This is a genomic window from Enterococcus sp. AZ050, assembly GCF_051715085.1.
GTDB classification, from domain to species: domain Bacteria; phylum Bacillota; class Bacilli; order Lactobacillales; family Enterococcaceae; genus Enterococcus; species Enterococcus faecalis.
In genome coordinates this window covers 1,657,883-1,745,000 of sequence record NZ_JBIOTC010000001.1, presented here as the reverse complement: position 1 = coordinate 1,745,000, position 87,118 = coordinate 1,657,883, and the positions used below count along the sequence as shown (strand labels likewise).

Annotated in this window: 73 protein-coding genes, 1 pseudogene and 1 riboswitch (2 of these 75 cut by a window edge); of the genes and pseudogenes, 51 read left to right on the top strand and 23 right to left on the bottom strand. The window is 39.9% G+C overall.

What is annotated here, in order from left to right; genetic code table 11:
- Nucleotides 1–776, bottom strand: the 5' portion of a protein-coding gene (locus tag IGJ04_RS08440) for a MurR/RpiR family transcriptional regulator (protein ID WP_016617997.1). The gene continues 82 nt to the left of window position 1, outside the view; 776 of the gene's 858 nt are visible here — the first part of the coding sequence; its start codon is at nucleotides 774–776; the stop codon falls past the left edge of the window.
- Between the two features lie 145 nt (nucleotides 777–921).
- Here IGJ04_RS08440 and IGJ04_RS08435 point away from each other — a divergent pair, with 145 nt between their 5' ends.
- The 11 genes from IGJ04_RS08435 to IGJ04_RS08385 all read left to right on the top strand — a co-directional run bounded on the left by IGJ04_RS08435 (nucleotide 922) and on the right by IGJ04_RS08385 (nucleotide 15,810).
- A complete protein-coding gene (locus IGJ04_RS08435) occupies nucleotides 922–2,229 on the top strand; it encodes a PTS sugar transporter subunit IIC (protein WP_033624256.1) in 1,308 nt (435 codons plus the stop codon).
- Entirely contained in the window at nucleotides 2,207–3,436 is a 1,230-nt protein-coding gene (locus tag IGJ04_RS08430; protein ID WP_016617996.1) for an aminotransferase class I/II-fold pyridoxal phosphate-dependent enzyme, read from the top strand. The genes IGJ04_RS08435 and IGJ04_RS08430 overlap by 23 nt, the downstream gene beginning before the upstream one ends.
- Before the next feature lie 203 nt (nucleotides 3,437–3,639).
- Complete coding sequence (locus tag IGJ04_RS08425) at nucleotides 3,640–4,107, top strand: CtsR family transcriptional regulator (RefSeq protein WP_002354715.1); 468 nt, start codon at nucleotides 3,640–3,642, stop codon at nucleotides 4,105–4,107.
- A gap of 2 nt (nucleotides 4,108–4,109) precedes the next feature.
- Complete coding sequence (locus IGJ04_RS08420) at nucleotides 4,110–6,605, top strand: ATP-dependent Clp protease ATP-binding subunit (protein ID WP_002378875.1); 2,496 nt, start codon at nucleotides 4,110–4,112, stop codon at nucleotides 6,603–6,605.
- A gap of 133 nt (nucleotides 6,606–6,738) precedes the next feature.
- The gene (locus IGJ04_RS08415; protein ID WP_002354721.1) at nucleotides 6,739–7,773 is read left to right on the top strand and encodes an FUSC family protein; all 1,035 of its coding nucleotides are present in this window, start codon (nucleotides 6,739–6,741) and stop codon (nucleotides 7,771–7,773) included.
- Nucleotides 7,774–7,952: 179 nt separating this feature from the next.
- Nucleotides 7,953–8,873, top strand: a complete 921-nt coding sequence (locus IGJ04_RS08410; RefSeq protein ID WP_438840117.1) for a peptidase U32 family protein — start codon at nucleotides 7,953–7,955, stop codon at nucleotides 8,871–8,873.
- 27 nt (nucleotides 8,874–8,900) lie between these two features.
- Nucleotides 8,901–10,148: a peptidase U32 family protein gene (locus IGJ04_RS08405; protein ID WP_002368523.1), complete on the top strand. Its 1,248-nt coding sequence runs from the start codon at nucleotides 8,901–8,903 to the stop codon at nucleotides 10,146–10,148.
- A gap of 23 nt (nucleotides 10,149–10,171) precedes the next feature.
- The gene (locus IGJ04_RS08400; protein ID WP_002354724.1) at nucleotides 10,172–11,734 is read left to right on the top strand and encodes a PucR family transcriptional regulator; all 1,563 of its coding nucleotides are present in this window, start codon (nucleotides 10,172–10,174) and stop codon (nucleotides 11,732–11,734) included.
- A gap of 133 nt (nucleotides 11,735–11,867) precedes the next feature.
- Nucleotides 11,868–13,142: a cytosine permease gene (locus IGJ04_RS08395; protein ID WP_438840116.1), complete on the top strand. Its 1,275-nt coding sequence runs from the start codon at nucleotides 11,868–11,870 to the stop codon at nucleotides 13,140–13,142.
- A 19-nt stretch (nucleotides 13,143–13,161) separates the two neighbouring features.
- Entirely contained in the window at nucleotides 13,162–14,256 is a 1,095-nt protein-coding gene (locus tag IGJ04_RS08390) for a DUF917 domain-containing protein (protein WP_002354727.1), read from the top strand.
- Nucleotides 14,257–15,810, top strand: coding sequence for a hydantoinase/oxoprolinase N-terminal domain-containing protein (locus IGJ04_RS08385; RefSeq protein ID WP_002360919.1), 1,554 nt, complete (start codon nucleotides 14,257–14,259; stop codon nucleotides 15,808–15,810).
- Nucleotides 15,811–15,866: 56 nt separating this feature from the next.
- Here the strand turns inward: IGJ04_RS08385 and IGJ04_RS08380 are convergent, their stop codons facing one another.
- On the bottom strand, nucleotides 15,867–17,384 hold the full coding sequence (locus IGJ04_RS08380) for an RNA-binding domain-containing protein (protein ID WP_002386215.1): 1,518 nt from the start codon (nucleotides 17,382–17,384) through the stop codon (nucleotides 15,867–15,869).
- A gap of 403 nt (nucleotides 17,385–17,787) precedes the next feature.
- Between IGJ04_RS08380 and gor the strand changes: the two genes are divergently transcribed.
- Nucleotides 17,788–19,137 (top strand): glutathione-disulfide reductase, encoded by a 1,350-nt coding sequence (gene gor / locus IGJ04_RS08375; protein WP_002354732.1) that lies wholly within the window; start codon nucleotides 17,788–17,790, stop codon nucleotides 19,135–19,137.
- A 114-nt stretch (nucleotides 19,138–19,251) separates the two neighbouring features.
- Here the strand turns inward: gor and IGJ04_RS08370 are convergent, their stop codons facing one another.
- Entirely contained in the window at nucleotides 19,252–20,025 is a 774-nt protein-coding gene (locus IGJ04_RS08370; RefSeq protein WP_153854159.1) for a helix-turn-helix domain-containing protein, read from the bottom strand.
- 177 nt (nucleotides 20,026–20,202) lie between these two features.
- Between IGJ04_RS08370 and folB the strand changes: the two genes are divergently transcribed.
- The 5 genes from folB to folP are packed head-to-tail and all read left to right on the top strand — an operon-like array spanning nucleotide 20,203 to nucleotide 22,995.
- Entirely contained in the window at nucleotides 20,203–20,565 is a 363-nt protein-coding gene (folB, locus tag IGJ04_RS08365) for a dihydroneopterin aldolase (protein WP_002354733.1), read from the top strand.
- Nucleotides 20,566–21,051, top strand: a complete 486-nt coding sequence (folK, locus tag IGJ04_RS08360; protein WP_002368519.1) for a 2-amino-4-hydroxy-6-hydroxymethyldihydropteridine diphosphokinase — start codon at nucleotides 20,566–20,568, stop codon at nucleotides 21,049–21,051.
- On the top strand, nucleotides 21,045–21,614 hold the full coding sequence (gene folE / locus IGJ04_RS08355; RefSeq protein WP_002381007.1) for a GTP cyclohydrolase I FolE: 570 nt from the start codon (nucleotides 21,045–21,047) through the stop codon (nucleotides 21,612–21,614). Before folK ends, folE begins: the two co-directional genes overlap by 7 nt.
- A gap of 3 nt (nucleotides 21,615–21,617) precedes the next feature.
- A complete protein-coding gene (locus tag IGJ04_RS08350; RefSeq protein ID WP_010827873.1) occupies nucleotides 21,618–22,211 on the top strand; it encodes a non-canonical purine NTP pyrophosphatase in 594 nt (197 codons plus the stop codon).
- A complete protein-coding gene (folP, locus tag IGJ04_RS08345; RefSeq protein ID WP_010706955.1) occupies nucleotides 22,204–22,995 on the top strand; it encodes a dihydropteroate synthase in 792 nt (263 codons plus the stop codon). The genes IGJ04_RS08350 and folP overlap by 8 nt, the downstream gene beginning before the upstream one ends.
- A gap of 912 nt (nucleotides 22,996–23,907) precedes the next feature.
- On the opposite strand, the gene IGJ04_RS08340 is transcribed toward folP, so the two are convergent.
- The 4 genes from IGJ04_RS08340 to IGJ04_RS08325 all read right to left on the bottom strand — a co-directional run bounded on the left by IGJ04_RS08340 (nucleotide 23,908) and on the right by IGJ04_RS08325 (nucleotide 28,451).
- Entirely contained in the window at nucleotides 23,908–24,894 is a 987-nt protein-coding gene (locus IGJ04_RS08340) for a polyprenyl synthetase family protein (RefSeq protein ID WP_002358954.1), read from the bottom strand.
- Nucleotides 24,895–24,931: 37 nt separating this feature from the next.
- On the bottom strand, nucleotides 24,932–25,489 hold the full coding sequence (locus IGJ04_RS08335) for a Gx transporter family protein (RefSeq protein ID WP_002354743.1): 558 nt from the start codon (nucleotides 25,487–25,489) through the stop codon (nucleotides 24,932–24,934).
- Nucleotides 25,490–25,500: 11 nt separating this feature from the next.
- Nucleotides 25,501–25,923, bottom strand: a complete 423-nt coding sequence (locus tag IGJ04_RS08330) for a NusG domain II-containing protein (RefSeq protein ID WP_002358956.1) — start codon at nucleotides 25,921–25,923, stop codon at nucleotides 25,501–25,503.
- A gap of 581 nt (nucleotides 25,924–26,504) precedes the next feature.
- Nucleotides 26,505–28,451 carry an NAD(P)/FAD-dependent oxidoreductase gene (locus tag IGJ04_RS08325; RefSeq protein ID WP_002354747.1) on the bottom strand — a complete coding sequence of 649 codons (1,947 nt, stop codon included), beginning with the start codon at nucleotides 28,449–28,451 and terminating at the stop codon, nucleotides 26,505–26,507.
- 277 nt (nucleotides 28,452–28,728) lie between these two features.
- Here IGJ04_RS08325 and pplA point away from each other — a divergent pair, with 277 nt between their 5' ends.
- From pplA to IGJ04_RS08300, 5 genes are all read left to right on the top strand, one after another.
- On the top strand, nucleotides 28,729–29,658 hold the full coding sequence (gene pplA / locus IGJ04_RS08320; RefSeq protein WP_002381005.1) for an extracellular electron transfer flavoprotein PplA: 930 nt from the start codon (nucleotides 28,729–28,731) through the stop codon (nucleotides 29,656–29,658).
- A gap of 254 nt (nucleotides 29,659–29,912) precedes the next feature.
- Nucleotides 29,913–30,980 carry an FAD:protein FMN transferase gene (locus IGJ04_RS08315; protein WP_002354751.1) on the top strand — a complete coding sequence of 356 codons (1,068 nt, stop codon included), beginning with the start codon at nucleotides 29,913–29,915 and terminating at the stop codon, nucleotides 30,978–30,980.
- Nucleotides 30,981–30,993: 13 nt separating this feature from the next.
- Nucleotides 30,994–31,941 (top strand): 1,4-dihydroxy-2-naphthoate polyprenyltransferase, encoded by a 948-nt coding sequence (gene menA, locus IGJ04_RS08310; RefSeq protein ID WP_002358958.1) that lies wholly within the window; start codon nucleotides 30,994–30,996, stop codon nucleotides 31,939–31,941.
- Nucleotides 31,942–32,327: 386 nt separating this feature from the next.
- The gene (locus IGJ04_RS08305) at nucleotides 32,328–32,690 is read left to right on the top strand and encodes an LPXTG cell wall anchor domain-containing protein (protein WP_010776206.1); all 363 of its coding nucleotides are present in this window, start codon (nucleotides 32,328–32,330) and stop codon (nucleotides 32,688–32,690) included.
- On the top strand, nucleotides 32,677–36,558 hold the full coding sequence (locus tag IGJ04_RS08300) for a WxL domain-containing protein (RefSeq protein ID WP_438840115.1): 3,882 nt from the start codon (nucleotides 32,677–32,679) through the stop codon (nucleotides 36,556–36,558). Before IGJ04_RS08305 ends, IGJ04_RS08300 begins: the two co-directional genes overlap by 14 nt.
- Before the next feature lie 193 nt (nucleotides 36,559–36,751).
- Here IGJ04_RS08300 and IGJ04_RS08295 read toward each other — a convergent pair whose 3' ends face one another.
- From IGJ04_RS08295 to IGJ04_RS08285, 3 genes are all read right to left on the bottom strand, one after another.
- On the bottom strand, nucleotides 36,752–36,895 hold the full coding sequence (locus IGJ04_RS08295; protein ID WP_016618642.1) for a putative holin-like toxin: 144 nt from the start codon (nucleotides 36,893–36,895) through the stop codon (nucleotides 36,752–36,754).
- A gap of 303 nt (nucleotides 36,896–37,198) precedes the next feature.
- Nucleotides 37,199–37,321, bottom strand: coding sequence for a putative holin-like toxin (locus IGJ04_RS08290; protein ID WP_002404776.1), 123 nt, complete (start codon nucleotides 37,319–37,321; stop codon nucleotides 37,199–37,201).
- A gap of 354 nt (nucleotides 37,322–37,675) precedes the next feature.
- Nucleotides 37,676–39,292 carry an LCP family glycopolymer transferase gene (locus IGJ04_RS08285; RefSeq protein ID WP_202229264.1) on the bottom strand — a complete coding sequence of 539 codons (1,617 nt, stop codon included), beginning with the start codon at nucleotides 39,290–39,292 and terminating at the stop codon, nucleotides 37,676–37,678.
- Between the two features lie 91 nt (nucleotides 39,293–39,383).
- Nucleotides 39,384–39,550, bottom strand: a riboswitch (M-box (ykoK) riboswitch).
- A 203-nt stretch (nucleotides 39,551–39,753) separates the two neighbouring features.
- On the opposite strand from IGJ04_RS08285, the gene IGJ04_RS08280 reads away from it, so the two are divergent.
- Entirely contained in the window at nucleotides 39,754–41,049 is a 1,296-nt protein-coding gene (locus IGJ04_RS08280) for an AAA family ATPase (RefSeq protein ID WP_438840114.1), read from the top strand.
- Between the two features lie 8 nt (nucleotides 41,050–41,057).
- Nucleotides 41,058–41,690: an RloB family protein gene (locus IGJ04_RS08275; protein WP_311792091.1), complete on the top strand. Its 633-nt coding sequence runs from the start codon at nucleotides 41,058–41,060 to the stop codon at nucleotides 41,688–41,690.
- 66 nt (nucleotides 41,691–41,756) lie between these two features.
- On the opposite strand, the gene IGJ04_RS08270 is transcribed toward IGJ04_RS08275, so the two are convergent.
- The gene (locus IGJ04_RS08270; protein WP_002419654.1) at nucleotides 41,757–42,749 is read right to left on the bottom strand and encodes a biotin--[acetyl-CoA-carboxylase] ligase; all 993 of its coding nucleotides are present in this window, start codon (nucleotides 42,747–42,749) and stop codon (nucleotides 41,757–41,759) included.
- Nucleotides 42,750–42,887: 138 nt separating this feature from the next.
- Here IGJ04_RS08270 and IGJ04_RS08265 point away from each other — a divergent pair, with 138 nt between their 5' ends.
- The 5 genes from IGJ04_RS08265 (at nucleotide 42,888) to rpoC (ending at nucleotide 51,894) form a co-directional block, all read left to right on the top strand.
- Nucleotides 42,888–43,103: a zinc ribbon domain-containing protein gene (locus IGJ04_RS08265; RefSeq protein ID WP_002354768.1), complete on the top strand. Its 216-nt coding sequence runs from the start codon at nucleotides 42,888–42,890 to the stop codon at nucleotides 43,101–43,103.
- Between the two features lie 414 nt (nucleotides 43,104–43,517).
- Nucleotides 43,518–43,748: a type II toxin-antitoxin system PemI/MazE family antitoxin gene (mazE, locus tag IGJ04_RS08260; RefSeq protein WP_002367500.1), complete on the top strand. Its 231-nt coding sequence runs from the start codon at nucleotides 43,518–43,520 to the stop codon at nucleotides 43,746–43,748.
- On the top strand, nucleotides 43,748–44,089 hold the full coding sequence (locus tag IGJ04_RS08255; protein ID WP_002396016.1) for a type II toxin-antitoxin system PemK/MazF family toxin: 342 nt from the start codon (nucleotides 43,748–43,750) through the stop codon (nucleotides 44,087–44,089). Before mazE ends, IGJ04_RS08255 begins: the two co-directional genes overlap by 1 nt.
- 370 nt (nucleotides 44,090–44,459) lie before the next feature.
- Nucleotides 44,460–48,074: a DNA-directed RNA polymerase subunit beta gene (rpoB, locus tag IGJ04_RS08250; RefSeq protein ID WP_002389470.1), complete on the top strand. Its 3,615-nt coding sequence runs from the start codon at nucleotides 44,460–44,462 to the stop codon at nucleotides 48,072–48,074.
- Between the two features lie 166 nt (nucleotides 48,075–48,240).
- Entirely contained in the window at nucleotides 48,241–51,894 is a 3,654-nt protein-coding gene (gene rpoC / locus IGJ04_RS08245; protein WP_002354777.1) for a DNA-directed RNA polymerase subunit beta', read from the top strand.
- 48 nt (nucleotides 51,895–51,942) lie between these two features.
- Here rpoC and IGJ04_RS08240 read toward each other — a convergent pair whose 3' ends face one another.
- Nucleotides 51,943–52,635 carry a prepilin peptidase gene (locus IGJ04_RS08240; protein ID WP_025193391.1) on the bottom strand — a complete coding sequence of 231 codons (693 nt, stop codon included), beginning with the start codon at nucleotides 52,633–52,635 and terminating at the stop codon, nucleotides 51,943–51,945.
- Between the two features lie 108 nt (nucleotides 52,636–52,743).
- On the opposite strand from IGJ04_RS08240, the gene IGJ04_RS08235 reads away from it, so the two are divergent.
- From IGJ04_RS08235 to IGJ04_RS08205, 7 genes and pseudogenes are all read left to right on the top strand, one after another.
- A complete protein-coding gene (locus IGJ04_RS08235; protein ID WP_438840113.1) occupies nucleotides 52,744–54,264 on the top strand; it encodes a gluconokinase in 1,521 nt (506 codons plus the stop codon).
- An 83-nt stretch (nucleotides 54,265–54,347) separates the two neighbouring features.
- Nucleotides 54,348–55,066, top strand: a pseudogene (locus IGJ04_RS08230) (DUF5105 domain-containing protein).
- A 127-nt stretch (nucleotides 55,067–55,193) separates the two neighbouring features.
- Nucleotides 55,194–55,661, top strand: a complete 468-nt coding sequence (locus IGJ04_RS08225; protein WP_002354782.1) for a Dps family protein — start codon at nucleotides 55,194–55,196, stop codon at nucleotides 55,659–55,661.
- Nucleotides 55,662–55,897: 236 nt separating this feature from the next.
- Nucleotides 55,898–56,326, top strand: a complete 429-nt coding sequence (rplM, locus tag IGJ04_RS08220) for a 50S ribosomal protein L13 (protein ID WP_048670019.1) — start codon at nucleotides 55,898–55,900, stop codon at nucleotides 56,324–56,326.
- 13 nt (nucleotides 56,327–56,339) lie between these two features.
- Complete coding sequence (rpsI, locus tag IGJ04_RS08215) at nucleotides 56,340–56,732, top strand: 30S ribosomal protein S9 (RefSeq protein WP_002354786.1); 393 nt, start codon at nucleotides 56,340–56,342, stop codon at nucleotides 56,730–56,732.
- A 543-nt stretch (nucleotides 56,733–57,275) separates the two neighbouring features.
- The gene (locus tag IGJ04_RS08210) at nucleotides 57,276–57,692 is read left to right on the top strand and encodes a (deoxy)nucleoside triphosphate pyrophosphohydrolase (protein WP_002381045.1); all 417 of its coding nucleotides are present in this window, start codon (nucleotides 57,276–57,278) and stop codon (nucleotides 57,690–57,692) included.
- A complete protein-coding gene (locus tag IGJ04_RS08205) occupies nucleotides 57,685–60,561 on the top strand; it encodes a DUF3427 domain-containing protein (protein WP_179141021.1) in 2,877 nt (958 codons plus the stop codon). The genes IGJ04_RS08210 and IGJ04_RS08205 overlap by 8 nt, the downstream gene beginning before the upstream one ends.
- 42 nt (nucleotides 60,562–60,603) lie before the next feature.
- Here IGJ04_RS08205 and IGJ04_RS08200 read toward each other — a convergent pair whose 3' ends face one another.
- The 5 genes from IGJ04_RS08200 to IGJ04_RS08180 form a co-directional block, all read right to left on the bottom strand.
- Nucleotides 60,604–63,123 carry a sigma 54-interacting transcriptional regulator gene (locus IGJ04_RS08200; RefSeq protein ID WP_438840112.1) on the bottom strand — a complete coding sequence of 840 codons (2,520 nt, stop codon included), beginning with the start codon at nucleotides 63,121–63,123 and terminating at the stop codon, nucleotides 60,604–60,606.
- 147 nt (nucleotides 63,124–63,270) lie between these two features.
- Nucleotides 63,271–64,098, bottom strand: a complete 828-nt coding sequence (locus IGJ04_RS08195; protein WP_002360964.1) for a PTS system mannose/fructose/sorbose family transporter subunit IID — start codon at nucleotides 64,096–64,098, stop codon at nucleotides 63,271–63,273.
- A complete protein-coding gene (locus tag IGJ04_RS08190; RefSeq protein ID WP_002365419.1) occupies nucleotides 64,095–64,910 on the bottom strand; it encodes a PTS mannose/fructose/sorbose/N-acetylgalactosamine transporter subunit IIC in 816 nt (271 codons plus the stop codon). Before IGJ04_RS08190 ends, IGJ04_RS08195 begins: the two co-directional genes overlap by 4 nt.
- 16 nt (nucleotides 64,911–64,926) lie before the next feature.
- The gene (locus IGJ04_RS08185; RefSeq protein WP_002354800.1) at nucleotides 64,927–65,418 is read right to left on the bottom strand and encodes a PTS system mannose/fructose/N-acetylgalactosamine-transporter subunit IIB; all 492 of its coding nucleotides are present in this window, start codon (nucleotides 65,416–65,418) and stop codon (nucleotides 64,927–64,929) included.
- A gap of 12 nt (nucleotides 65,419–65,430) precedes the next feature.
- The gene (locus tag IGJ04_RS08180; protein ID WP_002354802.1) at nucleotides 65,431–65,850 is read right to left on the bottom strand and encodes a PTS sugar transporter subunit IIA; all 420 of its coding nucleotides are present in this window, start codon (nucleotides 65,848–65,850) and stop codon (nucleotides 65,431–65,433) included.
- 257 nt (nucleotides 65,851–66,107) lie between these two features.
- On the opposite strand from IGJ04_RS08180, the gene IGJ04_RS08175 reads away from it, so the two are divergent.
- From IGJ04_RS08175 to IGJ04_RS08165, 3 genes are all read left to right on the top strand, one after another.
- The gene (locus IGJ04_RS08175) at nucleotides 66,108–67,043 is read left to right on the top strand and encodes an ABC transporter ATP-binding protein (RefSeq protein ID WP_002354809.1); all 936 of its coding nucleotides are present in this window, start codon (nucleotides 66,108–66,110) and stop codon (nucleotides 67,041–67,043) included.
- Nucleotides 67,036–67,806: an ABC transporter permease gene (locus IGJ04_RS08170; protein WP_002354811.1), complete on the top strand. Its 771-nt coding sequence runs from the start codon at nucleotides 67,036–67,038 to the stop codon at nucleotides 67,804–67,806. Before IGJ04_RS08175 ends, IGJ04_RS08170 begins: the two co-directional genes overlap by 8 nt.
- 188 nt (nucleotides 67,807–67,994) lie before the next feature.
- Complete coding sequence (locus tag IGJ04_RS08165; RefSeq protein ID WP_002413934.1) at nucleotides 67,995–68,969, top strand: tRNA dihydrouridine synthase; 975 nt, start codon at nucleotides 67,995–67,997, stop codon at nucleotides 68,967–68,969.
- Between the two features lie 57 nt (nucleotides 68,970–69,026).
- Here the strand turns inward: IGJ04_RS08165 and IGJ04_RS08160 are convergent, their stop codons facing one another.
- The 5 genes from IGJ04_RS08160 to rpsN all read right to left on the bottom strand — a co-directional run bounded on the left by IGJ04_RS08160 (nucleotide 69,027) and on the right by rpsN (nucleotide 72,259).
- The gene (locus tag IGJ04_RS08160; RefSeq protein ID WP_438840111.1) at nucleotides 69,027–70,562 is read right to left on the bottom strand and encodes a metal ABC transporter solute-binding protein, Zn/Mn family; all 1,536 of its coding nucleotides are present in this window, start codon (nucleotides 70,560–70,562) and stop codon (nucleotides 69,027–69,029) included.
- A 20-nt stretch (nucleotides 70,563–70,582) separates the two neighbouring features.
- A complete protein-coding gene (locus IGJ04_RS08155) occupies nucleotides 70,583–70,705 on the bottom strand; it encodes a putative metal homeostasis protein (RefSeq protein WP_002383181.1) in 123 nt (40 codons plus the stop codon).
- Between the two features lie 34 nt (nucleotides 70,706–70,739).
- Nucleotides 70,740–71,714 (bottom strand): CobW family GTP-binding protein, encoded by a 975-nt coding sequence (locus tag IGJ04_RS08150; protein ID WP_438840110.1) that lies wholly within the window; start codon nucleotides 71,712–71,714, stop codon nucleotides 70,740–70,742.
- 15 nt (nucleotides 71,715–71,729) lie between these two features.
- On the bottom strand, nucleotides 71,730–71,879 hold the full coding sequence (rpmG, locus tag IGJ04_RS08145; RefSeq protein ID WP_002354818.1) for a 50S ribosomal protein L33: 150 nt from the start codon (nucleotides 71,877–71,879) through the stop codon (nucleotides 71,730–71,732).
- Nucleotides 71,880–71,989: 110 nt separating this feature from the next.
- Nucleotides 71,990–72,259 carry a 30S ribosomal protein S14 gene (rpsN, locus tag IGJ04_RS08140; protein WP_002354822.1) on the bottom strand — a complete coding sequence of 90 codons (270 nt, stop codon included), beginning with the start codon at nucleotides 72,257–72,259 and terminating at the stop codon, nucleotides 71,990–71,992.
- A 200-nt stretch (nucleotides 72,260–72,459) separates the two neighbouring features.
- Here rpsN and IGJ04_RS08135 point away from each other — a divergent pair, with 200 nt between their 5' ends.
- The 8 genes from IGJ04_RS08135 to lrgB all read left to right on the top strand — a co-directional run bounded on the left by IGJ04_RS08135 (nucleotide 72,460) and on the right by lrgB (nucleotide 79,263).
- Nucleotides 72,460–72,858 carry an OsmC family protein gene (locus IGJ04_RS08135; protein WP_438840109.1) on the top strand — a complete coding sequence of 133 codons (399 nt, stop codon included), beginning with the start codon at nucleotides 72,460–72,462 and terminating at the stop codon, nucleotides 72,856–72,858.
- Nucleotides 72,859–73,220: 362 nt separating this feature from the next.
- Nucleotides 73,221–73,943 (top strand): methionine ABC transporter ATP-binding protein, encoded by a 723-nt coding sequence (locus IGJ04_RS08130; protein ID WP_002354824.1) that lies wholly within the window; start codon nucleotides 73,221–73,223, stop codon nucleotides 73,941–73,943.
- Nucleotides 73,940–74,611, top strand: a complete 672-nt coding sequence (locus IGJ04_RS08125) for a methionine ABC transporter permease (protein WP_002368484.1) — start codon at nucleotides 73,940–73,942, stop codon at nucleotides 74,609–74,611. The genes IGJ04_RS08130 and IGJ04_RS08125 overlap by 4 nt, the downstream gene beginning before the upstream one ends.
- A gap of 12 nt (nucleotides 74,612–74,623) precedes the next feature.
- Nucleotides 74,624–75,442, top strand: coding sequence for a MetQ/NlpA family ABC transporter substrate-binding protein (locus IGJ04_RS08120; protein ID WP_002354826.1), 819 nt, complete (start codon nucleotides 74,624–74,626; stop codon nucleotides 75,440–75,442).
- A gap of 91 nt (nucleotides 75,443–75,533) precedes the next feature.
- On the top strand, nucleotides 75,534–77,303 hold the full coding sequence (locus tag IGJ04_RS08115) for a sensor histidine kinase (protein WP_071646835.1): 1,770 nt from the start codon (nucleotides 75,534–75,536) through the stop codon (nucleotides 77,301–77,303).
- Entirely contained in the window at nucleotides 77,284–78,012 is a 729-nt protein-coding gene (locus IGJ04_RS08110) for a LytR/AlgR family response regulator transcription factor (protein ID WP_002367483.1), read from the top strand. The genes IGJ04_RS08115 and IGJ04_RS08110 overlap by 20 nt, the downstream gene beginning before the upstream one ends.
- Before the next feature lie 151 nt (nucleotides 78,013–78,163).
- A complete protein-coding gene (gene lrgA / locus IGJ04_RS08105; protein WP_002354829.1) occupies nucleotides 78,164–78,583 on the top strand; it encodes an antiholin-like murein hydrolase modulator LrgA in 420 nt (139 codons plus the stop codon).
- Nucleotides 78,580–79,263 carry an antiholin-like protein LrgB gene (gene lrgB / locus IGJ04_RS08100; protein WP_002354830.1) on the top strand — a complete coding sequence of 228 codons (684 nt, stop codon included), beginning with the start codon at nucleotides 78,580–78,582 and terminating at the stop codon, nucleotides 79,261–79,263. The genes lrgA and lrgB overlap by 4 nt, the downstream gene beginning before the upstream one ends.
- Before the next feature lie 205 nt (nucleotides 79,264–79,468).
- Here the strand turns inward: lrgB and IGJ04_RS08095 are convergent, their stop codons facing one another.
- A complete protein-coding gene (locus IGJ04_RS08095) occupies nucleotides 79,469–80,014 on the bottom strand; it encodes a cysteine hydrolase family protein (RefSeq protein WP_002383189.1) in 546 nt (181 codons plus the stop codon).
- A 165-nt stretch (nucleotides 80,015–80,179) separates the two neighbouring features.
- Between IGJ04_RS08095 and IGJ04_RS08090 the strand changes: the two genes are divergently transcribed.
- The 4 genes from IGJ04_RS08090 to IGJ04_RS08075 all read left to right on the top strand — a co-directional run.
- A complete protein-coding gene (locus IGJ04_RS08090) occupies nucleotides 80,180–81,193 on the top strand; it encodes an alpha/beta hydrolase (RefSeq protein WP_438840108.1) in 1,014 nt (337 codons plus the stop codon).
- 366 nt (nucleotides 81,194–81,559) lie between these two features.
- The gene (locus IGJ04_RS08085) at nucleotides 81,560–86,419 is read left to right on the top strand and encodes a hypothetical protein (protein WP_438840107.1); all 4,860 of its coding nucleotides are present in this window, start codon (nucleotides 81,560–81,562) and stop codon (nucleotides 86,417–86,419) included.
- A 19-nt stretch (nucleotides 86,420–86,438) separates the two neighbouring features.
- Nucleotides 86,439–86,828, top strand: a complete 390-nt coding sequence (locus tag IGJ04_RS08080; protein WP_002365408.1) for an LPXTG cell wall anchor domain-containing protein — start codon at nucleotides 86,439–86,441, stop codon at nucleotides 86,826–86,828.
- Nucleotides 86,785–87,118: the beginning of a WxL domain-containing protein gene (locus IGJ04_RS08075; protein WP_002354838.1), read on the top strand. 401 nt of this gene lie beyond the right edge of the window; 334 of the gene's 735 nt are visible here — the first part of the coding sequence; the start codon lies at nucleotides 86,785–86,787; its stop codon lies beyond the right edge, outside the window. The genes IGJ04_RS08080 and IGJ04_RS08075 overlap by 44 nt, the downstream gene beginning before the upstream one ends.

Below are 87,118 nucleotides of genomic sequence, written 5' to 3'. Positions count from 1 at the left end.
AGGACATTGAGAATATATTCGATGGCTAGTTGAGAGGAGAAGGTCGAGACTTTGAAATCTGCATGTTCAACGTTAGGAATGGGCAAAATCACTGTGGCGTATTTAGCTAATTGGCTGTTCAAGTCTGAAGTAATGGCAATAATCGGGGTGCCTCCTTCTGCAAAAATCCGTGCTTCATTTACGATTTCTGCAGTGTTACCACTGTAAGAGACGAGGATGGCTACGTCATTTTTGGTGGCATTGATGGCTAAATAAAATTGTTCAGCTTGATAAGGGATTAAATGGATAAATAGCTGAATGCGTAATAACTTTGTTTGAAAATCCGTTAAGCGAATGTAGGAGTTACTGACACCCACTGCTAAAATATTTTCAGCGGTTAAAAGTAAATCAATGCTTTTATTTAACATGGCCTCGGTTAATAACTGTTGAGTGGATTGAACGGTTTCAGTCGTTAACTGCGCAATTTTCTTGGCAATTAGTAAATCAGAATCTTGAGCTAAAAAAGGCATATTCGCATCAACATTCCGAATTGCCTGGTAGTGAATTTCTAAGTCGCGGGACAAGCGGATTTTAAATTCTTTGAAACCGCTAGTATCTGTTTTTTTACACAAACGAACAATCGTGGAGGTTGAAGAGTTGGTGGCTTCTGCTAGTTCATAAATCGACATATGCAGGACTCGTTCAGTATGAGATAAAATAAAATCAATAATTAGCCCTTCGTTATATGTATAGCGTTCTTTTTGTTCTAAACATTCGATTAGATTCAATGGGTTCACCTCTCTGTGGTACTTTGTTTCGCTTTCAGTATACCTTAAGCGTATGAATTATGAAACATAGTTACAGAATCAGTTAGTTGTATTTACATCAGAAAGCGGTTTCTTTATGATGAGGATATCACAAAGGATTAAGGAGAGAAGTGAAATGGATAAGTTAACAAACTGGGTGGAGCAAACCGTAGTGCCTAAAGTTTCAAGGATTACAAGTTTACGTTATTTTCAAGCCTTAAGAAATGGTTTTTTTGCAATTATGCCGTTAACAATTATTGGATCGATTTTTATGTTGATTACAGATTTTCCAGTAGCAGGGTATGGCGATTTTATGGCTGGAATTTTCGGTGCAGGTTGGGCGGATATGATTTCACCAGCTTATCGAGCAACTTTCAACATGATGGGAATTATTTTTGCTGGGACGATGTCCTATAAATTGGCGGAAAGTTACGAAATGGACCGTTTAACTTCATTAATTTTAGGAATTGTCGCTTACGTAGTCGTTTTACCGAAAACGGTGACCACTGAATCAGGCGAAGTTGTGACGAAAGTTTTATCGTTTGATTGGTTAGGAACGCAAGGGGTGATTACGGCCATTATTATGTCAATTCTTTCGGTTGAGTTGACTCGTTTCTGTATTAAGAAAAAATTAGTCATCAAAATGCCTGACAGCGTGCCTTCTATGGTGAGCCAAGCTTTTAGTGCATTGATTCCTGGGATTTTTGTGGTAGCGGTGGCTTTATTGATTAATGGGATTGGGCTTTCGTTTGCGGATTCCTTCCCGCAATTAATTTATGCGGTGATTCAAGCGCCACTGCAAGGTTTAATCGGAACCCCTTTTGCAATTATTATTGTGGCTGGCTTAAATGGATTGTTCTGGTGGTTTGGGATTCATCCAACTGTCATCAATTCCATGTTATATCCTATTTTATATGCGAATGCAGACAAAAACCAAAGCTTAGCGGAATTAGGACAATTAACTGCTCAAAGTGGCAACTTTGGCACGGTCCAAATGCTCGATCAATTTGCCACAATTGGAGGCGCTGGTTGCACGATTGGCTTGGCTATTGCAATGGCCATCGTCGGACATTCATCTAGAATGAAAGCCATGTCGAAAATTTCGTTTGTTCCAGCATTTTTCAACATTAATGAACCCTTGATTTTTGGACTCCCAGTTATTTTTAACCCTTTATTATTGATTCCGATTGCGGTCGCGCCGATTGTATCGGTCTTGATTGCCTTTCTGTCAATGAAAATTGGGTTCATGCCAATGTTTACAAACATTCAAGCACCATGGGCTACGCCCTTTCTGTTTTCGGGCTTTTTAGTGGGAAAATGGCAAGGTGCAGTGACGCAAGTTTTAGCTGTTGCCGCTAGTGTCGTTATTTATTATCCATTTGTAAAAGCCTTAGATCGACAATATCAAAAAGAAGAAGCCCATGAAGTACCAGAAACATTGTAGAGAAAGAGGAGTGAAGGAAATGCATGTTGAGAATGATGAAAATATTTGCTGTGAAGTGGAAAAAGGAATGGAAAAAATGTATCATCCGATGGTGCCCGAGTTGGTTCAAACCTCTTCCTTTTATTTTCCAACTTACGAAGAATTTATGGCGGCGAGTATAGATGAAAAAAATAATTATGTTTACACACGTGGCACCAACCCCACAACAGAAATTTTAGAGAAAAAAATTGCTCGTTTGGAACGTGGAGAAAAATGTAAAGTTTTTGCCTCAGGAATGGGCGCTATTTCGGCAACGCTGTTTACGTTGCTCCAACAAGGTGATCATGTTTTAATGGTCAATACAATTTATGGAGAATCTGTTTCGTTTGTGCAATATTTAGAGAAATTTGGCGTATCCTTGACCAAGGTAGACGTTGCAGAAACAGAAGAACTTTTTCAATTTGTTCAGGAAAACACCAAAGTCATTTACTTTGAAAGTCCGTCCTCACAAAAGTTTGAACTGCTAGATTTAGAAAAAATAACTGCGTTAGCACAAAAAATCGGCGCATACACTGTCATTGATAATACGTGGGCGTCACCGTTATTTCAGCATCCTTTATGCCATAATGTGGACCTGGTGATTCATTCTTGTTCCAAATATATTGGTGGTCATTCGGATATTGTAGCAGGGGCTGTCATTGGCAAAGCAGCGCTTGTAGATCAAATTTTTGAACATGGTCATCAAGCATTAGGCGCAGTCAATAGTCCCTTCAATTCTTGGTTAGCGTTACGAGGTATTCGTACCATGCCCGTTCGGTTGGCGCATCAGTCTCAAGCCATCCAAACGGTGCTGTCGGCTTTGCAAAAGGATCCGCGAATCAGTCGCTTATATCATCCTTTTGTAGGAAATCAACAACAACAAGCGTTAGCAGAAAAATATTTAACAGGTTATGGCTCCTTGTTTGCGATTGATTTAAAAGATACCGATTTTGAACGTTTGAAAACATTTGTGAACGCATTGACGCTGGTCACAATTGGGGTCAGTTGGGGTGGCTTTGAAAGTTTGGCCTTGCCTGTATTCAAAGGCAATAACTTGACGGCTGTTCAGAAAAGAGGCTTGTCGCCAGCGCACATTCGCATGTACGTTGGTTTGGAAGAGCCAACATCTATTATCGAAGATATTCAACAAGCTTTGGATCAAGCCTACGGCGAAGAAACGCTTTTGTGAGACATTAAGGCGGAGCCATTGTCTGCCTGTAATTCAATAACATATTTTCATTTTTAGGAGGGGAACTTAAGTCAGTTTGACTGAGGTTACTCCTCCTGTTTTGCATTTTTTTATTAAAGTCAAAGCGTTCCTCTTTATTTAATAGGCAAAGTTCGATATAATAATGGTCAATATTAGTCAAGAGAGAAGAAGGATGGAAGACTATGAGTAATCAAAATACGTCAGATTTAATCGAGGCTTATTTAAAAAAGATTTTAGAAGAAAGTAATAAAATTGAAATCCGTCGGGCGGAAATGGCTAATTTATTTAATTGCGTTCCTTCACAAATTAACTATGTAATTAATACACGTTTTACCATCCAACGAGGCTACGCAGTTGAAAGTAAACGTGGTGGAGGCGGCTATATTCGCATTGTCAAAGTACAAATTTCAGATAACGATCAATTACTAAAACAAATGGATCAATTGATTGGCGCAACCTTAACAGAAAAAGATGCGCTAACATTTATTCAAACATTGTATGAAGAAGAAGTGATTACGAAAAAGGAAGGCAATTTAATGCTAGCTGCTTTAAGTAAAAGCACATTAAATGGTCTGGGGAATCACGAAGATTTTCTAAGAGCTCAAATAATGCGTTCATTTTTAGAGCGCTTGAGCTATGAGGAGGAATAACTATGGATGAACTATTTACAGAAAGTGCGAAAGCCGTACTGGCGATTGCCCAAGAAGAAGCGAAGTATTTTCGTCATCAATCCGTCGGTTCTGAGCATTTATTATTAGCACTCGTTTTAGAACCGAATGGGATTGCCGGAAAAACATTACGACAATTGAATACTGACACAGAAGACATCCGTGAAGAAATTGAGCATTTAAGTGGCTATGGCACCATGCAAAGTCCAATGGGGAATAACAACTTATACTTACCTTATTCACCAAGAGCCAAACAAATCTTTGCCTATGCTGGAGATGAAGCGAAGCGCTTAGGGGCTCAAAAGATTGGTACTGAGCATTTATTATTAGGCTTGTTAAGAGACGAAGAAATTTTAGCGTCTAGAATTTTAGTGAATTTAGGATTAAGCTTATCCAAAATGCGTCAATTATTATTGAAAAAAATGGGCGTTTCCGAACCCAATGGCGCACAACGTCGTCGGAATGGTCAAAATAAAAATGCGCCACAAGGGACGCCAACATTGGATTCTTTAGCAAGAGATTTAACCAAGTTAGCACGAGAACAAAGCTTGGATCCAGTAGTTGGTCGCGGGACCGAAGTCCGTCGTTTGATCCAAATTTTGAGTCGCCGTACCAAAAACAATCCTGTCTTAGTCGGTGAACCAGGTGTTGGGAAAACAGCGATAGCAGAAGGGTTAGCCCAGAAAATTGTCAACCGGGAAGTCCCTGAAGATATGCAAGGCAAACGTTTAATGATGCTAGACATGGGTGCCTTGGTTGCTGGAACCAAATATCGAGGTGAGTTCGAAGATCGCTTGAAAAAAGTTGTCGATGAAATCTATCAAGATGGACAAGTCATTTTATTTATCGACGAATTGCATACCTTGATCGGTGCTGGCGGTGCAGAAGGGGCGATTGATGCTTCAAATATTTTAAAACCTGCTTTAGCACGTGGCGAGTTGCAAACAATTGGTGCGACAACTCTGGATGAATACCAAAAATATATTGAAAAAGATGCCGCTTTGGAACGTCGTTTTGCCCGTATTCAAGTAGCAGAACCAACGCCAGAAGAAGCAGAAGAAATTCTAAAAGGCTTGCGTTCACGCTATGAAAAACATCATGGCGTAGAAATTACAGATGAAGCTCTACATGCAGCGGTTCAATTATCGATTCGCTATTTAAATGACCGCCAATTACCAGATAAAGCAATTGATTTAATGGACGAATCTGCAGCAAAAGTTCGTTTAGATAAGGCAGATCAACCTTCAGAAATTAATGAATTGCGTACCGAAATTTCTCAATTAATTACGGAAAAAGAAGAGGCCATTCAAAACCAATCATTTGAAAGTGCTGCTCGGATTCGTCAAAAAGAAAAACAAGTGATGGAAAAACTAGAAGAATTGATTGCAGTGAAAGAAAAAAGTCTGTCTGGTTACAGTACACAAGTAACAGAAGAAGACGTGGCTGGGGTTGTTTCACAATGGACAGGCGTTCCTTTGCAGCAGCTAGAGAAGAAAGAAAGCGAACGATTGATGGAATTAGAAACCATTTTACATCAACGGGTCGTTGGCCAAAATGAAGCAGTTGAAGCTGTTTCACGCGCTATCCGTCGTGCGCGTAGTGGCTTGAAAGACCCAGCAAGACCGATTGGTTCCTTCATGTTCTTAGGACCAACTGGGGTTGGGAAAACAGAACTTGCCAAAGCCTTAGCCGAAGCGATGTTTGGCAGCGAAGAAGCTTTGATTCGCGTGGACATGTCTGAGTTTATGGAAAAATACAGTACTAGCCGTTTAATCGGTTCTCCTCCAGGTTATGTCGGCTACGAAGAAGGCGGCCAACTAACTGAAAAAATTCGTCAACGTCCTTATTCCGTTATTTTGCTAGATGAAGTAGAAAAAGCCCATCCAGATGTCTTTAATATTTTATTACAAGTCTTAGATGATGGCCATTTAACGGATGCCAAAGGACGAAAAGTCGATTTCCGTAACACGATTTTAATCATGACCTCCAACTTAGGAGCAACAGCGATTCGTGAAGAAAAACATGTCGGCTTCAATGTGAAAGACATTTCTAAAAATCATGAATTAATGCAAAAACGAATCATGGAAGAATTGAAAAAAGCCTTCCGTCCAGAATTCTTAAACCGAATTGATGAAACGGTTGTATTCCATTCCTTGAAACAAGAGGAAATTCATGAAATCGTGAAAATTATGAGTCAATCTGTCGTGAAACGGATGGCCGAACAAGAGGTTAAAGTGAAAATCACACCAGCTGCAATTGAAGTTATTGGTAAAGTCGGGTTTGATCCAGAATATGGCGCACGTCCAATTCGTCGGGCCTTGCAAAAAGAAGTGGAAGATCGTTTAAGTGAAGCCCTTCTTTCTGGTCAAATTCAGTTAGGGGATAAAGTAACTTTAGGCGCTAGCAAAGGCAAAATCACGTTAAATGTGCGGGCACCAAAAGCACCAAAGACAGAAGCGAAAGAATTACAAACTGTATAGATGAGATGCGAAGTCTGGTACAAAAACCATTTAGGGTTTTTATGCCAGGCTTTTCTATTTTCCAGTGGCGATTTCTTTTTGAGAATTGCCAGATTGATTTTTCTGTGCTACGTTAATAAGGAGGGGTGATGGAATGGAACAATCTTTTTTTCGAGAATTACTACATTATCAGCGTCCAAAGGATAATCCTTTTCGACTAGTGTTTGCTGGCTTGGTTATGTTCAGCATTCTTTTTTTGGGCTATATCAATCATCAATTATTGATTTCAAGCTTTGGCTCGTTAGGTATTTTTACTTTTTTATATTATCAGCCGTTACCATTAAAACAGTTAATGACTCGTTTATCTGTGGTCGGTAGTTACCTTTTTTTAGGAAATTTGTTAGGCATGTTATCGACCCATATTGCATGGCTCATTCCCATTGTTGTTGCACTGGTCGGTTTTGGTGGCCGCTTTTTCTTTGAAGTCTACGATATTTCAAAACCAGGGGCCTTCTTTGGTGTGATGGTGACAGCGATGGGTGCCAGTACGAGTATTCCGTTAGCAAAAATTCCGTTCATGAGTGGCTGTATGTTATTAGGCATTGGCTTTTCCATTTTGTTTGCACTAGTGTTGCATTTTACAGAGAAGGAAATCAGTGCCCCGCTAGCTAAGCGATCATTACGGGAACGAATTTATCGGCATCCAGAAGCGCCATTAGATAGCATATATTATAGCTTTGTCTTATTTTTTGCTGTATATATCAGCGAAAGTTTACATTTACAGAATCCGTATTGGTTAGTCGTTTCCTGTGCATCCATTTTACAAGGAGACAATTTACGTGCGATTAAGCAGCGAAATATTCAGCGAATTTTTGGCACAACGATTGGATTGGTTATTTCCGCTTTTCTGCTTAATTTAGCTTTGACAACTTTTGAATCGATTGTCGTGATTACAATCTTATTTGTGACCGTTGAGTATTTTATTCGTCGTAATTATGGATTGGCGCAATTTTTCACAACGCCTATGGCTCTGATGCTGTCATTGCTCGTTCGTCAGCAGTACGTGATAACGTTGATTCAATTCCGCTTTTTGGGGATTGTTTTAGGCAGCTTGTTAGGCTTAGCGGCAGCGTGGCTATTCACCGTTGTAGTAACGTTTTATGAACGAAAATACCACTTGAATGAGTGACCAAAGAACAGATGATCAGTAATTAAAAAAGAACATTTGGTAGGTAAGCGGATGGTGCTTCTCTACCAAAATTTTTTTCGGAAACATTGTGAAAAATGTACGTTTAATACAGATAGGCTCTTTTAAAGTTTGTGAACGTATGATACTATTAAACGGTCATAAAGAAGGAGGCTATATTTATGATTGAACTGATTGCAACTGCAGAATCTGTTGAGCAGGCTGTAGAATTACTCGCAACAGGTGTGGATACATTATATATTGGAGAAGAAACATTCGGGTTGCGTTTGCCCGTATCTTTTACACGAGATGAACAACGCGAGATTGTGAAACGTGCACATGAAATGGGCAAACAAGTGCTAGTTGCAGTAAATGGCATTATGCACCCTGAAAAAATGAAATTAGTCCCAGAGTATCTGACATTTTTAAAAGAAATCAACGTCGATAAAATTACTTTGGGTGATCCGGGTATTGTGTTTATTATGCAACGAGATGGATTAGAAATTCCTTACGTTTATGATGGCGAAACCTTGGTAACGAGCTCACGTCAAATCAATTTTTGGAGTAAACGAGGAGCCATCGGAGCTGTCCTAGCTCGGGAAGTACCTTTTGAAGAAATGGCCGCAATGGAAGAAAACTTAGCAGTTCCAGCTGAAATTCTTGTCTATGGGGCGACGTGTATTCATCAATCGAAACGCCCATTAATTCAAAATTACTACAATTACACAAAGAACGACAAAGGGGTTACGAAAGACGAAGGGCTGTTTATTTCTGAACCCAAAAAACCAGAAACCCGCTATTCCATTTATGAAGATAGTCATGGTACGCATATTTTTGCCAATAACGATGTGAACTTGATGAATGAGTTAACAAACTTGTATGACCATCACTATCGTACATGGAAGCTCGATGGCCTTTACACGCCAGGTGAAAATTTTGTCGCGATTGCTCGCTTATTTGCTGAAGCGAAAGCAGCACTTGAAGCGGGAACTTGGTCAGAAGATCAAGCAGCTCATGCAACAGCTGAAATTGAAAAATTACATCCAACAGGTCGTGGCTTAGACAATGGTTTCTTTGATTTAAGTGCCGATGCAATAAAATAAATTGATTCATTTAAGGGGAAGAAGAACATGAAAGTAATGACAGAACGAACATTGAAGCGTCCCGAGGTGTTGGCTCCAGCCGGGACGCTAGAAAAACTAAAAGTCGCAATTCGTTACGGTGCCGATGCCGTTTATATCGGAGGGAATGCCTACGGTCTGCGTAGCCGCGCAGGAAATTTCACGCCAGAAGAAATGGCGGAAGGCGTAGCCTTTGCCCGCGAACATAATGCGAAAGTTTATGTCGCTGCCAATATGGTCACTCATGAAGGAAACCAGGAAGGGGCAGGAGCGTTTTTCAGAGAATTGCGAGACATCGGAATTTCAGCTGTGATTGTTTCCGATCCAGCTTTAATCGAAATTTGTGCGACAGAAGCACCAGGTTTACCTATCCATTTATCGACACAAGCTTCAGCAACCAACTATGAAACATTAGAATTTTGGAAAAATGAAGGCTTAGAACGTGTGGTATTAGCGCGCGAAGTTTCAATGGAGGAAGTTGCAGCGATTCGTGAAAATACGGACATTGAGATTGAAGCCTTTATTCATGGAGCAATGTGTATTTCATATTCAGGACGTTGTACTTTATCCAACCATATGTCGATGCGGGATGCCAATCGTGGCGGTTGCTCTCAATCTTGTCGTTGGAAATACGAGTTATTTGATATGCCTTTTGGGACAGAACGTCGGAGCAAAACCAGTGAAGGGGAAGTTGAAGAAGAGTTTTCAATGAGCGCCGTAGATATGTCTATGATTGAACATATTCCAGAATTAATTGAAAATGGTGTCGATAGTTTTAAAATTGAAGGCCGCATGAAATCCATTCACTATGTTTCGACAGTCGCTAATGTGTATAAAAAAGCCGTCGATTCTTACATGGAAGATCCTGAAAACTATGTCTGCCAACAAGAGTGGATTGATGAATTATGGAAAGTAGCACAACGTGAATTAGCAACTGGTTTTTATTACAATACACCAAGTGAAAATGAACAATTATTCGGCGAACGTCGTAAAATTCCACAATATAAATTTGTTGGCGAAGTGATTGCGTACAACGAAAAGACGCAAGTCGCGACAATTCGTCAACGGAACCTTTTCAGTGTCGGCGATGAAATTGAATTTTATGGTCCCGGGTTTACCCATTTCCACCAAACCGTTAAAGAGATGTATAATGAAGATGGTGAAGCGATCGATCGGGCACCTAATCCCATGATGTTATTAACAATGGAAGTGACGCAACCTGTTGCAGTCGGCGATATGATTCGTAAGAAAAAATAAACCAGCCAAAAGGAGGAGTAATTATGAGTGTCCGCGTGAATGATTTATTAAAATTACCGTCTTTGCGAGAAGCAACGGTACTTTCTGGTAAAAACCAATTGGACACATCTGTTGCTTCTCTTTCTTTTTTAGAAGTCTCTGATATGTCTTTGTTTTCGGAAAAACTTCACAAAACAAATGAATACCATGCTGGCGAAATTTTGATTGGTTCATTTTGTGCCATTCGTCATGATGTGGTGAAGCAATGCGAAACGATTCGGCATCTCCATGAATTAGGCGAGGTAGGCCTAATCTTGTACTACGTCGGGATTATCGTACCGAAAGTTGCAGAGGAAGTGATTCAATTAGCGGATTCTTTAGGTTTCATTTTAATCCAAATGCCTAAAAATGATCCCACATTACGCTACAACGAAGTCATTTATGAAGTCATGAAATTGTTAGTCAATAAAAATAAAATGGCTTCTTTTGCAACGGACCTCTTGGAAAAAGTTTCCCTTTTGCCTGAACAAAACCGCAGTGTGGAAATGACCTTGAAAATCCTATCCGATTTTTTAAAAGTCAACATTGCGTTAACCACCTATACCAATGAAATCATCAGCACCATCAATTGGCCGCGAAGCACGAAATTGCCCTTAACCAAGTTACTTTATCAATCACAAGAGAAAGTAGCGCTGGGAGAAACGACCTACTTCATTACCTCGCAAAAACTTCCTCAGAAAGATGGACAAACATTGAAGCTTTACTTCATTCGAGAAGAAGAGCAGTTAACCTCTTTTGAGATGAATCAAGCGGTGGAAGTCGTTCAGATGGCTCTGAATTTATGGGGGAAAAACTATGACGAAGTCAGTGAGTATGCCTTAGTCCAAGCAATCATTAACGATGAAAGTGATAAGATGTACCAATTAGCCAAAAAATTAATGATTGATATTTCTTCTGTCGAAACGATGTGGCTTTTGCCTATTTGGCAACAAGGACAAGAAATCCACGCTATTCAGCAAGATTTGAAAGATTTCCTACGTTACTATTACCAAACAACGATTGTCCAGCAAACAGAAAATTACCTGATTGTTCTCTTAGGTAATTATTTACACAAACAGCCTGAAGCCACGATTAGTAAAGAATACTTGCAAGCCACAGACTATCAGGACTATTTAGGTGAAATCATCCTTTGTCCGAAAGTTCGTAACACGACTGAAGTGCGTGTCAGCTACCAAACCGCTAATCAAGTCGCGCCGTTTTTAAAGCGTGTCTATCCACAAAGAAAAGTGTTATCAATCGCAGAAATTCGTACAGTTCAACAAATGATGACGTGTCTCCAAGCAGGAGAAGAAGCAATCCAACAACGCTTAGCAGTTATCCAACCTCTCTTAAAAGAATCAGAACAGTTAATGACATTAGGGACGTTTTTACTAGATGCAAGTAGTGATTTTAAAGAATGCGGAGAACGCCTATTTGTTCATAAAAATACGGTCAAATATCGTATCAGTAAAATTAATGAAGCGCTCGGCTATGATATGACCAACGCCGCCGAAGCCTATGAAGTCTATTTGGCGATGATCTTATATCGCTTGGTCACGAATGAATGAAAAAAGCAGACAATCGGCAGTAGCCGATTGTCTGCTTTTTTATTTTAAGCCAAAACTTCCTCGATATTTTTTTCAATTTGAAAAAGACCTATGACTGATTTTTCGTTATAATTGAAAAAATAATTAAGGAGGAATGAGAATGAAATTAAAAAACGAGCAACAACAATCGTGGCTTAGCTTAGCATTTGTTTGGGCGGGCGCAATGATTAGCGTGCCAGGATTAATTATTGGAGGAACGTTAGTTGCAGGCATGCCTTTATGGGAAGCTTTGTTAACAGGATTTATTGGTTACGGTATTATTGTTATTTTAATGATTTTACAAGGAATTCAAAGTTCCGACTTACAAGAACCTTCTGTCAAAGTCGCTTCTCAAGTGTTTGGCATTCAAGGTTCGCAAAAGATCATTTCTATTATTCTAGCGATTGCTTGCTTAGGTTGGTTTGGTTTGCAAGCCAATGTCAGCGGCGGCGCCTTCACGAACTTTTTAAAAATTTACGGCATTGATTTACCTGTGTCGCTTTCTTCCTTAATCTGGGGAATTATCATGCTTATTTCGGCTCTTTATGGCATAAAAATATTGAAAATTCTGAATTATTTTGCGGTTCCTGTGTTAGTTCTGGTTTGTCTTTATGGCTTGGTGGCTTCGTTAAGAAACAACGGTTGGGAAGCTGTTAGTCAATATACACCTCAAACAGCAGGAAGCTTTATGTCAGGTCTTTCAATGACTGTCGGTTCTTTTGCATTAGGCGCAGTAATTGCTGGAGATTACTCTCAGTATGTTTCTTCTCGTAAAGATGTGGTTAAAGCGGCCACCTTAGGGATTTTACCGACAGGCTTGTTGATGATTGGCGTTGGTGCGGTCTTGACCATTGCTTCGAACACCGCAGATATCACGGAAGTTTTTATGAATCTCGGTTTTCCAGTTTTAGGAATTATTGCGCTAATTTTAGCAACTTGGACCACGAATGCCGTGAATGCTTTTTCTGGCGGACTGGCCTTGATTAATGTCTTTGATATTCCAAAAGAAAAAGAAAAAGTCGCTGTCGGTGCGGCCGGCGCCATTGGAACCTTATTAGCAGTTGTGGGGATCTTAAATTACTTTACGCCGATTATGTCTGTCCTTTCTGCGATGGTGCCACCAGTGGCTGGTGTAATGATTGCTGCCTATTGGTTGATTAACAAAGGCGATCGAACCAAATGGCAGCCAACGCCTGGCGTGAATAAATTAGGTGTTTTTTCATGGCTAATTGGTGCTGCAGTGGGGGGCATTCCGGTGATTATGAGTTTCTTTCCCAATGCCCCTCAATTGCCTAACCAACCGCTAATTGGCATTGTTTTATCGTTTGTTATTTATTATTTCGGTGTAAAACGTCAACAGACGAACACCGAATCATTAGAAATGGAATGAAGAAGAGGAGTGTCGGAGAATGCGTTATTTAGATGCAGAAGCAATTGAGAATATAGCCACAGGAGCAGCTTTTTTAGGGACAGGAGGTGGCGGTGATCCCTATATTGGTAAAATGATGGCTTTGTCCGCCATCGAAGAAAACGGACCTGTCAAACTGGTTTCTCCAGAAGAGATAGCTGCGGAGGATTTTTTCCTACCCGCCGCAATGATGGGTGCCCCATCTGTCGCAATTGAAAAATTTCCCAAAGGCGACGAATTCGTCCGTGTCTTTGAGAAGTTAGGAAAATATTTAGACCAAGAAACGATTGCGGGGACCTTTCCAATGGAAGCTGGGGGCGTCAATTCAATGATTCCAATTGTTGTTGCAGCGAAGCTAGGCATTCCCTTGGTGGATTGTGATGGTATGGGTCGGGCCTTTCCAGAATTGCCTATGGTAACGTTCCATTTGAATGGGATGTCAGCGACCCCTATGGCAATTACCGATGAAAAAGGAAATATTGGCATTATGGAAACGATTGATAATACTTGGACAGAACGTCTTGCTCGTGTTCAAACGGTTGAAATGGGCGCCAGTGCTTTAGTGAGCATTTATCCCGCGACAGGCAAACAATTACAAGACTATGGTATTCACAACATCGTGACATTATCAGAAGAAATTGGCAAAGTGATTCGAGGTACCTATGCAGATGAACAAGAAAAACGCCAAGCATTAGTAGAAGTTACGGATGGCTTTGAATTGTTCCAAGGAAAAATTCTAGATGTGGAACGAGAAGTAAAAGGTGGCTTCAATTTGGGACGTGTCAAATTGAGTGGCTTAAACAGTGATGCTGGTTCAGAAGCAGTCGTCCATTTTCAAAATGAAAATTTAATTGCCGAGAAAGATGGTCAGGTGATTGCGATGACGCCTGATTTGATTTGTATGGTAGATTTAGAAACTTTAACGCCTGTGACAACAGAAAGCTTGAAATACGGCAAACGTGTCCAAGTAATGGGCTTGAAAGCGAATGCTGCTTGGCGAACGAAAAAAGGTATCGAAACAGTGGGTCCTCGGTATTTCGGCTACGAAATGGATTATCAACCACTAGAAAACTTAGTAGCGAAGGAGGACAAATAAATGTATAAAATCGGTATCGATGTCGGCGGCACAAATACAGATGCTGTTATTTTAGATCATCAATTAAACTTGATTCATTCAGTGAAAGTTCCAACAACCGATGATATTCAAACAGGGATTGCCGGTGCCTTAAATAAAGTCTTGGCAGAATCAGCAGTGGACCCAACCAAAGTCACACATGCAATGTTGGGCACGACCCAATGTACGAATGCCATTGTTGAGCGAAAAAAATTAGCAAAAGTTGGGGTCCTTCGTTTGGGCTATCCAGCAACCGCTTCGGTCTTGCCTTACACAGCTTGGCCCAAGGATTTAGTGGCCACTCTTTCAGAAACGTATGCTTTAGCACATGGCGGCTACGAATATGATGGACAACCATTGACTGCACTGGACGAAGAAGAATTACGTGGGATTTTGGCCTCTTGGCGAGGAGAAGTAGAGGCAATCGCAGTAATTGGCGTTTTTTCTTCTTTAAAAAATGACCAAGAATTGTTTGTTCAAGCGCTTGCGAAGGAAGTGTTAGGGGCAGATGTTCCTGTATCTTGCTCCTCAATGATTGGGTCTGTCGGTTTAATCGAACGGGAAAATGCGACAATTTTGAATGCTGCGTTGCACAAAGTAATTAAAGTGACCAGCGAAGGCTTTGAACAAGCCTTAGAACAAGAAAAAATTCATCACGCCCAAGTGTACTTATGTCAAAATGATGGTACGTTAATGTCGTTAACGTATGCCAAACAGTTTCCTATTTTAACCATTGCTTGTGGACCAACCAATAGTATTCGTGGGGCTTCTTACTTAGCCGGCTTGAAAGATGCGGTTGTTTTAGATGTTGGTGGCACAACGTCAGACATTGGCGTGTTAGTGGATGGCTTTCCAAGAGAATCTTCACTGGCCGTTGATGTTGGCGGGGTACGGACTAATTTTAGAATGCCAGATATCGTGTCAATCGGTGTCGGCGGCGGCAGTCTAGTGCGTGAACAACCAGATGGTTCTGTGACAGTTGGCCCCGACAGTGTCGGCTACCGTATTACACAAGAGGCCCTTGTTTTTGGCGGCACACAATTAACGACCACTGATATTGCGGTTCGCTTAGGCCATGCCCAAGTCGGTGATCCTAGCAAAGTGGCTCATTTAGACCAAGCGTTTGCGGAAAAAGTGTACCAAAAAATTGGCGAATTGGTCAGTGAAGCGATTGATCGCATGAAGACCAGTTCCGCAGACGTGACGGTCGTTTTAGTTGGTGGTGGGAGTATTATCATCCCCGAAGAATTGACAGGCGTTAAAGCGCTAATTCGCAACGAAAACGGAGCAGTGGCGAATGCCATCGGTGCCTCTATCGCTCAGATTAGCGGACAATACGAACAAATTTATGTCTATTCAAAAATCCAACGGGATGCGGCGTTGACTGATGCCCAAGAAAAAGCCGTCCAACAAGCTGAACTTGCGGGTGCAGTCCCTGGCACAATCGAGTTAGTCGAGGTGGAAGAAACACCACTTGCCTATCATCCAGAAAATGCAACCCGCTTACGAGTAAAAGTGGTTGGGAATATGTACTAAAAGAAAGGAAATCCTCTAGCATATGAGGGTTTCCTTTTTGTGCTATAGTCTCATCTTTACTTTCGAGTCAATTCAGTTTCAATGCGTTTTAAAATCCTCTTGTTCGCAATTATACCAAGTTCTTCTGTTGAGTTAAGCATATAAATCGTTGATTTCCCATTTCCTTTGTTTAACAAAGTACCTTGTTGGACTAAGCTGGTAACGGTTTTTCTAATTTTATAGTCAGAGTACCCACTATTTTTTTGAATATCTTTAATTTTTGCTTGTCCGTGATCCATCAAGTATAAAATAATTAATTGTTCAATATCAGTATAACCTTTTAGGCTATCTTTCATATTAATTTTCCAGATTTTGATAGTGGTTGCATCGAAATAGGTATCAATATCAGGTGCTTTTAAACTATTTTTAGTCGCTGCATCTATTATTCTAGGTCCTCCAGACCCTGCCTTCTCAGCAATTCCTACTCTCCTAAACAAAGTTGAAATAATCGGATTTCTAGTGACTGAATAACTTCCATGAATAAATTCTTCTTTAGACACTTTCATTTCTCCTGGATTGTAGAACTCAATATAATCATCGTAATCTGCAATCTTAATGACATGATCTGAATCATAATACGCATGCATTAAGACATTTACCAAAGCTTCTTTTAGTGATAATAATAGATCTGATTTATAGGAACCGCGAGTCATATCTTGTGATTGTCTAAAAGTATCAGGAATTGCGAGAGCGAATTTTTCAATGACAATAGTGTAAAAAGAGAAAATATTCATCTCTGGATAGTTCATATCACCTGTGGAAACTCTATCTAACCAATCGCTATCTAATGAACTTTTTTTCTTAAAATAATCCAATTGAAACTTTTTAAACCTGTCTGTAATTGAATGATATTTTCCGAAAAATAATAGTCCGCCAGTTGTTAATTTATATACATTATCGCTGTTCATTCTATCCTTTTTCAGGACACCCAAATTTATAAGTAACTCTTCATCTGAATAATCTAAGTATTTTTGCTCCTGAGTATTTTTATAAAGTAATTCTCTATATTCTTGAATTGTTTTTGTGTTTAAATCGTCCAGGGTATAATTATTTAGTAGCTCAGTATCTATATCGTTCTGAGAATCGACAATTAGGTATTTAAATTGATTATCATCTGCTTTTCGATCGCCATCATCTGTTCTTATGTAGGTATTCGTTTTATTTCCATTTAGATAAATAGGTCTTCTTTCAAATGAAGCTTTTGGGACTTTAATTTGTATAATTGATTTTCCAGCAACTTTTAATGTAATAACATCTTCATTACTCAATAAATTAGCGCTCACTTTTTTCTTGTCGTGAATAAGATTCCAAAAATCCCTAAGGATCATTTCTGGCTTATCAACGCCAACAACTCTATAGCCGTTGGGTATTTCTTCTACACCTAAAATAATTATACCACCCTTAGTATTTGCAAATGCGCTGTATGTACTCCAGATATCTTTGGAAAGAGAAGTCTGTGATTTTTTGTACTCTAATTGCCAACTTTCTTTTGGATGTGAAAAGATTTCGTCTTTTAATTCTATAAATTGATTCATACGTCCCCTCCTTAGTAATAAATTCAAAAGTAAATCAAAAGTAAAAAAACTGAGTGGTATCAAGCCTTTGAGTGATTTTTTCAAAAGAAAAAGTCATTTTTGAAAAGAAAACCAAAAGAATTGACATATAGATAAAATGTGGTATAATTTTAGTTTTCAATAATTAAATTGTATCATTAAAAAACTTTTTTTTCTAGAAGATTTTAGCAAGAAGTAGTTAAATGAACCAAGTAAATCAATCATAACTAGGAATTCCCTTCGACTCCCCCAGTGCTTTTACGGAACGAATCAATAAAACAGAAGCAGCAGAAAACTAAACAAAAGTAAGTAATACGACTGTCTTTTTTTGCTATTTTTTGCGATAATAAGGGAGAAAGTTCAAATTGAAAGGGAGCCAGAATAAATGAAAACCTATGATTATATTGTTATTGGTGGCGGTAGTGGCGGGATTGCTTCTGCTAACCGCGCAGGAATGCACGGAGCCAACGTCCTTTTAATTGAGGGCAACGAAATTGGTGGGACCTGTGTCAACGTTGGTTGTGTGCCTAAAAAAGTCATGTGGCAAGCCAGCAGCATGATGGAAATGATGGAAAGAGACACAGCAGGCTACGGGTTTGATGTTGAAATCAAAAATTTTAGCTTTAAACAATTAGTTGAAAATCGTGAAAAATATATTGACTTCTTACATGGTGCGTATAATCGTGGTTTAGACAGTAACAACATTGAACGTATCCATGGTTACGCTACGTTTACTGGGGAGCAAACAATTGAAGTCAATGGAACAGAATATACGGCGCCGCACATTTTAATCGCGACAGGTGGTCGTCCGAAAAAACTAGGTATTCCAGGAGAAGAATATGCCTTAGATTCAAACGGCTTCTTTGCGTTAGAAGAAATGCCAAAACGTGTGGTCTTTGTCGGTGCGGGTTACATCGCAGCCGAATTAGCAGGAACCTTACATGGCTTAGGTGCAGAAACACATTGGGCCTTCCGTCATGAACGACCATTACGAAGCTTTGATGACATGCTTTCTGAAAAAGTCGTAGAACGCTATCAAGAAATGGGCATGCAAATTCATCCGAATGCAACACCAGCTAAAATTGAAAAAACGGCGCAGAATGAGTACGTTATTACATTTGAAAATGGTGAATCAATCACGACAGATGCCGTGATTTTCGGGACAGGCCGTCAGCCGAACACGGATCAATTAGGATTAGAAAATACGAAAGTAGCTCTTGATGAAAAAGGCTACGTCAAAGTAGATAAATTCCAAAATACCACGCAAAATGGCATCTACGCAGTCGGCGATGTCATTGGGAAAATCGACTTAACGCCAGTCGCGATTGCCGCTGGTCGGCGCCTGTCTGAACGTTTATTTAACGGACAAACCGATTTATATTTGGATTATAACTTGGTACCAACGGTGGTCTTTACCCATCCACCAGTTGCGACAATTGGCTTGACGGAAAAAGCAGCGCTTGAAGAATATGGTGAAGACCAAGTGAAAATCTATCGCTCTAGCTTTACACCAATGTATTTCGCTTTAGGAGAATACCGTCAAAAATGCGACATGAAATTAATCTGTGTCGGCAAAGAAGAAAAAATTGTCGGTTTGCATGGCATCGGCATCGGTGTTGACGAAATGCTACAAGGCTTTGCAGTCGCTATTAAAATGGGCGCGACCAAAGCTGATTTTGATAATACTGTTGCGATTCATCCAACAGGCTCAGAAGAATTTGTAACAATGCGATAAAAGGCGAATAAACCCCGAAAAAGAGCGTTGCATCAGCAACGCTCTTTTTTGAATACACGAGTTATTTCATTCAATTTATAACCAATTGGGTGCTGACAAACGTGATGAAATTAGCTATTTTCTATTATCAGTTGCAACATTTTTTTCATTAAAATGTTGATATAAGGAAGTATCAGAAACGAGTAATTCAATGATTTCAGATTTATCTATAATAGTAATTCTTTGTCGAGATAAAAACGCAATAAATTGTGGTAAAAATCTTTTGGCATAGATATCTAAATATAACTTTGTGGTTTGATTATTATAGGTGACTAGTAAGTAAAAATAGTCGGGACTACTATCAAAAGCGGACACTCTTATCTTTTTGGTATAAATGATTTCTATGGATTCAATTTCAGAATAAGGAATTTTTATTTGTGTAGAACTGTTTTTTATGCATTCAATGATTTTCAGAATCGGGTTTCTGGAGAATTGATGGACCATAATATCTTGTTGGTTAATTATCCAATAATCTGAAAAGATGATTGGAAAAACTAAAAGTAGACCGATAAATATGATTGCACTAAACAACCAAAAAGGTTGATAACCAAAACCAGTAAGTAGCAAAGAGAAACAAGTCCAAACAATACAAAATAAAATTCCTTTTTTTAGATTATAAATTTTTCCAACAACTTGGGGCTTTTTAAAATAAGGACTACCTTGGATTAGCTCATCAATAGAAACATTGTATAAATCAGAAAGCATCAGTAAATTATCAATTGAAGGGATGGATTGTCCATTTTCCCATTTGGAAACAGCTTGTGTAGTGACATGTAATTTTTGGGCAATTTGTTCTTGCGTATAGTGATTATTTATTCTCCGTGTTTTTAAAATAGTTTGGATTAACATTATTCGTTACCTCCTTGATTTTAGAGTAGTCTATTCCGCTATATGTTTCAATCAACTAGTGGTTGATAAGCAAATAATTGCTATTAAATAAACAATAACATCTTTTAACTACTGACTTTTCCAAGAAATATGCTATGATTAAAAAAATCAGCAAAACAGAGGGTAGGGAGTTAGAGGATGGATAAAATTAGAATCAACAACTTGAAATTTTTCACAAAAAATGGTGTTTTGGCAGAAGAAAAACGTCTAGGACAGCAAGTAGAAATCGACCTTGAAATGCAGTTGTCATTAGCTGAGGCAGGGCGAACAGATGATGTAACCCAAACCGTCAATTATGCCGAAGTGAATGAATTGATTGCCCAACGAGTAAACAATCACTCGTACGATTTAATCGAAGGTTTAGCGAGTGCTATTTTAGATGATATTTCCGCAGATTATCAAGAACAATTGAACAAAATTATCATTAAAATTAGAAAATATAGTGTGCCGATGCCCGGCCTTTTTGACAATATTGAAATTGAAATGGAGCGAGAAGTATAGATGATTGGCTATGTAGCATTAGGTAGTAACGTCGGCGATCCATACGCAAATTTAGTGAAAGCCCGCAATTATTTAAACGAAGACCCGCAGATTCAGGTCGTGGCTTCTTCAAAACTTTATGAAACGGATCCTTACGGCTATACAGACCAAGATGATTTTTTGAACGCCGTATTGAAAATTGATACTAGCTATACCGCTGAAGAGTTATTGGCTGTTACCCAAGGGATTGAGCAAGTAATGAAACGTAAAAAATTAATTCACTGGGGTCCGCGGATTATTGATATTGATATTTTATTATTAGGGGAACAGTCAGTCGCGTTGCCCCACTTACAAGTTCCTCATCAAGAATTAACAAAACGGTCATTTGTTTTGATTCCCTTAAGTGATGTTTACGCAGAGGAACAACTATTGGGCGCGCCAATAGCTACGTGGATTCAGCGCAGTGGCAATCAAGAAGAAGTGCGAGTAAGCGAAAAGGAATGGTAGAGATGGAGCAGGAAAAACAAGCGCAAATTGAGCAGGCAGTTACCACAATCTTAGAAGCAGTGGGGGAAGATACTCAACGATCAGGACTCATTGATACCCCCAAACGCGTAGCTAAAATGTATGCAGAAGTTTTTAGTGGATTAACCGAACCTGAATTTGATGATTATAAATTATTTGATAGCTTAAATGAAGGCGAAATGGTTCTAGTAAAAGATATTGCCTTTTATTCAATGTGTGAACACCATTTATTGCCATTTTATGGAAAAGTACATGTCGCTTATCTGCCAGAAGGTGGCAAAGTATTGGGACTAAGCAAGTTACCAAGATTAGTAGAACATTGTGCCAAACGTCCCACAGTTCAAGAAGATTTAACGGTGACAATTGCCCGCAAACTCCAAGAAAATATTCCCGTCAAAGGCATTGCAGTAGCCATTGAAGCGGAACATATGTGTATGACGATGCGCGGCGTGAAAACACCACAAAGTAGCACCAAAACATTTCAATTTACAGGACTATTTAAAGAACAAGAGTGGAAAAATCAATTTTTAATGGAGATACGTTAGAAAATGGAAATCATTGTTGGCACGAATAACCAAGGTAAGTTAAAAGAAATGCAATCAGGACTTAAGGACCCTGCTATTCAACTTGTCTCTTATCGAAAGTATACCACCAGTCAAGAACAACCGGCAGAAACTGGTACTACGTATGCTGAAAATGCTTATCTAAAAGCTCGCTTTTTCCAACAATTAATTGGCCGCCCAATGTTAGGTGATGATGGCGGCTTAACGTTAACTGCTTTTCCTGATTTATTAGGTATTTATACAAGCCGCTTTTTCCATTCAGCCAATCCGGAAGAACAGAACCGCGAACTGTTGCACTTATTTGAAGGGCAACAGTCGACCCGAGAGTTAACCTTATCAGCCACGTTGGTCTATGTACTCGATGACGACAAACTGTTGCAAACGGAAGCCACTTTGACTGGTGAATTAGTTGAACCGCGCGGTACAGGCGGTTATGGTTTTGATCCGATTATTTATTTACCAGACCGAGGCAAAACCTTAGCGGAGTTGTCCACAAGTGAACGAATGAAAATAAGTCCTAGAATGCGGGCTTTACGAAAGATGATTCAGCAGATAAAGGAGCAATGTGACAATGATTGATTTAAAAAAGAATTACCAAATTATGGGGATTGTCAACACGACCCCCGACTCTTTTTCTGATGGCGGTAGCTACACAACGGTCGACGTGGCCTATCAACATGCGCTTCATCTACTAGAAGCGGGGGCCGATATTTTAGACATTGGCGGCCAATCCACACGCCCTGGCTACGAAGAAGTTTCTCCACAAGTTGAGGCAGAACGAGTATTACCATTAATAAAAAAAATACGTGAGACTTCTCTAGCGCCGATTTCTGTGGACACTTACTATCCCGAAGTAGCGGAAGCCGCGATCCAAGCTGGCGCCACAATGATTAATGACATCAAAGGATTAGACACTCCGGGGATGGCAGAAGTCCTCGCGCAATATCCTGAAATCCAAGTTGTGATTATGCATTCTAGAAAACGCCAATCTCTTTCTTTAAAAGAAGAGTTACACCAATTTTATACAGAAAAAATTGAACAATGCCAAAAATATGGGCTTTCCTTAGAAAAAATTTGTTTCGATCCAGGGATTGGCTTTCATAAAACTGTCGCAGAAAACCTTCAACTGTTAAAAGATCCTAACGCCTTTCGCTACCAAGATTATCCGTTACTATACGGCGTTTCTCGCAAACGAACCATTGGCGCTTTAACGAACGAACCAGAACCAGCCAACCGTGATTTTGGTTCAGCCGCTGCTTCCTTGTATGCAGCACAACAAGGCGTAGAAATTTTACGTGTTCATAATGTCCAAGGCTTAAAACAAACATTTGATGTCTGGCGAGCATTGTCGGAGAAGGAGTAAAGGTAGACCAATAGACTAAACAGACCGACCATCTTTTTTTGATGGTCGGTCTGTTTAGTCTAAAAAATTTTAGTTGGCTGAATCGTTTTATCCCAGTAAACGGTGCGCGATTTTTATTACAAAAGAAAGCAGCTGTTGAATAATCAGGAAAGTAAGCATATTCTAGGAAGGTAAAAATGTGTTATACTACACAAGTAGGAAGTTTATGACGGTGGCAATTTCTCAAAAAAAGGGGGACTGCCAATGTATTTGCTTGTTTGCTCTTTCCCTAGAAAGGAATAGTAGTGACTGTCTTTGAAGCATTGATGCTTGCGATCGCTTTCGCAACATTAATTGTCAAAATCAGTAATAAAAACGACAAAAAATAAACCCGTCATAACTTTTAGCGAAGATTGACGGGTTTATTAACCAATAAATTAAAGCTACCGTCTTAAACGGTCTACCCGAGAGCGTATGTCTAGTACGCTCTCTTCGTGTTTATTATAGCAAGTTGAAACGGAAAAGTCGAATAGTAAATAAAAAAGTAAGCGTATTCTAGGAAGGTACAAATGTGTTATACTACACAAGTAGGAAGTTTATGACGGTGGCAATTTCTCAAAAAAGGGGGACTGCCAATGTATTTGCTTGTTTGCTCTTTCCCTAGAAAGGAATAGTAGTGACTGTCTTTGAAGCATTGATGCTTGCGATTGCTTTCGCAACATTAATTGTCAAAATCAGTAATAAAAACGACAAAAAATAAACCCGTCATAACTTTTAGCGAAGATTGACGGGTTTATTTATCCACAATTAAAGCTACCGTCTTAAACGGTCTACCCGAGAGCGTATGTCTAGTACGCTCTCTTCGTGTTTATTATACCAAGGTATCACCTAAAAAGCTAGCCGCTAAATCCTCAATAGGATCCAGCGGCTTTTTTAATTTTCTCTTGTCAAAATCGTTTGTGTAATTTCATACAATTGTTCTTTCGCTTGGGCCTTTGTTTCAGGAAGTTTGCTGATTTCTTTCAGCGCTTTTTCTGTGTAATGAGTGGCTAATTGTTGGGCCTTTTCTACGCCACCTAGTTCATGGACAAGACGATAAATTTCCTGTGTTTCTTCATCGGTCAAGGCTTCTTTTTTCATTAAAAGTGGCAACAAGACTTCACGATTGGCTTCAAGTGCATAAATCAAGGGCAAAGAATACACGCCTTGACGTACGTCTTCTAAGACGGGTTTGCCGATAGCGTCAGCAGTTTGTGTATAGTCCAAAATATCATCAATAATTTGAAAAGCCAGTCCGATATTTTCGCCGATTTCACCACAACGTTTGGCAAAACGTTGGGAGGTGCCACTTTCATAGGCACCGACAAAACAACTTAGCGCAAACAGTTCCGCAGTTTTCCCGGAAATATTTTTTAAATATTGGTCAATCGTTACCTCGAAATTATAGCGATTGTCCATTTGACCAAGCTCACCAGTCAGGACTTTTTCCATACTGCGCGAATTTAATTGAATGCTTTTTAATGAAGAAGAATAATCAGATAAGAGCTTGAAACAGCAAACAAAAAGATAATCGCCTGTATACACGGCTGTGCTATTCCCAAAGCGCGAACGCAATGTTGGCAAGCCACGACGCGTATCGGCTTCGTCGACAATATCGTCGTGAACTAACGTGGCGGTATGCAGTAATTCAATGGAAGCCGCTAACGCTGTCGCCTTTTTAGGGTCCCGCTGTTCACCAAAATAAGAGAACAACAGTTGGTAGGCTGGACGTAGCAATTTGCCGCCAGAATGAATCATATCATGGACAGCAGCTTGAATCTCTTGATTATCGATTTGAACCGCTTGTTCCATCAAGCGAAGAGTAGTTGTTAATTCTTTTGATAACGTAGGATAGGTATTCCACATAGGATGTATATTCATAAGATGACTCCTTTAATTGTGGCGGACAGGTTTTCAATTAGAAAAATTGACTCCACTTATGTTTCGTTGTTTGTTCATAATTCAGTTGGAATTTTCGTAACGTCTGGACATGTTGTAGTAAATAATTAGCGGCAATCCCAATCGCAATCCCCGAAAGTAACCCAAACAGAGATAGAAATGGTAAGTACAGCATCGGCGCCCACGAATGAGCAAAGAAAGAGGTCGTTAGCAACTGACCAACGTTGTGTAAGAAACCACCAACGGCACTAATCCCGATAATGCTGACCCGTTTTGGCCCCAGCTGCTTGACAAGCAACATGCCGAAATAACTTAATAAGGCACCACTGGCACTATAGAAAAAGGTCGAAAGTGTACCGCCCAGTAATGTCGTTAAAATCAAACGTAAACAGACTAGGAAAAAACTATCACGCTTACGCATGGTGAAAATCGCAATAATAGTAATTAAATTTGCTAGACCGAGCTTTGCCCCAGGAGCAAATGCGAAAGGGTAAGGAATCATATTTTCGATTAATCCAATAATGACCCCTTGGGCAACGAGCATAGCAATATAAATATTCTTGTGTAATTTGCTCATAGTTGTCGTGCTTAATAAATTAAGCTACCGTCTTCACTCCCATCAGAAGCTTCCACGGTGATAAACAAATTGTGGGGTAGACAGGCAATCGGGGTTTCACCAGGTTTGGAAATCCAGCCTCGCCGAACATCCACTAAGTCAGCACAGTTGGCTTCCTTCACGCGGATACGATCACCATCTACTTCAATCAGGTTGTAATCACCGTCTTTTGCTTCGTATTTATATGTATAATGCGGGCCGTCCTTTTTTAAGTCAAAGACTTTGATTACTTTGTTGTCTACTTTCAAGACTGCTTGATACGTAGCCGCTTCTTGACCACGGTTTTGCATGGCAAAAACAACAAGGGGCAGAAAAGAACCAAGAACTAAAACAGCAATAATAATAACGTCCCATGTTTTCAAGCGACTTTTCTTAATGAATTCTTTGATCGTCATTTTCTTCTCTCTCCTTTGGTGTTTTTTTCTTGTCTATCATAACATAATGAACGAGCTTGGAACAAAAATTATTTTGAATTTTTGTTCCAAGCTCAAAAACTGATAAACGGCGGGAACAGAACCAACACTACGCGTTGCTCCGATCTCAACAACTTCTAAGAGCTAAAGCTCTAAGAGTTGAAGGTCCTTCGGAAATAAGCCGAAATTGTTGAGAATCACGAAGAACGTAGTGATTCGATGATGAACAATACCTACTTGGTCTCCAAAAATTAAAGAGCACCGAGTAGGTATCATGCAACATCAACTCTTTCCTCGTTGTGTTTTATGACAATTTTCGGAAATTCCTTCTTATTGCTGAGAAACACTATTTGCAAAGCAAATAGATGTTGAACAGTACCTACTTGGTTCTCGGAGCTAAACGATTCTGTCCCGACCTCAGTTGAGCCACCATATTATATAAAAGAAAATATGTGGGACAAAAGTCATGCTTGACTGCTGTCCCACATACTAAATCCTATGATAGTCAGCTGGAGACATGTGTCTCAGCTTTTGCTCGTAGTTGTCAATCGATGATCGATTGCTTACTTACCGCCGTATCTAGCTTTCGGGGTACCATACCACGCTTTACCAAGTTTGCGTTGAATCCATGGAATTACCCAGCGGTCTAAACCGACAGCACGGCCTGAACCGTTCATCAAAGCAAAAGCGACAAAGATAAACCAGATATTTACCCAATAGAACATGCCAGATAAACAGAAGGCAATTGTTAAACCAATTGTAGCAGCACTTGATAACCAAGTGAATAAACCAGCAATCAATGCTAAAGCAATACATACTTCAACGATTGTCATGAATTTTTGCATGAACAAAGCAACTTCTTGGTTTGGCATCATAAATTTCATTACGCTTTCGAACCATTTAGGCATGTGATCAAACACTTGCATTGGTGTTTCGCCGTAAGCGTAGCTTAAACCAAAGTGCGCTGCTTGTGTTGCCGCATCGGCACCACCGCTTGCCGCCGCATCCGCCGCACCACTTGCAGCAGTTGTTGCTGTTTCAGTTGCTTGAGAAGCACCTGTTGTTACTTGTTCTTGTAACCAAGGGAATGGGAAAACGACTTTATCTGTGAACCAAGAACCGTCACCAAACCAAGTGCTTGGTTTCAAGTAATCGCCGTTGCCGACAATTTTCTTCATTGATTCGACTAACCAAACCATACCATAGAAGACACGTAGCGGAACACTCCACAAGACATTGCCGTAACGAGACGTATGTCCGCGAGCAACAGAACGATCATCTTTAATATGGAAGATTTCGTGCATAATGTATTGGAACATGTAGTAACCAGAACGAATATCAAAGAAGTATTTCAAGTTAACGATATGTTTCATAATGATGGCTAAGAAACCACTCAAATGAATTTTATCGAATAAGTTGGCAACGCCCCATTTCGCGCCGATGGAAACCATGAATCCTTGGTAGTTTCCTTTAAAGGCATGTTTTTCGCCGCCTTTAATATCTGCAACGATGTTGGCAGCTGCAGTATGACCTGTTTGTTCAGCTGCTTGAACGATTTGAGGAGTTGGTGTATTTGGTGTTTCTTCGTAATAAACCAAGTCACCAATGATATAAATGTTTTTGTCTTCGTAGCCTTTTGCTTGCATGTATTCATTCGCAACTAAACGACTACCACGTGCTGCTTCTAAACCAAAGTCAGCGGCATCAGAAGTTGCTTTCACACCAGCTGTCCAGATTAACGTATGCGTTGGTACTTCAGAACCATCTTTTAATTTAATGTGATCTGCTGCAACTTCAACGATTGGTGAGTTCAATAATAATTGAACATTTTTCTTTTCTAGATAACGTTCTGCTTTGGCAGCATCGTTACGAGATAACATGTTTAAGATGGTTGGCATTGCTTCAACAACCATTAATGTAATTTCGTCTGGATCAATTTTGGCATCTTTCGCTAAACGATCTTTCCAGTCGATTAATTCGCCGACCATTTCGATCCCAGTAAAACCAGAACCACAGACAACGAATGTTAACATTGCTTTGCGTACTTCAGCATCTGGTTCGATGGCTGCTTTAGCAACGGTTGCTTCAATGTGATGACGAATTTTCACTGCATCATCAAATGACCATAAGGTGAAACCATTTTCTTTCACGCCTGGTGTTCCAAAGTCGTTTGGTTCGCCACCCATACCCAGAATTAACTGGTCAAATGGATAAGAACCTGCTAAAGTTTTCACAACTTTATTTTCTTTGTCGATCCCAGTAACAGTATCTGTTACCAATTTTACGTTTTTCTTGCGTGAGAACAAACGTTGTAAGTCGTATTGAATTGCTTCTGGTTCAACACGTCCGCCTGCTACTTCATGCAATTCGGTCATCATAGTGTGGTAAGAATGGCGATCAATCAATGTGATTGTTACGTCCGTATCTTTTTTAAATTTCTTTGCTAGAAATTTAGTAGCTGAAACGCCAGCATACCCAGCACCTACAACGACAATATTTTGCTTTGTCATTGACAATCCGCTCCTTAATATTGTAAGTAGTAAAATAGTGATAATGATTAATAAGTACACAATCGACTAACATTATATAAGTATTTCACGAATTTGTCTAATATAAATTTTAATTGTCAACAAATTTACTCCAACGATGAGTTTTTGATGAAAAAAAGACCGAAATGTAAATATTTTTAGGGGATGGTCTTGACAACTTTTTTAAAACCATTATAATGTGTAATGTATCACAAACTTTTGATGTTTGTGAAAATCATGAAAGAAAAGGTGACTATCAATGAAAGTGAATAAATTTGTTAAAGGTTTTGCGGCAATTGCATTATTTAGTTTAGTATTAGCAGGCTGTGGCGCAGACAAGAAAGACAACACAACGAACTCTTCTAGCGCAGCATCTTCAGAAACGAAAAAATCAACTGAATCATCAGCACCAGCGAAAAAAGTTGCCGGTGGCGATTTAAAAGATGGTACGTATAAATTAGAAGAAAAAAATGAAAAAAATGGTTACCGTGCAGTCTTTGAAATGACTGTAAAAGACGGCAAAATCACTGAATCTAAATATGACAACATCAATGCTGACGGCAAATCTAAAACAGAAGACACTAAGTATGAAGAAAGCATGAAAGCAAAATCTGGTGTTGGACCAAAAGAATACATCAAACAATTAAACGATTCTTTTGTTAAAGCACAAAGCGCAAGCGGTGTGGAAGTAGTAACTGGTGCGACTCATTCATCTGAATCATTCCAAAACTACGCACAACAATTAATCCAAGCAGCACAAGCTGGTAACACAGACACAATCGAAATCGACAATGGCGCAGCATTGAAAGATGGTACGTACTCATTGAAAGAAAAAAATGACTCAAACGGCTACCACACAACATTCTCAATGACTGTGAAAGATGGTAAAGTGACTGAATCTAACTACGATAACGTGAACGCTGACGGCAAATCTAAAAAAGATGACACTGAATACGAAAGCAAAATGAAAGACGTTGCTGGCGTTGGACCAAAAGAATATATCGAAACATTAAACAAAGAATTTGTTAAAGCAATGGGCGAAGAAGACGGCTCACCTGCAGGTGTTGAAGTGGTAACTGGTGCAACACACAGCACACATTCATTCATCAACTACGCACAACAATTAGTGAACGCTGCTGAAAAAGGCGACACAACTGAAATCGTTGTTGACAACATCGTAACAAAATAAGTAATAATAAATGAATCGTGAAGTAGTTCCTGAAACGCTTTTCAGCAATTACTTGACACCATTGAGGGGTTGGGAAAAAGTCGGTTGGCTGACTTTCCCGCCCCTTTTTCTTCGCTAGTTCTGTCCATCATTTCACAAATTTTTTCACAGAAATTTGTGAATTTCCAAGAGAAAGACTTTTCATTTTTTTCAAAAAAGGCTACTATGCAAGAGAACTTATTTTTTAATTAAAGAAGGAAAGAAGAGGGAATCCTATGAAAAAGAAACTTCTGCTCATGGTGAGTGTTCTAGCAGTGCTGTTTGTGGCAGCTGCTTGTTCCTCAAAACCAGAAGCGAAAATTAATACAGAACCATACTCTGACCGTCAAACAATGCTTGGTACCTACGTTCAAATTCGCATCTACGATGATGGCAAAGAAGACGTCTTACCGAAAGCTTTTGCCCGTGTCAAAGAACTAGGCGATAAAATCACCGTCAACCAACCAGGTTCAGAAATTGATGAAATCAACCAAGAAGCAGGCGTGAAACCAGTCAAAGTCTCAGATGACCTGTATCCTTTGTTGAAAAAAGCCTATGAATATAGCAAAGACTCCCGCGGCGGCTTCGACATGGCAATTGGCCCAATCACCTCTATGTGGCACATTGGCTTCGATGATGCCCGCAAACCAAGCCAAGCCGAAATTGATCAAGCCTTGAAACTTGTCGATTACACGAAAGTCAAATTCAACGACAAAGAGCAAACCGTTTACCTTGAAGAAAAAGGCATGCAATTGGATTTAGGCGCAATTGCCAAAGGCTTCATCACCGATGAAGTCGTGAAAGTTCTGAAAGATAACGGCGTCACCACCGCTATCGTCGATTTAGGCGGGAATGTTTACGTCTTAGGACACAGCCCACGTGGCAAAGACATGGACTGGACAGTCGGGATTCAAGATCCGAATAAAGCCCGCAACACAGTCTTAGGTCAAGTCAAAGAAAGCAACAAAACCTTAGTCACATCAGGAATTTATGAACGCTACTTAAAAGTCGATGGCAAAACCTACCACCATCTCTTTGATCGTGAAACTGGCTATCCGTTTGATAACGACATCGCAGGTGTTACCATTATCACCGACAAATCCATCGATGGTGATGGTCTCTCAACAGCCGTCTTCTCAATGGGCGTCAAAAAAGGACTAGAATATGTCGAAAGTCTGAAAGGAACCGATGCCATTTTCGTCACAAAAGACGACAAAGTCTACATCAGCAAAGATATCGAAGGCAACTTTGAAATCGGCAAAGACTCTGGCTATACGATGGGGAATCGGGCCGATTTGAAATAAGGAGCGACTAAAAATGTCTTTAAATGTGTTTTTAAAAGTAGTGGAAATTCAGACGAAGCTTGCCAGTCTCTTTCCCTTCATTATCGGGGTCTTATTTTCAATGACCTATTTTGGGGAAGTCCAGTGGGGCAACACGCTGGTTTTCTTCATTGGCATGGTGGTCTTTGATATGGCCACCACCGCCATTAATAATTACATGGACTTCAAAAAAGCCAAATCGGACGTCTACAAATATGAAGAAAATATTATCGGACAATCAGGCGTTTCACCACAACTAGTTCGCAACATGATTTTCGCCATGATTGCCTTCACTGCCGTTGTGGGTGCGTACTTGACGGTTCAAACCGGTTGGCTCTTCCTTGTGTTAGGAGGAATTTGCTGCTTCATCGGGATTTTCTACACGTATGGACCGATTCCGTTATCCCGTATGCCCTTAGGAGAAATTTTCAGTGGCTTCACGATGGGCTTAGGCATCTTCGTCTTAACCGTTTACTTGAATGTCGTCACCAATCCGCCTTTTTACTTAACGGTTGATTTCGCCAGTGGCGCCTTTCGCTTAGACGGCAATCTCTGGGCGGTGCTTGCGATTGTCGTGGCGTCCTTGCCCTTGGTCTGTTCGATTGCTAACATCATGCTCGCCAACAATTTACGGGACTTAGACACGGATATTGAGAACCACCGTTATACATTAGTCTATTATATCGGGCGCCCAGCGGGGATTGTGCTGTTTCAAGTGTTAGCGCTAGCTGGCTATCTGGTGATTTTATTCGGCTTCATTAGTGGCATTTATCAATGGCCAGTGTTAATTACATTTGCTACTCTGCCTGTCATTTGGAAAAATATTCAAACGTTTAAACAAGAATTGCCGCAGCCGAAAAGTTTCCGCCATTCCATTAAGAACTTAATGGTTTTCAATGGCACCTATGCTTTAGGGCTATTAATCAGTGCTTTGCTTGGTTAGAACCTAAAAAAGTGCGAGGAATGCGAAAAAAATCTTGTTTTTTAAAAAAAGAATGCGTCGGAATAATTAAGAAAAGCTCAAAATGTTAGTCTTTAATGCTAACATTTTGAGCTTTTCTCGTTAAAAAGAGTAAAGACTTAAACTTTGAACGCGTGATTTCGAGGGAAAGTAGGCGTAGAACAACATTTTTGTTTATCGATAATTAAATAACGAGCTTGTAAACGTTGTTCTATCAACGTGTTTCAAAAATTTCGCATAGGGTGCGTAAAAATCGTCAACTTCTACAGGGGGGTTCTTTGTTATCATAGAGGTATGAAAAAAAGGTTGTTTGAGCAGTGATTGTACAGAAGCTCAAATCTGTTGTTGATTTAAAAGGAGGTTTTTAAATGAAAAAAAAGCGTTATTTAATGATTGTGTGTCTACTATCTTCTCCTAGTTTCTTTATAAATGTTGAAGCATCTGATGGTGGTTCTAGTTCGGTGGGGATTGAATTTTACCAAAATCCGACAACACCCGCTCCTAAAGATGCCCCGCCGAAAACAGATGCGCCAGCTACTGATCCCAAGGGACCAGCTGGTCCTCCGCAAGGAGATCAACGAAGTGGTGGTTCGACACAGACCACCACAACTGGCTCAACGCTCCCTCGTACAGGGAGCAAGAGTCAGGCAAATCTTAGCATTCTCGGCTTGGTCTTAATTGGCCTTGTCGGAATGGTACATAGAAAGAAGGGACGACATGAAGCAAACTAAGTGGCAACGTCTTGCAGCTATTGGCTTATGTGGTTCTTTGCTAGTGAATGCCTTTTCTGGCGTGACGGCAGTTGCGGAAACCGTCACGATTGAAAGTAGTCCGACCGCTAAAAGTAGCGCCAAGGAAGAAACACAAGCAAGTAGTGAAACGCAAGAAACAACGACTGAAACAAGTCGAGAAGAAGTAACACAGGAAATAGAGAAACAAGCAGAAGTGGCGGTAGAAAAGAAGGAAGCACCGCCAGTGAAAGTGGAGCAAAAAGAAGCGGAAGCTCAGCAGGAGGTGCAACTCCCAGTACAAATCCAGAATCGAGCGATTGGGGTAAAAGAAGGTAAAAAAGTATCAGAACTTTCTACATGGTTCGAATCAGAGGCAAATTCTTTTCCAGCACAAAATCAAAGCTATGTAGTACCAGAGTCTCGCTTTAGCATTAATATTGCTTCGGAAGATAAAACGTCTTTAAATATGGAAGATTTTCAATTAACTTCTGAGATGGGATTAGATAGATGGAGGGCATCTACGAATCTGTCTGGTTTTGTTTCTCCTGGAGATCAAACGATACCAGTGTCAAATGTACCGACAACTACAGGACTGGATATATTGATACCTAGTCAAACTCTAAACGTAAATTATCTTCATTATTGGTCAGATATGATCGTATATTATTTGAAGGACCCTGTTCTGACAGTTCCCAAATATATTGATACTATTGAAGTAGCAAATTCAGGAATATTTAACAGATATGAGATATATAGTTACTTTGAATACCCATATAATATTAAATTAGTCAAAACAAATAATAGCTATACCCTTCAGCAACCGATTTATCATGTATGGAATAAACGCTATTTAGCAAGCTTTGCAGCGGAATTAAGGACAACTTATGAGAAAAAGCATGTTGCTTTAACGTATGTTGCTGCGCAACAAGATATTGACTTAACAACTACTTACAAAAAAATCACCGAAAACTTCGTTGATGCCACAGGTGCCAAAATCACACCGCCAACTGGTTTCACGCAAGGACAACAAACAAGTATTACGAGCAATGACTTCACATACACCAGTGCCAAAGCCTTGCCAGATACGTACAAGGCAGGCGGCAAGACCTACAAATTCAAAGGCTGGTACAAAGGCACTGATCAAACCAAAATGAAAACGACGAAAACACCAAGTTATGCCGTCACTTACGATGACCAAGACGACATGACGGCGGTTTATGAAGTGGACACAGGTAAAGATTACAATTTTCCAAGTAAGACTGTGAATTTCCAATTTATCGATGAAGCAGGGACGATTATATCGCCAACGCCGTTTACAATTACAACCGATTTACAACAAGAAATTAATTCCACTTATACGAAGCTTGGATCGATTACTGGGATCAATTCAGGAAATACCAAACGAGTGACGATTCCTGCCAAAACGATTAGAGCAGATGTATCTTTAGGTGGTGTGAATAATTATGGAACAACCAATACAAGAATCACTATTCCAAAATTTTATGAAAATATCTCTGTCTATACAGGAAGTGCTTATACACAAGCTACGTTGAATCGTTATTCAACTGCAGATAATACATTAATCGGTAACCCAACCAGTAATGCGCCATTGTATTACGGACTAAACAAAATGACAACGACACAATTTAAAGTGAGTGAGTATGATTCGACTACTACAATTCCAGAACAATCGGAGTATCTGTATAATCGATTGTATGTATCAGGTGCATCCCGTTTATTTAATTCTTACGTTACGCCAGTAGGGACGATTTACTATCAGTTAACCAATCGCAAGGTCACCGAAAACTTCGTCGATGCCAGCGGTGCCAAAATTACACCACCAACAGGCTTTACCCAAGGCAACAAAGTAGTGATTGATAGTGAGAACTTCACCTACACCAGTGCCAAAGCCTTGCCAGATACCTACACAGTAGGGGACAAAAACTACAAGTTCAAAGGTTGGTACAAAGGCACTGATCAAACCAAAATGAAAACGACGAAAACACCAAGTTATGCCGTCACTTACGATGACAAGGATGACATGACGGCAGTCTATGAAGAAGTGCAAGAAATCACTGTTCACCCAGGATTCTACGCAGAGTTTGTCGATGAACAAGGTCAAGCGTTCACGAATCCACTTACGCTTTCTGGAAACTATACAGAATTTTTCAGAAAAACCGCCACTAGTCCCTTTGAAGCAACAGGTTCGCTTTACCCAATGGTGGGAAGTAAAGAGGCGACCGTTGCTAATCGCTATAAAGTAGAAACAAAGCAAAACGTCTTGATTCCTAATGATTATGAACTTTTTTCTGATCTACCAACAGGTGTTTTAAATAAAGGTTTTGCGTTGAACAACTTTGATATTACGAATGAATTGAAGTATGTTGACAAAGTGGAAGCAACAACGAAAACCATTACGTTGTACGACTACGAGACCATTAGTGACATTGGCACCAACCTTCTATCGGATTCAGCAACGACTAGTTTTACTAGTTTTGAAACAGTGTTTAACAGAGAGACGAACAATACTTTTTCTGTTAAGGCAAGGTGGGGCCAATCAGGACTAACAAGAGATGTCCTTCCTAGTTTGTTATTTTTAACTAGTGCAAATTCCCAACCAAGATTATTTGGTTTCGATGGAACTAGCGACTACAAGCAAACGATAAACTATAAAGTCACACGAAAACAAGTCACCGAAAACTTCGTTGATGCCGCGGGTACTAAAATCACGCCACCGACAGGTTTCACGCAAGGGAAACAAACACCAATGACAAGCAACAGCTTCAAGTATACGGCGGCGAGAGCTTTGCCAGCTAGTTATTCAGCTGGTGGCAAAGCCTATACTTTCCAAGGTTGGTACAAAGGTAAAACCAAACCAAACACATTGACAACAAGTACGACGCCAACATATAACACAACCTTTGATGGCAATGACGACATGACGGCAGTGTATAAAGAGGAAGTGGCAAAAGCGAGTGTTACTTTAACACGCACTACAGCTGAAACAGTGACTAGCGGCGGCAACGTCACATGGCGTGCTACGATTACCAATACAAGCCAAGCACCATTAACTACGGCGACCATCAAGAAATCAACGGCTTGGACAACTGGCTTAGCAGCACCAACTGCCATGATCGTTACACCAGTTGGCGGCACGGCGAAAACCGTCCCAGTCACAGCGACTACTTGGACTAATGGCGTTAGCTTAGGGACTGACATCCCAGTGGGTAAATCTGCCACGGTTCAGTTCACTACCAAAGCGACGGGCACAGCGGGGCAAGTCTTGCGTGCAGGGATTACCACCAGTGGGAATTACAGTGGCATTTCTGCTTCGGCAACTGTTCGTGTGAAAGACAATGATCAGGCGATTGTTACACCAACGGCTGAAGGCTTCATCAGTGTCCCAACTTTCAATTTTGGTCAGATAGAGATTGCAGGAAACACACAACAGCATGGCCTGAAGAAAGCCGCTGATTACTACGGCAACGGTACACGCAATCCCTATCTGCGAATTAAGAAAACTCAACCGAATTGGAGCTTAACGGCACAACTGTCCCAACCAAAATCAGCTACAGACAGCTTGCCAACAGCGACTCGCCTATTATTAGGCACGGCTCCTGTTTCAAGTTTCTCCAATTACAATCAACCAACGGAGTTAAAAAACACGATTGGCACCACGACTGCCATTAACTTAACGGCAAATAACACGGCTACGAACATCGTTGCCAACCAACAATTTACTGGCAGTAATGTCTATCAACTAGACTTCACATTTGATAATATCAAATTAGAAGTACCAGCTAGTCAAGGCTTGACTGGTCAACAATACCAAGCCGCAGTCACGTGGAATTTAGTGACTGGCCCATAAAAATAAAAGATGCCCGAGCCTTGAAATAGGAGGCTCGGGCATCTTTTATTGATGGTCTTTTTAGGGGCGTTGTGCTATAATGGTAGTGAGAAGAGAGATATGCGACAACATAGCTCTCTAGTTTAGAGCCGTTTCAGACGGTAGCGATTTTTAGTGATTTATAAAAAATAACCGTGCTCGCTAAAGTTGACGGTTATTTTTTCTTGTCTTCTTTAACAGCCTCTAGGATTCCGAAGATTAACGTTGCGATAAAAGAACCGAAACTAATCATCAGAGCTAAAGCTTCTGCGATAGACAAAAGGCCTCTCCTTTCATAGATTTTAGTACTTACATTCATAAGCACCACCACCGAAAGGGGAAAGTCTCTGCTCCTACGCTTCTCACTTCGTTGCGATTCTCGTCGCAAGGCGCATGTTCCTGTGCGCTTGCCGCCGCCATAACTTCTCTACGCTTAGAGTATACCATGCGAAACTAAAAAATAATTAGTTTGTAATATGTTTTTTTTAGGTAATTGTGCTATAATAGCAATGAAAAGAGAGAGATGCTGTAACATACCTCTCTAGTGTAGAGCCGTTACTAACGGTGACAAAATTTTAAAGATTTTGAAATGACCGTCTAACTAGGCAAAGTTAAACAGCGGTCATTTCTTTTTGTCTTCTTTAAGCAATTTCACAATCAGTGCAATCAAAGCAATGGTAAACATACCAAACCCTAGGATCGTCTGAATTGTCTCATATGCTGACAAAAGGCCTACTCCTTTCATAGATTTCAGTACTTACATTCATAAGCACCACCACCGAAAGGGGAAAGCATCTGCTCCTACGCTTCTCACTTCGTTGCGATTCTCGTCGCAAAGCGCATGTTCCTGTGCGCTTGCCTCCGTGTTAACTTATCTACACTTAGATTATACCATGTAAAACAAAAAAATAATTAGCTCCCAATATATTTTTTTAGGCAATTGTACTATAATGGTAATGAAAAGAGAGCTATGCGCTAATATACCTCTCTGATGTAGAGCCGTTACTAACGGTGACAAAAGTTAATATTTTTGAAATGACCGTCTAACTAGCCAAAGTAAGCAGCGCCCCTTTCATTAAGGGGCGCTGCTTTTTAGTCGTTATTGCGATTGTTCAGTGTCTTTTGTAGAGAGGTTCATTTGTTCTTTAATAGCATTTTCGACACGTTGGCGTTCACTCTCTTCCACAAGTTGATAAGAAATACCTTCAATCCCTGTCACGCCATCGCCAGTGTAATCGTAGCCTTTTAATTGATCGGTTTCAATCGTTTTTAGTGCGGGGGTGTATTTTTTTAGCATTGCCATCATTTGGTCAAAGGATAAGTCGGTTTCGCCATGTTCGCCGATTACGTCCAGAATTTCTTGATATTTTAGCAAGCTGTTAAAAGAAAGTAGTTTGTTGGTTAATTCGATTAAAACTTCTCGTTGGCGGCGTTGACGACCATAGTCGCCTTCGGGGTCTTCGTAACGCATGCGCGCGTATTGTAAAGCTTCCCAGCCCCCTAAATGCTGTTTGCCTTTCGGATAATGAATCCCTTCAGCGTCAAAAGCAAAGGCGTTGTCGACAGTGACGCCGCCCACCGCATCGCCAAGGTCCTTCATAGCATCCATATCAATTGAAAAGTAATGATTGATTGGGATGTGCAAGACATTTTCAACCGTTTTAATTTGCATATCGGCACCACCGAAAACGTGGGCCGCATTGATTTTATTGTATTCGCCATTGGTGCCAGCCATTTCCACATAGTAGTCACGCGGGATGCTGGTGATGGTAGTTTTTTGTAATTGATTATTCACTGTGACCACCATTAAGGCGTTGGAGCGGTAATCGGTTTTGCGTTTTGAGTCATTCGCAATTCCCATAATTAAGAAACTAACCGGTTCTCCTTTGGCTAAATCGGGACTCTTCGTGGAAGATTTTCTTGGTTTATACATGGTGTTCGCCGTTTTTTGCAAATTACGATACATGCTGACGCCGTAAGCCGAAACAGAAAGTGTGCCTAAAAATAAAAGAGTTAAACTGAAGACCACGAATAAACTTTTTCTTTTACGAGAATGGCGGCGCCGGCGTTGTGTCGGTACTTCTGCTTCCTCTGGTTCAGGTGCCGGCAAATAACGTTGAACAATTTGAAATGAAAAGTTGATCCAGCTATAACTTAGGAGCATCCCAGCGATGACATCACTAGGATAATGAACGCGTAAGATTAAGCGACCTAACACAATCAAAACTAAATAAGTGAGTAAGAAAATTTTGATGCCTTTGGTTTTTTCGACATGAAGATAGGCCAAAATGATCAAAATCGTACAGACCAGCGCCATTGCCAATAATGAATGTCCGCTGGGAAAGCTAGCAGAGCTTCGATCAGCTAAAGCACCTAGGTTTGGTCGAGCCCGACCCACCACATGTTTAAAAACGCTCCCTAAAAAACCGACAGCTAATAGGTTACTGACAGCCCAAAAGGCTAGGATTTTTTCTTTTTTGCGTAAAAGGTACACCATTAATAATAAGAAGAATAGCAGCATTGGTCCAATCGTGGCTGTTTTTGCTAACAGATTGACCGCTGTTAAAAGTGGGGCATTTAATTGCCATTTGATGTGATAAATAGCTTCGTCCATTTGTTGAAACCAATTTGGACTAGCCGCCACTAACAAAGTGAGGAAAGTAAAACAAAGCGTTGTTAGGGCATAAAGTGGAAATTTTTTATTCGATGTTTGCATGAGAATCCCTTTCTTTTTCCCTTGAAAGAGTAGACTAAGCCAGCATCGATCGTAAATAAGCGCTTGCGACTAAACAGGACACAGCAAGCCAATCGGTTCTCATCGTCTGAGCTTTAGCACTATCCAACGTAAAGATTTCTCTTAGCTATTTTTAGAAGAGCCTTAATTCGACCATTCCTGTTTTACACATTGGTGTCTTTCGACATTTCTGCGCAATAGCCTATGTTTGGATAGGAGCCTCACCTAACAAGGTTATTTTATCTAACGCTAGAAGTATAGAATTTATGCAGCGGTTCTCACAATGAAGTTTAAGAAAATTTATTGTTTTTTAAATAAATTTAAAGGTGTGGGAGAAAAGCGTTATTTCGGGGAATTTATTTTAAAAACGGAAAAACGTTTTACAGTATCTGCTTTTAACGATATAATAAAAGAATAGATGAAAAAACGAGGAGGTGAACAGCATGCTAGTTAATTTTACAGTCAAAAATCTTCTATCTTTTAAAGAGGAACAAACACTTTCCCTACAAACAGGCGCGTATTTACGAAAGTATGTCAATAATCGTTTCGAAGTGAAGCCTAAAAATTACCCAGAAAAACTAAGGTTACTGAAGAGTGCCATTGTTTTTGGGGGAAATGGTTCAGGAAAATCAAATTTAGTGAGTGGGTTAAATGCATTAAAAACATTAGTTTTAAGAGAACAAGCTTCGATTAATGATGCTTTATTATATGAACCTTTTGCGTTAGACCCTCTCACTAAACAGAGCCCATCTGTTATGACCATTGAATTTATTAATGACAGTGTCTTGTATCGCTATTCGTTAGCTAACACAGCGCGCGAAGTAGTTAAGGAATCTTTAGAGATTTATGACAAAACGCAGGATGATTTTGTTTATTATTTTAAGAGAGACGGTGCGGAATCTTCCGTTTTTCCAGAAAAATATCAAGAATACCAAACACAAATTAAGTCTAATTCGTTAGTTATCCATACGTTGGAATCAAAAAATGATCAGCACGCTACGAATGTCGTTCGTTGGTTTGCCAATCAGTTAGTTATTTTTGATGGATCTTTACGGAATATTGAACGGTTGAACAATGAAAAAGACAAAGAGAAAGTCTTGAACTTTTTGAAACTTGCGGATATGAACATGGTTGACTTGGTTCCTGTGAAAGACAAAGAGGAAGATTACTCGAAACAAGAAAAATTAGCCGCTGTTTTAGAACGAATTATCCAAGAAAAAGACTCGACCATTGAAATTGGTCGAGTCAAGAAAAGTCTGTATTCGCTGTACTCTGTTTATAACCAATATGACGAAATGAATCAAGTGGTCGGACAAGAACGTATTCATTATGATTTGGAATCTTCTGGGACAAAAAAATTAATTGGCTTAGCGCTAAATATTTTATTTAATCCAGAAGAAAAAGTTTTTGTTTTTGATGAATTTGATGATGCGTTTCATCAAGAGTTGTCAGGAACATTGTTAGAAGCGTTCAATGCCATGGAGACGAATACACAATTTATCTTGACCTCCCATGAACTTCATTTGATGGATAATCAATTGAGAAAGGATCAAATTTACTTCACAGATAAGAATTATCGTGGCGCCAGCGAATTATACGCTTTGTATGACTTTGAAGCAGACCCAAAAAAAGGTCGCGGAGATATCACATATTATCGCCGTTATTTAAATGGTCTGTTCGGTGGTGTTCCTCATATTGATCGAAGTGAAATCGTTCAGGCAGTGAAGGTAAAGGAGTAGAAGTTGGTATGCCAAAAATAAAAAGGGTAAAAAAAGGAAAGAAATTAAAACCAAATGTCATGATTTTTTGCGAAGGAGAAACAGAAGAAGCTTACCTTAGATTGATTAAACGAAAATATTCTGCAGTCAATATTAAAAGTAAACTCAAAGTAAAAACATGTAGACGTCAAGGAGAGGCGTTGGTCGAATACGCCGTTTCCTGTATTCGGAGTATGGGAAAAGCGGAGCGAGACAATTATGATTTGTTTTATGTTATGTATGACAAGGACGAACAAACCACAGAATCGATTGAAAACGCGGTAAGATGTGCACAACGACATCGTCCTGAAATCAAGACAATTTTTTCAAATGAATGCTTTGAACTCTGGTTATTACTTCACTTTGAGGAAGTCAATCGATACATGACTAGAGAAAATTTATATGGGAGATTAGAGAAAGTTCTGCATTTAAAAGACAGTTATCGAAATTTTAAAGGCGCAGAAGTATGTAAGTATCTTGAAGGAAAAGTAGCTATTGCTTTTCAGAATACGAATAAAAACTGGTTGTCTCCTTTAGAAGAAATGAAAATCAATGAAAATCCCTATACGAATTTCCCAAAAGAATTGTGCGAAATGTTAGCACAAAAAGAAGTTGATTTTTAAAGAGCAAGAAAGCATCTGTTTAAATTTAGACAGATGCTTTCTTGCTCTTTTTCTAAATTTCCCCACTTATCCTCGACGCCATTCACCAATCTGGTCCAAACTAATTTCCCCAGAAGACAACGTTTTGGACGTACCATCAGGCAACTGGACAATCAATTCCCCGTTTCCATTAATGGTTGTCGCAACGCCGCGGAAGTCTTGCCCGTTTTGGGTAAAAGCGACGTCTTTGCCAATCACAAAGGAGCGTTGTCGGTATTCTTCTAAAAAGTCTTTCGTTGAACGTTCGTCTAAAATTTGATAAAAATGATTCCAAATGTTGGCGACTAGTTCATTTCGCGACGCCGTCGGTTCACCATCTGGGAAAAGGGAAGTCACTTTCTGCCGAATGTCCTCAGGAAATTCGGTTTCTGTAATTGAAAAATTAATCCCCATGCCGATGATAACATTGGAAATTTGCCCTGTTTCCACATTGCTCATGGCTTCCGACAAAATCCCGCAAACTTTTTTGCCATTTAAATAAAGGTCGTTGACCCATTTAATTTCTGTGTGAACGCCTGCCAGAGCATCCATTGCTCGAGCGACCGCTACGGCCATAATCACAGTATATTGGGCGATTTCTTCAAAATTTTGGTTCGGTTGAAGCACCATGCTCATGTAAATCCCTTTACCTGGCGTAGCGAAAAATGGTCGGCCGAACCTGCCCCGCGGCATTTCTTGCATGTCAGCAACAATCAAAGTATTGTCGGGCGTCTGGTCTAAAATCGCCCGCTTAGCATCGGTCATGGTAGATTCAGATGTTTCTAGGACGGTAATTGTTAAAGGCGGCGTTTGGGGCCATAATGCCAACTGAATGCCTTCTGCAGAAAGGACATCTGATTTTTCAAGGCGATACCCCTTGTTTTGCACGCTAGTAATTTGATAGCCATCTTTTTTCAATTCATTAATTGCTTTCCAAATAGCTGTGCGAGATAAGGACAGACGTTGTGCCATCTCTTCGCCAGAAAGGAATGCGGGCGTTTGTTTCATCAATAAAGTTAGGACTTGGCTTTTTGTCGACATATTTTTTCCTCCGATTCGTTATGCTTATTGTAGCGGAAAGGAAAAGGCTTGGTCAACTAGTGAAAAAATCCATCTTAGGATGGAGGAAAATGAAGCAGGCGTTTGTTATACTTATTTTATTGAGAAGGAGTGAGGGGAATGGAAAAGCAACAATATGTTTGTGAGAAATGTGGCAACATGCACTATGTATCGGACCAATTTCAAGCAACAGGTGGGAACTTTGCGAAAATTTTTGATGTTCAAAATAAAAAATTTATTACAATTAGCTGTACCCAATGCGGCTACACCGAACTTTACCGCAGCCAAACAAGCGGCGGCATGAATGTCCTAGACTTTTTATTAGGTGGCGGTTAGTCAAAAAACGAATGCATCTTTGCATTCGTTTTTTTGTGTGAAGAGGAAGATAGGGAAAAGGAGGTCGGGCCAGAAGCGTTTAACTCCGAGAACCAAGTAGGTACGATGATTTCATCTGTTCATGCTTCACAGTGAAACATCGCAACTCTTAGAGCTGTAGCTCTTTTGAAGGCTGTACTGTGACGAGACGCATGTCGAGAAAACACCTTAGAAGTTGTTGAGATCGGAGCAACGCGTAGTGTTGCTTCTGTTCCCGCCGTTTATCAGTTTTTGAGCGTGGAGCAAAAATCCAAAGTGATTTTTGTCCCACGCGCATTATCGCATTATATAGTAAACTCAGTCACATTTAGTGTGATTTAAAATTCTTTCTATCATTGCAAAGGCATAGTATAATGAAGCGAAGGGAGTGATTTCATGCTAACAACTAAATCAAGAAGACAAGGAAACTCGGTCGTTTTAACTTTACCCACTGATAATGGTAAAAAACCAAAAGTCGACCAAGAATATATTGTGATGTATTCTGACGACGGTACAATTACATTAGTCCCTAAAATTCAGGATCCATTTAGTGAAGGTCCAGAAGGTGAGTATTATGAAAAAGATGAGTGGCATGATCTTGCACCTGAGGGGAGAGAACTTTTTTAATGAACGTTGAAAAGAAGTACATTCCCAAAAAAGGAGATATTGTATGGATTGATTTTGATCCTGCTGCAGGTAAAGAAATTCAGCAGAGACGCCTTGGTTTAGTCGTGTCAAGATATGAATTTAATCGGAAAACCATGTTTGCTGTGATTTGCCCGATTACTTCCACCATTAAAAATATTCCCACTCGATATACGTTGCCCGATGTCATAGAAACCCATGGACAAGTAGTGATCTCACAACTGAAATCTTTGGACTTCACTGAAAGAAAATTAAGTCAAATTGAGCATTTGCCATTAAAAGATATGGCGAAAATTGACCAAATAATTGAATATATTTTCTAGTTGTTGAAAAAATGCGTAATTATTTATTACGCATTTTTTCATTAAAACCCTTTACAAAAAAACTCCTTTTTATGAAAAAGAAAACCTTAAAGAAACCCTTGACTTTTCTGGACAAAGGTAGTAGAATCTATAGAGCAAAAACTATCTGAAAGTGACGAAGCAGGAGCGAAATATTGTCCGTTCCGGTTTTTTATAGGAAAACAAAAGTAGAAACGCCAGAAAATTTTTCGGAAGCATGTTCTATTTTTGGTTTTTTTTTGCTTAAAAACTGCAAAAAATGCTTTTTGTTACATATATTTAATATATGTAACGTAAATGTAATTTTTCGGATCGGTGTTTTGATAGACTTATAACTAGAGGGGTGAAGAGCTTGGCTGGACACGTAGTAAAATACGGAAAGCATCGCGAACGTAGAAGTTTCGCACGTATCAGTGAAGTATTGGAATTACCAAATTTAATTGAAATCCAAACAGACTCTTATCAATGGTTTTTAGATGAGGGACTTCGTGAAATGTTTGAAGACATTTTACCAATTGATGATTTCCAAGGAAACTTATCCTTAGAATTTGTTGACTATGAATTAAAAGAACCAAAGTACACAGTAGAAGAAGCCCGCGCACATGATGCCAACTATTCTGCGCCATTACATGTAACATTACGTTTAACCAACCGTGAAACAGGTGAAATTAAATCCCAAGAAGTATTCTTCGGCGATTTCCCATTAATGACAGAAATGGGTACCTTCATCATCAACGGGGCAGAACGTGTTATCGTTTCCCAATTAGTTCGTTCTCCAGGTGTTTACTTCCATGGAAAAGTGGACAAAAACGGCAAAGAAGGTTTTGGCTCAACAGTCATTCCTAACCGTGGTGCATGGTTAGAAATGGAAACAGATGCGAAAGACATTTCTTATGTTCGGATTGACCGCACACGTAAAATTCCTTTAACTGTGTTAGTTCGTGCTTTAGGTTTCGGTTCAGATGATACCATCTTCGAAATTTTCGGCGACAGCGAAAGCTTACGCAACACAATTGAAAAAGATTTACACAAAAATGCAAGTGATTCTCGTACAGAAGAAGGCTTGAAGGACATTTATGAACGTCTTCGCCCAGGCGAACCAAAAACAGCAGATAGCTCACGTAGCTTGTTAACTGCACGTTTCTTTGATCCAAAACGTTATGATTTGGCAAACGTTGGTCGCTACAAAGTTAACAAAAAATTAGACTTAAAAACACGTCTATTAAACTTAACCTTAGCTGAAACGCTAGTTGATCCAGAAACTGGTGAAATCATTGTCGAAAAAGGCACGGTTTTAACACACCAAATCATGGAAACATTAGGCGAATATATCGACAACGGCTTAAACAGCGTAACTTACTATCCAAGTGAAGATGCGGTAGTAACTGAACCAATGACAATCCAAGTGATTCAAGTTCTTTCACCAAAAGATCCTGAACGTATCGTAAATGTGATTGGTAACGGCTATCCAGACGACAGCGTCAAAACAGTTCGTCCAGCGGATATTGTTGCTTCAATGAGCTACTTCTTCAACTTAATGGAAGATATCGGCAATGTCGATGACATCGACCACTTAGGTAATCGTCGTATCCGTTCAGTAGGCGAATTATTACAAAACCAATTCCGTATTGGTTTAGCCCGTATGGAACGTGTGGTTCGTGAAAGAATGTCTATTCAAGACACAGAAACATTGACACCACAACAATTAATTAACATCCGTCCAGTGGTAGCAAGTATCAAAGAATTCTTTGGTTCTTCACAGTTATCACAGTTCATGGACCAAACAAACCCATTAGGTGAGTTAACCCATAAACGTCGTCTATCAGCCTTAGGGCCTGGTGGTTTGACTCGTGACCGTGCCGGTTATGAAGTTCGTGACGTTCACTACTCTCACTATGGTCGTATGTGTCCAATTGAAACGCCTGAGGGACCGAATATCGGGTTGATCAATAGTTTATCTAGTTATGCGAAAGTGAATAAATTTGGTTTCATCGAAACGCCTTATCGCCGTGTTGATCGTGCGACAGGCCGTGTTACTGATCAAGTAGATTACTTAACAGCAGACATCGAAGACCATTATATCGTAGCGCAAGCGAACTCACTTTTAAATGAAGATGGCACATTTGCCAATGATGTTGTTATGGCGCGTCTACAAAGTGAAAACTTAGAAGTTGCCGTAGACAAAGTTGACTACATGGACGTTTCACCAAAACAAGTAGTCGCAGTCGCAACAGCATGTATTCCTTTCTTAGAAAACGATGACTCCAACCGTGCCTTGATGGGTGCCAACATGCAGCGTCAAGCGGTGCCATTAATTCAACCACGCTCTCCGTGGGTAGGTACAGGGATGGAATATAAATCAGCCCATGACTCAGGTGCTGCTCTACTATGTAAACATGACGGTGTCGTAGAATTCGTCGATGCCAAAGAAATTCGCGTTCGTCGCGACAATGGCGCATTAGACAAATATATGGTTACAAAATTCCGTCGTTCTAACTCAGGAACAAGCTACAACCAACGCCCAATTGTTCACTTAGGTGAAAAAGTTGAAAAAGGTGATACTTTAGCGGATGGACCTTCTATGGAAGAAGGCGAAATGGCTTTAGGGCAAAACGTCTTAGTTGCCTTCATGACATGGGAAGGTTACAACTACGAGGATGCCATTATCATGAGCCGTCGTTTAGTTAAAGACGATGTCTACACTTCTGTGCATATTGAAGAATATGAATCAGAAGCACGTGATACAAAATTAGGACCTGAAGAAATTACCCGTGAAATTCCAAACGTTGGGGAAGACGCGTTGAAAGACTTAGACGAAATGGGGATTATCCGCATTGGTGCTGAAGTTCAAGATGGCGACTTACTAGTTGGGAAAGTCACACCTAAAGGGGTTACAGAATTATCTGCAGAAGAACGTTTATTACACGCAATCTTCGGGGAAAAAGCCCGCGAAGTTCGTGATACGTCTCTCCGTGTACCTCACGGTGGCGGCGGTATCGTTCATGATGTGAAAATCTTTACTCGTGAAGCTGGCGATGAATTATCACCAGGTGTCAACATGTTAGTTCGTGTCTATATCGTTCAAAAACGTAAAATTCACGAAGGAGATAAAATGGCGGGACGTCACGGAAATAAAGGGGTTGTTTCCCGTATTATGCCGGAAGAAGATATGCCATTCTTACCTGACGGAACACCTGTTGATATCATGTTGAACCCATTAGGGGTACCTTCTCGTATGAATATCGGACAAGTACTTGAATTACACTTAGGTATGGCTGCTCGCCAATTAGGTATTCACGTCGCAACACCTGTTTTCGATGGGGCAACCGATGAAGACGTTTGGGAAACTGTTCGTGAAGCTGGTATGGCTAGCGACGCTAAAACAGTTCTTTACGATGGACGTACAGGTGAACCATTTGATAACCGTATTTCCGTTGGTGTCATGTATATGATTAAATTAGCCCACATGGTTGATGACAAATTGCATGCTCGTTCAATCGGACCTTACTCTCTTGTTACGCAACAACCGTTGGGTGGTAAAGCTCAATTCGGTGGACAACGTTTCGGGGAAATGGAAGTTTGGGCACTGGAAGCTTACGGTGCTGCTTACACATTACAAGAAATCTTAACTTACAAATCTGATGACGTTGTCGGACGTGTGAAAACATACGAAGCCATCGTTAAAGGTGAACCAATTCCAAAACCAGGTGTGCCTGAATCATTCCGAGTATTAGTGAAAGAATTACAATCACTTGGTTTAGACATGCGTGTCTTGGACATTGAGGAAGCTGAGATTGAGTTACGCGATATGGACGATGACGATGATGATTTAATCACCGTTGACGCACTAACCAAATTTGCGGAACAACAATCAGCGAAACAGCTGGAAAAAGAAGCAGAATCAGTCGTGAAAGAAGAAGCACAAGACGTTGTTCAAGAAATCGAAACAGCCGAAGACAGAGACTAATTTGTCGCTACCACTCTGATGAGTTGATTCAACTGCGACTTTGTTGCAACTGCGCAAGCCATTACTTGTTCCAAGTGTCGTCAGACCTTCTTTCAAGTGATGCTTGCCATTTGCTAACAAGTTGCTGACTCAGCTTCTCTAAATAAGGAAATGGAGGGAATTCCTTTTGATCGATGTAAATAAATTCGAAAGTATGCAAATAGGGCTTGCTTCACCAGAAAAGATCAGAAGCTGGTCTTATGGGGAAGTTAAAAAACCCGAAACAATTAACTACCGTACATTAAAACCCGAACGTGAAGGATTATTCTGTGAACGCATTTTTGGTCCAACCAAAGACTGGGAATGTGCTTGTGGTAAATATAAACGTATCCGTTATAAAGGTATTGTCTGTGACCGTTGTGGCGTTGAAGTCACTCGTTCAAAAGTACGTCGTGAACGTATGGGACATATTGAATTAGCCGCACCAGTTTCACATATCTGGTACTTTAAAGGAATTCCATCTCGGATGGGTCTTGTTTTAGACATGAGCCCTCGTGCATTGGAAGAAGTCATTTATTTTGCTTCATACGTTGTCATCGAACCAGGTGACACAACATTAGAGAAAAAACAATTGTTAACGGAACGCGAATATCGTGAAAAACGTGAACAATATGGCCAAGCCTTCAAAGCTGCTATGGGTGCCGAAGCCGTGAAACAATTATTAGATAACGTCGATTTAGATGGCGAAGTTGCGCAATTAAAAGAAGAATTGAAAACAGCTTCTGGTCAAAAACGGACACGTGCCATCCGTCGTTTAGACATCTTAGAAGCCTTCCGTGCCTCTGGTAACCAACCAAGCTGGATGGTAATGGATGTTATCCCAGTTATTCCACCAGATTTACGTCCGATGGTTCAATTGGAAGGTGGTCGTTTTGCAACAAGTGACTTAAACGACTTATACCGCCGTGTTATCAACCGTAACAACCGTCTAAAACGTTTATTAGACTTAAATGCGCCAAGCATCATCGTTCAAAACGAAAAACGGATGTTACAAGAAGCGGTCGATGCTTTAATCGATAATGGTCGTCGTGGCCGTCCAGTTACTGGACCAGGTAACCGTCCATTGAAATCTCTTTCTCACATGTTGAAAGGGAAACAAGGTCGTTTCCGTCAAAACTTACTAGGTAAACGTGTTGACTATTCTGGTCGTTCCGTAATCGTCGTTGGTCCGTTCTTAAAAATGTACCAATGTGGTTTACCAAAAGAAATGGCGATTGAATTATTCAAACCATTTGTAATGCGTGAATTAGTACAACGTGAAATTGCGACAAACATTAAAAATGCGAAACGTAAAATCGAACGTGGCGAAGATGAAGTTTGGGATATCTTAGAAGAAGTTATCCAAGAACACCCAGTTTTACTTAACCGGGCACCTACGTTGCATAGATTAGGGATCCAAGCTTTCGAACCTGTTCTTGTTGAAGGTCGTGCCATCCGTCTTCACCCATTAGTTTGTGAAGCCTACAATGCCGATTTCGATGGAGACCAAATGGCGGTTCACGTGCCTCTAAATGAAGAAGCACAAGCAGAAGCTCGTATGTTAATGCTTGCTGCCCAAAATATCTTGAACCCGAAAGATGGTAAACCAGTTGTTACACCATCTCAAGATATGGTCTTAGGTAACTACTACCTAACAATGGAAGAAGAAGGCCGTGAAGGGGAAGGGATGATCTTCCGCGACATGAACGAAGCTGTTTTAGCATGGCAAAATGGCTACGTGCATTTACACTCACGGATTGGGGTTCAAACAACACTTTTAGGTGACAAACCATTTACTGATTGGCAAAAAGAACGAATCTTAATCACCACAGTTGGTAAGATCATCTTTAACGAAATCATGCCTGTTGAGTTCCCTTACTTGAACGAACCAACAGACTATAACTTAACTGTTCAAACACCAGATAAATACTTCGTAGAAGCTGGTACAGACATTCCTGCACACATTAAAGAGCAAGAATTAGTTTTACCATTCAAGAAGAAAAATCTTGGAAATATCATTGCTGAAGTCTTCAAGAGATTCCACATTACGGAAACCTCTAAAATGCTTGACCGCATGAAAGACTTAGGTTACAAACACTCAACTTATGCTGGGATGACGGTAGGGATTGCCGATATCATGGTTCTTCATGAAAAACAAGCAATCATTGATGCTGCCCACAAACAAGTTGAAACAATTACTAAACAATTCCGTCGTGGTTTAATTACTGATGACGAACGTTATGAACGTGTAATCGGCGTTTGGAACGGTGCCAAAGACGAAATCCAACAAAAACTGATCGAAAGTATGGAAGCTCGTAACCCAATCTTCATGATGTCTGACTCTGGAGCCCGTGGTAACATCTCCAACTTTACACAGTTAGCTGGTATGCGTGGTTTGATGGCCGCTCCGAATGGACGAATCATGGAATTACCAATCATCTCAAACTTCCGTGAAGGACTTTCTGTCTTAGAAATGTTTATCTCAACTCACGGGGCTCGTAAAGGGATGACCGATACGGCCTTGAAGACAGCCGATTCAGGTTACTTAACACGTCGTTTAGTTGACGTTGCCCAAGACGTAATCATTCGTGAAGACGACTGTGGCACTGACCGTGGTCTTGAAATCGAAGCAATTCGTGAAGGTAACGAAATTATCGAACCATTAGACGAACGTCTATTAGGTCGTTATACACGTAAATCAGTTGTTCATCCAGAAACTGGTGCAATCATCATTGGTGCGGATCAATTAATCACTGAAGATCTTGCCAGAGAAATCGTGGACGCTGGTATTGAAAAAGTAACCATCCGTTCTGTCTTTACATGTAACACAAAACATGGTGTATGTAAGCACTGTTACGGACGTAACTTGGCAACTGGTTCTGACGTTGAAGTCGGAGAAGCAGTTGGTACAATCGCCGCTCAATCTATCGGGGAACCTGGTACACAGTTAACCATGCGTACGTTCCATACCGGTGGGGTTGCCGGTGACGATATCACTCAAGGTTTACCTCGTATCCAAGAAATCTTTGAAGCACGTAATCCGAAAGGACAAGCAGTGATTACAGAAGTAACCGGTGAAGTTATCGATATTTCTGAAGATCCTGCCACACGTCAAAAAGAAGTAACCATCAAAGGAAAAACAGATACACGTACCTATACTGTCCCTTACACTGCACGTATGAAAGTTGCTGAAGGCGACATCATCCACCGTGGTGCACCGTTGACAGAAGGTTCAATTGATCCAAAACAATTATTACAAGTTCGTGATGTTTTATCTGTTGAAAACTACCTATTACGTGAAGTACAACGTGTTTACCGTATGCAAGGGGTAGAAATCGGCGATAAACATATCGAAGTAATGGTTCGTCAAATGTTACGTAAAATCCGCGTAATGGATCCAGGTGACACTGAAATCCTTCCAGGAACATTAATGGACATCGCAGAATTTAAAGACCGTAACTACGACACATTAGTTGCTGGTGGCGTCCCTGCTACTAGTCGTCCAGTTTTACTTGGTATTACCAAAGCGTCATTGGAAACAAACAGCTTCTTATCTGCTGCATCCTTCCAAGAAACAACACGCGTGTTAACAGATGCTGCTATCCGTGGCAAAAAAGATCCATTACTTGGATTGAAAGAAAATGTTATCATTGGTAAAATCATCCCAGCTGGTACTGGTATGGCTCGTTACCGTAACATGGAACCAAAAGAAGTTGGCGTAGCTAGCGAAAACGTTTATAGTATTTCAGACATCGAAGCACAAATGGCTGCTGAAGATGCGATGAAAAACATCAATAAATAAACCCTAAAAAGCCGTAAGGAGCATGCTCCTTGCGGCTTTTTTTATTTGCTATAACCAACTGATTGTGAGTAAGCCCAAACTTAAAAAGGGGACAAAAGGAAGTGTCTGTTCAACTGGATACCCCAAAAATTTACAGCTGTAGCCATAGATTAGGCCATAACTACTGGCAAAAAATAGTAGCATCAGCAACTGAGGTACCTGTAAAAAACAGCCCCACAAACCCAGTAACAAAAGATCCCCTCGCCCCATGGCTTCCGGAAAATAATGTAAGACGGCTTGGAAAAAACAAAAACAAAAAAGACCAGTCAGTAAGTAAAACGAATGCTGACCCGCCACTTTCAGTAAGCAAAGCACAAAAAAACTAGGATAAAGAATCTTCGGTTCAACCACTAAATACCAGTAATCAATCAAGGATAATGTGAAAGCACTCGTCAGCCACCACCAGAGAATCAAAGCATCAATCGTCAGGCCAGCTGAAAAACAGCTTGCGGTTAAGCCGCCCATGACAAGTTCTGCTAAAAGATAACTCTTAGCTACTGGCTGTTGACACTTTCGACAACGAAAGCGCTGCAGCAAAATCGAAACAACTGGAATTAATTCATAGAGTTGTAGAGGCTGGTGGCAACCTTGACAGTGGGAAGGGGGCCACCACAGAGAACGCCCTACTGGTAAGCGCTCCGCCACTAAGCATAAAAAAGAACCGAAACAGGCACCAATCAAAAAGAGACTCAAGAAAAACATAGGTTACCTCCTTAAAAATAAACTACGCTTTTTTTAAACTTTTTCATTTGACTAGACAAATCTTTTTTTGTTAGGAATAATAAAAGAAACAAGAAATGAGGGAATCAAATGGAAAAATTAGCGATTGGTGTCGACGTTGGCACCACGCAAACCAAAGCAGTGGCTTTTCAAGCAAATGGCACAGTCGTAGCTTCTAGCTATGTTCGTTATCCATTAATTCAAGAGACTGAAGGAATGGCGGAGCAAGACCCAGAAACGCTGTTCCAAGCTGTGGTGAACTGTATTCGAACCGTCACACAGCAAGTGAAGAATCAACCAATTGGGCTCATTTCTTTTGCTTCAGCGATGCATGGCTTAATTGCCATGGATGCGCAAGGACGCCCATTGACCCAAGTGATTACTTGGGCTGACACACGAGCATCTGATTATGCGGAAGCGTTAAAAGAAACGCCAGCGGCCCAATTGTTTTATCAATTGACAGGCATGCCAGTTCATCCAATGGCGCCTTTATACAAGATTCGCTGGCTGCAGGAAAATCAGCCAGCCGTTGCGCAGAGCGCGGCCAAGTTTATTGGGATTAAGGATTACATTTTTTACCGTTTCTTTGGCGAATACTGGACAGATTATAGTAGTGCTTCAGGAATGGGTTTATTTAATATTCACACACGGCAATGGGAATCGTCGATTTTAGCGTATTTATCTATTGAGGAGGAACAGTTGCCAAAAGTTGCCCCGTCAACGTTCATTTTTCCAGCATTAGCGCCTTCTTGGCAAGAGATGCTTGGTGTTGAAGAAGAAACGGTTTTAGTTCTTGGTGGCGCGGATGGTCCATTGTCTAATTTAGGTTTGGGAGCGCTAGGAATGGGTGTAGCGACTTTGACCGTTGGTACGAGCGGCGCACTTCGGTATATTGTCGAGGAACCTTTTTTGCATCCGCAAGGTGAAACGTTTTGTTTTGCTCTAGATGAACAGCACTGGGTGATTGGTGGCGCAAGTAGTAATGGTGCAGTTGCGTTAGATTGGGCGAGCCAAACGATTTTTGCAGAAGAACGTCAGCAAGCTATCCAAAACGGGACCGATCTCTATGACCCAATTATGGCCAAAATTGCAACTGTGCCAGCCGGGGCAAATGGCTTACTGTTTCATCCTTATTTGCTAGGTGAACGAGCACCGCTGTGGAATGCAGAGGCGAGCGCAAGTTTTATTGGCTTGCGCAAAAATCACCATGCCGGACATTTAGCTCGAGCGGTGGTGGAAGGAATCTGTTTCAATTTAAAAACTATTTTAGAGGATTTGAAACAACTCGGTGGACCCGTTCAGGAGATTCGGGCGACAGGCGGCTTTGCTGATTCCCCTGTGTTCCGTCAAATCATGGCTGATGTGCTGGGAGAAACGTTATCGTTCACTGATAGTACCGAAGCTTCGGCATTAGGCGCTGTTTTGCTAGGTTGGCAAGGCTTAGGGCAGTTACCAAATTTGCAAGCAGCGGCGCAACAGGTGCTGATTCATGAAACGGTCACGCCACGAGCGGATCAATTGCTAGTTTATCAAGAACTGTATCCTGTTTTTCAAGAAACCCAACAAGTTTTAGCACAAAGTTATCAAAAATTAGCAGAATTCCGCAAATAATTGATAGTAAATAGCTTTGACAAATGGCTGAGAAGTTGCTTAACTAGAAGAGAGACAAAGACTTGAGGAAATGAGGATGAGGAATGAAGAAACAGCTACTACCACTATTTCTGTTATTCATTGGGGCGTTAGCAAGCTGCAGTGCACCGTCTCGTTCCGGCGAAAAAGCAGCGCAACAGTTGGTAGATTACTTTATTTATCAAGAAAAGCCAGCGACATTCTCTCAAACTTTTCGTGAACCGAAAGTCTTGGCGGAGCATTTGCAGACGAGCCGTCAACAGTTCCAGAAGCAGTTTTTCAATAGCTTAAAAGAAATGAACGCTGAAGTCACCGAGACTGAAGCCCAGAAGCTTAGCACAGAATTACTGGCTCAAGTGAAGAAAAAAGCGTCATATCAACTAGTAGCCACAAAAGAATTGAATGGGCAAGCGACAATCACTTTTCAGATTAAGGGCTTAGATTTTGTGACGGCGATTGAAGATACAACCACTGCTCTTCTTCAGCAAACGCAACAGGCAACACAAGCGCTAGACATGCAGCACACGTTAGCCGTTTTAAAAAAAGAAATCCAACAAATCAATGTCAGCCATGAGCCAGTTGAACTGCCATTAACGGTTAAGCAAGTAGAAGGACAATGGTACTTGCCGGCAGCGGAGCAACTGAGACTGAATCAGTTTTTTTAGCTTTCGTCACAGGAAAAGAAGATACTGACGAGTTAACAGAGGCACTCGACACGATCCTCACTCAAGCGGAACAAAAAGTCGTCACTGCGGATGAAAAAACAGCGATTTCAGGAAATTAATTAAATTCTTAATTGTAATTATTATAATTTGATAATAATTTTAAAAAAGAAAGGTTTTCAGTGTACTTTTTTCACAATTCATATTACACTAAGAGTGTAGAAATAATATTTAGGAGGATGACAAAGAATGAAATTTGAAAAAACAAAAGAAATTTTGAACCAACTCGTTGCAGATTTAAGCCAATTTTCCGTGGTAATTCATCAAACACATTGGTATATGCGTGGACCTGAATTTTTAACACTTCACCCACAAATGGATGAATACATGGATCAAATCAATGAGCAATTAGATGTTGTTTCAGAACGTTTAATCACATTGGACGGCTCTCCATTCTCAACATTGCGTGAATTCGCAGAAAATACAAAAATTGAAGATGAAATTGGTAACTGGGACCGCACCATTCCAGAACGTATGGAAAAATTAGTAGCAGGCTACCGTTATTTAGCAGACCTTTACGCAAAAGGAATCGAAGTTTCTGGTGAAGAAGGCGACGACTGCACACAAGACATTTTCATCGCAAACAAAACAGACATCGAAAAAAATATTTGGATGTTACAAGCCAAACTTGGCAAAGCGCCTGGTATTGACGCATAATTTAAAACAACTCCCAAAGCCGCTGACGTTGACGTTGGCGGTTTTTTTCTGTTTAAAAGGCACGAAAAAATAAGTGAAAATCTATTTTCTGAAAGCGCAGAAAAACATTGACTTTATCAGTGATTGAAGGTAAAATATTAAATGGTATTGTTTGCCCCACAATGAGCCCCGGAAACTCAAGTGTATGTCAAACATCGAAAACAAAATTGGAGGAAAGAAACGTGCGTACAACATATATGGCCAAAGCTGGCGAAGTAGAACGTAAATGGTACGTAGTAGATGCAACAGATGTTCCTTTAGGACGTCTATCAGCAGTTGTTGCTTCTGTACTACGTGGTAAAAATAAACCAACATTCACACCACATGTGGATACTGGAGATTTCGTAATCGTAATTAACGCTGATAAAGTAAAATTAACAGGTAAAAAAGCTACAGACAAAATTTACTACCGTCACTCAATGTATCCTGGAGGATTAAAATCAGTGACAGCTGGTGAATTACGCGACAAAAACTCTCGCCGTCTTATCGAAACTTCTGTAAAAGGTATGCTACCTAAAAACACTTTAGGACGTAAACAATTTACTAAATTGAACGTATACGGTGGAGCTGAGCATCCACATGCTGCACAACAACCAGAAGTATTAGATATCACGAACTTAATTTAAGGAGGGAAATTCATTGGCACAAGTACAATATAGCGGCACAGGCCGTCGTAAAAATGCAGTTGCCCGCGTACGCTTAGTACCAGGTACTGGTAAAATTACTGTAAACAAAAAAGACGTAGAAGAATATATTCCACATGCTGACTTGCGTGAAGTTATCAACCAACCATTTGGCGTAACTGAAACAAAAGGCGCTTACGATGTAATCGTAAACGTAAACGGTGGTGGCTATGCTGGACAATCAGGAGCTATCCGTCACGGAATCGCTCGTGCATTGTTACAAGTAGATCCTGACTTCCGTTCTGCTTTAAAACGCGCTGGGTTACTTACTCGTGACGCACGTATGGTTGAACGTAAAAAACCAGGTCTTAAGAAAGCTCGTAAAGCTTCACAGTTCTCAAAACGTTAATTATTTGGAGTCGTTGCGAACATGTTCGCTTACGAATCAATTACAATGTTTCAAGACACTTTCCATTTTTTGGAAGGTGTCTTTTTTTATGGTAGCGACAGTGTGTGTTCTGTCATAAACCAGTATATAAAAATTCACATACTGACAATATGTTTATCTTTCTTACCAAGAGAATAATTGATTCCGATTTCAGCAAGTATACTCATTACGAATAACGCACTTACGCAGATGATACATTTCTTTTTAGTTGATTTACTCATTTTGATCGCCGCTATTTCTTTTTTCTTTGAATTCATCATACGTTTTTGGGAGATATTTCTTTATTAACTTTTTCTCTCTTGCGTTTTGGAGGGAGTAAGTTGCGGTTTTTTGAGAGATTAGTATGTTTAAACTGAAGAGTTATTAAATAATTAAAGTATAGTAAATCAAAAAACAAATATAATAAATGAAATTTACGCCACTAATATTGCAACCATAGCTTATTTATGCGATCCTAAATATAATAAAACTAACAAAATCAATTAGATTAGAGGGTTAAAATATATGAAAAAAGAAATTCACGTAGTAGGAGCAATCATAGTGGAGAACGGGAAAGTTTTGTGTTGTCAAAGAGGACCTGAACGTGCATTAGCAAATCTTTGGGAATTTCCTGGTGGAAAAATCGAGAATGGTGAGACGAAAGTTCAAGCGCTTGAACGTGAATTGCAAGAAGAATTAAAAATAGAAGTAACGATCGTCAAGGAAGAGTATGCTTTTTGTCGATATGAGTATGATTTTGGTTTCGTTAATTTAACTACATTTATCTGTTATTTAGAATCAGGTGAACCTCAGTTGACAGAACATCTACAAATTAAATGGCTAACGCCAAATGAATTAAACCAACTTGAGTGGGCGCCTGCTGATATTCCTACTGTGGAAAAATTAGTAGAAAAAGGTGTGGGAACTGAACAAAATGGATAATTTAGAATTGGCGTTACAAAAGGCATTTATTAATAAGGAAGCTCTAGGTGACGAACTTACACCTAAATTTATTGTTAACAATCCCAAAAAACATGATTATTTATTGAATACATTGAGTAAAGATTTGAAAAGCTGTAAGACTTTTTTTATAGCCGTTGCATTTATAACACCTAGTGGCTTAAATGCAATAAAAACACAACTGGCTGATCTGGCTTTGCGTGGAATCTCTGGAAAAATTTTAACATCAACATACTTAAATTTTAATGATCCACACGTATTTCGAGCATTGTTGAATATTCCAAATGTAGAAGTACGAGTTTCTAAAAAAGAAGGTTTTCATTCAAAAGGATATTTGTTTGAGATGGAGGATTATCAAAGCTTTGTTATTGGTAGTTCGAACCTAACAATGTCTGCTTTGAAACTTAACTATGAGTGGAATGTTAGATTAACTTCAAGAGAGAATGGCGAGATGGTTTCTTCTATTCAAAAGCATCTCATTCAAGAATGGCATGAGGCACAGTCGCTAACCCTAGAATGGGTCGATGCATTTGAAAAAAATTATCATCCTATTGTTAATAGAAAGATGTTAGTGCAAGATGTTTCTGAAAACGAGTGTTTAGATACGCAATATATTTTGCCGAACTCTATGCAGAAAGAAGCGCTTAGAAGTTTAAAAGCGCTTAGAGAAACGGGCGCAACTAAGGGAATGATTGTTTCGGCAACTGGTACAGGGAAAACGTATCTAGCAGCATTTGATGTGCAGCAATTCAATCCTAAACGTGTATTATTTATTGTTCATAGTGAGCTAATTTTAATGAAAGCATTAGAATCATTCAAATTGATTTTAGGTGGAAAAGATGATGATTATGGTGTTTTATCAGGGAATTCTAAGAATTTTGATGCAAAATATCTATTTGGAACAATTCAAACAGTATCTAAAAGTGAATATCAAGAGCGTTTAGGAAAAGAAGCGTTTGACTATATTTTGATTGATGAAGTCCATAAAGCTGGAGCGAAATCTTATATTAAAGCCATTGAATTTTTCAATCCCAAGTTTTTATTGGGAATGACGGCTACACCTGAAAGAACAGATAATTTTAATATCTTTGAGCTATTTGATTATAATGTAGCGTATGAAATACGTTTGCAAGCCGCTTTAGAAGCAGAACTGCTTTGTCCATTTTATTATTTTGGCGTAACTGATTATGAAAAAGATGGTGAAATCATTGATGAAACAACCGATTTAAAACGTTTGCTACAGGAAGAACGAGTTGATTTTTTAATAAAAAAAATTAACTATTATGGTTATTCGGGAGATAGTCCTCGAGGCTTGGTGTTTTGTAGTCGTAAAGACGAAGCAAGGCAGTTAGCAGAGATGTTTAACGATCGTGGAATTCCGAGTGCTTATTTATCTGGTGACCATAATTTTGATAAAAGAGAAAAGGAAATTAAGCGTTTAGATACTGGAGAGATTCATTATATCTTCACGGTTGATATTTTTAATGAAGGCATTGATATCCCTAAAGTAAATCAAGTAATTATGCTGCGAAATACGCAATCTAGTATTATTTTTATTCAGCAATTAGGTCGGGGGCTAAGAAAAGACCCATCAAAAGAATTTGTTACGGTAATTGATTTTATTGGTAATTATAAAAATAACTATATGATTCCTATGGCTTTATCTGGAGATAGTTCTCAAACTAAGAATAGTTTACGTCGCGATACAATTGATGTGACGTATATCAGTGGTTTATCTTCAATTAATTTTGAAAAAGTTGCTCGTGAACGTATCTTTAAATCAATTGATCAAGCTAAATTAGATGCGATGTCGGAACTAAAAGCTAGTTATTTTAAGTTGAAAAATCGGTTGAATAGGGTTCCTTACCTGAATGATTTTCAAGTGTTAGATGGCGTGGATCCATTGTTGATTATAGGTAAAGAAAAAACATACTATAATTTCTTGGAGAGAATTGGGGAAACAGAAGCTAAATTAAGTGAAGAAGAAAACGGTGCACTAAAATTTGTTTCTGTAGAATTGCTATCAGGAATTCGCCCGCATGAACTTTATGTTATTGAAGAATTTTTAATGACAGATAAAGAACAGTTATCTTTAGAGGAAATCACAGCGCTGTTTGATACGTTTAACCTGACGTATACGACAGATACTCTAGCATCTGTTGTTAAAGTCTTAGATTTATCTTTTTACGAATCAACAATTAGAAAACGTTATTTGTTATCACAAATGTTTAAGATGAAAGAAAATTGTTTACAAATAACAGAAAAATTCAGAGAGTTTAAAAAGAATTCTTATTTCATCAATTTGATGTTAGATGTAATCCATACAGGGATTAACAAATCTATGGAGTATGATTTATCCCAACCGTTAAATTTATACAAAAAATATCGTCGCAAAGATGTTTTACGATTATTAAATATGAACTTTAATCAAAATGAACAAAGTATTGGTGGATATACAAACAGTAATAATCATTTTGCTATTTTTGTAACTTTGGATAAAGGCAAAGATTTTAAAGCTGCACGTATTGCTTATGAGGATGAATTTATTGATGAACGAACATTCCATTGGTATACAAAAGCGCCTAGAAATCTACGCTCGCCAGAAGTTCAACTTTTGCGGAATCCTGGGGAATATAAATTTCATTTATTTGTGAAACGGAAATATAATCAAAAAGAGAACGAAACAGATTTCTATTATCTAGGCGAAGTAGCCCCTCTTCAAGAAACTATCCAACAAGTCGAAAAACAAGACAAAGAGGGTAAGAAAAAAAGCGTCGTTAAACTAGACTTTACCTTAGAAACACCTGTAGAACCTAATATGTATGAATTTTTAACGCAGAACACAAACTAAAAAAGCCACTTTCCTCTGGAAAGTGGCTTTTCCCATCCCCTCTCACCGAGAAGACAAAATTTCATAAATCACATAGAGTTCCCAGTTGGAAATTTCTATTCGATAAAACTGTTCTAGGGTATAGAAAATGTTCTTAGCATTTTGGAAAAATGGTTTTTGGTTAATGGTTAGTTCCTCGAGGTTAGCAGGGACTTCATAGTCTTCAACGCCGAGCATTGTCCGCTCTACCATGAGCGCGTTGTGCATCATTAAGTTAAATTTCATTTTGCCGCTGAGTGTGAGGTCGAAGCGTTTTTCAATGTTTTTTGTAACGTTTTCGACTTGTTTAATAATGACGTCAGGATTTAGAAATTCTAGTTTTTCTGACAAGCCTTCTTTCGAGAAGAAGTGAACAAACTCGTTAATCATGCTATCAATGTTATTGGGATGCATCAAGTTTTGGAAAGGTTCCATCAACTGGGTTCCTGCATCTTCGTCTAACATGTCTAAGAGATTCACGCTAGCAACATTCGTATGATTGTCTAAGTAGGACGTCGTCAAAATGAGCGAGGTTTCTTTTAAATAATTTTCTTCGGCGTTGGCAATGTCTAACGTGTTTACCAAATCTTTGTATTTTAGGGTAATGACTTTAATGTCAGTATACAGGTATTTTTGACAGATTTGTTTGATTTGCTTGGCAATATCCAGACCTGAAATACTAGAGACAATGATATTTTTTTCCACTGAAAAGCCTTCAAAGTACTGTACATCGGTTTTAAATTTTTTTTCAGCGGTTTTAGCAATACCATAGAAAAGTTGTTCGTTCATTAATTGATGACCAATTTCCAACGCATAGGCAGTGGTCAGGTTGTTGATCACCAAAAGTTCTCCAAGAATTTGCGGTTTCAAACTTTTATAAAGTTGTGTCAGGGAACCCATATCGACGAGCATAATGACGCCTTGTGATGTGTCCCGCTGAGAAAGCCACTCTTTAACTTCGGCGACGATATCTCTGACCGAAGAGGTTAAGGGCATGTTAATCGCATCAAAAATATAGGTACCACATAATTTGTTGGCAACGGCTTGAATACTTGTGGCAGTCGATTCACCATGCGCCACGAGGAGCGCTTGGTAAGGAATCGTTTCAGAAATTTCCCCGCTGAGTAATACAGATAAGAGTACCTCTGTCAAGAAACGGTATTCTTCTGGCAGCGGACTGACTAAGTTTTTCACGAGGGAAACCGTTCGCGGATAGTGTTCTTTTAACTGTGCTTGGACTGGAAGGAGCATTGTTTCGTTAAATGTTGGCGGTAAAATTTTCAGCAATTTGGCAACATCTTTCATCGGTTTTTCAGTTTGTTCAGGTTGGTTAATAATTAGTTTGTTTTTGGTTTGGACTTCCGTGACTAGGTTTTGTAAAAAATAATCATTCTCTAAGGTTATTTTATCGTCTAAACAATATTTAATGAATTGTGTCAGTTCAGTTTTTAAGTGGGCCAGTGTTTTTTCTTTTGTAAATAAGGCTTCAAATGTTGCGAAAATATCGGAAGAAAGTGTGTCTTCTTCTAACACTTCTTTGTCTAAAGGAATCGTAATCATTGGTTGAGTCGCATCGCCAATGACGACGGGTTGATTGGGCAAAGTTTTTCGTAATTGTGACGCGCAAAGGAGCTGCACTTTGTTGGATAAACTTCCCACGTTGCCAGGTTCGTCATTTTCTAATAATGCCGTAAAGATTTCTTCGTCCACGTTGATGTCTTTGGTCATTCGTTTCGCTTCTCGGTGGAATAAGTTTTTTAAAATCGCAATCCGTTCTCGAATGGGGCGCTCTTTGAAGTTCGGAAGTGAGACGATTACGGAAATTCGGCGATAAAAGGTTGGTAATAAGACTTTTTTCGGGTTTTCGGTGGTCGCAAATAGTAGCCGGACCTTGGAATGCACCATTTTTCCTTCTTCACCAATGGGGCGGAAGGTTCCTGTATCCATAAACTGAAAGAGTTTTTCTTGGTTTTCATTGGATAATCGATGTACTTCATCTAAAAAGAGTACGGAATTATTGGCTTGGGCCAAGAGTCCTTGCTTTTCTGATTCAGCCCCAGTGAATGCGCCTTTGGTATGGCCGAAGAGAATGGATGACAGTAATTCGGGATTGTTGGCATAATCGGCACAGTTAAAGGTGTAGAATTTTTCCAGGCCAATGATTTGTTCATTTTTCAGATACTCATAAATCAGTTTTGCCAAAAAGCTTTTGCCGACGCCACTGGCTCCATGGATTAATAAAGGCATACCCAACGGGGGATACAACATAGCGGCTTTGCATTGTTCGATGGCTTTTTTGGCGCTGCCTTGGCTACCGATGTATTGTCGAAACACATCGGTCGTGGGGGTTGTTGCACGGGTTAATTGCCAATAAACGGTTTTTTTTCCCGTTTGTTGGACTTCACCTTTTTCCAATAATTTATTTAAGTATAAGCTGGTTACCGAGCGGCTTAATTGAATTTTTGTGGCAATTTCTTGTGTGCTCATCGGGGTGTTGCTGGTTTCTAAAATATCAACTAAGTGTTGGTAGGTCTCCAAGCGCATGATTCATCGTCCTTCCAAAAGAGAGGTCGGGAAAGGGGTTGCTTCTGTTCCCGCCGTTTATCAGCTTTTAAGCCTGAGATAAAAATCACTTTGGATTTTTGTCTCAGGCTCTAAGTGTTTAATAATTAAATGTTTATTGTTTCAATTTTAACAGATGCCTAGTAATCCTAGCAAGATGCCTAAGAACATGATGCCAAACATCACTACGTTAACATTGACTTTTTTGCGTAATAGCCAGAAAGCAAGTAATGTCACGGCTAATGGTACGATACCGACGAATAGTTGATCCAAATAGTCTTGGATTTTAACTACGTCTTCGCTTCCTTTAACGGAAACTTCAAGAATCGTTTTGAATTTTACATTTGAAGCAGTCATACTGCCCATCATCATTAAGCCTAGCATACTCGATACTTTTGTGAGTATCTTCATTCCGCCTGATTCGTACATTTTTTGGATAAAACTTTCACCGATTGAGTAGCCGCTATACAACGCATAATAGTGAATTAAGAACGCAGGGACGTTGTATAAAAGTAAGAAGACAATCGCCCCTAATGGCGAACCAGTGCTGGCTAATGAAATCCCAATACCGGCAGCAATGACACGCAAGATGCCCCAGAAGAAGGAATCACCGATGCCTGAAAGTGGCCCCATTAGTGAGGCTTTAACCGCTGTAATAGAGCTAGCATCAAAATTTTCGTCTTCACTGTTTTGTTTTTCCATCGAAGCAACGAGCCCCATGATGAAGTTATTGATATGCATGGTTGCATTGAACCAAGTGGTGTGACGCACCAATGCCTCGGCCCGTTCTTCCTTGGTTTTATAAAAACGATTGATAACTGGGAGTAAAGTGTACATGACACCCACTGCGTGGTATTGTGTAGCTCCTGTCCGGCTAGCGTTCATCGTCCAAGAACGCCAGAAAACAGAGCGCATCATTTTTTTCTCTTCTTTAGATAAATTCTCTTTTAACTTCATGCGAAAAAGTCCTCCTCTTCGATTTCTTTCGCGCTGCCTTCAACCGCAGAAGACGCCGCAGGTTTTCTTTTTAGAATGTCGCGAAATTCTACATCCCGTTGGGCACTCACGACACAAATTACTGTCCCGATGACCGCTACCGCAACGGCTGGTAATTGTAGGTACGCGGTTAAAACAAAGCCTAAAATGTAAAAGACGGCTAATTTATTATCCCATAACAGTTTCATTAACATGGCAAACCCAACGGCAGGTAAAAGTCCGCCAGCTGCGCTTAAGCCGTTCATCAAATTTTGTGGAATACTTTCAACAAACAGATTTACTGGCCCGCTTCCTGCTAAAATTCCGATAAATGAAATCGAAGCGATGATTAAATAATAAATAATCCACGTTCCGTAATGCAGTGTCACAACCATTTTTTGGTTGCCTTCACGTGCTGCTTTGTCAAGAGAAGGAGCAAAGATATTCATAAAGACATTTTTTAAAAACATCACCACGAAAGCAGCTAACATCCCAATTGGTACGGCTAACGTCATGGCGGCTTTTTGTTCGACATTTGAAATAATTGCAAACGTTGTGGCTAAAGTAGTCGCAGTTACAGGTTCCGCGGCGATAACACCACCGATATTAACATTTCCTAAGAAAATTGCTTCCAAAGAGGCCCCCATTAAGACCCCTGTTTTCATGTCGCCCATTAAAATTCCTGTGACTAATCCAACGACTAAGGGACGTTCCATCATACTTTGACCAGTTAAATAGTTCCCAGCAAAACAGATAAATACAGCTAAGGCTGCCATTGTTGCATGCATAAGCATTGTTCATTTCCTCCTTTTAATTGACGGCTTGTTTTAGACTTAATTTTGAGTTGGTTGGCAGTACTTGGTTATAGCTTTCCACGTGAGTCAAACTGGCTAATTCTTTGGCAGCTTCTAACTCTTCAGGGTTTAATTGGACACTTGGGAAAACCATTGTTTTGGTGGCTGGATCTGATTTATCAAAGCGGCCAGCGTTGGCAACATTCACACTTTCAATATCTGTCACGTTTTTCGCAATTTTAGTAGCATCCGCTACACTGTTCACAATTACAAAAATTCGTTTGTCTTTGCCACGAGGATCATTAAAGACATCAATCGCATCATCAACTGAGCGAATTAATAGTTTCATGCCATTAGGGACAGCCATTTTTAACGTCATTTGCATTACTTCGTTTTTGGCTGCTTCATCATTCGCTACAACTAATAAGGGGGCATTCAATTCTTTGGTCCAAACTACGGCTACTTGGCCGTGAATTAATCTGTCGTCTACTCGTACTTGTGTAATCATTTTAATTTCCTCCTAAAAAAAGTTTTCTTCTTCATTTGATGGGTTTAATTCAACGAATTGAATTTGTGCTTCAGCAATTGCTGCTTGAATATCTTCTTTGGTTAGCTTTTCGCCTTCTTTTAAGAAAATCAGCGACAAGGCAATGGCTAAGTTGGCATTGGAAATGATAAAAACATTGTCTGGTTTTGTCGTCATGACTTCTTGAACAATTTTTTGATTGACACTACCACCATATAAATCTGTTAAAATAATAGCTTGTTCTTCTGCGCCAAGGGACTGAAGAAACGTTTGAATAATTGGCGTGTAGTCTTCAGGAGTCACATAGGCATTGATGACCGCCAGCTCTTTTCCTTTGTCTGCGAGAATATCCAAGGAACTTTGGAAGCCTTTCGCTAAGTTTCCATGACTAGCAATTAAAAATTTTCTTTTCATTCTTTTCACCTCACTTTTATATAAAGCAAGTTCTGTGCCAAAAAAAGAGAACTCTAAATCCTTGATTTGAAAGGAGTTTAACGTTCTTGAAACTGTTTAAACAGTTTTAAATCAAAATAAACACGTTAATCGTTGGCTAGTTTGTTGTTGAAAAATAGCTAAGCAAAACTGTGAAATTTAATCAAAATAACCCCCGTTTTTATCGAGAAGTGTTACAATAATATTCATGAATATTTATACATTAAGGAGAGTTACGAATGACTGATGCTCTTGTGATACAAGATTTACGCAAAGTGTACGCTTCAGGTGTTGAAGCGTTGCGGGGGATTGATTTAACAGTCGAAGAAGGCGATTTTTATGCTCTTTTGGGACCGAATGGCGCAGGAAAATCAACGACGATTGGGATTGTGACCTCGTTAGTTAATAAGACTTCGGGGAAAGTCAAAATTTTTGGGTATGATTTAGATACGGAAATGGTGCGGGCGAAGCAACAGATTGGGTTAGTGCCGCAGGAGTTTAACTTCAATCCGTTTGAAACGGTCCAGCAGATTGTGGTCAATCAAGCGGGCTATTATGGGGTGTCTCGTAAAGAAGCCATGAAACGGAGTGAAAAGTATTTAAAACAATCCAATTTATGGGAAAAACGGAACGAGCGGGCTCGGATGCTTTCTGGCGGAATGAAACGTCGCTTGATGATTGCTCGCGCGCTGATGCATGAGCCGAAGTTATTGATTTTAGATGAACCAACTGCAGGTGTCGATATTGAATTGCGCCGTGAAATGTGGGCCTTTTTACAAGAGTTAAATGCGCAGGGAACCACGATTATTTTGACGACCCATTACTTAGAAGAAGCTGAGATGTTGTGTCGTAACATTGGGATTATTCAGTCTGGTGAATTGATTGAAAACACCAGCATGAAGCACTTGTTAGCAAAATTACAATTTGAAACGTTTATTTTTGATTTAGCACCTTATACGCAGGCGCCAGTTATTGAAGGCTATCAAAGCGTATTTGAGGACGAGTTAACGTTAGCGGTGGAAGTGGAACGAAACCAAGGAGTCAATCACTTGTTTGAACAGCTAAGTCAACAAGGAATCAAAGTATTGTCAATGCGGAATAAGTCCAACCGTTTGGAAGAGCTCTTCTTGAAGATTACCGAGGATACGTACCAAAGGGAGGATCAACATGTTTAGTCTGTATTTTACTGCTTTAAAAAGTTTAGCTGTGAAGGAAACCAACCGTTATTTACGGATTTGGGTCCAAACACTGGTACCGCCAGTAATTACGACGTCCTTATATTTTGTGATTTTTGGGAAAATGATTGGCGGGCGAATTGGCGACATGGGCGGTTTTTCTTATATGGAATTTATCGTGCCAGGTTTAATTATGATGTCAGCCATTACAAGCTCGTACGCCAATGTTTCATCTTCCTTTTTCTCACAAAAATTCCAGAAAAATATCGAAGAAATTCTTGTGGCGCCAGTTCCAACTCATGTGATTATTTGGGGATTTGTGATTGGTGGCGTTGGTCGTAGTATTTTGGTCGGTGCGTTAGTCACCATCATTTCTCTATTTTTTGTGCCATTGCACGTTGTTTCTTGGCTGATGGTCATCATGACTTTATTGATGACAGCGATTCTCTTTTCTTTAGCTGGTTTGTTAAATGGTATTTTTGCGCAATCCTATGATGATGTATCGATTGTGCCGACCTTTGTGTTACAGCCTTTAACCTATTTGGGTGGGGTTTTCTATGCCATTTCCATGTTGCCGCCATTTTGGCAAGCTGTCTCAAAAGTTAATCCGATTGTTTACATGATTTCTGGGTTCCGCTACGGTTTCCTAGGGGTTCAAGATGTGCCAATTGGTATTTCTATGACCATTTTAATCTTATTTATTGTCGTTTTATATGGCATTTGTTGGTACCTTGTAGAAACAGGGCGTGGCTTACGTAGTTAAGCCGTAAAAAGATTAAACTGTCTGAATCACTCATTCTAGCGAGCAGATTCAGACAGTTTTCTTGTTTCTAAGTATGCCTTTTTTGATTCTTCGTGCATTTCCCTGTATAATAGCAATGTTTCGCACCAGAATATGTCGACAAGTTGTCGTTGAAAATAAAGAAAAAATCAGAAACGGAGTATATGAAGATGAGCAAGAATTTTTGGGCAACATTGCCAAAGCCCTTTTTTGTTTTAGCACCAATGGAAGATGTCACTGATGTGGTCTTTCGTCATGTCGTGAAAGAAGCTGGGGCACCAGATGTGTTTTTTACAGAGTTTACTAATTCAGATAGTTATTGTCATCCTGAAGGAAAAGATAGTGTGCGCGGGCGCCTCGTTTTTACAGAAGATGAACAGCCGATGGTGGCACATATTTGGGGGGATAAACCGGAATTTTTCCGTGAAATGAGTATCGGCGTAGCGGAGATGGGCTTTCAAGGATTAGATATAAATATGGGCTGTCCTGTGCCTAACGTGGCTGAGCGTGGAAAAGGCAGCGGGCTGATTTTGCGCCCAGAAGTTGCGGCTGAATTGATTGACGCCGCCAAAGCAGGTGGCTTACCTGTTAGTGTCAAAACACGCATTGGGTTTACTGAAATGGCGGAAATGGAGGCGTGGATCACGCATTTATTAGAGCAAGACATTGCGAATCTATCCATTCATTTGCGAACACGAAAAGAGATGAGCAAAGTGGATGCCCATTGGGAGGTCATTCCGCAAATTATGGCTATTCGGGACCGTGTCGCACCGCAAACGACAATTACGATTAATGGGGATATTCCCGATCGTCAAAAGGGCCTAGAATTAGCAGAACAATATGGTGTAGATGGCATCATGATTGGTCGGGGGATTTTTAAAAATCCTTATGCCTTTGAAAAAGAACCCAAAACACATACGCCACAAGAATTACTGGGCTTGTTACGTTTACAATTGGATTTGCAAGACAAGTATGCAGAATTGGTGCCTCGCTCCATCGTTGGGCTGCATCGCTTCTTCAAAATTTATGTCAAAGGCTTTCCAGGTGCCAGTGATTTAAGAGCACAATTAATGAATACAAAATCAACGGATGAAGTGCGCCAGTTGTTAGCGACGTTTGAAGCAGAACATGGTGTGCTTGACTAAATAAAAAAAGAGAGGAGGTAGCATTTTAGCTAATGCTACCTCCTCTCTTTTGAATGCTTAATGCGCAATCATTTCTTGGGCAATTTCTTGTTTGCTTAAGTCGTTTGGATAATACGTTGGCCAGTTGTCCATTTCATTGAACAGACTTTCTTGGCTATCGCCGCCGAAGAAGATGTGGAAATGAGCGGCTTTCGTTGGTGCGATGTTGTGGTCGCTAAATTGGACGTATTTAAACCGCCCAGCATTGGCATCGTCTGTTTCAAAAAGGAAACGGACGCCACGGTTGCCTTTTGCATAGTTTAAAATTTTATAACCGGCTGCTTTATAGGTGAATTTTTGTGGTTTGCCATTGACCAGAAATTCAATGGTGGAATCAGTGATGTTGATGTGGTCGACATCAGTTTGATAGCCGGCATCATAGTAGGTTTTGTATTCGGCTGGTGTTTTATCTTTTTTCAGTTTCGCTTTGTAATCGAAGACTTGGTCTAATGTGCCATCTTTTAATAAAGGATAGACGGATTGCCAATTTCCAGCGTAATCTGCCAGTGTTCTCTCAGCCACCTCACTGTCTTTGAAATAGCCGTTAGCCACGGTTTTTTCTGTTTTTTCAGAGGTTTCTGGCTGAACCTCTTTCCCGGCTGTATCTGTTGTTTTTTTCAAAGCAGTTAAGTTTTCTTTCATTACAGAAAGATAATCTTCGCCATTGTCCATTTGTTTTTGTGTCAAACTTTCTAGCGGGTTTAGGACTTCCAATTGAACATTCGCTTCGTCAGCTAACGTTTTAGCAATTTTATCGTTGGCATTTTTTTCAAAATAAATATAGCGAATTTGGTTGTCTGTGACATATTTTTTCAACTCTGCCAAGCGCCCTGCTGTTGGCTCTTGTTCAGGTGTTAAACCAGCTATTGGCACTTGTTTTAAGCCGTAATCTAAGGCAAGATAACCAAATGCAGCATGTTGGGTAACAAAACTTTTTTGCTTAGCGTCTTTCAAAGCTGTTTGGAACTCTTTGTCTAAGGCTGTTAATTTTGTTAAGTATTTTTCTGCGTTTGTTTCAAATGTTTTGGCTTTTTTAGGGTAAAGTTTGACTAATTGTTCTTTGATGTTTGTGACTTCTTGAATGGCACGATGGGGCGAAACCCAAGTATGCGGATCTAATTCATGGTGGTGGCCTTCTTCGCCGTGTTCGTGGTCATGGTCGTGTCCGTCTTCGTCACTGCCAGGAAGTAAGACCATGTTTTCGGTACCTTTAATGACGTTCGGGGCTCCTTTTTTCCAGCCTTTAGCAGCTTTTGGTACCCAAGATTCCATATTTTCATTGTGGTAAACGAAAACATCCGCATCATGGATGGTAGCCATATCTTTGGCGGATGGTTCATAATCGTGGGGTTCAGAACCAGCAGGGATTAACAATTTGACGTCTCCTTCAGCGCCTACAATATTTTTAGTGAAATCGTACATAGGATAAAAAGTCGTGACAATGGATAGTTTTTCTTTACCGTCAGCGGTTTTATCAGAGGTGTTTGTTTTGCCGCAAGCGCCGAAAAGGATTAGCGATAAGGCGGCTAACAGGGGAAGAGTAAATTTTTTCATAGGTGTGCTCCTTTAGTGAATTACGCAATTTTCTTTTGTTTATTGCGCTTATGTTCTTTAATGATTTTAAGTGCGCGTTTTCGTGTTTTGATGTTGGGACTTTTCAGTCGACGATAAGCGCTAGATAAGTCAGTTTTTTCCATTATATATAGGACCTCCATTTCGTAAAAAAATAATTTACGGAGTAGCTATTTTGTTGAGGGTTTGAAAGGTTTCTTGAATTTTTTTTGTCTCTAATTCTTTGCCAATCAGAACAATTGTCGTTTCTTGAGGGGGTTGATTCGTCATTTGAAAGGCCACTTGCTGGTTGACGCCTTGCATGGCAATGGCCAAGTCATGCTCCTGTAAGGCGAGAATCCCTTTGAAACGGTATAACTTTTCCTGATGTGTATACATTAACCAATCAAGCCAACGAGTGAAAAGAGGTTCGTTGAGGGCTGAGGACGCCGTTAGCGTAAGGGAGTGAAAGGTATGGTGATGATGCTCGTGGGCGTGCTCATGCGGGGAATGAGTCATTTCGTGTTCTGTAAGTGTTGCCGTAAACTTATTTAATTGAAAAAAGTCACTAGCCAAAAGAGGCTCGTTGGCTTGAAAGGATGAAATATCAGCAAAAGGATTAATGGTACGAAGGGTTTCTTGGAACGTTGGTAGCTGAGTGATGTCTGCTGGTTCCTTGACAGAAAAAAAGAGGCGATCTGCTAAGGCCAGTTGTTTGATGACTTCGGCTTCTTGAAGTTGCTGTTGCCAATGATGCCCATCAACGACCGTTAAGAGACTGTCTATATAGAAATGATTTTTGATGTGCGGGGTCGTTAAAATTGTTTGAATGATTGGTTGCGGATCAGCAATGCCCGTTGTTTCTAAAATGACTTGGGCAATGGGTTGTTGTTCTTCTTGGTACACTTCTAAGATTGCTGATAAAGAGGCAAGAAGATCTCCTCGTAAGCTGCAACACATGCAACCGTTATTTAATTGAATAATTCGTTCCGTGGTTTGTAAAAGTAATGCGTGGTCAACGCCTGTTTGACCAAATTCATTTTCAATAATAATAATTTCTTCTTTAGGAAACGGTGACTGCGCAAGCGCATGGTTAATTAAGGTTGTTTTTCCTGCGCCTAAAAAGCCAGAAACAATGGTGATTGGAATGCCCATCAAGTTTTCCTCCTGTTATTTGACTTCAGTGAAAAGTGCGCGGCGCCGTAATTTTGGTGAATATTTTTTCAGCTGTAATTTTTCTGGTGTATTTCGTTTGTTTTTACTTGTTAAGTAAAGGCGCTCGCCAGTTTCAGCGCAAGCTAACGTAATGGTTTGGCGCATAGTACCGTCCTCCAATTTGATTTTTTTAATTGCGTATAAAAGATAAAGGGGGCTGCGAGGTCAGCCCAAATGCGACCGTCCTCGCTAGTTGTCTTTATCGAAATAATGAGTTACCAGCTTGCTTTTTTGACGCCAGGAATCAAGCCTTGGTGAGCCAATTCACGGAAACGAATCCGAGACATGCCAAATTTACGCATGTAGCCACGTGGGCGCCCATCTGTTTGATCGCGGAGTTTTAAGCGACTTGGATGAGCATCTTTTGGCAATTTGCTAAGACCTTCATAATCGCCAGCTTCTTTTAAGGCTTGGCGAATAGGCGCATATTTTGCAATCATTGCTTGTTGTTTTTTTGCTTTAGCAATTTTTGATTTTTTAGCCATAAGGCACTTCCTTTCTTTTTGGATTTATAAAATCTAAATCGTAATGGTTACGATTTGAACGGAAGTATATTATCAGGTGTTGCGTTGTTTGTCAAGTGAGAATTTCGTTTTTTTTAGGACTTGCTAAGTTGAGAAGTTAGAAATGTTTGTTTTAGCGCTGTTTTGTAGTATCTTTTAAGAAAGAGTAAAAAGGAGTGAAGATGGCAATGGTAGAACGTTTGACGATTATTCGTGGTGTGGAAAAATTTGAATTACAAACGAAAACAGCGCGCTGGGTGTTAGCAAAAGAAGAGGGATACTCGCCAGTTCAAATGCTCGTTTCGGCAATTGGCGCTTGTGGGGGGTACGTGTATCAATCCGTTTTGGAAAATTCGCACATTCCCTTTGAGTTTGAAAAAATAGAAGTCACGTATTCAAGAGAAGTAGAGAGACGCGCACAACCATTAAAACAGGTGACGATTCTCTTTTATGTGGCTGTTCCAGAAGCCTTTCAAGAACGGGCGACACGGTGTTTGAAGCTTGTCTCCCCAAACTGTCCAGTGATTCAATCATTAGCTGAAAGAATTACTGTCGAAGAAACAGTTGTATTTAAAAAGTAAACCATTAGAGACATTATCGTTACGAGCGCTTTTCCCTTTTTGGATGCCTCGTTTCTGAGAATGTCTTTTTTTAGTAGGAGCGTGGGGAAATAGCTGTAGAAACAGGAAATTTTTAATTCATTTGTACAAAATAATACAGACAAAAAACAGATAGTGTTTTTTTCACAAATAAAAAGGTTGCTTTTTTTTCTGTTTTAGTAGATGATGTAAGTAGTTACATCTCTGATATACCGCTGTTTTTCGAAACGTGTGTTATTTTTTAATTCGTAATAGTTTTTTTAAATCGTTTCACAGAATTACTTTAATTGTTATACAGTTTTTTTAGTTGTTATAGTTTGTTTGTCGGCCTTTAGGAGGTAATCATGATTGAGTTAGTGAATGTGTCGAAAGTCTATCAAGAGACACACGCGTTAAAAAATATTCACTTTTCTGTCCAACCAGGAGAAATCGTTGGGATTGTTGGGAAAAGTGGCTCTGGCAAGTCCACGTTGTTACGTTTGTTGAATTTAATGGAACAACCGAGTGAAGGGGAGATTCGTATTGATGGCAGAAATGTTCAAACCTTCTCTAAAAAAGAAGTTCGCCAGCAGCAACAACAAATGGGGATGGTGTTTCAGCATTACAATTTGTTAGAAAATTTGAAAATTTATGATAATGTTGCGTTGCCTTTGAAACTTTTAAAAGAGAAACAGCCTGAAAAAATTGAGCGTTTATTAACGTTTGTTGATATGGCCCATAAGGCAGAAGCGTATCCTGCTCAGCTTTCTGGTGGGGAAAAACAGCGTGTCTCTATTGCTCGAGCGTTGAGCCGTAATCCAAAATGGTTATTATGTGACGAGGCAACGAGTTCATTAGATGAAGAAAATACAGAAAGTGTCGTTCGACTATTACATAAGACGCATCAGGAATTCCGACCGACTATTTTCTTTGTTAGTCACGAATTAGAAACCGTGAAGCGCTTATGTAATCGTATCTTAGTGATGGAAAAAGGTCAGTTAATTGGCGAATTTCTGAATAATCCTCAGCAATATGAGGAAGAACCGCTTTCCTATTTAGAAAAAGTGGAAAGGAGTTTGCGCCCATGACTTTTTCAGAAACCTTTGCCGAATATTGGCCATCTATGCTGGTCGGTTTAAAAGAAACAGGGATTATGATGTCGATTTCGATGGCTATCTGTTTGCTTGTCGGCTTGCCTTTAGGCTTAGGACTATTTTTGGCTAATCCGAAAGTCAAAGGGCATCAACCTTGGCTATACTGGGTTTTAAATTTCATTGTAACTGTTATTCGTTCGTTTCCTTATTTATTATTTGTGATTGCGTTGATTCCAGTTACTCGTTCTGTTTTAGGAAAGGCGTTTGGCCCAATTCCTTCATCTGTGCCATTGAGTATTGTTGCGATCGCGATTTTTGCTCGCTTGGTTGAACAAGTGCTGTTGGATGTTCCAGAAGAAATTTATTTTTTAGCTAATTCGTTAGGCACCTCGAAAGTCCAATACATTTGGCACTTTTTATTGGTGGAAGCACGTAGCGGATTGGTCCTTGCTTACACAACCACGACAGTGAGTATGGTTTCATATTCCACGGTGATGGGTGTTGTTGGTGGCGGCGGGATTGGCGATTTTGCAGTTCGTGTCGGGTATCAACGGTATGAATACGGTATTATGTATGTTGCCATTGTGATTATGATTGCACTGGTCTTCATTTTACAAATGCTTGGGAACTTCATTGCCCAAAAACTAGACAAAAGAAAGTAGGAGGACAAAAGAATGAAGAAGTTTTATTTAGCAACATTCGCTGTTATTGCAACAGTTATTTTAGCTGCCTGTGGGGGAAATAAACAAGCAGATCAGAAAGAAGACAAGGAGATTACCGTTGCCGTGCAATTGGAATCTTCAAAAGATATCTTGGAGATTGCCAAGAAAGAAGCTGAGAAAAAAGGGTACAAAATTAACATTATGGAAGTGAGCGACAATGTTGCCTACAACGATGCCGTGCAACATGACGAAGCGGATGCTAATTTTGCGCAACATCAACCTTTCATGGAAATGTTTAACAAAGAGAAAAAAGCTGATTTAGTGGCTGTGCAACCGATTTATTATTTTGCTGGTGGTTTCTATTCAAAAGAATATCAAGATGCGAAAGATTTACCTGAAAATGCCAAAGTGGGGATTCCTAGCGATCCAACCAATGAAGGTCGTGCTTTAGCAATTTTAAATGCAAACGGCGTGATTAAATTAAAAGAAGGTGTCGGCTTTAACGGCACGGTGGCAGATGTCGTGGAAAATCCTAAAAACATCACTTTTGAAAGCATTGATTTACTGAATTTAGCTAAAGCCTATGATGAAAAAGACATCGCTATGGTGTTCTGCTACCCAGCCTACTTAGAACCTGCTGGTTTAACAACGAAAGATGCGATCTTGTTAGAAGATGAAGAAGCAAGTAAACATTACGCATTGCAAGTTGTGACACGCAAAGGCGAAAAAGATAGCGAAAAAATCAAGGTTTTAAAAGAAGCGATGACAACAAAAGAAGTTGCTGAATACATCAAGAAAAATTCTAAAGGCGCTAATATTCCTGCGTTTTAATGAATAGAAAAAATGAAGCCTCTTTTTTGAGAAGCTTCATTTTTTTCTTTTCTTTGATTTATAGTATAGTTAATAGGAAGGAGGTGCCGGTGTGGTCGAATTATTTATTTTAATGATGGAACGGGTGGGCTTAATTATTTTACTGGCCTTTCTTTTAGTGAATGTGCCTTATTTTAAGCGTGTTTTATTAAGTCGTGAAAAAATGTCTTCAAAAGTTCAGTTGATTTTGATTTTTGGTTTATTTGCTATTATTTCTAATTTTACAGGTATCGAAATCGCTAAGAATCAGATTGTTCCCAATAATTTACTAACCTATTTAAGCAGCAATGCTTCCATTGCGAATACGCGTACGTTAGTAATTGGCGTTTCTGGATTAGTGGGTGGTCCGATTGTCGGCAGTACGGTTGGTTTAATTGCTGGCTTTCATCGGGTTATTCAAGGCGGGGGGCATAGTTTCTTTTATGTGCCTGCTTCTTTAATTGTTGGCTTAATTGCTGGTTTTTTAGGGAGCCGCATGGCAAAGCAAACCGTTTTTCCGTCTGCCGGCTTTTCTGCCATTGTCGGAGCGTGCATGGAAATGATTCAGATGATGTTTATTTTCTTTTTCAGCGGTGATCTATCGGATGGAGCCACGTTGGTTCGTTTTATTGCGCTGCCGATGATTTTGTTAAATAGCGTAGGAACGTTCATTTTTATGTCGATTCTAACGACGACATTGAAACAAGAAGAGCAGGCCAAAGCGGTTCAGACGCACGATGTTTTGGAATTAGCAGCGGAAACACTGCCTTATTTTCGAGAAGGACTCAATAAAAATTCCAGCAAAAAAGTTGCGGAGATTATTAAGCATTATACAAAAGTCAGTGCGATTAGCATGACAAACAGTCATCAAATTTTAGCTCATGTTGGTGCAGGAAGCGATCATCATATTCCAGAGCTAGAAGTCATTACAGAGCTTTCTCGGGAAGTGTTACGGACGGGCCAAATGACCATCGCGCATGCCAAAGAAGAAGTTGGTTGTTCGGACCCTAATTGTCCGTTGCAAGCGGCGATTGTGATTCCATTATTTTCCCATCAGCAAATTGTTGGCACCTTAAAAATGTATTTTACGGATCCAGCGCAGTTAACGCATGTCGAGGAGCAGTTAGCAGAAGGTCTTGGGACAATTTTTTCTTCACAAATTGAATTAGGTGAAGCGGAAGTACAATCAAAATTACTTAAAGAAGCTGAAATTAAATCCTTGCAAGCGCAAGTGAACCCGCATTTCTTCTTTAATGCCATCAATACTATTTCCGCATTAATGCGGAAAGACAGTGAAAAAGCGCGGAAACTATTGCTTCAATTAAGTAAATACTTTCGAGGCAACTTACAGGGAGCCGTGCAAACTACGATCCCAGTTTCACAAGAACTAGAACAAGTAAAAGCCTATTTGTCATTAGAACAAGCACGGTTTCCGAATCGTTATCAAGTAACATTTGACGTGGAAGAAGCGGTTGCTTCAGAAAAAGTACCGCCGTATGCGATTCAGGTGTTAGTGGAAAATACCATCAAGCATGCATTTGGCAGCCGGAAGGAGAACAATCAAGTCCGGGTAGTGGTCAAAGCAAAACAACACAAATTACATGTGGATGTGTATGACAATGGGCAAGGGATTCCCGAAGAACGCCGCTTGCTATTAGGAAAGACGACAGTGACTTCGGAAAAAGGCACCGGCACGGCACTGGAAAACTTGTCCCGCAGAATGGCGAACCTTTATGGATCAGAAGGTTGTTTTTTAATTGAAAATTTAGAGACAGGCGGGAGCCATGTTCATTTAGAAATCCCGATGGAACAGGAGGAATTAGATGCACGTATTAATCGTTGATGATGAGCCCTTAGCACGAGAAGAATTGAGCTATCTTGTTTCCCAACATCCGCAAGTGACGAGCGTTGCAGAAGCGGATTCTGTGGCGGAGGCAATGGAAGAGATGATGGATCAAAAGCCAGATTTGTTATTTTTAGATATTCATTTGACCGATGAAAGCGGGTTTGATTTAGCGGAAAAATTAACCCATCTTAAAAAAGCGCCCTACTTGGTCTTTGCAACCGCCTATGATCAATATGCGTTAAAGGCCTTTCAAGTGAATGCAAAAGATTATATTTTGAAACCTTTTGAAGAAGAAAAAATAACACAAGTCATTGAAAAAGCATCGAAAGAAATGGGTCAAGCTGTCCCAGAAAACACTGCTGAAAAAGGACCAAAATCTGAAGCAATACCTATTCAAGGGGAAGACCGCATTTATCTTGTGGCGCCAGAAGATATTTACCTTGTTTCTGTCGAAGAACGGCAACTGAGCATTTTTGTGGATCAACAGGTCTATAAGATGACAGGGACCCTCAACAGTATCGAACAAAAATTACCTGCCACGCTCTTTATTAAAACGCATCGAAGTTTCATCTTGAATCGAACAAAAATTCAAGAAATTCAGCCGTGGTTTAATAACACGTTGCAAGTAATTTTAACCAACGGCTCAAAAGTACCTGTTAGCCGTTCATACGTCAAAGAATTTAAAGAAAAACTTGGCTTAAGTTAAAAAATCACCACTTGAAATGTCGAATGCATTTCAAGTGGTGATTTTTGCATTTGGTGAAGAAATTCTGGCATTTCATGAAAAAAAGCCCTTAAAAAAACGTTTTCTTTATATACTTAACCCATAGAAAACAGACAAAAGGGAGCGAAGAAGAATGGAAAAGAAAGTATATTCATTTTTACAACAAGCAGCAGTTTTTGCCATTATTATGTTAATCGCCAACGGCTTGGCGTTCATTTCCCCAATACCAATGCCTGCTTCAGTAATTGGCATGGTGTTATTGTTCATTGGTTTATGTACAAAAGTTGTTAAATTGGAACAAGTGGAAGGGCTAGGTAATAGCTTATCAACGGTTATTACATTTTTATTTGTTCCTTCAGGGATTTCCTTAGTTAATTCTTTAGGGATTATGCAACAATTTGGCGTTCAAATTGTTTTTGTTATTTTAGTAGCGACACTAGCGTTACTAGCAACGACTGGTTGGACGGGCGCCTTTTTATTGCATATGAAAGATGCTCGAAAAGAAAAAGAACCCGCAGCAACGAAGAAAGCGAAAGGAGAGGTTCGCGCATGAATCCGTATGTTGGCATTATTATTTCATTAGCTGTATTTGGCATAGGTACTTGGTTGTTTAAAAAAAGTAAAGGTTTCTTCTTATTTACGCCATTATTCGTTGCGATGATTTTAGGCGTTGTCGTTTTAAAAGTAACAGGAATTAGTTACGAGCAATACAATGAAGGTGGCAAATATATCAGCTTCTTTCTAGAGCCTGCGACAGTAGCGTTTGCGATTCCTTTATATAAAAAGAGAGACGTATTGAAAAAATATTGGTTAGAAATTTTAACGGCGTTAACAATTGGTTCTTTTGGTTCGCTAGTGGCTGTTTATTTTGCAGGAAAAGTGATTGGCATGGATAATCATTTAGTGGCCTCAATCTTACCACAAGCTGCTACAACAGCGATTGCCGTACCTATTTCTCAAACTGTTGGCGGCATTGCTTCCATTACGGCGTTTACCGTAATCTTCAATGGTGTACTAACCTATGCCTTGGGTCGAATTGCATTGAAATGGTTTAAGATTAACAATCCAATCGCCAAAGGTTTAGCTTTAGGTGCGGCCGGACATGCCCTAGGTGTGGCAGTTGGCATGGAAATGGGCGAAACAGAGGCTGCTATGGCTAGTATTTCTGTCGTAGTGGTTGGCGTAGTTACTGTTTTAGTGGTTCCTTTCTTTGCAACGGTCATTGGTCTATAAAAAAGTGGGCTTCCTCACTTTTTTATGAGTAGCTAATTTCTATCAGCTAACAGTCTCTGCTTATTCTGTGAATGCTAGTTATCACTAATCCGTAGGCTCGGAGTTAAAATGAGTGTAAAAAAGCCAACCTTATCCATAGTAAGGTTGGCTTTTTCGTTGTTTACAGGATTTTTTGAATATAGATAGGTCGGATTGACCAGTCTTTTTATAGAATGGTTGCTCCTAAAGTTTGTTTAAAGTGGCGTAACGCCCATTCGTGTCCTTGTTCATCAAAACTAGCAACGGCGCGTTCAGGAATCATTAATTGATAGCCTAAATTATAGGCATCGACAGCCGTATGCAACACGCAAATATCTGTACAAACACCAGTTAAACAAAGCTCTGTAATTCCTCGTTCTCGTAACCGAATGTCCAAATCCGTGCCACTAAAAGCAGAATAGTGCCGTTTGTCCATCCAATAAACGGTTGCCTCATTTTTGTGAGCTTGATAAAAATCAGCTAGCGAGCCAAACAGATTACGCCCGTCAGTTCCTAAGACATTGTGGGGTGGGAAAAGTTTATTTTCAGGATGATAGTGATCTAGGGGGTCATGCCCATCAATGGCAAAAACCACAAAATCGCCATTGTCAAAATAGTGCTTTGTTTGTTGAACAAGGGCCGTTTCAATGGCTTGTCCAGCGGCACCAGTGGTTAGTTTTCCGTCTGTAGCGACAAAATCATTCGTATAATCAATGGAAATCAGAGCTTTCATTTGGCAACCTCCTAAAGGTTAAAGTTATTTTGTTCATTTTACAGCTTTTAAGAGGGCATTTCAAATGATAAAAGTACATCAAATTTTAAAAAAGCTGTTTCAAAATAAACGCTTTGGCTAAAAAACATGCTATAATTTTGCTACAAATTAAAGCAGGTGAATAGAGTGAAAAGAAAAATCGTACGTTTTATCCTTTGGTTGTTAGGAATCATTGTGGTTATTTGCTTAGGTGTGTTTCTCGCCTTTCAATTATCTCCTAAGCCAGGCGCTTGGGTCATCAACCAGTTATTCGCAGGTGAAGTTGAAATAAAAGATTCAGCTTCCTATGATAAAGCATTGCCCAATGTTCAATTGCAAGAAAATCAAACATACCCTTCTTCAAGAAAAAAGAATACCTTTGATTTGTATTATCCCAAAACGTCAAAACAAGCGGTACCAGTCGTTTTATGGGTCCATGGTGGTGGCTATGTGGGAGGAGATAAGTCTGGGATGAAAGAGTTTGCGACACGTTTAGTGGCTGATTCCTCAGTTGCCTTTATTTCAATGAATTATGAATTAGCACCAGATGCACCTTATCCAAGCCAGCTCCAGCAGGTCAATGAACTTGTTCAATTTTTGTTAGAAAAGAAACAAGCGTATCCCATGTTAGATTTATCTAAGCTTTTTATTGGCGGGGACAGTGCGGGTGCACAGATTGCTCTACAATATGCAACAGTTCAAACCAATGCCAACTATGCCAAAGAACTAGGGATGACTGCAGCGTTGCCGACTAGCCATTTAAAAGGCACACTCTCGTATTGTGGTCCGGTGGATTTGAAACAAATGGCCAACCAACAAAGTGATAATCGTTTTATGAAATTTTTCGTTAAAACAGTGGCTTGGTCCTTGCTCGGCACTAAAGACTGGCAGACGAGTGCAGAACTGCAAGAAGTGAGTTTAGTGGATAAAGTCACCAAAGAATTTCCCCCGACGTATCTAACAGATGGCAATAGTTTTTCATTCCAAGAGCAAGGACTAGCCTTGGTTCAGCGGTTAAAAACTTTAAATGTTCCAGTTTCAGCTCTCTTTTTCAAAGATAAGAAAGCAACGATCACCCACGAATATCAATTCGACTATCAAACAAAAGAAGCTAAACAATGTTACCAAGAAACAGTCCAGTTTGTGAATACGTATAAATAAACAGAGGCCTTAGAAATATTTCTAAGGCCTCTGTTTATTTATTTTTGTCATTTTTTTAGCTGGGAAATATGTATAAATTAAACAAAAATGTTTATTTAATGATGTTTACATGAGAAAAAATCCGTGCTATACTACGAACTCGTTTGTTAATTTTAATGTTAAAAACAACGTTTTTGTTATTTTTGTGAACAAATTAACATTTTATCTTACAAAAAACAGCAAAAAATTCGTTTAGTTAACAAAAAGAAAATTAAAAAATAAATTTTTTTTTTGAAATTAAGAAAATATCTTTAAAAAAATCAGAAGAAAACTTCGTATACTTGAGCCATAGGTTGGTTGTGGAAAGTTTACTTCGAGGGAGGAGTGATGAAGTTAATGAAAAAGAAAATCGCTGTTTTATTGGCAACTTGTTTACTTGTACAACCATTTTTATCTGTTTCAGCGTGGGCGATTGAAGGGGAGCAACAAACGGAACGTACGCAGACACAGCCAAAAACAGCAGAAACCAGTACAAGTGAAGCAACAAAAGAAAGCAGCGCACATTCTACAGAACAGTCATCAATGACGGAATCTAGTGCTATCACAGAAAAAGTAACCACCTCTTCCACAGAAACAAAACCAAGCGAAGAGCAGAAGCAAATCACCTTGACCTTTGAAACAACGGATCAAGCTTTGTTTCAAAATGATGCCAAAAGTTATCAAGTGGTAAAAGAAAAAAATCAGCCACTTCGGACAGAAGAATTACCAAAATGGGCGAATAGTGAGGAAAATGCGACTTTCGTTGGCTGGTCTTATCAAGGAAAAACATATACAAATGAAGAACTTCTTCAATTAGAGTTTTCAGAAGATACACAACTTACGGCTGTCTTTAAACAGAAACTGACACGCATGGCCAGAGCTGTTTCAGTTGATCAGTCCATTGCGGACACAATTGCTCCTGCAGATAAAACAAAAGTGATTGTTGTGCCAAGTCCTGCAGGAGATGGAGCAGCGTACAAAGAATATGCATCGACAGAGGCTGGCTTGAAAGAAGCCTTGTTTGATTTGTATCAACAGGGGAACAATGGCGATTTCACTCTTTATATAGGAAACAATATTACGACGAGTGCGGCGACCACCGCTAAAGTGATTCCTGACACCGTTACGGCAAGTAATATGACCTTTTACGCCTTGCAAGGCAAGGTCAATCATTTAGTGATTACTGGAAACAGCGCGGATCCGATTAGTATGGATCAAACGGCGCCAACGGGTTCTAAGACGTTAGGATTTAATCAAAATATCTATTTTGGCTCAAACATCACTTTGAGAAATCTAAACTATACAGGTACGAATATGTATTTAAATGGTTACAGTTTGAACTTGAATGGCGGTTCTAGTGGAAACGGTCTGACCGTATACGGTGGAACGGATACAGGAGATGTTTCAGGAAACCCAACTTTAACAGTAAATAGTACAGGTACAGGGACATGGAATTTCTATGGCGGAAACCAAAATGGTGGTAATTTAGCTGGAAATCCTACGATTGTTATTAACAATACACGGAGCGGACTAAATACATTAAGTGGGGGCGCCAATATTGGGACAGTGACTGGGAATACTTCATTGGTTGTCAATGATTCTGGTGGCAGAATTGCTTCAATTTATGGGGGCGGTTATGGAACCAACGCAACCAACACAGCGAATGTTACTGGTAACGTCTCAACAAAGGTTGCAATTACGAATGCTGCTACAGGTTTCCAACTAAGTACGTATTATGGCGGTGTTCAATACGGAAATATTGGTGGAAAAGTAACAAACGATATTTCTGGATATGGCCGTTGGTATACAGCGGGACAACGTTTTATTGGTGGCTCTTCCCGCGGCGATATAGGAACGAATCGTGTGACTGATGGAATTACTACAAATTTAAATACACAGTTGTATAGTGCGGGTCGTGCAGATTTTGAAGGAGGCAACCAATATTCTGGAACGATCATCGGAGATATTACGAATGTGGTTACAGCAGGAACGAATACCGCTGGTGGTATTAATGATTTTAACGGCGGTGCTGGTAACAATGTTTCGAAATTTAACAAGAGTCAAATTGGGGCCTCAAATGAAGCAACGTATGATGCTTATACACCACAGCAAAGAGCAGAATTAGCCAAATCGGCAGCAGCTTTTAAAGTTTTCGGAAATATTTCTTCTAAATTAGTCAGCGGTTCGTTTAATAATGGTGCAATTTACTCAACTGCAGCTGGCCGCGGCGGCTATATTGAAGGAAATACAACAATTGAAGTGGGAACAGCGAATGGTGATGGGTCTTTAGGTGGCGATGGTATGGCTTATTCAGGCGCAAAACCGACAAGCTTAGATTATTCAACGACCGATAAAAGTCGTGGGTATAGTTCAGGTTGGGATATTGTTGGTGGCGGCGGCTATCCTGCTAGTAATGATACTTGGGATATCTATATAAAAGGAGATACTAAGACTGTTTTAAATAATACCATTGCTCGCTGGACATATGGTGGCTCTTTTTCAGGTGTCGTTGAAGGCAATACTTCTAACACATTGAATGGCGGGATTGCTGACACATTAGAAGGAACAGGCTATCAAGCAGCTCGAGTTTATGGAAACGGTCAAACAATCGTTAATAATGGTCAAGTCGATTGGTTTCTTTCAGGCGGTGGCTGGAATGATGCCAAAAATGTTGGGAATGTCGGTGTAACGGTTTATGAAGGAGTAATTAATGCTTCGATGGGCGCTTCTTATGGAGCAAGCGGTGGCCATACAATTACTGGTAATTCAGACAATCGCATCTACGGAGGAAATTTCTCAGGAACTCCTCGGACAGGCGCGAACGGTTTTTCAGGTGGGATTACCAATGCGGGCTCACTTCTTGGAAATGCCAAACTCTTAATTGATTTAAGAAATTACAACGGAGAGTTTAAGTTGCCTGGTAATACCTACATTACTGGTGGTCGGCCCTATGGTCAAAATACGACACTAGGAACGGATGAATCAAACACAATTACTTTAAATATTTTCACTAAAACAGGTGTGGAATCTCTAAATGGGGCCAGCATTTACGGTGATGGTGGAACCAATGCTGCGTATACCAAGAACGGCAAGATTACAATGAATATTCAAGCAGCGGGTTCTAGTATTGGAAATTTATATGCGACACAGTATTCCAATATCAGTGGCGGAAAAATCTTACGTGATGTTACCGCAAATGTTCAAGGTGCAGTTAGTATTAACGGTTTATCCGGTGGTTCATCAACAGATAATTTCACTAATGCAATTGTGAATGCTAGTTCAAATAAAGTGGCCTTTAACTTTGGGACTAACGTTGACGGCACCAATAACTATCAAACAGAACCACTAAATGCGACAGGCTTAGGCGTTGTCAACTTTACGGAATTGAATGTCACTAATGGCATTAAATTAATGGCTAATGGTGGGAACATCAAAAATGGCGTTTCTGCTACTGCCGCGAACCACAGTACGACTTACAATGAATTCGGATCAATTCATCTATCTAAAAACGCTGGAATTGGGATCACCAACACGGCCAATTTAATTTCAGCTAGCAAACTAACGGTTCAGGATCATGCAACATTAGAAACAATTCCTGGTACAGGTAAAGTAAACATTGCGGATTTTGAAGCTGTCGATCCAACAAAAGATGAACTTTTATGGATTAAACCAACGACAGATACAACTGCTTTGGTGGATAGCACAGGGACTTGGTTTGGAAATGTCAAAGCCTATCAGGTCTTGACGATTAATCCAACGGTCAATAATGCTACAAAACTTACGCCAACAACGTTTCATGGGATTGAAAAAGCGACTGGAAAAACATTTATTGGCGATAACGATGTGACCAAGGGCGCCAATGGCTATGGAATAGCAATTCCTGGCTCCATCATCGATTACGAAGTGGAAACGCCTGGAATTGTGGCAGGTGCAGGTACTATTTCTCATGATGTAAAAGAGGTCAAAGCCGGCAATGCGCCATTAACCTTACAAGCGTGGGGCACCGAAGTAGCTGGACAAAAAGTTCAAAAAGGACGATTGATGATTCCGACCTCAAGTGCTTTAACACCAACCCTAAGCTTCCTTCCTGACGAAGTAACAGGTTCTTGGTTGCACCAAGGAACGGTTAAATCTAGTGAAGTTGGGAGCGCGATAGAGCAAATTCCAGAGCAAAAAGATACCACCCCGCTTTCATGGAAAGCGACGAATATGAACTACAGTTATCAGGTGAAAGTTCAATTTTCAAATAAAGTGGAACTTTCGGGGCAATCGGTGATTGTCACAGAAGATGAGGCAGCGCAACTAACGACTGTCGATAAAGTAATAGAAATGCTTGGCGCAAAAGGTCGGCCGTTTTTCAAAACCTCATTAAAAGAGACGGATTTACCACAAATTCAAGCGCCGTTAGCAGAAAAAACTGTATCGCGGACACATGATATTCAATTAGAAGCAGGGACGTCAGGAGATAATTTGCAAAACAAAACGGTTCATTTAGTTGTTGTGAAAAATGAAAGTGTCCTTGCCAAAGATCGTTCGTTTGCTTTGTATGCGACAAGTGCGCATTTGAAATTAAAAGAAGCAAATGGCTTAACGAATTCAGACGAGTTGGCACAATGGACACAAGCAACGGTGATTTTCGCAGATGGTCGGTCCAATCAAACACCAAGTCTTGATGCCGCAACCTTCCAAGCCGTTCAGCAAGCGAAACCAGAAGAATTAGCCAAAACGGTGCCAGCCAATTATCAATTTACAGAAGCTGGTGAAACGTTAAATAAAAAAGTCAATGTGTCTATTTCAGGTGAATTAACGTTAGAAAAAGTACCTAAAACAATTGATTTTGGCAAACAAAAAATTTCTGCCAAGCCAGAAGTTTACTGGCCAACTCTTTCAGATGATTTAGTCGTTCAAGACACACGCGGGACAGAAAGTACGCCTTGGAAACTGAATGTTCAGGTAACGAATCCCTTAACGAACGGCACAGATCAATTGGAAGATTTGTCATTGGTTACAGACAAAGGAGAATTTTTACTCAATAAAGGAGACACGGTTGTTACAGAAAATGAAGGCTCAGGTTCAGGTAGTTATACAATTAACCAAGGTTGGGGTGCGGCAAACCAACGGGGAATTAAACTATCTGTGCCAGTCGAGAAACAAAAAGTTGGCGAATTCAAAGGGACATTGTCATGGTCATTAGTTATGGCGCCATAACAAGGAGGAGAGAAGTGAGATGAAAAAATACCTTTTGCTTAGTTGTTTTTTAGGTCTTTTCAGCTTCTGTCATTCAGACACTGCGTTTGGGGAAGCAGCTTATGAAAATAGTGGTGTTGTCTCCTTTTATGGAACGTATGAATATCCCACAGAAGAGTCGACAACAGCGACTAGTAATTCTTCCACAACGACCGAACCCACCAAGCCAGCTGACGGAGGCGCTTCATCCGTCCTTTCTTCTGGCGTATATGGGTCGCGACAAGGAAGATTACCAGCGACAGGTACCACCAATCAAGGACCATTTATTTATTTGGGAATCAGCCTTATCACTATAGGCATATTATTTATTAAAAGGAGAAGAGAAGATGAAAAAAACAGTATTAGCAGTAGTAGGGATTGTAGGATTTAGCGGTGTCCTAGCGACACAACAAGCATTTGCGGAAGATATTAACGTGAACTATACAAGTAATGGCGCCATTACATTTGAACCAGATACAGATCCAACGAAGCCAGTTAACCCAACCAATCCAGATGAAAAAGTTGAACCAGAAGATCCAACTGACCCAACTGGACCAAAACCAGGGACTGCAGGCCCCTTATCAATTGACTATGCTTCAAGCTTTCAATTTGGCGCCCAAAAAATCACTTCCGATACGAAAGATTATTACGCACAAATTCAAACATTTAAAGATGGAACAA

Excerpts from the sequence above, each read along its gene's own strand:
- IGJ04_RS08435 (WP_033624256.1), top strand. The coding sequence starts at position 922 with ATGGATAAGTTAACAAACTGGGTGGAGCAAACCGTAGTGCCTAAAGTT.
- IGJ04_RS08430 (WP_016617996.1), top strand. The coding sequence starts at position 2,207 with ATGAAGTACCAGAAACATTGTAGAGAAAGAGGAGTGAAGGAAATGCAT.
- IGJ04_RS08425 (WP_002354715.1), top strand. The coding sequence starts at position 3,640 with ATGAGTAATCAAAATACGTCAGATTTAATCGAGGCTTATTTAAAAAAG.
- IGJ04_RS08420 (WP_002378875.1), top strand. The coding sequence starts at position 4,110 with ATGGATGAACTATTTACAGAAAGTGCGAAAGCCGTACTGGCGATTGCC.
- IGJ04_RS08415 (WP_002354721.1), top strand. The coding sequence starts at position 6,739 with ATGGAACAATCTTTTTTTCGAGAATTACTACATTATCAGCGTCCAAAG.
- IGJ04_RS08410 (WP_438840117.1), top strand. The coding sequence starts at position 7,953 with ATGATTGAACTGATTGCAACTGCAGAATCTGTTGAGCAGGCTGTAGAA.
- IGJ04_RS08405 (WP_002368523.1), top strand. The coding sequence starts at position 8,901 with ATGAAAGTAATGACAGAACGAACATTGAAGCGTCCCGAGGTGTTGGCT.
- IGJ04_RS08400 (WP_002354724.1), top strand. The coding sequence starts at position 10,172 with ATGAGTGTCCGCGTGAATGATTTATTAAAATTACCGTCTTTGCGAGAA.
- IGJ04_RS08395 (WP_438840116.1), top strand. The coding sequence starts at position 11,868 with ATGAGAATGAAATTAAAAAACGAGCAACAACAATCGTGGCTTAGCTTA.
- IGJ04_RS08390 (WP_002354727.1), top strand. The coding sequence starts at position 13,162 with ATGCGTTATTTAGATGCAGAAGCAATTGAGAATATAGCCACAGGAGCA.
- IGJ04_RS08385 (WP_002360919.1), top strand. The coding sequence starts at position 14,257 with ATGTATAAAATCGGTATCGATGTCGGCGGCACAAATACAGATGCTGTT.
- IGJ04_RS08380 (WP_002386215.1), bottom strand. The coding sequence starts at position 17,384 with ATGAATCAATTTATAGAATTAAAAGACGAAATCTTTTCACATCCAAAA.
- gor (WP_002354732.1), top strand. The coding sequence starts at position 17,788 with ATGAAAACCTATGATTATATTGTTATTGGTGGCGGTAGTGGCGGGATT.
- IGJ04_RS08370 (WP_153854159.1), bottom strand. The coding sequence starts at position 20,025 with ATGTTAATCCAAACTATTTTAAAAACACGGAGAATAAATAATCACTAT.
- folB (WP_002354733.1), top strand. The coding sequence starts at position 20,203 with ATGGATAAAATTAGAATCAACAACTTGAAATTTTTCACAAAAAATGGT.
- folK (WP_002368519.1), top strand. The coding sequence starts at position 20,566 with ATGATTGGCTATGTAGCATTAGGTAGTAACGTCGGCGATCCATACGCA.
- folE (WP_002381007.1), top strand. The coding sequence starts at position 21,045 with ATGGTAGAGATGGAGCAGGAAAAACAAGCGCAAATTGAGCAGGCAGTT.
- IGJ04_RS08350 (WP_010827873.1), top strand. The coding sequence starts at position 21,618 with ATGGAAATCATTGTTGGCACGAATAACCAAGGTAAGTTAAAAGAAATG.
- folP (WP_010706955.1), top strand. The coding sequence starts at position 22,204 with ATGATTGATTTAAAAAAGAATTACCAAATTATGGGGATTGTCAACACG.
- IGJ04_RS08340 (WP_002358954.1), bottom strand. The coding sequence starts at position 24,894 with ATGAATATACATCCTATGTGGAATACCTATCCTACGTTATCAAAAGAA.
- IGJ04_RS08335 (WP_002354743.1), bottom strand. The coding sequence starts at position 25,489 with ATGAGCAAATTACACAAGAATATTTATATTGCTATGCTCGTTGCCCAA.
- IGJ04_RS08330 (WP_002358956.1), bottom strand. The coding sequence starts at position 25,923 with ATGACGATCAAAGAATTCATTAAGAAAAGTCGCTTGAAAACATGGGAC.
- IGJ04_RS08325 (WP_002354747.1), bottom strand. The coding sequence starts at position 28,451 with ATGACAAAGCAAAATATTGTCGTTGTAGGTGCTGGGTATGCTGGCGTT.
- pplA (WP_002381005.1), top strand. The coding sequence starts at position 28,729 with ATGAAAGTGAATAAATTTGTTAAAGGTTTTGCGGCAATTGCATTATTT.
- IGJ04_RS08315 (WP_002354751.1), top strand. The coding sequence starts at position 29,913 with ATGAAAAAGAAACTTCTGCTCATGGTGAGTGTTCTAGCAGTGCTGTTT.
- menA (WP_002358958.1), top strand. The coding sequence starts at position 30,994 with ATGTCTTTAAATGTGTTTTTAAAAGTAGTGGAAATTCAGACGAAGCTT.
- IGJ04_RS08305 (WP_010776206.1), top strand. The coding sequence starts at position 32,328 with ATGAAAAAAAAGCGTTATTTAATGATTGTGTGTCTACTATCTTCTCCT.
- IGJ04_RS08300 (WP_438840115.1), top strand. The coding sequence starts at position 32,677 with ATGAAGCAAACTAAGTGGCAACGTCTTGCAGCTATTGGCTTATGTGGT.
- IGJ04_RS08295 (WP_016618642.1), bottom strand. The coding sequence starts at position 36,895 with ATGAATGTAAGTACTAAAATCTATGAAAGGAGAGGCCTTTTGTCTATC.
- IGJ04_RS08290 (WP_002404776.1), bottom strand. The coding sequence starts at position 37,321 with ATGAAAGGAGTAGGCCTTTTGTCAGCATATGAGACAATTCAGACGATC.
- IGJ04_RS08285 (WP_202229264.1), bottom strand. The coding sequence starts at position 39,292 with ATGCAAACATCGAATAAAAAATTTCCACTTTATGCCCTAACAACGCTT.
- IGJ04_RS08280 (WP_438840114.1), top strand. The coding sequence starts at position 39,754 with ATGCTAGTTAATTTTACAGTCAAAAATCTTCTATCTTTTAAAGAGGAA.
- IGJ04_RS08275 (WP_311792091.1), top strand. The coding sequence starts at position 41,058 with ATGCCAAAAATAAAAAGGGTAAAAAAAGGAAAGAAATTAAAACCAAAT.
- IGJ04_RS08270 (WP_002419654.1), bottom strand. The coding sequence starts at position 42,749 with ATGTCGACAAAAAGCCAAGTCCTAACTTTATTGATGAAACAAACGCCC.
- IGJ04_RS08265 (WP_002354768.1), top strand. The coding sequence starts at position 42,888 with ATGGAAAAGCAACAATATGTTTGTGAGAAATGTGGCAACATGCACTAT.
- mazE (WP_002367500.1), top strand. The coding sequence starts at position 43,518 with ATGCTAACAACTAAATCAAGAAGACAAGGAAACTCGGTCGTTTTAACT.
- IGJ04_RS08255 (WP_002396016.1), top strand. The coding sequence starts at position 43,748 with ATGAACGTTGAAAAGAAGTACATTCCCAAAAAAGGAGATATTGTATGG.
- IGJ04_RS08240 (WP_025193391.1), bottom strand. The coding sequence starts at position 52,635 with ATGTTTTTCTTGAGTCTCTTTTTGATTGGTGCCTGTTTCGGTTCTTTT.
- IGJ04_RS08235 (WP_438840113.1), top strand. The coding sequence starts at position 52,744 with ATGGAAAAATTAGCGATTGGTGTCGACGTTGGCACCACGCAAACCAAA.
- IGJ04_RS08225 (WP_002354782.1), top strand. The coding sequence starts at position 55,194 with ATGAAATTTGAAAAAACAAAAGAAATTTTGAACCAACTCGTTGCAGAT.
- rplM (WP_048670019.1), top strand. The coding sequence starts at position 55,898 with ATGGCCAAAGCTGGCGAAGTAGAACGTAAATGGTACGTAGTAGATGCA.
- IGJ04_RS08210 (WP_002381045.1), top strand. The coding sequence starts at position 57,276 with ATGAAAAAAGAAATTCACGTAGTAGGAGCAATCATAGTGGAGAACGGG.
- IGJ04_RS08205 (WP_179141021.1), top strand. The coding sequence starts at position 57,685 with ATGGATAATTTAGAATTGGCGTTACAAAAGGCATTTATTAATAAGGAA.
- IGJ04_RS08200 (WP_438840112.1), bottom strand. The coding sequence starts at position 63,123 with ATGCGCTTGGAGACCTACCAACACTTAGTTGATATTTTAGAAACCAGC.
- IGJ04_RS08195 (WP_002360964.1), bottom strand. The coding sequence starts at position 64,098 with ATGAAGTTAAAAGAGAATTTATCTAAAGAAGAGAAAAAAATGATGCGC.
- IGJ04_RS08190 (WP_002365419.1), bottom strand. The coding sequence starts at position 64,910 with ATGCTTATGCATGCAACAATGGCAGCCTTAGCTGTATTTATCTGTTTT.
- IGJ04_RS08185 (WP_002354800.1), bottom strand. The coding sequence starts at position 65,418 with ATGATTACACAAGTACGAGTAGACGACAGATTAATTCACGGCCAAGTA.
- IGJ04_RS08180 (WP_002354802.1), bottom strand. The coding sequence starts at position 65,850 with ATGAAAAGAAAATTTTTAATTGCTAGTCATGGAAACTTAGCGAAAGGC.
- IGJ04_RS08175 (WP_002354809.1), top strand. The coding sequence starts at position 66,108 with ATGACTGATGCTCTTGTGATACAAGATTTACGCAAAGTGTACGCTTCA.
- IGJ04_RS08170 (WP_002354811.1), top strand. The coding sequence starts at position 67,036 with ATGTTTAGTCTGTATTTTACTGCTTTAAAAAGTTTAGCTGTGAAGGAA.
- IGJ04_RS08165 (WP_002413934.1), top strand. The coding sequence starts at position 67,995 with ATGAGCAAGAATTTTTGGGCAACATTGCCAAAGCCCTTTTTTGTTTTA.
- IGJ04_RS08160 (WP_438840111.1), bottom strand. The coding sequence starts at position 70,562 with ATGAAAAAATTTACTCTTCCCCTGTTAGCCGCCTTATCGCTAATCCTT.
- IGJ04_RS08155 (WP_002383181.1), bottom strand. The coding sequence starts at position 70,705 with ATGGAAAAAACTGACTTATCTAGCGCTTATCGTCGACTGAAAAGTCCC.
- IGJ04_RS08150 (WP_438840110.1), bottom strand. The coding sequence starts at position 71,714 with ATGGGCATTCCAATCACCATTGTTTCTGGCTTTTTAGGCGCAGGAAAA.
- rpmG (WP_002354818.1), bottom strand. The coding sequence starts at position 71,879 with ATGCGCCAAACCATTACGTTAGCTTGCGCTGAAACTGGCGAGCGCCTT.
- rpsN (WP_002354822.1), bottom strand. The coding sequence starts at position 72,259 with ATGGCTAAAAAATCAAAAATTGCTAAAGCAAAAAAACAACAAGCAATG.
- IGJ04_RS08135 (WP_438840109.1), top strand. The coding sequence starts at position 72,460 with ATGGCAATGGTAGAACGTTTGACGATTATTCGTGGTGTGGAAAAATTT.
- IGJ04_RS08130 (WP_002354824.1), top strand. The coding sequence starts at position 73,221 with ATGATTGAGTTAGTGAATGTGTCGAAAGTCTATCAAGAGACACACGCG.
- IGJ04_RS08125 (WP_002368484.1), top strand. The coding sequence starts at position 73,940 with ATGACTTTTTCAGAAACCTTTGCCGAATATTGGCCATCTATGCTGGTC.
- IGJ04_RS08120 (WP_002354826.1), top strand. The coding sequence starts at position 74,624 with ATGAAGAAGTTTTATTTAGCAACATTCGCTGTTATTGCAACAGTTATT.
- IGJ04_RS08110 (WP_002367483.1), top strand. The coding sequence starts at position 77,284 with ATGCACGTATTAATCGTTGATGATGAGCCCTTAGCACGAGAAGAATTG.
- lrgA (WP_002354829.1), top strand. The coding sequence starts at position 78,164 with ATGGAAAAGAAAGTATATTCATTTTTACAACAAGCAGCAGTTTTTGCC.
- lrgB (WP_002354830.1), top strand. The coding sequence starts at position 78,580 with ATGAATCCGTATGTTGGCATTATTATTTCATTAGCTGTATTTGGCATA.
- IGJ04_RS08095 (WP_002383189.1), bottom strand. The coding sequence starts at position 80,014 with ATGAAAGCTCTGATTTCCATTGATTATACGAATGATTTTGTCGCTACA.
- IGJ04_RS08085 (WP_438840107.1), top strand. The coding sequence starts at position 81,560 with ATGAAGTTAATGAAAAAGAAAATCGCTGTTTTATTGGCAACTTGTTTA.
- IGJ04_RS08080 (WP_002365408.1), top strand. The coding sequence starts at position 86,439 with ATGAAAAAATACCTTTTGCTTAGTTGTTTTTTAGGTCTTTTCAGCTTC.